Source organism: Roseomonas sp. TF40, assembly GCF_057219975.1.
Genome location: NZ_JBXVVR010000005.1, coordinates 1 through 109,488, shown reverse-complemented (window position 1 = coordinate 109,488; position 109,488 = coordinate 1). Strand labels below are relative to the sequence as shown.

Below are 109,488 nucleotides of genomic sequence, written 5' to 3'. Positions count from 1 at the left end.
AGCCGGCCGAATGGCTGCTCCCCCACTATGAGAACCCGGTGCCCGTCCGATGACCGCAGGGCGCAGGCCCGAAGGTCTGAATCGGCCGGGCCCTCAGCCGTGACATTCGCGGTTGCCCTCGACCATGTCGGCCTCTGCGCGCGCGACCCGGCGCCGCTCTGGGCGGCGTGGCAGCGCATGGGCTTCGCCCTGTCGCCGGTGGCGCAGCAATCGGGCAAGCGCTCGCCCGGTGGCCCGACCGAGCCCTTCGGCTCGGGCAATCGCTGCGCCTTCCTCCGGCATGGCTATGTCGAGTTGCTGGGCATCCTGGACGACAGCCTCTTCGCCAATGGGCTGGACCGTTTCCTCGCGCGCCATGCGGGGGCGCATATCGTCGCCCTCGGGATGGATGATGCCGAGGGCAATCTCGGCCGGCTGCGGCGCGGCGGGCTCGACATCCCTGGCATCGCCTGGCTGGAACGGCCGGTGGAAGCGGGCGGGCCGATCGCCCGCTTCGCCCGCCTGCCCTTCCCCGACGCGCCGGAAGGGCGCATCCAGCTCGTGCAGCACCTCACACCCGAACTCGTCTGGGATGCGCGCTGGATGGGCCATACGAATGGCGCCGTGGCACTCGAGAGCACCATCCTGACCGCCGCGAACCCGGCCGAGACCATCGCGCGTCTCTCCCGCCTCGCCGGCCTGCCGGCCGAGCCCGATCCGGTCGCCGGGTTCCGCCTGCGCCTGCCCGGCGCGGTGGGTGCGGCGGGGCCGCATTCGCCGGCCATGGAAACCCAGATCCGGGTCCTGCCGCCCGAGGCGCTGGGCCGAATCCTGCCCGGCGTCGAGGCCCCGGCCCAGCCCTTCATCGCCGGCCTGGTGCTCCGCACCGAGGACCAGGGGCAGCGCGCGGCTGGCGTCTTGGCGGGGCTGCCAACCCGCAAATCTCCGCTCGGCCTGATGGTGCCGCCCGAGGCCGCGGGCGGCGCCGCGGTGGTCTTCGCATGACCACCGCCGCCGCGATCAGCCATTCGTTGCGCACCTATTACGGCCCCGGCCGCGCCGCGGCGCTCGACGCTTTCCAGGCGCGCTTCCTCGGTCCCGGCGATCTGGGCTTCGATGTCGGCGCCCATGTCGGCGACCGCACGGCGAGCTTCCGGCGGCTCGGCGCCCGCGCCGTGGCGGTGGAACCGCAGCCGCGCCTGGCGCGCCTGCTGCGCCTGCTCTTCGGGCGCGATCCGGGGGTGGTGCGCATCGCCGCCCTGGTCGGCGCCGCGCCGGGCGAGGCGGTGCTGCGGGTCAACACCGCCAACCCCACCGTCGCCACGGCCTCCGACGCCTTCATCGCCGCGGCCGAGGGGGCAGATGGCTGGGAGGGGCAGGTCTGGGACAGCGAATTGCGCCTGCCCGTCACCACGCTCGATGCCCTGGCCGCCCAGCACGGCCTGCCCGATTTCGTGAAGATCGATGTCGAGGGCTATGAGGCCATCGCCCTTTCGGGCCTCAGCCGCGCGCCGCGCAGCCTCTCCTTCGAATTCACCACCATCCAGCGCGAGGTCGCCGCGCAGTGCCTCGAGAAGCTCGCGGCGCTGGGCTACAGCGCCTTCAACGCCTGCCTGGGCGAGGGCATGCGCTTCGAACATGCGCGGCCCATCGGCGCGGCGGCGATGGCGGGCTGGATCGCCGCCCTGCCGCACGCCGCCAATTCCGGCGACGTCTATGCGAGCCTGGAGCCGGCGAGGCTCGCGCGCTGACATGCAGCTCTACGCCCTGGTGCAACACATGACCTTCGCCGCGCTGCTGGCCCTGCTCTCCGCGCTCGTGGTGCGGCTGATGATCGCGCGGCCGATCCTCGACATCCCCAATGCGCGGAGCGCGCATGTCACCCCCACGCCGCGCGGGGGCGGGCTCGGCGTGGTGGTCGCCTTCGTGGCGGGCATGGTGGTGCTGTTCCAGGCGGCGGATTTCGCGCGCATCGCGGAGCGGCAATTCCTCGGCGTCATCGCTGCCGCCATCGCCATCGCCGGCGTCGCGCTGTGGGACGACATGCGCCACCTCTCCGCCCGGCTGCGGCTGGGGGCGCAATGCGCGGCGGCGGTGGTCGCGCTCGCCTCCGGGCTGGTGGTGGACCGGCTCGCGCTGCCCTGGATCGGGGTGGTGGAGCTGGGCTGGCTCGGCGTGGCGCTCAGCCTGTTCTGGATCGTGGGCTGCACCAATGCCGTGAACTTCATGGATGGGCTGGACGGGCTGGTGGGTGGGACGCTGCTGATCGCCTCCGCCGCGCTGGCCGTGATCGCCGCCACGCAGGGGGGCTGGTTCGTCTATGCGGCGGCCTTGTTCCTCGCCGCCGGCTTCGCGGGCTTCCTGCCCTTCAACCTGCACAAGGCGCGGATCTTCATGGGCGATGTCGGCAGCCAGTTTTCCGGCTTCGTCATCGCCGTGCTGGCCATCGCCGCGGCGGGCTTCGACACGCAGGCCGTGTCCTTCCTGATCGTGCCGCTGCTGATCTTCTCGCTGCTGTTCGACGCGGGATTCACGCTGGCCCGCCGCGCGGCGATGGGCGAGAAGCTGTCGGAAGGCCACCGGACGCATCTGTATCAACTCGCGCAACGATCCGGCATGGGCGTGCGCGTGGTGGCGGGCGTGCATTGGGGGTTTGCGATCTTCCATGCCGGTCTGGCGGGACTGTTCCTGACGCTCTCGCCCAATCTCAAGCCGCTGATCGTGCTGCCGGCGCTGGCCGGGCAACTCTGCTGGCTGTTTCTCGTCATGCGCCGGATGCGCGCGGCGGGGCTGGGTTGGCGCTGAGCCCGGGCCCATATCCTCGCCATGTCCCTCACCCACCCCCCCACCACCCTGCCGGAGCCCGTGGCGCGCGAGCTGGAAGCCGCGGTCGCGCAGCTCGAATCCCTCTCCCTCGCCGCGCGGCTGTCCAACGCGCTGGGCCAGCCGATTGAAGCGCTGCGCGCGCGCCTGCCCTCGGGCACGCAGGGGATGATCGACGGGGCGGTGCGCGGCGCGCTCTCCACCGCCATGCAGGCCGCGCTGAAGACCGCACCCAGCCGCAACCCGCTGCCGATCCCGGATCACTGGTTCCATCGCGGCCTCGCGGCGGCCTCGGGGGCGGCGGGCGGCGCCTTCGGCCTGCCGGGCACGCTGGTCGAGCTGCCGGTCTCCACCACCCTGCTGCTGCGCCAGATCGCCGCCATCGCCGAGGCGAATGGGGAGGATCTGGCCGACCCGCTGACGGCCGCCGAATGCCTGAAGGTCTTCGCGCTGGGCGGGCGCGACCCGGGCGACGACGCGGCCGAGACCGGCTATTTCGCCGTGCGCATCGCGCTGACCGAGGCGCTGAAGAGCGTGGCCGGGGCGGGCGTGTTCTCCTCCATCCTGCCGGGTTTCGTGGCCGCCATCGCGGCGCGCTTCGCCGGCCCGGTTGCGACCAAGCTGGCCGTGCAGGCCGCCCCGGTGATCGGCGCGGCGGCGGGGGCGACGGTGAACCTCGCCTTCCTCGCGCATTTCCGCGCCATCGCGGAGGGGCATTTCACCGTCCGCCGGCTGGAACGGACCCATGGCGCGGCCCGCGTGCGGGCGGCCTATGAGGCGCTGAAGACCCAGCGGGACGCGAAATTCCTGGGGTAGGCGCCGCCCGGGACGGGGTGCGGGCCGCGCTGGGCGCGCCCGCGCTCGCCATGGCGGCGACCTTCATCGCCTTCGGCGCGGCGGTGGCCGAGGCCGGGCTTTCCCTCACCTGGTCGCTGATCGCCACCGGCGCGGTCTATGGCATGGCCGGGCAATTGGTGCTCTTGCAGGCGACGAGCCTGGGCGTGCCGGCCATCCCCGCCACCATCGCGGCGACGGCGGCGAATGCGCGCTTCCTGCCCATGTCGGTCGCCATCGCGCCGCTGCTCGGCGCCCGCAGCGGCTGGCGGCGGCTGCTCGGCCTGCCCTTCATCGCCATCACCCCCTGGGCGGCGGGGATGCGGGTGCTGCCCGGCCTGCCCGATACGGCGCGGCTGCCCTGGTTCCTCGGCTTCTCGGGGGCGAGCTGGAGCGTGGCGATGGCGACCACCGCCGCCGGGCACCTCGCCGCGCCGCTGTTGCCGATGGAGTGGCGCGCCGCGCTGCTTTTCACCAACCCGCTCTATTTCGCCCTGCTGATGGCGGGCGACCTGGCCCGGCCCGGCGTGGCGCCGGCGATATTGGGCGGGGTGCTGGCCGCGCCGCTCGCCTGGTGGGTCGGCGGCGCCTGGGGGCTGCCGCTGGCCGGGCTGGTGGGCGGGAGCATCGCCTTTCTCGCGATGCGGCGCCGATGAGAAGCAGCTTACGAAGTTCCGGCCTGCGGCCCGGAGGGCCGAGCGGCCGAATGGCCGCCGCGGCCTATGCCGCGCAGCCAAGGCGGCCGGATGGCCGCCGCCCGGCGCCTGAGGGGCACGAAGGTGAAGCCTTCGTGCACGCCGCAAAATGACCGAGGCCGATATCGCACTCTGGCTGACGGTGGCGATCGGCTTCGGGCTGCGCCTCGTGGGGCTCGCGCTGGGCGGCGTGCTGCGGGCGGATCACCCGGCGATCGCCTGGGCCTCGGCGGTGTCCGTCGCCACCCTCGCCTGCTTCGTGGCGCTGGCGCTGGTGGCGCCGAGCGGGTTGCTCGCCACCGTGCCCTGGCCCGCGCGCCTCGCCGGGGTGGTTGCCGGGGCCGCGGCCTATCTGCTCGGCGGCCAGCGCCTGCTGCCGGCGATGCTCGCGGGGCTGGCGGGGCTGGTGCTGGCGCGGCTCGTCACGGGGTGAATCGGTAGAGCTTCGCCGGGTTGTCCACCAGGATGGCGCGGCGGGTCGCTTCGTCCGGCGCCCAATCGGCCAGCAGGTCCAGCAGCGCGGCATCATCGGGGATGGTCGTGGCGTTGGGGTGGGGCCAGTTGGTGCCCCAGACCATCCGCGCCGGCGCGCTGCCCACCAACGCGCGGGCGAGGTCACCCACCGCCGCCGGGTTGCCCTGGTCCAGGCTGTAGGGCGAGGAGAGCTTCACCCAGCCGCGCCCGGCCTGCAGCAGGTCCTGCACCACGCCCCAGGCCGGATGCGCCGCCCAGTCCCGCGGCGGCAATTGTGCGAAATGGTCGAACACCACCTCGCAGGGCGCGGCGCGCAGCACCGGGGCGAGGTCCGCGATCATCGCGGCCGAGGCGAAGACCTGCAGGTGCCACCCCAGATCGGCGAGCCGCTTCGCGAGCGGCGCCACATCGGCCGGGCTGAGCGGAATGCCCTGCACGAGATTCGCCCGCGCGCCGACCACGCCCTCCGCCGCCATGGCGCGCAGCCCGGCCGCATCGGCTTCGGGCCGGACCACCGCGACCATGCGCGCCCGCGCGGGGCCCCAGTCGCGCAGCGCGCGCAGTTGCAGCTCATTGTCCGTGCCGTAGGTGGAGGGCTGCACCAGCACCAGCCGCTCCACGCCGAGGCGGGCCAGCAGCCGCGCGTGATGTTCCCTTGTTGCGCTCTCATGCACCCGCCCGCCCGGCGCCACGGGCCAGGCGGCGTCATAGACATGGTGGTGGCAATCCACCGCGCCCGGCGGCACGGCGAGGCGCGGCGGCGCGGTGCCAGCGGTGAAGGGGATGTTGCCCGGATCGCTCATGGCCTTACGCTAGCCCCACAAGATCACGGGATGCGAGACGCCATGTTGCGGGTTTTCCTGAGCCACACGCCCGAGATGCGCGCCGGCTACTACCCGCCCCGCGCCGAGGCCGCGCTGCGCGACTTGGCCGAGGTGGTGCTGCACCAGGGCGACACGCCGCTCGCCGGCCGCGCCCTGGCCGAGGCCGCGCGGGGCTGCCAGTGCATCGTCGCGGACCGCGCCACGCCCGGCACCGCCGAGACCTTCGCGCATCTGCCCGGCCTGCTCGCCTTCCACCGCGTCGCCGTGGATATCTCGACCATCGACGTCCCCGCCGCCTCCGCCGCGGGCGTGCTGGTGACGCAGGCGACGCCCGGCTTCGTCGATTCCGTCGCCGAGATCGCCATCGGCATGATGGTGGACCTCGCCCGCGGGGTCTCCGGCCATGCGGCGGCCTACTGGGCCGGCACGCCGCCCGTCTCGCGCATGGGGATGCAGCTGGCGGGCAAGACGCTCGGCCTCATCGGCTGGGGGCGCATCGCCCAGCGCATCGCGCCCATCGCGGTGGCGATGCGGATGCGCGTGCTGGTGCAGGACCCCTATGCGGCCATCGACGCGCCGGGGGTGGAGGCCGTGGCGCTGGATCGCCTGCTGGCGGAGGCGGACGTGGTGATGCCGCTCGCCATCTCGAACGCGCAGACACGCCACCTGATGAACGCCGGCACCATCGGCGCCATGAAGCGCGGCGCCTTCCTCATCAACCTCTCGCGCGGCGAATTGGTGGAGGAGGCGGCGCTGGCCGCGGCGCTGGATTCAGGCCATCTCGCGGCGGCCGCGATGGATGTGGGCAGCGCGCCCGACCAGCGCCCGAACCCGGCCCTGGCAACTCGCAAGAATGTGGTCGCGACGCCGCATGTCGCGGGCCTCACCCCCGAGGCGGCGGAGCACCAGGCGATGGATACGGTGCGCCAGGTGGCCGCACTCGCGGCCGGGCGGATGCCCGAGGGCGCGGTGAACCCCGAGGCCGCCCGCCATCTGCGGGCCTGGTTCGCCGCGCCGCGGGCATGACCGCGCGGCGCGTGAAGCTGAGCCCCGGGCGGCAGCACATCGCCGATCTGTCCTGGCTCTCGCTGCGCGTGCCGCGCTGCATCCTGCGCGCGGAGCTGGCCGTGCCGCGGCTGCTGGCGGCGCGCGCGGCGCTGCCCGCCCCGCGCCCCGCCTGGCCGATGCTCTTCGCCAAGGCCTTCGCCCTGGTCGCCGCGGAGCGCCCGGCGCTGCGGCGCATCTTCGCCACGCTGCCCTGGCGGCATCTGCTGGAAGTGCCCGAGGCCATCGGCTGCATCCTGGTCGAGCGGCGCTACAACGGCGAACCCATGGTCATGGCCGCGCGCTTCCCCGGCCTCGCCACCACGGCGCTGCCGCAGCTCGGCGCGCAGCTGGCGGAGGCACGGAACGCGCCGGTGCGGCAATACCGCCCGGCCTATCGCATCCTGCGGATGCTCTGCCTGCCCTGGCCGCTGCGCCGGCTGATCCTGCGCTGGAGCCTCGCCACCGCGCGGCCGCTGCTGCGCTATGCCGGCACCTTCGCGGTCTCGAGCGTCGGCGGGCAGGGCGGGTCGATCGTGGACAGCGTCAGCCCGCTGCCCGCCTTCCTCACCTTCGGGCCGATCGATCCGGCCGGGCGGGTGGAGGTCTTCCTCGCCTTCGACCACCGGGTGATGGACGGCGCCGAGGCCGCCCTGGCGCTGCGGGCGCTGGAATCCATGCTGGAAAGCACCCTGGCGGCCGAGGTGGAAGCCCTGCTCAGCTTCGCGGAATCACCCGCGCATTGATCGCATGGGCCAGCAGCAGGATCCCCGCCGCCGCCAGCAGGAAGCCCGGCGCGAAGCCGAAGCCGCCAATGATCGCGCCGAAGATCACCGCCCCCAGCGCCTGGCCGAGGAAGAGCGACATGGCGAAGCCCGCCACCGCCGTGCCGCGCGCCTCGGGCAGCGCCTCGGTCGCGCGTGCCTGCAGCACGCCATGCAGCATGAAGAACACCAGGCCGAGCAGCGCCTGCGCCGGCACCACCACCCACCAGGCCGGCGCCAGGCCGATCACGGCGAGGCACAGGCACAGCCCCGCCCCGCCCCAGCGCACCATCCCCCGCTCGCCCAGCCGCGCCACCAGCCAGGAGGCGCGCTGCGTGTAGAGGATCGCCCCCACCCCGAACCCCGCCGTGACGAGCCCCGCCCCGGCGGCGGAGAGCGCGAAGCGCTCGATGAGGGAGGAGGCGATGAAGGGAATGGCGCCGCCGAAGAGCAGCATCCCATCCGCCGCCGCCGCCAGCATCAGCCGCCGCCCGGCGGGCCGGCCGAACAGGCGCAGGAACCCGCCGAGCCCCAGGCTCGCCGCCCCGCCCCCGCCTTCGCGCCAGCCGGGGCCCAGCCCCACCATGAACACAAGCGCGATCACCGCCCCCATGCCGCCCAGCACGAGGAAGGAGGCGCGCCAGCCGGCGAGTTCCGCCATGATGCCCGAGATCGGGCCGGCGAGCAGGTTCGCCATCACCATGCCGGTCAGGAAGCGCCCGATCACCGCCTGGCGCTGCTGGTAAGGCACGCGGTCGCCGATATGCGCCATGAAGAGCGGGATGGTCGCTGCCGCCGCCAGGCCCGAGGCGATGCGGAAGGCGAGCAGCGCGCCGAGATCGGGGGCGAGCGTCGCCCCCAGCAGCGTGGCCGCGTAGAGCGCCATGGCCACCGCCGCGACGCGCAGCTTGCCGAAGCCATCGCCCACCGGCCCGGCGAAGAGCTGCCCGAGCCCGTAGGCCAGGGCGAAACCGCCGATCAGGGGGGCGACCGAACCAAGCCCCACGCCGAATTCGCGCGCCAGCATGGGCAGCAGCGGATCCAGCACCCGCATCCCGCAGCCCACCGTGAAGGCGGCAAGGCCCATCAGCCAGATGGGCGGGGAGATGCGCGCCGGGGCGCTCAGCTTGCGGCTGCCTTGCGGGCGCGCTCGCTCTCGGTCTTGAGCTGGCCGCAGGCGGCGAGGATGTCACGCCCGCGCGGGCGGCGGATCGGGCTGGAATAGCCGGCCGCCTCGACGATGGCGGCGAAGGCGCGCACCGCCTCGGGCGTGCTGGTGCGATAGGGGCTGCCCGGCCAGGGGTTGAAGGGGATCAGGTTCACCTTCGCCGGCAGGCCCTTGAGCAGGCGCACCAGCTCGCGCGCCTCGGCCTCGCTGTCGTTCACGCCGCGCAGCATCACGTATTCGAAGGTGATGCGCCGCGCATTGGTGGCACCGGGATAGCGGCGGCAGGCGGCGAGCAGCTCCTCGATCGGATATTTGCGGTTGAGTGGGACGATCTGGTCGCGCAGCTCGTTGGTGACGGCATGAAGCGAGACGGCGAGGTTCACGTTCAGCTCGGCGCCGCACTTGTCCATCATCGGCACCACGCCGGAGGTGGAGAGCGTGATGCGCCGGCGCGACAGCGCAATGCCCTCATGGTCCATGATGATGCGCAGCGCCTTGGCCGTGTTCTCGTAATTGTAGAGCGGCTCACCCATGCCCATGACGACGATGTTGGAGAGGTGCCGCGCCGTGCCGTCCTTCGGGCTCGGCCATTCGCCATAGGAATCGCGCGCCGCCATGAACTGGCCGACGATCTCGGCCGCGCCGAGGTTGCGCACCAGCTTCTGCGTGCCGGTGTGGCAGAAGGTGCAGGACAGCGTGCAGCCCACCTGGGTCGAGATGCAGACCGCGCCGCGATCCTCATCCAGCGAGGGGATATAGACGGTCTCCACCTGCTGCCCGTCGCGATAGGCGAAGAGCCATTTGCGGGTGCCGTCCTCGCTGGTCTGCACGGTGGTCACACCCGGCCGGCCCACCACGAAGCGCTCGGCCAGCCTGGGCTGCATCGCCTTGGCGATGGTCGGCATCTTCGAGAAATCGGTCTCGCCCTGGTGGTAGATCCAGTGCCAGAGCTGCTTGGCGCGGAAGGGCTTCTCGCCCATCGCGACCATCTCGGCGGCCAGTTCCTCGCGCGACAGGCCCACCAGCTCGCGCCGCCCATCGGGCAGGGTGGCGGAGGGGGGCGCGAAGATCGCCGCCTTGGCCAGGATGCGCGCGCGTTCCTCGGCGTTCAGATCGACATTCATCACCGGATTCGGTGTGGCGTTCATCGGCGCGGCGAGGTGGGCGTGGCCGCGGGGCACTCGCGCGAGATCGCCTCATAGGCGGCCGAGAAGCCCGACAGCGCGAAGGTGTCGGTCACCGCCGGGCGGCCGGGCGGGCCGGGGCTGCGGACCACGGCCTCGCGCCCGTTGCGGAAGGCATGGATGAGCTGCGCGCCATTCTGGAAGAAGGCGCTCATCCCCACCACGCCATAGCTGCGGAACTCGCCGGCGCCGACGGTCATCACCGCCTCGGCCCCGCGCGGATAGGGGTAGCCGACCGAGATCGCCACCTGGTCGCGCCCGCCGGGGCGATGCGTGACGGTCAGCGTCACGTTCTGGCGATTCTGCGGCCCGTTCTCACTGCGCGCGGCGCGGGCGAAGGCGTAGCAGACCTTCTGCCCGTTCTCCTGGTGCGTGGCGGCGGTCCAGGATTGGAAGGCGCCGAGCCGCTGCGGCGCGGGGCGCTGCTGCGCCTCCGCCACGGGGCCAAGGCCGGCAGCCGCGAGCAGGGCGGCGAGGAACAGGACGGGACGGGTCATGGGGCGCCCTAGATACGCGCCCCCTCCGGTTCCGGCAACGTCGCGCCTTCCGTGATGCGCGCGCTGCCCCTATGGAAACGCCCATGACGACCCGCGATGCGCCCGATGCGGCCCTGGCCGCGCAATACGAAGCCTTCCCCTATCCGGCGCGCGACCCGCGCGAGGAAGCCCGGCGCCTGATCGTCGGCAGCCCCTCCCACCTCCGGGAGATCGACCATTGGGTCTTCGGCGCGCGGCGCCCGGCCGCCACGCCCTTGCGCGCGCTGATGGCGGGCGGTGGCTCGGGCGATGGCACGATCATGCTGGCGCAGCAGATGGCCCGGCTCTGCCGGCCCGGGCAGGTGACCTGGCTGGATCGCTCGACGGCGGCGAAGAAGGTGGCGCAGGCGCGGGCGGCCACGCGGGGGCTCACCAACATCGCCTTCGAGGAAGGCAGCCTGCTCGACCTGCCGCGCTCGGGGCTCGGGCCCTTCGACTACATCGATTGCTGCGGCGTGCTGCACCACCTGCCCGACCCGGCCGAGGGGCTGGCGGCGCTGGCCTCGGTGCTCGCGCCCGGCGGGGGCATGGGCATCATGGTCTATGCGCCGCATGGGCGGACGGGTGTGTACATGCTGCAGGACGCGCTGCGGCTGCTCGCGCCGCGCGAGTTGCCGCCCGCGGCGCGCGTGGAGACCGCGAAGCGGCTGTGGAAGCAGACCCCCGGCACTGCCTGGCTCAAGAAGAATCCCTGGATCGACGACCATCTGAAGGGCGGCGATGCGGGGCTCTACGACCTGCTGCTGAACCCGCGCGACGTCGCCTTCACCGTGCCGCAGCTCGCGGCCCTGGTGGCGGGCGCGGGGCTCAGGATCGAGACGCTGGTCGAACCGCTCCGCTACGATCCCGACAGCTACCTGACGGACCCGAAGCTGCGCGCCTTGACCGCGACGATGGACCCGGTGCAGCGCGCTGCGCTCGCCGAGGCGGTCTGCGGCAATATGGGCATCCACATCGCCTATCTGACGCGCGACCCGGTGGCCCCGCGCCCCTGGGACGACGATGCGGCGGTGCCGGTGCTGCGTGAGCTGGACGGGCCGACGCTGGCCAAGAACCTGCGCGCCGATGGCGTGCTGACCGTGACCTTCGACGATCTGCGCGTCCCCGTGCCCCTGCCGCGGCTGGCCGGCGCCATCCTGTCCAAGGTGGATGGCCAGCGCAGCTGGGGGGAGATCATGGCCATGGTGGTGGCCGGCGGCGCCTCGCCCGAGCAGGCCGCGCGCGACCGGGCGGCCCTTTGCGCGGCGATGGAGAAGATGAACCGGCTGCTGCTCGCCGCGCCGATTTAGCGGGTGGCGCCAGGGCGCCAGACCACATCCTTCGCGCCGTTCTCGTTGAGTCGGCGCGACAGCACGAACAAATGGTCCGACAGCCGGTTGAGATAGCGCACCGCGGCCGGGTTCACTGGCTCGACCGCCGCCAGATGCACCACCAGCCGCTCCGCCCGGCGCGTGACGGTGCGCGCCACATGGGCCTGCGCCGCGCCGGGCGAGCCGCCGGGCAGCACGAAGCTGCGCAGCGGCGGGATCAGCGCGTTCATCTCGGCCAGTTCGGCCTCCAGCCGCGCGCATTGCGCATCGGTGATGCGCAGCCGGTCCTCCCCCGTGCCGGGCACGCAGAGATCGGCGCCGAGGTCGAACAGATCGTTCTGGATGCGCTCGACCATCCCCTCCGCCGCGCGGTCGCCGGCCAGGTGCAGGCGCAGCACGCCGAGCGCGGCATTGGCCTCATCCACCGTGCCATAGGCCTCGACCCGCAGCGCATCCTTGCGCACGCGCGTGCCGTCGCCGAGCGAGGTCTCCCCCGCATCGCCGCCCCGCGTCGTGATGATGTCGAGCTTTACCATCGTCGGTCTCCGTCAAGGCGGAAGGTGATGCTCACGGCCGCGCTGGCGGGCACGGGCTGGCCGTTCTGCATGGCGGGTTCGAAGCGCCAGCGCCGCACCGCCGCCTCGGCGGCGCGGTCCAGCGCGGCATGTCCAGATGTGCGCTCGATCGCGACATCGGCAACCCCGCCGGTGGGGGTGACGAGCACGCGCAGCGTCACACGCCCCTGCTCCTGCCGGATGCGGCTGGCATAGGGGTATTCGGGGGCGGGGTTGGCGATGCCAGCAAGTTGCCGCGGCGGCGAGATGGCGCCGCTCGCTTCCGCCGGGGCGGCGGCCATGGGCGGCGCGGCCTGGGTGGCGTTGCCGGGGCCGGGAGGGGCGCGGCGGGTCGGCGGCGGCGCCGCCGGCGCGACCGGGGGCTGGGCCGGGCGCGGGCGCGGCGGCTCGGGCGGCGGCGGCGGCAGGGCGGCGAATTGGGGCGGCGCGGGAGCCTCGGGCGATGCCGGGGGCGCGCCCGGGCTGGCGGGCGCCGCGGGGACGGGCAAGGGGGGTGCGGCGTCCTCGGGCGCCGGTGGGGCGCTGCCCGGCGGCAGGATCGGCGGCGCCTCGGGCAAGGCGAGCGGCGGCAGGCGCAGCGCCGCCTGGGCCTGCGGCGCGGGCGCCGGGCTCGGCGGCGGCGGCGCGGCCTGGACGCGCGCCGGACCGGCGGGCGCGGCCGCGGCGGGCGGCGGGGCGAGGGGCGGGGCCATGGGCAGCGGCGGGGCGGGGCTCGGCGGGGGCGGCGCCTCGGCCAGGGCGGGCGTGGCCGGTGGCGCGGGCGGCGGCGCGGGGGCTTCGGCAGCCAGGGGGGCGGGGGGGATCTCGACCCCGCCCGGAAGTTCCGCCGCGCGGTCCTCGGGATCGCCCGCCCCGGCGCCCTGCTCGGCCCAGATCAGCGAGACCCGCTGCTCCGGCGCCGCCTCCGGCACGGGGCGCGGTGGTTGCAGCAGCGCGGCCGCCAGCAGGAGGTGCAGCGCCAGGGAGGCGACGACCCAGAGTGGCACCCGGTTCGGCTGGGCCGGGAGCGGTGGCGCGAGCGCCGCCGCGATCACAGCACCAGCACCCCCCGGTGCTTCGCCTTGCCGTCGGGCTCGACATGGATGGTGATGATGGCGGGGTCGAGATCCGCCTTCAGCGCGGCCTCGATCCGGTCGCAGATGTCATGCGCCTGGGTCACCGTCATGGCGCCATCCACCACCAGGTGGAACTCGACGAAGGTGGTCCGCCCGGCATGGCGCGTGCGCAAATCATGCGCCTCGATCGCGCCGGCGGCTTCCACCGCCACGGTCTTGCGGATGCGCGCGAGCAGTTCGGGCGGCACGGCCTCATCCATCAGCCCACCCACGCTCTCACGCATCAGCCTTGCGCCGGACCAGAGGATGTTCACCGCCGTGAGCGCGGCCAGCAGCGGGTCGAGCCAGAGCACGCCGGTCAGCGCCACCAGCGCCACGCCCACCAGCACGCCCGCCGAGGTCACGACATCCGAGAGCAGGTGCCGCGCATCGGCCAGCATGGCGGGCGAGCGCGCCGCCCGGCCGTGGCGGAACAGCACCCAGCACCACAGCGCGTTGATGCCCGTGGCGACCGAGGCCACCACCAGGCCCAGCCCCGCCTGCTCGGGCGGGCGCGGCGCGGCGAAGGAATCCCAGGCCTGGTGCAGGATCAGCAGGGCGGCGACGATGATCAGCGCGCCCTCGACCACCGCCGAGAGGTATTCCGCCTTGGAATGGCCATAGGGGTGGTTGGCATCGGCCGGCAGCGCGGAGAAGCGGATGGCGATGAGCGCGCCGATGGCGGCGGCCACGTTCACCACGCTCTCCAGCGCATCGGCCAGCAGCGCGACCGAGCCGGTGAGCCACCAGGCCCCCGCCTTGAGCGCAAGCACGCCCACCGCCACGGCCACGGAGCCGGCGGCGATGCGCTGCACGGCGCTGGTGGTCATGGTCTCTCCTCAATGCCTCGCGGCTGTATCTACCCCGCGCGGCTCAGACGGAGAAGTATTTGGCGCCCGGGTGGTGCAGCACGATGGCGGAGGTCGATTGCTCCGGGTGAAGCTGCCACTCGTCGCTGATCTCGACCCCGATGCGCTCGGCCTTGAGGAGTTGCAGCAGCGGCGCCTGGTCCTCGAGCTTCGGGCAGGCCGGGTAGCCGAAGGAATAGCGGCCGCCGCGATAGCCCTGGCTGAGCATCTTCTCGATGTCGCGCTCATCCTCCGCCGCATAGCCCCATTCGGCGCGGATGCGCTTGTGGGTGTATTCGGCCATCGCCTCGGCCATCTCCACGCCCAGGCCATGCAGATAGAGGTAGTCCTGGTAGCGGTTGGCGTCGAACCATTCGCGCGCGACGTCAGAGGCCTTCTGGCCCACGGTGACCACCTGCAGGCCGATCACGTCGCGGCCCTCATCGTCAATGTCGCGCACGAAATCGGCGATGCACTCGCCATCCTCCTTGGGCTGGCGCGGCATGTTGAAGCGCGCGACTTCCGTGGTGCCGTCCTCCTCGAACAGGATCAGGTCGTTGCCCTGGCCGGCGCATTTCCAGTAGCCGTAGATGGATTGCGGCTTGAGGATGTCATGCTCGGCGGTCAGCGCCAGCATGCGCTTGAGCACCGGGCGCAGTTCCTGCTTCGCCCAGCCGAGGAAATCCTCGAGCGACCGGCCGGCCTTCCGGAAGCCCCACTGGAATTGATAGAGGCTGCGCTCATTGATGAAGGGCACCAGCGCCTTCGGGTCGGCCTCCATCACGCGCGGGCCCCAGAAGGGCGGCGTGGGCGGGGTGGAGAGCGCGCTCACGCGCCGGCGGCGCGCCTGGGCATAGGCCAGGTCGACGGGGGCGAAGCCGCGCGGATCGGCGGTGCCCAGCACGCGCTTCTCGTTGCGCGACTTGCCGGCGCGCTTGGCCTGGATGGCGCCAAGATAGCCCTCGAAGTCGTTGCCCATCACCTTGTCCATCAGGTGCAGGCCGTCGAAGGCGTCGCGCGCATAGACCACGCGGCCGCAGGCATAGGCCTGCACGCAATCCTCCTCCACGTAGTTGCGCGTCAGCGCCGCGCCGCCGAGCAGCACGGGGATGTCGATGCCCTGGCGCGACATCTCCTCCAGGTTCTCGCGCATCACCACGGTCGACTTCACCAGCAGGCCGGACATGCCGATGGCGTTCGCCTTGTGCTCGCGCGCCGCGGCGACGATCTCGTTCAGCGGCACCTTGATGCCGAGGTTCACCACCTTGTAGCCGTTGTTGGTCAGGATGATGTCGACCAGGTTCTTGCCGATGTCGTGCACGTCGCCGCGCACCGTGCCCAGCACGATGATGCCCTTCTCCTGGCCCTGCACGCGCTCCATGAAGGGTTCGAGATAGGCGACCGCGGCCTTCATCGTCTCCGCCGACTGGAGCACGAAGGGCAGCTGCATCTTGCCCGCGCCGAACAGCTCGCCCACCACCTTCATGCCATCGAGCAGCACGTCGTTGATGATGGCGAGCGGCGTCATGCCCTCGGCCATCGCGGCCGCGAGTTCTTCCTCAAGCCCCTTGCGGTCGCCATCCACGATGCGGTCCTTGAGCCGGCCCTGGACGGTGGCGGCCTTCACCTTGGCGACGTTGTCGGCCGCCTTGCGGCCGGAGAACATCTCCAGCACCTTCTGCAGCGGATCGTAGCCCTCGCGGCGGTTGTCGAAGATCAGGTCATCCATGACCTGCACTTCCTCGACCGGGATCTTGTGCAGCGGCTTGATCTTGGAGACGTGCACGATCGCCCCCGTCATGCCCGCGCGCACCGCGTGATCCAGGAAGACGCTGTTCAGCACGTGCCGCGCCGCCGGGTTCAGGCCGAAGGAGATGTTGGACAGGCCGAGGATGATCTGGATGTCCGGGAAACGCTCCCGGATCATGCGGATGCCCTCCAGCGTCCACAGGCCGAGCTTGCGGTCGTCCTCGTTGCCGGTGGCGATGGTGAAGGTCAGCGGGTCGATCATCAGGTCGGATTGCGGCAGGCCGTATTTCTCGCAGGCGAACTCGACCAGCCGGGTCGCGATGCGCAGCTTGTCCTCGGCCGTCTTGGCCATGCCGACCTCGTCGATGGTCAGCGCGATGACGGCGGCGCCGAACTTGCGGGCGAGCTTCATGCGGTCATGCGCCGCGCCCTCGCCCTCCTCGAAGTTGATCGAGTTGATGATCGCCTTGCCGCCATGCAGCTTCAGCGAGGCCTCGATCACATTCGTCTCGGTGCTGTCGATCACGAGCGGCGAGTTCACGGAGGAGGTGAAGCGGGTGATCACCTCGCTCATCTCGCGCAGCTCGTCGCGACCGACAAAGGCGGTGCAGATGTCGAGCGAGTTCGAACCCTCGGCCACCTGCTCGCGGCCGATGGCGAGGCAGCCATCCCAGTCATTCGCTTCCTGCAACTGCCGCCAGGCCTTGGAGCCGTTGGCGTTGCAGCGCTCGCCGATCGAGAAGTAGCTGTTCTCCTGGCGCAGCGCCGTCGCCGAATAGAGCGAGGCGACGGAGGGCACCCAGTGCACCTTGCGCGCCACCGGCGCGGGGCGCGCGCGCGACCCGCCGAGGCGGCGCAGCATCGCGTCCATCGCCTCGATATGCGGGGTCGAGGTGCCGCAGCACCCGCCGATCAGGTTGAAGCCGTCCTCGACGACGAAGCGCTCCATCCAGGTCGCCATCTCGGCGGCACCGAGCGGATAATGGGTCTTGCCGTCCACCAGCTCCGGCAGGCCGGCATTGGGCTGCACGCTGAGCAGGCCGGGCCAGTTCTGGCTGAGCCAGCGCAGATGCTCGGCCATCTCCTGCGGGCCCGAGGCGCAGTTCAGCCCCAGCAGCGGCACATCCAGCGCATGCACCACGGTGGCGGCGGCGGCGATGTCGGGGCCGACCAGCAGCGTGCCGGTGGTCTCCACCGTCACCTGCACGAAGATCGGGATATCGGACTTCGTCTTCGCCTTGGCGATCTTGGCGGCGTTGACGGCGGCCTTGATGTAGAGCGTGTCCTGGTTCGTCTCGGTCAGCAGCGCATCCGCCCCGCCCGCGATCAGGCCGAGGCATTGCTCGGTCAGCGCGCTCTCCAGCGCGTCATAGGTGACATGGCCGAGGCTGGGCAGCTTGGTGCCCGGGCCGATATCGCCGATCACGTAGCGGTGCCGGCCATCGGCGAAGCTCTCCGCCGCCTCGCGCGCCAGCTCGACGCTGAGCTTGTTGATCTCGAAGGCGCGGGAGCCGAGCTCGAATTCCTCGAGCGTGATGGGGCTGCCGCCGAAGCTGTTGGTCAGCACCATGTCCGCACCGGCGGCGTAGTAGCCGCGATGGATGTCGCGCACGATGTCGGGACGCGAGAGGTTCAGCACTTCCGTGCAGTTCTCCTTGTCCCAGAAATCCTTGACGATATCGAGCGTCATCGCCTGGACGCGCGAGCCCATGCCGCCATCGCAGAGCAGGGCCTGGCTGGCGAGGGCGTCGAGCAGATGCGGGCGCGTGGTCATGGGTGTCGTGTTTCCGGATCGAAGGCGTGGATCAGAACGCGGTCGCGGGTGAAGAAAGCGCGAAGGCCGCCGTGCGTTGCGCGGGCCAGATGCGCAGGTCGAGCGGCCCGGCCACCGCGGTGGCGCCGCGCGCCGTGCAGCCGGCCGCGCCCAGCCAGCCGGCGATGGCGGCGTCGTCGAAGCCCGGCCAGCGATGCGCGTGGCGGCGCATCACCTCGGCGCGGTCATGCGCGGCGAGGTCGATGATGAGCAGCAGGCCATCGGGGTGCAGCACGCGCGCGGCCTCGGCGATGGCGGCCGCCGGGTCCTCGGCGTAGTGCAGCACCATCTGCAGCGTCACGACATCGAAGGCGCCATCGGCAAAGGGCAGGCGGTACATGTCGGCCTGGCGCACGGCGCAGCGCTCGGCCAGGCCGCGCTCGGCCAGGCGCGCGCGGGCGAGCGCCAGCATCTCCCGGCTGGCATCCACGCCGGTGGCGCGCTGCGCGCGATCCGCGGCGAGTTCCAGCAGCCGCCCCGTGCCGGTGCCGATGTCGAGCAGCGCACCGATCCGCCCCGGCAGGGCGGCGAGGATGGCCGATTCGATGGCGGCGGCCGGCAGGTCCAGGGCGCGCACCTCGTCCCAATCCATGCCGTCGCGGCGGAAGGTGTCGGAGGCCGCGCGGGCGCGCTCGGCGGCCAGCCGCGCCGCGGCGCGGCGATCGGCGGCAAGGCGCGGGTCGTCCTCGGGCAGGCGGGCCAGGATCAGCCGCGCCACCTCGGCCTCCGCGGGCAGTTGGAAGAAGGCGTTGGCGCCCTCCGGGATGCGTTCCAGCAGCCGTGCCTCGACCAGCAGCTTCAGGTGGCGCGACAGGCGCGGCTGGGACTGGCCGAGTACGGCACAGAGATCGCTGACGCACAGCGCCCCGCGCGCGCAGAGCGCGAGCAGGCGCAGCCGCGTGGGCTCGGCCGCGGCGCGGAGTTGGGTGAGCAGGGCGTCCATGGGCTTGCAAATGACATAAACATATCCTTATGTCCAGCCTATGGCTTGGTCCGTCGACGCCCGAATCCCCCTGACGATCCTGGAGAGCGAGGCCGCGCTGGCCGCGGCGCGGGCCGAGGCGCCGGCGGCGGCGACGCTGCGCGACTTCGACACCGCCAGCCCGCACGCCCCGGGCTGCGCCTGCTGCGTCGGCCGCGCGCCGGTGGCCCTCGCCCTGGATGCGCTGTTCCAGGCCAGGGTGCGCGGCAGCGTGCCCTGGTTCCCCCGTGTCCTCGCCCTGGCCGAGACGGCGGAAGCCCGCGCGGCCCTCACCGCGGCCCTGCGGGAGGATGCGCTGACCTCCGCCCGTTTCAGGCTTGGTTAGGTAAAGCTCGCCTCGACCTTGCCGAGCGGCCCGAGATCGGCCGCGACCCGGCCCTCGGCCGGCACGGGCGGGCTGAGGCCGGCGGCGACCAGCAGCGCCCCGGCGGGCAGGCCGCCAAGCCGCCGCGCCGCCTGGGCGGCGTCGGCGAAGGCAGCCGCCAGATCAGCCGCATGCCCCTGGCGCCGCGTCCCGGCCGGGCCGATCAGCACGCGGACCGGGCCCGGTTCCACCAGCCTGCGCCGTCCCGCCACGACCAGGCCCAACCCGCCCAGATCGGCGGCGCGCAGCGCCAGGGTGGCGGGCGTCTCGGTGAAGCGCGTGGCCGCGATGTCCAGCGCCGCGTGCAGGCCAGCGAAGCGCGGCAGGCCCTGGCCCTCCTCGGTCAGGTCCTCGGCCAGCACGCCGATGGCCGCGGCCGTCAGGCTGGGGTGGCGCAGCATGCCCAGCGCCACGGGGACGCCCTGCGCAAGCAGGCGGCCCTCCACCATCGGCCCTGCCAGCAGGTCGCCATCGGCCAGCCGCAGCAGCCGCACGCCACAGGCGACATGGCCGAGCGAGTCGAGCGTGGCGATGGCGATGTCCTCGCCCGCCGCCTGATCGGCGGGGGCGATATCGGCCGGCAACTCCCGCAGGGGATTGCCGGTCTCGATCGCCTCCGCCAGCCAGCGCGCCGCGGCGGTGGGGTCCTGCGCTGCCATCAATTGAGCGGCGGGAGGGCCACTTCCTCCATCTCCTGGAAGCCGCCCACGGGGGGCGCATCCAGCATGGTCGCCGCCCCTGGTGCCGGCGCCTGGCCGCCATAGAGCGCCTCGGGCAGCCAGGTCACGATCTCGGGGAAGACGTAGACCATCACCATGGTGAAGATGACGATGTAGATGAAGGGCATGCAGCCGGCGAAGATGTCTTCCAGCTTCACATGCGGCGGGGCCACGCCCTTCAGGTAGAAGGCCGCCATGGCCACCGGCGGGCTGAGGAAGCTGGTCTGCAGGTTCAGCGCGACCAGGATGCCGAAGAAGATCGGGCTGACGCCGAAATCATCCAGCAGCGGCAGGAAGATCGGCACGAAGATCACGATGATCTCGGTCCACTCCAGCGGCCAGCCGAGCACGAAGATCAGCGCCTGCGCCAGCAGCATGAAGGTGAAGGTGTTGAGCGGCAGCGACTTGACGAATTCCTCCACCACCGTCTGGCCACCGAGATAGCCGAAGACGGAGGAGAAGATGTAGCTGCCCACGAACAGCCAGCAGACCATGGCCGAGGTGCGCGCGGTGAGGAACACGCTCTCCTTCAGCTTGGTCCAGGTGAAGGCGCGATAGACGATGGCGAGGATGATGGAGCCCAGGCTGCCCACCGCCGCCGCTTCCGACGGCGTGGCGAGGCCCATGATGATCGACCCCAGCACCGAGGCGATGAGCGCCGCCAGCGGGAGGAAGGAGGTCAGCAGCGACACCAGGATGGTCCCCAGCGGCACGTTGCGTTCCTCGGGCGGCAGGCGCGGGGCGCGGTGCGGCTGGAAGATGCCCACCGCCACGGCATAGATGATGTAGAGCATCGCCAGCGTGACGCCGGGGATGAAGGCCGCCGCATAGAGCTGCACCACCGAGACACCCGCCGTGGCGCCATAGAGGATCAGCATGATCGAGGGCGGGATCAGGATGCCCAGGCACCCGCCCGCGCAGGTCACGCCGGCGGCGAGGCGCGCGTCATAGCCGGCACGCAGCATGGCGGGGAAGGCGAGCAGCCCCATCAGCGTCACCACCGCGCCGACGATGCCCGTGGCCGTGGCGAAGAGCGCGCAGGTGGCGAGGGTGGCGACCGCCAGCGACCCCGGCAGCCCGCCCGAGGCCAGCTGCAGCGAGCGGAACAGCCGGTCGAGGATGTTCGCGCGTTCGATGATGTAGCCCATGAAGACGAAGAGCGGCACGGAGATCAGCACGTCGTTGCTCATCACCGCATAGGTGCGCTGCACCAGCAGGTCGAAGACCCGGTCGCCCATGCCGAAATAGCCGAAGATCAGCCCCATCGCCATCAGCGTGAAGGCGATCGGGAAGCCCAGCATGATGAAGCCCAGGAAGAGGAAGAGCTGCGTCAGGCCGAGGAATTGGTGGATCTCTTGCGGGAGCATGGGTGCGTGCCTTGCGCGAGGGCGTGAGCGTGCGGGGCTGGGCGTTCAGGAATGCGGATGGCGCGGCGCGGGGTCGTGCGCGGCCTGCGCCTCAAGCTCATGCGCGACCTTCAGGATCGCGGCCTCGCCGCCCTTCGCCATCTCCGCCGCCAGCGCCTCGGCGCCCTTCGCCTCGGCGGCGGCCAGGATGGTCTTCTCCAGCTCCTCCACGTCGGACAGGCGCTGCGGCCAGTCGCCGTCACGGATGCAGCGCACGCAGCGCACCACCTCGACCAGGCCCTGCAGCATCAGCAGGAAGCCCACCGCCGGGATCAGGAACTTGAACGGCCAGATGATCGGCCCGCCCGGCGAGACCGAGCTGCGCTCGTTCTGCATAAAGGACAGTTCGAAGAAATGGTAGCCGGTGATCATGAAGGCCATGATCGCGGGGAAGAAGAACAGCAGGTAGAGCGTGAGGTCGAACTTGGCCTGCAGGGGCGGCGAGAAGTTGCGGTAGAGGAAGTCGCCCCGCACATGGCCGTTGCGCGACAGCGCATAGGCGCCCGCCAGCATGAACAGCGTGCCGTAGAGCATGTAGGCGGCGTCGTAGCCCCAATCGGTCGGCGCGCGGAAGAAGCGCCGCGCCGTCACGTCATAGGTGATGACCGCCGTCAGGATCAGGATGCACCAGGAGCCGGTCTGGCCGACCAGGGTGGAGAGCCGGTCGATGCCCAGCAGAACGCGCTGCACCAGCGCGTTCTGCGCAAAGACGATGCCGACGATGATGGCCGCCGCGACGATGGCCGCGATCACGAAGACCGCCCCCTGGTCTGTCATGCCGCTCGCGCTCCCTGGTTCGCTTCGCAGTCAAAAGGGCCGGCCCAGGCTGTCCCGGACCGGCCCCGTCAGGTCATCCGCGCCCGGATCAGCCGCGGGCGAAGAAGTGGTTGTAGGAAATCACCGGATTGGCCTCATAGCGCAGGTAGAAGCCACCCACGCGACGGCACCACTCGCGCTGGCTGTCGCAGACCTTCTTGAAGAAGGGCCCGGCATTCGGCGAGGAGTTGTCGCCTTCCTGGCGCGCGATCACGCGGTCCCAGGCCTGCAGCTGCGCATCCAGGATGGCGCGCGGCGTCTGGCGGACATTCACGCCCGCCTGGGCCAGGGCCACCAGGTCGCGCGAATAGCGGTCCTGCTGCTTCCAGCTCATGTCGGCGGAGGACGCCTCGGCGGCGATGCGCAGCACCTGCTGCAGCTCGGCCGGCAGGCCTTCGTAGCGCTGGCGGTTCCACAGCACCTCGAAGGTCTCGACGCGCTGGTGGAAGGACTGGATCATGTAGTTGCGCGCCACGTCGGCGAAGCCCAGAACGCGGTCGGAGGAGGGGTTGTTGAACTCCGCCCCGTCGATGACGCCGCGCTCGAGCGCCGGCACGATCTCACCACCCGGCAGGGCCACGACCGCCGCGCCCATTTCCTGGAACAGGTCGGTGGCGAGGCCCACGGTGCGGTAGCGCAGGCCGCGGATCTGGTCGGCGCGCTCGACCGGGTTGCGGAACCAGCCCAGCGGCTGGGTCGGCATCGGGCCGGTCTGGAAGCCCACCGCGTTCATGCGCAGGATGTCATGCATCAGCTCGCGGTACAGCGCCTCGCCGCCGCCATAGTAGAACCAGCCGAGGAAGTGGTTGGCCTCGTTGAACCAGGGCGGGGTGGTGCCGAACAGGCTGAAGGCGCGGTTGCGGCCGAACCAGTAGGCGGAGACGCCATGGCCGCCATCGAGGGTGCCGGCATGCACGGCATCGAGCAGCTGGAAGGCGCCGACCACGGCACCGGCGGCCAGCAGTTCCACGCGCAGGCGGCCACCGGCGAGGTTGTTCACGCGGGTGACGTAGTCCTGCGCGAATTCATGGAAGATGTCGCGCTGCGGCCAGGTGGACTGGAAGCGCAGCGTCACCGTCTGGGCGCGGCTGACGCTCGGCGTCGCCAGGATGGCGGTGCCGGTGGCGCCGACCGCGGCCGCCTTCAGCAGGCCACGGCGATTCGACCCACCACGGGCGTTGACTTCGGACATTCCAACTCTCCCTGAAACGCCGACCCAGGCTCTTGCGGCCCTGGCGGCTATGAACGCTGGTCCTTCCTTACGGGGACGGCGCGGCCCGCGCAAGGACCGCGCCACAGCCACCAGCCGGTTACTTCGTCACGAAGGCCTTTTCGACCACATAGGTGCCCGGCGCGTTGTTCGCCCCTTCCTCGAAGCCCCGCGCCTCCAGCAGGGCGCGCAGGTCGGCGTTCATCGCCTCGGAGCCGCACATCATGGCCCGGTCCCGCGCCGGGTCGAGCGGCGGCAGGCCAAGTGCCGCGCCGATCGTGTTCTGCTCGACCGCCGTGGTCAGCCGCCCCTGGTTGCGGAAGGGCTCGCGCGTCACGGAGGGCCAATAGACCAGCTTCTCGCGCACCATCTCGCCGAGCAGCTCATGCTCAGGCAATTCGCGCTCGATGAGGTCGTTGTAGGCCAGTTCGGCCACCTGCCGCACCGTGTGCACCAGGATGATGCGGTCGAAGCGGTCATAGGTGTCGGGGTCGCGGATCAGGCTCATGAAGGGCGCGAGCCCCGTGCCCGTGGCGAAAAGCCAGAGATTGCCGCCCGGGGCGAGGTTGTCGGGCACCAGCGTGCCGGTCGCCTTCTTGCCGATCAGCACGCGGTCGCCAGGGACGATATGCTGCAGGCGCGAGGTCAGCGGCCCGTTCTGCACCTTGATCGAGAGGAACTCCAGGTGCTCCTCCCAGGGCGGGCTCACCATGGAATAGGCGCGCACCAGCGGCTTGCCCTCCACCACCAGGCCGATCATCGCGAACTGCCCGGCGCCGAAGCGGAAATGCGGCTCGCGCGTGCAGGTGAAAGAGAACAGCCGGTCGGTCCAGTGGTGCACGCTCAGCACGGCTTCCAGGAAGAAGCCGTTCGGGGCCAGGGACTGGTCGGGGCGGGTGAGGGTGTCGGCGCTCATGCGCTCTCCTAGGCGGAAACCGCGGCACCCTGCAACGCGATGCGGCGCGCCGCCTTGCGCTGGCGCAATTTCGGCCGATGCTTTGGCCGTCCGGAGGTCCCGCCCCATGTCCACGCCCCCCCTCGGCCCCGAGGTCGATCCCACGCCGCGGCCCCTGCCCGCGCGCATTCCCCATCGCGGCACGGCGGTGACACTCGAACCGCTGGCCGTGCGCCACGCGGCGGAGCTGTTCCAGGCCTCGCAGGGCGACCCCACGGGCGCGAGCTGGGCCTATCTCGGCTACGGCCCCTTCGCGGATGAGGCCGCGATGCGCCGCCACGTCGCCGGCTTCGCCAGCCAGCACGACCCGATGGCCTGGGCGGTGCGGCCGCACAGCTCGGGCGCGGTCTCGGGCTGGCTCACGCTGATGGAGATCCAGCCCGCGAATGCCGCGATCGAGATCGGCCATATCTGGTTCGCCCCCCGGCTGCAGCGCAGCCGCGCCGCGACCGAGGCGATGTTCCTGCTGATGCGCCACGCGATGGACGACCTCGGCTATCGGCGCCTGGTGTGGAAGTGCAACGCGCTGAACGCCCCCTCGGTCGCCGCCGCGCATCGGCTGGGCTTCGTGCCGGAGGGCACGCACCGGGCCCATGGCGTGGTGAAGGGGCGGCGGCGCGACACCGCCTGGTTCTCGATCCTGGCCGAGGAATGGCCCCCCCGGCGGGACGCCATCGCCGGCTGGCTGGAGGATGCGAACTGGGACCACGCCGGCCGGCCGCGCACTTCCCTCTCCGCCGCGACGGCGAGGCTTGCGTGACCTGTTGTGTTTCCGCCTCGCCTGCCGCAGTTTCGCGGACTGGATGAACCGGTTTCGGGATGGTTGGGGGGCAAGGCCATGCCGCGTGCTTTTGAGGATAGGGTCGGCGCCTTCGTGCCGGGGCCGCGTGTCGAGTTGCCGGGGGCGCCGGACGGCCCGCTCGCCGGACTCGAGTTCGCGGTCAAGGACCTGTTCGACGTCGCCGGCGCGACCACCGGCTACGGCAACCCGGACTGGGCCCGCACCCATGCGCCGGCTGCGGCCACCGCGCCCGCGATCCTGGCGCTGACCCAGGCGGGGGCGGCGCTGCGCGGCAAGACCAAGACCGTCGAGCTCGCCTACGGGCTGACCGGCGAGAATGTCTGGTACGGCACGCCGACCAACCCGGCCGCGCCGGATCGCTTCCCCGGCGGATCCTCCTGCGGCTCGGCCGCAGCGGTCGGCGCCGGGCTGGTCGATTTCGCGCTGGGCACGGATACCGGCGGCTCGGTGCGGATCCCTTCTTCCTATTGCGGCCTGTTCGGCATCCGCCCGAGCTGGGGGGCGGTGAACCTGACCGGCGCCTGCCCGCTCGGCCCTTCCTTCGACACGGCCGGCTGGATGGCGCGCAGTGCCAGCATCCTCCGCCGGGTGGGCGAGGTGCTGCTGCCCTCGGGTGGTGAGGGCGCGCTCGGCCCGCTGCTCAAAGTGCAGGAAGCCTGGGTCAACGCCGTGCCGCAGACCGCCACCGCGCTGGTCGGCGCGCTCGGCGCGGCGGAGCGCGTCTTCGGCCCGAGCCTGTCCATCCACATCGCGCCCGAAGGGCTCGACCAGTTCTACGAGCATTTCCGTGCCGCCCAGGCCGAGGAAGCCTGGGCCAGCCTGGGCGCCTGGATCAGCGCCATGCGCCCCGCCCTCGGCCCGGGGGTGCAGGAACGCTTCGCCGCGGCCAAGGCGACCGACCCGGTGCGCGCCGCCGCCGGCCGCGCCTTCCGCGACATGTTCCGCATGCGCGCGCGCGCCCTGCTGGCGGGTGGCGCGGTGCTGATCTACCCGACCTCCCCGGTGCCCGCGCCCAAGCTCGACATCAGCCTGGAATCCCAGCAGGCGGTGCGGGAGCGCACCATGGGCGTGACCGCCATCGCGGGCCTCGCCGGGCTGTGCGAGGTGACGCTGCCGGCCTCGAAGGTCGAGGGCGTGCCCGTCGGCCTGTCGCTGGCCGCCGCACCGGGGCGCGACCGCGCGCTGCTGGCCGCGGCCGAGAAACTGGCCGCCGAACTGCGGCTGGCGGTCTGAGCCCATGCTGATCCGCGACGCCGTGGCCGCCGACCTGCCGGCGATCACCGCCATCTATGCCCACCATGTGCTGCACGGCACCGGCACCTTCGAGGAAACGCCGCCCGACGAGGCCGAGATGGCGGCCCGCCTGGCCAAGGTGCAGAAGGCCGGCTGGGCCTGGCTGGTGGCCGAATCGACGCCCGGCGAGGGCCTTGCCGGCGGCGTGACCGGCTATGCCTACTACGCCCAGTTCCGCGAGCGCTCCGCCTATCGCTACACCGCCGAGAACTCCGTCTATGTGCGGGAGGATGTGCGCGGCCAGGGCGTGGGCAAGCTGCTGGTGGAGCACCTGCTGGCTCGCGCCGAGGCCGCCGGGTTCCGCCAGATGCTGGCGGTGATCGGCGATTCCGAGAATGTCGGCTCGATCGGCCTGCATGTCTCGGCGGGTTTTCGCCAGGCCGGCGTGCTGAAGGCGGCGGGGCTGAAATTCGGCCGCTGGGTGGATGTGGTCTTCATGCAGAAAGCGCTCGGCGAGGGTGACCGCACGCCGGGGACTTGAAGCCCCTGGTCGCACGATCGGTCCTGTCCGACGGGCGCTCTTGCTCCCTGCGGATGCATCCCGGCTCCGCGATGAGGCTGTTCCAGGCGGTGCGGTGACCGGCATCCTGCCGACGAGCAGGTTCCGATAGGGGCCGCAGGCAGGCGATGCCGCCTGCCGCAACGCGCTACGGAATCTCCATTTCCAGCAGCGACGAGCTCAACGACTTGCCGTGCGCGTCCAGCGACAGCGACCGCGTGACGCCGCCGCCGAGCGCGCCATGCAGCACGAAGTTCAGCGCCCCGAGATGCGGCAGCTCATGGCGCAGCACCGCCCCGGTCACCATGGCGCCGAAATGCGCCGCGACGCGCTCCGCCGTCACGTAGCTGGCGACGCGGCCAAACGCCGCCGGGTCCCGCACGATCAGCGCGATGTTGGATGTGTCGCCCTTGTCGCCCGCGCGGGCATGGGCAAGGTCACGCAGCTTCATCACGATCCTCGACGAAGGCGAAGCGCGGCCGCACGACGTCGCGCGGCACGAGGATGGAGGTCGCGGCAATGACCTCCCGCGCCGAAACCGTGGCGCCACCGCCGCCGGCGGGACCGTTGAGCCAGATCGCCTCGACCTCTCGGCCGATCCGCTGGGCATCGCGCAGCGTGGCGGCGCGGCCCGCGATGCGCGCGCGGACGTCGAGCGGCTCGTCCCGACCTGCAGGGAGAGGGCCGCGCAGCACGGAATCCACGCCGATCACGTCGCAGCGCAACTCCGCCACCGCGGCGCCGGTCAACCGCAAGCGCTCCGCCACGATCTCCATCGCGAGCCGTGCACGCGCCACGGCGCCTGTCCCGGCATAGGAGATCTGCCCCTCGCCGATGAAGCCGTCACGATAACCGACCGTGACCTTCAGCGTGTCCGGCCGCGCGCGCCCGGTGCCGCCCTCCACCGCGATGCGGTCGGCGCCCTTGGGGCGGAAGCGCACACCCGAGAAATCCGCGGTGACGTCGGGCTGCAGATAGGCCGCCGGATCGTGCACTTCGTACAGCAACTGTTCGGCGCAGGTGCGTTGGCTGAGCTCGCCACCCGATCCCGCGACCTTGCCCAACACGGCGGTGCCGTCCTCCGCGACATCGGCGAAGGGAAAGCCGAGGCGCGCGAGGCCCGCCACGTCCTTCACACCCGGATCGGCGAAGTAGCCGCCGGTCAATTGCCCTGTGCATTCCAGCAGATGGCCGATGACCGTGCCCTGGCCCAGCCGGTGCCAGTCATCCATCGCCCAGCCGAATTCATGCACCATCGGCGCGAGGAACAGCGCGGGATCGGCAACACGGCCCGTCACCACGATCTCGGCCCCGGCAGCCAGCGCGGCGACGATCGGCTCCACGCCGAGATAGGCATTGGCCGAGACCATGGCATTCGCGATGTGGGCGAGGCTGCCGGGCCGGTCCAGCAGCGGCAGCTCCGCCCCGCGCACCGCGTCGGTGACGTCGTCGCCCTCCACCCAGGCGATCCGAGGCATGCGACCACCGAGCCGCCGCGCGATCGCGGCGATGCGGCGCGCGGCGCCGGCCGGGTTGGCCGCGCCCATGTTGCTGACGATGCGGATGCCGCCGGAAAGGCAGGCCGGCAGCACGGCGGCGATCCGTTCCTCGAGCCAGGGGTCGAAGCCGCCCGAGGGGTTCGCGAGGCGTGCCTGCTGCGCCAGCGCGATGGTGCGCTCCGCCAGGCATTCGAACACCAGGTAGTCGAGCCCGCCCCTTTCGGCGAGCTCGACCGCGGGCTCGATGCGGTCGCCGGAGAAGCCGGCGCCCGCACCGATGCGGATGCGCCTCATCCGGGCTCCAGCACGATGCGGCCGGTCACCTTGCCGTCCTGCAGCAGTTGCAGCGCCTCGTTCGCGCGGCTGCGCGGCATGCGCGTGACCGGGATCGGCGCGAGCCTGCCCGACTGCGCCAGCGCGATCACCTCGCGCAGATCCTGCGGCGAGCCGGTCGCGCTGCCCAGGATGCTGCGCGGCTTGAAGATCATGGAGGCGAGCGAGAGCGGCATCTCGCCCCCCATGATGCCGACCAGCACGAGCTTCCCGCCCTTCGCCAGCGCATCGAAGCCGAGTTGCGCGGTGCCGCTGGCATTCACGAAGTCGATCGCCGCAAGCACGGGTCCGCCGGTCGCCTCCATCAGGCGCGCCATCGCATCCGGCGCCGCGGAATCCACCACCGCATCCGCGCCCATCGCCAGCGCCGCCGCCCGTTTCTCGGCGCTGATGTCCAGCGAGACGATGCGACGGTGGCCAAGTGCGCGCAGCATCGAGATCGCGGCGAGGCCGAGCCCGCCCGCGCCGATCAGCACGAAGGGCGCATCGGGCGGCAGCGGCATGGCCTTGCGGATCGCGGAATAGACGGTGATGCCGGAACAGGCATAGGTCGCGGCCAGCGCCGGATCCACCGTGCCCGGATCCACCAGGTAGCGAGGATGCGGCACGACGACGCGCTCGGCATAGCCGCCGTGGCGCATCACGCCGATGCTGCTCGGCGTGGCGCAGATGTTGTCCTCGCCGGCGAGGCAGCGCGCGCAGGTGCCGCAGCCGAGCCAGGGGAAGACGACGCGCAGATCGCCCACCGCCACGCCCGTGGCGTCGGGACCGCATTTCACAACGCGGCCGACCACCTCATGCCCCATGGCGCGCGGCAGCGTCACGCCGCGCTCCGTCAGCTTCAGGACCTTGCCGCCGCCGAGATCGTATTCGCCTTCCCAGAAATGCAGGTCGGAATGGCAGACACCGCATTGCGTGACCTCCAGCACCACCTCGGTGCCGGAGGGTTCCGGATCGGCGATCTCGATGCATTCGAGCGGTGCGCGGTTGCGCACCACGGCCCAGGCCAACATGCGCGTCATTCGACCCGGATATTGGCGCTGCGGATCAGGTTGCCCCAGCGCTCAGTCTCGGCCGCGAGTTGGGCGCGGACCGTCGCGGCATCGCCAGTGACCAGTTCGACGCCCTGCTCGCGCATGCGCGCACGCAGCGCCTGGTCCTCGGTCGCGGCGCGCAGCGCGGCGCCGGCGCGGTCGATGATCGGCTGCGGCGTGCCGGCGGGGGCGAACAGGCCCTGCCAGAACGTCACCTCGCCGAAGGCCGGCAGCGCATCCGCGACCGGCGCCAGGTCGGGGAAATCCGGGTTGCGCGTGCGCAGCGATACGCCGATGCCGCGCGTCTGGCCGGAGCGGAGGAAGGGCAGCGCTTCCTGCACGCCCTGGAAGATCGCGTGCACGCGCCCGGCAACAAGGTCGAGCGCGGCCGGCGCGCCGCCGCGATAGGGCACGTGCTCGATGTCGATCCCGGCACTCGCCTTGAACAGTTCGAGGCAAAGATGGCTGACGGAGCCGACGCCGGGCGAGCCGAAGATCACCTTGCCCGGATTCGCCTTCGCATGCGCGATCAGTTCCGGCACCGTGCGCGCCGGGACCGAGGGGTGGACGTGCAGGATGAACGAGGTGCGGAACACCATCCCGATCGGGTCGAGTTCCCGCGCCGGATCGCGCGGCGGCAGGTTGGGCTGCAGGGTCTGGTTGATGGCGAGCGTCGTCGTGCCCATCAGCAGCGTGTAGCCGTCGTTCCGCGCGCGGGTGACGGAAGCGGCGGCAACCGAGGTCGCGGCGCCCGGGCGGTTTTCCACCACCACCGCCTGGCCGAGTTCGCGCGCCATCCGTTCCGCCACCACGCGGCTGGTAAGGTCGGTGACGCCGCCCGGCGGATACCCCTCGACGATGGTCACGGCACGGCTCGGCCAGGCGCCCTGGGCGCGCACACCGGCAGGCAGCACCGCGAGGCCGAGCGGTGCGGCGAGCAGCGCGCGGCGCCGGATCGAGGCAAGGACGGGCAGGTCGGACATGGCTTCGTTTCCCCCTGGACGATGGCTTCATGCCCCGTCCTTCGTGTTTGCCGACGCAGGATGGGCGCCCCATGCCGGCAGGGAAATTGAAAAATTCTGGTCGATCCCATAGCCTGGGATTATGGCTATCACCCTCCGCCAGATGCGGGCCGCCGTCGCCGTCGCCCGCAGCGGCAGCTTCGGTCGTGCGGCGGCGGCGCTGCACATTTCCCAGCCCGCCTTGACCGTCCAGATGCGGGAACTGGAGCAGGAACTCGGCCTGCGCCTGTTCGATCGCGGGGCAAGGGGGGCGGAACCCACGCGCCTCGGCGGCGAGCTGGTGGAAACCTTCGGGCGCCTGCTGCGCGAGCTTGACACCGTGCTGGCCGGGGCGCGGGAGAGCGCCTCGCGCCGCGCAGGCCTGGTGCGGCTCGCGGTCCTGCCATCCATCGGCACCACGCTGCTGCCCGCGGCGCTCACCGAGTTGCGGCGGAGCAGCCCGGGCATCCGCGTGCAGGTCCAGGACGCCGTGGCCGGACGAATCCAGCGCCTGGTGCGCGACGGCGTCGTCGAACTCGGGCTCTGCCCGGATATCGACCCCGATCCCGCCCTGGTCACGACGCCGCTGTTCGAGGATGCGCTCGTGGCCGTCGTGCCGCGGCAACATCCCCTGACCGGGCAGGCGGGGGTGACGCTGGCCGCGCTGGCGGCCGAGCCGCTCATCCTGACGGACCCGGAAAGCAGCGTGCGCGCCCTGTTCGAGCGGGCCTGCGCGGCGCGCGGCATCGCCATCTCCGCCGCCTATGAAGCGACCTACATCTCGACTGTGCTGGCCCTGGTGCAGGTCGGCCTCGGCGTCGGCGTCCTGCCGGCGTCCTCCGTGGAGGCGGGCGCGGACCGCGCGCTGGTGGCCCTGCCGGTCACGGATGCCGATCTGGGTCGGCGCATCGTGTTGCTGCGTCGCGCGGGCCGGTCGGTGTCGCCGGCCGCGGAGGCCTTCATGGACGCGCTGCTGGCCGGGCTGCGCGTCCCGGCCTGACCGGCGCCCTGCGCAACAGCGTGGCGAAGGAGCAGGCCGAACGAAGCATGCCATGGGCGGCGCGCAGGCTTGGCGCGGCAGGATGCACACCGCGTATGTGCTGTTCCGCCGTTCCTGGTCCATCGCACCGGACCCGGGCCGATCGCGCCGACGCGGCCAGGGGCGGCCGAGGGAAATGCCGCGCCCGCGACGAGCCTGCGCCCGCAGCCCTTCTGTGGCCGGCCTGAAGGGTCCAAGGCCAGAAGACGGTTCGCAGGCGGGATAGGAGAGACGGAACGCGTCGCACACCGGCACTCCGCACTCGCAGTGCGCGAGCGAAGCCCGGAATGACCCGGCTCAAGGCCGGGCCATTGTGCAGATGCAGGGCGTGAGCCCTCAGCGCGTTGCGGCGACCGCAGCGGCCCACTCGGCAAGGAACTCCGTCCGCCTTGCGGCCGCCACCTCCTCGTCCAGGCCGAAGACCCTGATCGAGGCAAGGTTCGGCAGGTCCGCGTGGCGGCTCACATCGATGTCGCTGCGGGTGGGGCGGCGGAAGGCGTTCTCCAGCAGCGCGATCTGCACGTCGCGCGAGATGATGTGGTCGAAGGCCGCGCGTGCGGCTGCGCCGTTGGGTGCGTTCTTCGCGAGAACGAGGAACTCCGGCGTCGTGAAGGTGCCGTCCTCGGGGTAGACCAGCTTGATCTCGCGCTGGCCACCGGCGACATAGGCGTAGGCATTCGCCTCGAAGGTCAGACCGATCGCGTACTCGCCCTGCGCGACCGCGCGCAGCACCGTCGCGGCAGCGCTGGTCACGACGACGTTGGCGGCGAGCCGGCGCAAGCCTTCCGCGCCGTGCATCTGCCGGACGCCCCAGAGGATGGTGTAGGCCGTAGAGCTGTTCGCCGGATCCGCGATGATCATCCGCCGCCGCCAGCGCGGGTCGAGGATGTCGCTCCAGACGCGCGGCTCCGCATTGCCCGCCAGGTGATTGCGATTGACCATCAGCGTGACGACATGAAGGTTCGACGCAGTCCAGAGATTCGACGGCTCGGCGAGCGCCGCCGGGATCGTCGCGGCTTCGGGCGAGCGGTAGCTCTCGAACAGGGTGCGGAAGGCGCCCAGCGTATTGGCGCTCGAGCTCCAGAAGATGTCGGCCTGCGGTCGCGCGGCCTCGGCCTCCATGCGCCGGAGCAGCACGCCGCTGCCACCGGTGACGAAGCTGAATCGCACACTCGGCAGGCGCCGCCGCCCGACATCGGTGATCGACTGCACCGCCTGCTGGTTGTTCGAGGTGTAAACGACGGCATTGCCCGCGACCTGCGCGAGGGCAGGCAGGGCCGCCACGGAACCGAGCCCCGCCAGCACGTCGCGGCGATTGAGCATTGTGGTCATGGTTGTCTCCTATTCTTCAGGACGTTTCGGGTCACTTCGCGGCGAACAGGTCGATCCGGAACACTCGGGTCGCGATCAGGATCGGCACGATGATGATGGCGACGAGCACCAGGCCATAGGCCGACGCCTGCGCCATCAGGTTGGAGTCGATGAGGCGGAAGATCTGGATCGGCAGGGTCTCCTGCCCCGCGGAATAGACCACGACGGATGCGCTGAGCTCGGCCACCGTCGTCGTCCACACGAGCACGCCCGCGGCGGCAACCGACGGCACCATCAGCGGGAAGATCACCTTGAAGAAGGTGCGCAGCGGCGGCACACCGAGGCTGATCGACGCATCCTCGATCGAGTTCGGGATATTGTAGAGCGTCGAGGAGGCATTGCGGATGCCGAAGGGAAGACGCCGTATCAGATAGGCGAGCACGATGATGCCTGCCCCGCCGGCCAGCGGCAGCAGACCATCCCGGAACGACAGCAGCAGGCCGATGCCGAGCACCGTGCCTGAGAGCGCGAGCGGCAGCGAGGCAAGATAGTCGAGTGCCGGGGTCAACGCGTTCCGCTTCTTGACGATCAGGAACCCGACCAGCGTGCTCACCAGCAGGCTCAGCACAGTTGCCACACCGGCGAAGATCAGCGTGTTCCAGATCGGGTCGGGGGCGTTCAGCAGCACCCGCTCGAGGTTGGCGGTTGTCCAATCGCCCCAGCGCATCACGGGCCCGCGCGCCCGGGTGAAGGCGCCGACCACCACTGTCACGAGTGGCAGGATCGAGACGATGACGATGAACGCCGCGCTGAACGCGATCGGCAGCGCCGCGGGGCCCGACAGCCGCCGGGGTGCCGCGCCGCGGCCCTGCACGATCTCGTAGCGCCCGCGCGCGACGATCCGGCGCTGCAGGAAGAGCACGCAGGCGACGATGCCGATCGATACGCTCGCCAGCGTGCTCTGCATCACCGGATTGGCGCCGACCTCCGACACGAAACTCTGGTAGGTCAGGACCGACAGCAGCGGGACACTCTGGCCGAGGACCATCGCCACGGCGAAGTTGCCGACGACAAGGGTGAACACGAGCAAGGCGCTGGCGAGGATCGCAGGCACCACGACCGGTACCATGACGTTGAGAAGGGAGCGGCCGGGCGCTACCCCGAGGCTCTGCGAGGCCTCCTCGAGTTGCGAGTCGAAGCCGCGGATGGCGGCGAGCGTGCCGATGTAGACATAGGTGTAGTAGACGAACGTCATGACGGTCACGAGACCGAACCAGCCGTAGAAGGACGGCAGGCGCCAGCCCCAATCGGCGAGAAGCCGGGTGAGGAAGCCGTTGTTGCCGAGCACCATCAGCCAGGTCTGCACGGCGATCACTTCGGGCACGATCAACGTGGTCATTGGCAAGAGCGCGATCAGCGCCTTCCCCGGAAAGGAGAAGCGCGCGGTGAAGAAGGCCAGCGGCACGCCGATCAAGGTCGAGGTGCAGGTGACGATCGCCCCCAGCAGCAGCGTGTTGAGCACCGCGGCGCGATAGGTCGCGTCGGTGACGAGCATCACCCAGCCAGACCGGCCATCGCCGCCCGCGGCGAGGCTCGAGCCCAGCACTCGCAGAAGGGGATACAGCAGGAACAGGATCGCCAGCGCGAGCGCCAGTACCGTGAGCCAGAACCAGATGTCGCGCAGTTGCCGGGTCACGACGCGACCACCAGCGAGCGGGCCGGATCCAGGCGCAGCCCCGCTGTGGCGCCGACCGCGAGGCTTGCTGCCTCGTCACGCGCCTCGACGCGGATGATGCGTCCCGAGGCGGTGCACACCTGATAGCTGGTGCGCCCGCCAAGATACTGGCGGCGGCGAACCGTGCAGGGCACGTCACCCCGGAGGCCGTTCATCGGCGGCACGAGGCGAAGCGATTCTCCCCGGGCGACGAGAATTGCGTTGCCGGCCGGCAAGGGCGCAGGGGCGGTCGCCTCAACCATCGTGCCGTCGAGGTCGATATGCGTACGGCTGCCGCCCGCGACGGGCGCCGCGAGGGTGACAGCCAGCGTGTTCGCCGCCCCCACGAAGTCCGCGACATAGGAAGAGACAGGTCGCGCGTAGAGGTCCTCCGGCGTGCCGACCTGCTCGATCCGGCCCTGCCGCAGCAATCCGATCCGATCGGACAGCGCCAGCGCCTCCTCCTGGTCGTGCGTGACGAGGATCGTGGTGATGCCGACCTCCCGTTGGAGGTCCGCGATCGTCTCGCGCACCTGGACCCGCAACTTGGCGTCGAGGTTCGAAAGCGGTTCGTCCATCAGCAGAACGGTCGGCTTGATGGCCAGCGCACGCGCCAGTGCCACGCGCTGGCGCTGCCCGCCGGAGAGCGCCGCCGGCATGCGATCGCCATAGGCCGAAAGGCCCACGCGCTCGAGATACTCGCCGACCGTCGTCCGGACCGAAGACGCGGCCACCTTCCGCGCGCGCAGGCCGTAGGCCACATTCTCGAACACGGTCTTGTCCGGGAACAGGGCGTAGTCCTGGAACACCATGCCGATGTCGCGCAGCCAGGCCGGCAGCGCCGTCACCTCACGCTCGCCGAAATGCAGCGTCCCGGCGCGGATCGGCACGAAGCCCGCGATCGTCCGCAGCAGGGTGGTCTTGCCGCAGCCGCTCGGTCCCAGCAGCGTGAAGAGCGATCCGTCCGCCACATCAAGCGACAGATCGGCAATGACCGGCACCTCGCCATAGCCGACCACCAGGTCCCTGATCCGGATGTCAGCCATGTGACGCGCTCTCCTGGATGAGGTGGAGGGCCGCTGCATGCCGGCGGGCATCGCCCGCCGCCAGCACGCGCGGGCCGCTGCCAAGCGTGAGCGGCCTGCCTTGCCAATCGGTGATGATGCCGCCGGCGCCTTCGAGGATCGGCACGAAAGCGGCGTAGTCATGGATCTTGAGCCCGGCATCGAGCGACAGGTCGATGCGCCCGGAAGCAAGCCGCCCGTAGCTCAACGCCGCCCCGCCATAGACCCGCCAGGCCGTGGCGGCGCTGAGCGCCGCAAGGACAGGCTTCTCCTCGGCGCCGAAGAAGTCGGGATTGCTGGCCGACATGATCGCGTCGGCGAGGTCGGTGCCGCGACGGGTCTGGCAGGGCTGTCCGTTCAGCGTCGTCGCGCGGCCCTTCGCGCCCACCCAGCGCTCCCGCGTCGCAGGAAAATGGATCACGCCGAGCACGGGCGTGCCGTTCCGGGCCAACGCGATCAGCGTGCCATAGACCGGCATGCCGGCGACGAAAGCGGCGGTGCCGTCGATCGGATCAAGGATCCAGACATGCTCGGCCGCCGGCCGCGTGGCCGCGAACTCCTCACCGAGGATTCCGTGGTCAGGATATTCGGCGGCGATCATCGCGCGCATCCGCGCCTCGATCGCGAGGTCCATTTCGGTGACGAAGGACCGGTCGGGCTTGACGCTCGTGCCGCAGGCGCCCCCGGCATCGATCATCGCGGCCGCAGCATCGGCAAGACGTTCGGCGAAGCGGACAAAGGCGTCGTACATCAGCGATCGCCGCGCATGCCGTCGGCAAAGGGATCCTCGGGATCGCGCAACAGTGTCGCCTCGGCGACGACATAGGCGCAGCCGCGGATGCGCGGCACGACGCGCCCCTCTGGACCTGGCCGGTACAGCGCGGTGAAGCGGCTGCCGACGATGCTTTCCTGAATCCATGTCTCGCCTGGGTCGAGCTTGCCATCCGCTGCGAGGCAGGCCAGCTTCGCGCTGGTGCCCGTGCCGCAAGGCGAGCGGTCGTAGGCACCGCCTGGGCACAGCACGAAGTTCCGGCTGTCCGCCGCCGGGTCACGCGGCGGCCCGAAGAACTCTACGTGATCGATCTTGCCGCCATCCGCACCCACGATGCCGGCGCTCTCCAGCGCGCGCGCAATCGCATCGGCGGCGCGGGTGAGGTCCTGGATATTGGCCATCGCCAGGGGCAGTGGCGGCGCGCCGACGAGGAAGAACCAGTTGCCACCCCAGGCAATGTCCCCGACCACCGTGCCGAGCCCATCGACGGCGACCGCGACGTCCTTGCGGAAGCGCCAACTGGGCACGTTCTCGATCTCGACCTCGTTGCGTCCAAGCAACTCTACGGTGACCTCGCCGACCGGCGTTTCGAAACGGTGCGTGCCCGGCCCGATGCGGCCCATATGCGCGAGCGTCACCGCTGCGCCGATGGTGCCGTGGCCGCACATGCCGAGATAGCCGACGTTATTGAAGAAGATCAGCCCCGCGGCGCAAACGGGATCGACCGGTTCGCACAGCAGCGCGCCGACCACCGCGTCGTTGCCACGCGGCTCGTTCACCGCGAAGCTGCGGAGGTGGTCGAAACGGGCGGCGAAGCGCGCACGCCGCTCGTCGAGCGGCCCGCTGCCGAGATCCGGCCCGCCCGACACGATCAGCCGGGTCGGCTCGCCCTCCGTATGCGAATCAATGACGCGCATGTCGCTGGGTCCCCTTCACGCAAAGCGGCGGATGTCGAACGGTGCGAGCGGCACGGCGGGCGCGAGACCACGCGCCGTGGCCGCGACAAGCTCACCAGTGATGGCCGCGAGCGTCACGCCGAGATGCTGGTGGCCGAACGCATAGATGAGATTCGACGCCGCCCGAGCGCGGCCGATCGCCGGCAGGTAGTCGGGCAGGGTCGGCCGCGCACCCATCCAGCGCGCACGGTCGCCCGCACCTGGCAGGCCGAGCGCATCCGCGTGGCGATCAAGCCGGTCCCATTTCCGCGGGTCGGCCGGGGCGGCATGGCCGGCGAATTCCGTGAAGCCAGCCAGCCGCAGCGTGGAGGCGAAGCGGGTGACGATGACGGAGCGATCCTCGAAGGCAACGGGCGGCAGATCGCCGGGCCAGCCTTCGAGCCCATCGCGAGCCTCAACGTGGTATCCGCGCTCGGCGATCAGCGGCACCGGCCCTTCGAGCGGACGTAGCAGGGGCGCCGATCCGATACCTGCGGCAAGGACGATCAGGTCGCTCGCTTGCAGCGCCCCGTCATCCAGGCGGAGCGAGGCCTTCGCTCCCTCGACCTCGATGCCGACGGCGCGGCCCTGCCGGACCCTGCCCCCCGACGCGACGAAGGCGGCAGCCAGCCGGTCGCGCAGGGCCTGGATCTCGAGGACCTGGCCGCTACCCTCGAAGCGCAGCGCGCCGGCAGGGCGGCCGGCGAACAGGGACTGCAGCCACCGCAATTCCTCCGCGGTCGCCTCGCGCGCTGAGGCCGCACCCAGATCCGCCCGAAGCCAGGCCGCGCGCCCGCTTGCATGCGTCGCCCCGCTTTCCCAGGCCACGAAGTGACCATCCGCGCGGATCAGCAGGGGGGCACGAACGTCTTCCGCCAGCCGCCGCCATGCCGGGATCGCGTGTTCGAGCAGGGATCTCAGCGCCTTTGTGCCGCTGGCAACTCGCTCCGGCCCGACGGCGGCGAGCATGCGCAAGCCGAAGGGCAGCCACGCGGCCGCATCGCGGAGATGAAGCCCAACCGGCCCGCCGAAGGCGAAGAGCCGTCGGGGCAAGGAGCGCAACGTGGCCAGCGAGGCGAGCGGCGCGGTCTGCTCGATCGCGAGATGCCCCGCATTGCCCCAGGATGCCGCGGCCCGCGCATCGCCGGGATCGACGAGATCGACGGCCCAGCCATCCCGCACAAGCCGCCAGGCGCAGGCGGCGCCGACGAGGCCGCCGCCGACGACAAGGGCCCGCTGCCCGGTCACGGGCCTGCCGACTTCCACTTGGCGTACCAAGCCTTGAACCGCGCCCAGCTCGTCTCGGCGTAGTGGCGCTGGCTTGCCGAGAGAGAATCGGTGGCAACGAAATGATGCGCGTACTCCGGGTGACCGGCCAGCACCATCATGTGCTTGTAGTAGAGGACAAGGTCGGCACCTTCGTCGTAGGTCGAGAGCACGTGCAGCGCGCGATCGAGTTCGAGCGCGCGGCGCTCCGCCACCGGATCGCCCTCGGCCGCCTTGCGGCACAGCGCGACGAGATGAAGCACTTCCTCAGGCAGCGCGTTGCCGATCCCGGTGATCGCGCCCACGGCTCCGCAATTAACGAAGCCGTGGAACACCTGCGTGTCCACACCGACCAGAAGCAGCAGGGATGCGTCGCGCCCGGTGATGTGCTCGGCAGCGTAAGTCAGCGCCGCGCCCCCGCCGAACTCCTTGAAGCCGACGAGATTGGCGTGACGCGCACGCAGGTCGAAAAACAGATCGGCCTTGGTCTCGTAGCCGTAGTAGGGGCTGTTGTAGATGACGGCGGGCAGGCCTGCGCCGGCCTCGAGCACCGCCTCGAAATGCGCGCGCTGCGCGGCCACCGAGGAGCCACGGGACAGGACGCGCGGGATCACCATCAATCCCGCAGCGCCGACCTTGCGGGCATGCGCCGCGAAGGCGGCGGCACGCGCCGGGCTCTGCGCACCGGTACCAACGATGACGGGAACGCCCGCCGCGACGAGGGCCTCAACGCCGCGCATGCGGGCCTCGTCGCTCAACAGCGGCCAGTCCCCCATCGAGCCGCAATAGACAACACCGCTCATGCCGATGTCGACCAGTCGCCGCCCGGCGCGGGCGAGGGCGCTGAAATCGGGTTCACCTGCCGCCGTGCAGGGGGTCATGAGGGCGGGCACTGTGCCGCGGAAGACGTTCGTCTGCATTGGGGCGGGATCCCCTCCTCACCTGCTGGGCCGGCCCAATCCCGGCTTCCGACCAAATGTAGATTTTATAAAATCTATTCGTCAATGGCTCTCTTGCGCGCGGAACGCTATCCTTTGCCCCATGCGCGTCCCGCTTCCCCACCGCACCCTGTCTGCCGCGATCACCGATCGCCTGCGCACCGCGATCCTGGACGGTGAGCATGCCGCCGGCGCGCAGCTCCGTCAGGACGCGCTGGCCGAGGCCTTCGGCGTCAGCCGCATCCCGGTACGGGAGGCGCTGTTCCAGCTGGAGGCCGAGGGCCTTGTCCAGCTGGTGCCACACAAGGGCGCGCTCGTGACCGGGCTGTCGAAGGAAGAGGTCGATGACGTCTTTGACCTCCGCGTCATGCTCGAGCCGCGCCTGCTCCGAGACGCGATCCCACGCCTGACGGATGAGGATTTCCTGCGCATCGAGGCAGCGCAGCGCGCTTTCGAAGCCATGGTCACCTCGGGCGGGATCGCCGGATCCGGCACGCTCAACGCCGAGTTCCACATGGCGCTCTACGGCGCCGCTCGCCTGCCCAAGAGTGTGTCGATCGTCGCGGGCCTGCTGCAGACGAGTGAACGCTACACGCGCTTGCAGCTTGCGTCGTCGCGCGCCTTTGCAAAGGCTGCGCGCGAGCACCGCGAGCTTCTCACTGCCTGCCGTGCCGGCGATGCGCGATCCGCCTGTGAATTGCTCGCCGCGCATATCGAGGGCGTGCGCGCCGATCTCGCGGCGGTGTTGCGGCGCACATCCGGCATGGCCGCTTCAGCTGGCAGGCCGGTTGCCCTCCGCCCGCAGGAGAAGCCTGTATCGGATACAGGCCGCGCTCGGCGCTTGCGGCGATCCTGATCGGATCAGGTCCGGTTTGACGGAGGGTGCCTGACCTGGATCACGCCATCAGCGGTGAACCCTGCGCACAGCGCGGCAGGATCGCGTGCGGCGGCCTTGGCAGCCCGTCGCAGGCTGGAGGGCGCGGCCGGCGCGCGGGTGATGGGGACCATCCCAGCGTGCCGGGCTCCACCAGCGGCTGTCGATTCCCTCCGACGGCACGGCAGCGCTCGAGAACAACGGGGCGCGCCGGTGCGCTGGTTCCGAAGACGCCGGGTCAGTGTGCATAGGCGGAGATGATCGCCTGCGTGCCGGCCTCGCCGCCGAGCGTTGCGGCAACACGCTCGAACAGCCGGCGCGCCTGGGCGAGACCGGGCAGGTCGAGGCCCATGGCCTCGGCCTCGGCGACCGCGATCCCAAGGTCCTTCAGGAAGTGCTTGACCATGAACCCTGGCGCGAAGTCGCCGCCCAGCATCTTCGGCCCGAGCGCGGTGAGCTGGAAGGACCCCGCGGCGCCCGGCGCGAGCGCGGCGATCACGGCCTCGCCATCCAGCCCTGCCCGGCGCGCGTAGGAGAGCCCCTCCGCGACGCCCATCACGGTGGAGGCGATGGCGATCTGGTTCGCCATCTTCGTGTGCTGCCCAGCGCCGGGGCCACCCAGGTGGCGGATCGTCCTGCCCAGGCGCGCGAAGACGGGCTCCCCACGCGCGAAAGCCGCCGCATCGCCACCCACCATGATGGAAAGCGTTGCGTTGCGCGCGCCAAGCTCGCCGCCCGACACCGGCGCATCGAGTGCCGCGCAACCTGCCGCCGCGGCCGCCGTTGCAAGGCGCACGGCAAGGCGCGGCGCGGAGGTGGTCATGTCGATCAGCAGCGTCCCGGGCCGGGCGCCGGCCAGCAGCCCGCCGGCGCCGAGCCACACCGCCTCCACATCCTGCGGGAAGCCGAGGATGGTGATGACGATGTCGCTCGCGGCCGCCAGTTCGGCGGGCGTCTCCGTCCAAGCCGCGCCCGCGTCGAGCAACGCCTGCACGCGCGGCCCGCGGGAGCGGTTGGCGACAGTCAGCCTGTGGCCCGCGGCCAGCAGGTGCCCGGCCATGGGCGCACCCATGATGCCGATGCCCATGAAGCCGATGCGGGGGAGCGTATCCGTCATGTGATGCCTTTCGCCGCCTGCAGGGCGGCCCAGATGCGCGCCGGCGTGGCCGGCTGGTCTTCCAGTCTTGCGCCGGCCTGGGCCAGCGCGTCGTTCACGGCATTCATCAGCGCGCCGATGCCGCCCATCGTGCCGCCTTCCGCCATGCCCTTGATGCCGGCTGGCGTCGACGGACTGGGCGTGTCGTGGTGCGACAGGACGAAGTCCGGCAGGTCGGCAGCGCGCGCCATGGCGTAGTCCATGAAGGAGCCGGCGATCGCCTGCCCGTCCGCTGCATAGGCCGCGTGTTCCATCATCGCGCCGGACAGGCCCATGGCGGTGGCGCCATGTGTCTGGCCTTCGACGACGAGCGGGTTGATGCGCATGCCGCAATCCTCGGCGACGACGTAGCGCAGGATGGACAGCGCGCCGGTAGCGCGGTCGATCCAAACCGCGCAGGCATGGGTGGAGTTCGTGTAGGTCATCGCGGGCGGATCATAGGCGAGCACCGTGTGCAGCCCCGGCTCCATTCCCGGCGGCAGGCGCAGCGGATCGAGATGCGCGGTGCGCGCAACCTGCGCCAGGGTCAGCCCGGTCTCGACCCGGCCGCCCTCCATCTGCCGCATCACCCTGCCCTCGTGCAGGTCGAGGCTGTCGGGGCTGTTCAGGTCGAGCATCGCGGCCGCGATGGCCAGCACCTTCGCCTTCAGCCGCTGCCCGGCCATGTAGAGCGCACCACCGCCCGCGGTCGCGCCGCGGCTGCCGCGGCTGCCCATGCCATAGGGCGCGATGTCGCTGTGGCCGATCTGGATCACCACATCCTCGAAGGCCGCGCCGAGGCCGCTCGCGGCGGCCTGGGCCAGCGTCGTCTCGTAGCCCTGGCCGGACCCCATCAACCCGCAGGAGGCGATGACGGCGCCGGACGGCTCGACGCGGATCGTCGCCACCTCGTGGCCGGATCCCGGGATGCCGGCCGCCTTGTAGAAGGCCGAGCCGTAGGTGGTGCTCTCGACCACCGTGCAGAGCCCGATGCCGAGCAGCGTCTCGCCCGGCTTGCGCTGCTGTGCGCGCAATGCCGCATAGCCAAGGCGATCGGCGGCGGCATCCAGCGTGGCGCGCGGCGTCAGCGCGTCGTAGCGCTCGCCGGTGGCGGTGACGAAGGGCAGGTCGGCATCGGCGATGGTGTTCAGCCGCCGTACCTCCAGCGGGTCGAGGCCGAGTTCGCGGGCGATGGCGTCCATCGTTCCCTCCATGATCCAGGAGGTGACGGCCATCGGCGCCCGCATCGGGCCTGCGGGACATTTGTTGGTCAGCCAGACCTGCACGTCGTAGCCGTAGTCCTGCACGCGATACGGCCCGGGCAGGATCATCGCGACGACGCGCGCCATGTAGTTCGCGGGAAAGAAGGACCAGGCGCCGAAATCCGCCTCCATCGCGCAGGTCAGGCCGAGCAGCCGCCCCTCGGCGTTGACGGCGGCACGGGTGGTGACGATCTCCTCACGCGCCATCATCGCCGCGGTCAGGTTCTCGCCGCGCGTCTCGCGCCAGCGCACGGCGCGGCCCAGCAGGCGCGATGCGGCGGCAAGGCACAGATCCTCGCGCAGGGGGATGATCTTCTGGCCGAAGCCGCCGCCCATCTCCGGGCTCTCGACCGTGACCTGGAATTCCTTCAGGCCGAGCCGGGCGGCAACGGCGCTGCGATAGGGATGCGGCGCCTGGGTGCCGACGCGCATCGTCAGCTGCTCGCGCCCGGCATGCCAGATCGCCAGCACGCCGCGGGTCTCCATCGGCGCATGGGTCTGGCGATGCTGGCCGAAGCGGGCCTCCACCACGCGATCCGCTCGCGCGAAGGCGGCATCGAGCCCCGGCGTGGCGAAAACCTGGTGCGAGACCCGGTTGCCCGGCACGGCCGGGTCCACCAGCACGGCGGCCGCCCTGGCCTGGGCGATGTCCGCGATGGCCGGCAGAGACTGCCAGTCCACCGCGACAAGCTCGGCCGCGTCCTCCGCGGCGCTGCGCGTCTCGGCGAGCACGACGGCCACGGGGTCGCCCACGAAGCGCGCGGCCTCGATCGGCAGCACCGGCATCTCCATCGGCAGCAGGCCCTCGATGGGGGGCGCCATGCGGAGCGGGGCAACGAGACCGGCCAGGTCGCGCCCGGTCAGCACCGCCACGACGCCAGGCAGCGCGCAGGCTGCCACGCTGTCGATCGCGCCGATGCGCGCATGGGCGTGCGGGCTGCGGACGAAGACCGCGTGAAGGCACCCGGGGGGGGAGGCGATGTCGTCGAGGAAGCCGCCCTGCCCAACCAGCAGGCGCCGGTCCTCCCGCCGCCGCAGCGCCTTGCCGAGCGGGCCGCCCGGCTCGGGGGGCGGCGGGACGCTCACAGCCGCGCCTCGGTCTGCCTGTCGAACAGGTGCAGCCGCGACGGATCGATGCCGAGCGCGATGCTCTCGCCCGCCTTCGCGCGCCATTCCTTCGGCACGCGGAGCGTCAGCGCCACGTCGCCCGGCGCCACCACCTCGAGCAGCGTCTCCGAGCCCAGCGGCGAGACGAGATCGACGCGCACCTCCAAGGTGGCGAGGCCCGGCGACGGGGCGGCCACATCCTCAGGGCGCAGGCCGAGGATCACCTGCCGGCCGGGCGCGGCGGCACCGTCAGGGAGCGGCAGGCGCAAGGCGCCGCGGGTGAAGGCGCCATCCGTTGCGACCTCGCCCTCGACCAGGTTGATCTGCGGGCTGCCGAGGAAGGAGGCCACGAAGGTGTTGGCAGGGCGCGAATAGATGCCCTCCGGCGTGTCGAGCTGCTGGATCAGGCCACCGCGCATCACGGCGATACGGTCCGCCAGCGTCATCGCCTCCGCCTGGTCGTGCGTGACGTAGACGAAGGTGGCGCGCAGCCGCTGGTGCAGGTGCTTGATGAGGCTGCGCATGGACAGCCGCAACGCCGCGTCGAGATTGGACAGCGGCTCGTCCATGAGGAAGACGCTCGGCTTGCGCACGATGGCGCGGCCCAGCGCGACGCGCTGGCGCTGCCCGCCCGACAGCTGCGACGGTCGCCGGTCCAGCAGATGCGCGATCTCGAGCTGCGCCGCCACCTCCGCTACGGCGCGTTCAACCTCGGCGCGCGGCGTGCGGCGGAGCTGCAGGGGAAAGGCGATGTTCTCCCGCACCGTCTTGTTCGGATAGAGCGCGTAGGACTGGAACACCATCGCCACCTCCCGCTTGTGCGGGGGCTGCCAGGTGACGTCCGCCTCGTCGAAGCGCAGCACGCCGTCGCTGATCTCCTCGAGGCCAGCGATCATGTTGAGTGTCGTGGTCTTGCCGCAGCCCGAGGGGCCGAGCAGCACCATGAACTCGCCGTGCCGGATCGTCAGGTCCAGCCGGTCCACGGCGACGACGCTGCCGTAGCGCTTGGTGAGCTGTTCGCAGGTGATGGTGGCCATGGTTATCCCTTCACCGCGCCAGCCGTGAGGCCGGAGACGATGTAGCGCTGGAAAAGCACCGCCATCAGCACCGGCGGGATGATGGCGATGACGCCCGCCGCGTTGACGAAGGAGAAGCTGGTGGTGAAGTCCATGACGAAGCCGGAGATGACGATCGGCAGCGTCTGTGCCGCGACGTTCTGGGTCAGCACCAGCGCGAAGACGAACTCGTTCCAGGACGTGAGGAAGGCGAAGGTGAGCGAGGCCACCAGCGCCGGCAGCGAGAGCGGCAGGTAGACATGCCGCAAGGCGCCCCAGTGCCCGCAGCCGTCGATGCGCGCGGCGCGGTAGAGATCGCGCGGGATTCCCTCGAAATAGGAGATCAGGATGAAGATGGTGAAGGGCACGGTGATGGCGAGGTAGGTGACGACCAGCGCGCCGAGCGTGTTGATCAGGCCGAGGTTCCGGATCACCAGGAACAGCGGCACGATCAGCGCGATGTCCGGCACCACGCGCGTGGCGAGCACCGTGTAGAGCGTCGCGCGCCGCCCGCGGAAATCGATCACCGCGATGGCATAGGCCGCGGTCACCGATAGCAGCAGGTTCAGCGCCGCGACCCACAGCCCGACCGTCAGGCTGTTCCACAGCGAGGGAATGAGGTTCGCAGCGCCGGAGGGCAGGAAGCCGCCCGTGGCCGGGTCGCCCTGGCGGCGCGTCTCGTAGGTCACCTGCCGCTCGGCGGCGTTCAGGATCGCGTCGAAATTGCCGAGATTGACCTCGGGTGGCAGCCAGTTCGGCGGGATGGCGGTGATCTGCGCCTCGGTCTGGAGCGAGGAGGAAACGAGCCACCCCACGGGGCCGGCCACGTACAGCACGAACAGCGCCGAGAAGAAGGCCAGCAGCAGCGCGCGGCCGATGCGGGGTGCGACGGGACGGCCGGCCATCAGATGCGTCTCCCCAGCCAGCGGATCACCGCCCAGGACAGCAGGAAGGTGGCCATCGCGAGCACGTAGCTCATGGCGGCACCGGTACCGAAGCGGAGCGAGCGGAAGGTCTCGACATAGATCAGCCAGGACAGCGTGAAGCTGGCATCGCCGGGCCCGCCCTGGGTCATGATCAGGAAAAGGTCGAAGTGACGAATGCTGATCATCGTCTCGTACACCAGCACGAGCATGAGCCCCGGCCGAAGCGCCGGCAGGGTGACATGGACGAAGCGCTGGAAGACGTTCGCCCCATCCACTTTCGCCGCGCGGTAGAGATCGTCGGGGATCGCCTTCATGGTGACGATCAGCAGCAGCGCGGCCAGCGGCATCTGCTTCCAGATCGCGGCGTTGGCGATCAGCAGCAGCGTCAGGTCCGGGTCGCCCAGCCAGGCACGGTAGCGCTCGATCAGGCCGAGTTGCAGCAGCAGCGCGTTGAGCAGCCCGTAGGTCGGGTCGTAGATCCACTTCCACATCAACCCGTTGACGACCGAGGGCGTCGCCCAGGGCACCAGCAGCAGCGCAGAGAGCAGCCGCTGCCCCGGGAAGCTCTCGTTCAGCAGCAGCGCGACGAGCACCGCGAGCACGGTCGTCACCACCACCGTCACCACGGTGTAAACGGTGGTGCGGGTGACCGCGAGCCAGAACCGCTCATCGCCGAAGATGCGGAGATAGTTGTCCGCGCCCACGAAGGGACGGCGCAGCGGGCGTGTCAGCACGATGTCGTGCAGGCTGACCCAGAAGGAATAGAGGATCGGATATGCCGCCACGACGAGCAGTACCGCCACCACCGGGAAGACCAGGATGGCGGCGCTGCGCTCGTCGTATCCGAACTTGCGGTTCAGGGCGGCGAGCATGGGGAATGCCTGGTCACTCTGCTTGTCCTCATGCGGCGGCCCGGCAGTTGCGGTCGCAAGCCCCATCGCCCCTGCCGCGGTGCCACCACGGGAGGATGGGCCTTCCGGCCGCATGGCACCACGCTGCGGGCCAGTCCAGGCGACGCATCGCGCCGCGCGGACGGCTTAGCGGAAGGCGCGGCGCAGTTCGGTCCACTTCGCGGCCACGCCGCGCAGCGCCGCTTCCGGCTCCGCACGACCGAGACAGACCGCCTGCCACGCCTGGTTCGACGTCTCCACCCACTCGCCGAACCAGGGCGAGATGGTGTCCTTCTTCCTCGCAAGCATCGCCTGCTGCGCGATCACCGCGCCGCCGCCTGCCCAGCGATCCCAGAAGGTCTTCACATCCGCATCGTCATTCACCGGCATCGCGCAGGACGGCAGGCCGACATCGGTCAGCAGCAGCTTCTGCATCGAGTAGTTGCCGGCGGTGTCGCGCCCGCCGAAGAATTCCATGAAGCGCACGGCCCGCTCGCGCCGGGCACGATCGGCCTTCGCCGCCGGCGTCATGCCGTAGAAGCGGATCCAGCCAAGCGTGTTGTTGGTGCCGTCGGGCCCGCCCTTCGGCATCAGCGCGATCCTGATCTTGCCGGCGGCGGTGGCCTGCGAGGGATCGTTCAGCGCGCGGATGCGGTAGGTCGGCACGATGGCGAAGGCATGCTGGCCGCTGCCGAAGGCGCGCAGCCCGTTGATCTCGCCCGTCTCGACCGCGCCGGGGGACAGGATCCGATGCGTCGCGATCGCCTCGCGGATGTAGCGCGCCGCGCGCACCGCGCCGCGATTCGCATCCGCGACGACGGCGTTGCCCTGGTCGTCCACCATGCGACCGCCGAAGGCGTAGGTCAGCGCGCTGACGAACTCGATCAGCCAGGTGTCGGCGGCCAGGGAAAGCAGCAGCGGAAACTCCACGATCCCCTGCTGCTTGATGCGCAGCGAGAGTTGCACGACCTCTTCCCAGGTGGTCGGCGGGGTGGAGATGCCGGCGCGCTGCAGCAGCTCGGTGTTGTACATGAAGCTCATGTGGTCGCCGTAGTAGGCGAGGCCGTACTGCCTGCCGCGATAGGTCATGGACTGCGTGCAGTAGTCCGCGGCCTCGGCGTTGTAGCGCATGAGCTGGGGGATGTCGTTGACGTCGGCCAGCCAGCCCGCCTCGGCGAATTCCGGCAGCCAGGCGTCCGAGATCCAGGAGACATCGATGGGGGCATTGCCGACCAGTCGCGTCACGAGCGCCGTGCGGAACTGCGCCCAGGGAAAGTTCTCGTAGTTGACACGAATGCTGGTCGCACGCTCGAAGGCGGAGATCTGCGCCCGCACCTGATCCACCGCGGCCGACCAGCCGATGAAGTTGAGGTTGCCGGCGCCCTGCGCGGCAGCACTTCCGCCGCCGAGCACCGCCGGCGCACCGAGGAGGCCTGCCAGCACGCTGCGACGTGGCAGGGAATTGGCGGAAGTCTGCATCAACGCCTCCATGGCTTGTCGCTGGAGTATTCTGCAGGCCATGGCGGGTGTCCAGGGTCGCACCCGGCCCGCGATCCAACTGTGCAAGGCGCGATGCCGGGCCTGCATCGTCGCACGCCCACCAGCGCGACGCGCGCGGCCAGGCTGGTTGACGCGCGGATTCCACGCCGATGGCGTCGCTTCCACGCCGGATCAGCCTTGTGCCGGCCTGGCCGGAACGGCGCGACGGCGGTTCGTGGCGATGCGGGATGGCAGCGCGCCCATGCGGTCGCTGGCATGTTGCTTGCTTTCCCGGACAGGCAGAGGCTGTACAGGCAGAGGCTGTCGCCTGAGACAAGACACGCACGGACGCTGGCGCGCGCAGCCAGTCGACTCGTCGTCGCCGCCCGCGGCACGGCGGAAAGGGGAGGGAACGGCAATGATCACGCGTCGCAACGCGATTCTGTCCGGCATCGGGACCGCCGCGGCGGCCGCTTCGCCCCCTGCCTTCGGCCAGGCGCGCGGGAGGGAGGTGCGCGTCGGCGTCGCCACGGATGTCCTCACGCTCGACCCCGCGAACCACCGCAACCGCGACACGCAGAACGTCATCCGCAACATCCACGACGGACTGCTGACGCGCGACGCCGACATGCGGATCCAGAACGAGATCTCCGAATCCTGGCGGCAGGTGGATTCGCGGACCTACGAGATGCGCATCCGCTCCGGCATCCGCTTCCATTCGGGCGACGTGCTCACCGCCCAGGACATCAAGTTCACCTTCGACCGCCTGGTGAAGGCCAATGCGATGGGCGGCCAGACCAGCCCGCGCCAGGGGCTGCTCGGCCCGCTCGAGGACACGATCGTCGTGGACGAACGCACGGTGCGCATGGTCCTGCGCGAGCCCTGGCCGATCCTGACCGCGATGCTGCCCTTCCAGGAGGTGGTGAACCGCCGGCATGTCGAGCGCGTGGGGCAGGAAGGGATGCAGAGCCGCCCCGACGGTTGCGGCCCCTTCCGGCTGGCGGAATGGCGGCGCGGCGAGGCGGTGATCATGGACCGCTTCGCCGAGTATTACGGCGGCAGCACCGAGATCCCGGGCGCCGGCCCGGCACAGGTGGACCGCGCGATCTTCCGCGTCATCCCGGAGAATTCGGCGCGCATCGCCGCATTGCTCGCGGGCGAGGTGGACATCGTGAGCGAACTGCCGCCCTCCGCGATGCGCCAGGTGCAGGCCTCCCGCAATGCCCAGGTCATGCAGGTGAACGGCACGCGCACCTTCTTCGTGGCGATGAACAACGCCAAGGCGCCCTTCACCGACGTGCGGGTGCGCCGCGCGCTGAACCACGCCCTCGACAAGAGCGTGATCATCAGCCGCATCCTCAACGGCACCGCGACGCCGCTGCGCGGCGTGATGAGCCCCGACGCCTTCGCCTTCAATCCGGATCTGCCGGACTATGCCCATGACGTGGCGCGCGCCCGCACCCTGCTGGCGGAAGCCGGCGTGCCCGAGGGCACCGAGATGGTGATCGACACCGTCGCCGCGCTGCGCGAACTGGCCGAGGCGATCGCCGCGCTGCTGTCCCGCGCGGGCCTGCGCGTGCGCGCGCAGGTGTGGGAAGGCGCGGTGCTGACACCGATGTGGCAGACCGCGGAACGCCGGCGCGAGCGCGACATGTTCCTCACCTCCTGGGGCAACGGCGCGCTCGACCCGTCCGACATCATGGTGCCGACGCTGCGCAGCGGCGGGCGCGGCAACAGCGCTGGCTTTACGAATGCCGAGGTGGACCGGCTGCTCGACGCAGCCGAGACGGAACTGGACGGCGCTGCGCGGGCGCGGATGTACCGCGACGCGCAGCGCATCGTGAGCGAGCAGGCGCCGTGGATCTTCCTGTGGCTGCCGCAGGACATCTACGGCGTGTCACGCCGCATCGCGAACTGGCGCCCGCAGGCGGACAGCCGCATCAACCTCCACCGGGTGCGGATCGCCGGCTGAACCACGGCCATGACCGCGTCGCGGCTCGTCGAGCGACTGCTGCAGACGCTGCCGGTGCTGTTCGGCATCAGCGTGATCGTCTTCCTGATGATCACGCTCACGCCGGGCGATCCGGTCGAGATCATGCTCGCCGATTCCCGCGCGACGCCGGAGCAGGCCGAGCAGCTTCGCCGCGACCTCGGCCTGCACCTGCCGCTGCATGAGCGTTTCCTCGTCTTCCTCGGCAATGCGCTGACCGGGGATTTCGGCCTTTCCTTCTTCCATCGGCGGCCTGTGCTGGACGTCATCCTGGAACGTCTCCCGGCCACCATCGAGCTGACACTGGCCGCCATGGCGGTCGCGCTGCTCGTTGCCATCCCGCTCGGCGTCGCTGCGGCCGTGCACCGCGATGGCTGGATCGACCGCGCCCTGTCGGCATTGTCGCTGTTCGGCGTGTCGCTGCCGGGCTTCTGGTTCGGCATCCTGCTGATCCTGCTCTTCTCCGTGACTCTCGGCCTGTTCCCCGTCGGCGGTCGCACCGCCTTCGACCTCGAGGTCGCGCGCGTCACCGGCTTCCTGCTGGCGGATTCGCTGCTGGCCGGGCGGCTCGACGCCTTCGGCGCGGCGCTCCGTCACCTGGCCCTGCCCGCGATCACGCTCGGCCTGCCAACGGCCGCACTTCTCGCGCGCGTCGTGCGGTCCTCGATGGCGGAGGTGCTGACCAGCGACTACGTGCTGTTCGCGGAAGCCAAGGGGATCTCTCGCCGGCGGGTATTGCTGCGGCACGCGCTGAAGAACGCGCTGATCCCGGTGGTGACGGTCGCGGCGATCGAGACCGGCTCGCTGCTCGGCGGCAACATGATCGTCGAGACGGTGTTCGGCTGGCCCGGCCTCGGGCGGCTCGTGGTCGAGAGCATCTTCGCGCGCAACTATCCGCTCGTGCAGGCAGCCGTGCTGCTCTACGCCGTGACCTATGTTACGCTGAACTTCCTGGCCGATGTGGCCTACACGGCGCTGAATCCGAAGGTCCGGCTGTGAGCGCAACGCTGGCGGAGGAACGCGCGGTCTCGCCGCTGCGCCTCGGGCTGGAACGGTTCGCGCGCAACCGCACCGCGCTGGCCGCCGCCGCGGTCGTGCTGCTGTTCGTCCTGGCCGCGCTGTCCGCCCCCTGGATCGCGCCGCACGACCCGGCGGAGGCCGACCTCTTCCGCCGCCTGCAGCCGCCCGCCTGGCAGGAGGGCGGCGAGTGGGCCTTCCCGCTCGGCTGCGACGGCCTCGGGCGGGACATCCTCTCACGCCTGCTGCACGGCGCGCGCGTGTCGCTGCTCGTCGCGGCGCTCGTCATCTGCATCGCGGCCGTGATCGGCACGCTGCTCGGGCTTGCCGCAGGCTACCTGCGCGGCTGGACGGACACGGTGATCTCGCGCCTTGTGGATACGCTGCTCGGCTTCCCCTACCTGATCTTCGCGATCGGGCTGATGGCGATGATGGGGCCAGGGCTGCACAACATCGTGCTGGTCCTGGTCTACAAGGAATGGGTCTTCGCCTGCCGCGTCGTGCGCGGCGAGACACTGGCGGCGCGCGAGCACGACTATGTGGAAGCCGCGCGCGCGCTCGGCTGCGGGCCGGTCCACATCATGCTGCGCGAGATCCTGCCGAACGTGCTCTCGCCGGTGCTGGTCGTGGCGACCTTCCGCATGGCCTATGTCATCATCCTCGAGGCCTCGCTGTCGTTCCTTGGCCTCGGCGTCCAGCCGCCGGCCTCGTCCTGGGGCAACATGGTCGCCGATGGCCGCGACTTCCTGGTGGATGCGTGGTGGGTGTCCACCCTGCCGGGCCTCGCCATCCTGGCGCTGGTGCTCGCGATCAACCTGGCGAGCCAGGGTCTGCGCGACGCCTTCGACCCGCGGCTGCACCAGGCATGAGCCCGCTGCTCGAGGTGCGCGGCCTGCGTACCGTCTTCCCGACCCGCCGAGGCCCCGTCGCTGCGGTGGACGGGGTGGACCTGCGCATCGCGGCCGGGGAGGCGCTCGGCGTCGTCGGCGAGAGCGGGTCGGGCAAGAGCGTCACCTTCCTCTCGATCCTCGGGCTTGTGCGCCCGCCGGGGCGTGTCGTCGCCGGCGAAATCCGTTTCGACGGCCGTGACCTCCGCGCCTTGCCGCAGCGCGAGATGCGTGCGCTGCGCGGCCGGCAGATGGCATTGGCGATGCAGGATGCGCTGTCGGCGCTGAACCCGGCCTTCACCATCGGCCAGCAGCTCTGCGAGACGCTGGTGGCGCACGGCCTGGCGCGGCGCGGGGCCGATGCGCGGCCGCAGGCCGCGGCGCTGCTCCACAAGGTCGGCATCCCCTCCGCGGCGCAGCGGCTGGACGACTACCCGCACCAGTTCTCGGGCGGGATGCGGCAGCGGGCAATGATCGCGATCTCGCTCGCCGGCCGGCCGCGGCTGCTGGTGGCGGATGAGCCGACGACGGCACTCGACGTCACGCTGCGCGCGCAGGTGCTCGACCTGCTGGACGACCTGCGACGGGAGGACGGGCTGGCGGTCGCGCTGATCACGCATGACCTCGCGGTGGTGGCGGAGCGCTGCGCGCGCGTCGTGGTGATGTATGCCGGACAGGTTGTCGAGAGCGGCCCGACCGCGGAGGTCATCGCGGCCCCTCGCCATCCCTACACGCGGGGCCTGCTCGACAGCCTGCCGCGGCTGGAGGATCCGGACCGCCCGTTGCACCCGATCCCGGGCCAGGTGCCCGACCTGGCGCGCGTGGATGCGGGGTGCCGCTTCCGCAACCGCTGCGCGCTGGCCATCCCCGCCTGCGCCGAGCCCTTGGCCCTGACGGAGGTCGGGCCGGGACGCCAGTCGCGCTGCATCCGCGCCGCGGAGGTGGTGTGATGGCGCCCCTGGTGGAGGCCACCGGCCTCGAGCGCCGCTTCCACCTGCCCGCACCGCTGCTGGACCGCCTGCGCGGCCGGCCGGGGCGCGACGTGCGCGCCGTGGCGGGGGTGGACCTGTCCATCGCGCGTGGCGAGACGCTCGGCCTGATCGGCGAGTCCGGCTGCGGGAAATCCACGCTCGGCCGGCTCCTGATCCGCCTGCACGCGCCCTCGGCCGGCACGATCCGCTTCGACGGGCAGGAGATCGCCGGGCTGCCGGAACCGGCGCTGCGGCCGCTGCGGCGACGGATGCAGATCATCTTCCAGGATCCCTACGCCTCGCTGAACCCGCGGCGGACGGTGCGGGAGATCCTCGCCCTGCCGCTCGCGCTGCATGGCGGCGGCACGGGCGCGGCGGCGGAGACGGCGATCCTGTCCATGCTGGATCGCGTCGGCCTCGCGCGCGGGCATCTCGACCGCTATCCGCACCAGTTCTCGGGCGGGCAGCGGCAGCGCATCGGCATCGCCCGCGCACTGATCCTGAAGCCGGACTTCGTCGTCTGCGACGAGCCGGTCTCGGCGCTCGACGTGTCGGTGCAGGCGCAAGTGCTGGCGCTGCTGCGGGCGTTGCGCGACGAGCTGGGCCTGACGCTGCTCTTCATCAGCCACGACCTCGCGGTCGTCGCGCATCTCGCGCGGCGCGTGGCGGTCATGTATCTCGGCCGCATCGTCGAGGAAGGCCCGCGCGACGCGGTCACGCGCCGCCCGGCGCACCCCTACACGCGCGCCTTGCTCGCCGCCGTGCCGCGGATCGCCGCGCCGGGCGCCGTGCCGCAGCGTGCGGCGCCGGGCGACCTGCCCTCGCCGCTCGCGCCGCCGCCGGGCTGCGCCTTCCATCCGCGCTGTCCCCTCGCCGGGCCGCGCTGCCGCACGGAGGCGCCGGTGGCGGTGGATCTGGGCGATGGCCATCGCGCCGCCTGCCACCTGCATGCGGGAGGCGTCGGATGAGCGCGCTGCTCGTCACCCTCGGAGGCGATGCCTTCACGCGCGGCCGCGGCCAGGCGCTGGCCTGCCCCGGCATGGCGCCCGCCGTGCGGGAGGCGATCCGCGGGCGGCTCGCGCAGGCGCCGGCGCGGGATGCGCGCATCACGCGCTTCCTGGACGCGCAACGCGCGGCGACGGCACGCCTGGCACCCGAGGCGCTGGCCGAGATCGAGGGCATCGCCGAAGGCTTTGGCCTCGCACCGGCCGAGGTGTTCGAGTTCCTGCATCTCGGCTGTCTTGCCGATCTCGCGGCGCTGCCGGCGGACACGGACGGATGCTCGGCCTTCTCAACGGGCGGGATCGTGGCGAAGAACCGCGACTTCCGGCCGGAGCACAAGGCGTTGCAGCGGGTGTTCCTGCACCGCGATCCGGCCTGGGGCGGGCGGGCGGTGCTGTGCCTCGGCTCGCTCGGCGCGCCGGGCGCCTGGTCGTCAGGCATGAACAGCGACGGCTTCGCGCTGGCCGACACGCAGATCGCGACCGCCGACCATGGCCCCGGGATCCTGCGCTACTTCCTGATGACGCGGCTTCTGGCGCGCTGCGGATCGGTGGCGGAGGCGCTGGCCGACATCGCGGCGCTGCCCCATGCGGGCGGCGGGTCGCTGGTGCTTGGCGATGCGACGGGCGCAGCCGCCTGGGTCGAGCTGCGCCACGCGCGCGTGGATGTCGCGCAGGGCGCGTGGGTGGCGCACACCAACCACTACACCGCCGCGCCGGATGCGCTCGCCCCGGTCATCCATTCGGCCGGGCGGCTCGAGGTGCTGCGGGCGGCGCTGGCCACCGACGCCGCGTGCGATCCGCGCGCGCTGCTCGCGACCCACGCGCCGGAGGCCGTCTGCCGCCACGCGCCGGACGCCTCGCCCACCCTGGCGGGGGCGGTGTGGGACTGCCGCGACCGGTCCGCGCTGGTGGCGGACGGGCCGCCCTGCTCCACGGCATGGGTCCGCTTCGTCGCGGACGGGCCGGGATGGCGCGAAACGCACGCCTCGGCGTAATCTCCACGCCGGGAGGAGTCCCGGCGATGGCCTATGCCGACCTGCTCGGCGAGCATGAGAGCATCCGCGCGATGCGCGACCTCATCGCGCGCATCGCGTCGAGCCCGGCGCGCACGGTGCTGCTGTATGGCGAGACCGGGACCGGCAAGGGCCTGGTTGCCCGCATGTTGCATCGCCTCTCGCCGCGCGCCCGGAAGGCCTTCGTGGACGTCAACTGCGCGGCCATCCCGGCGAGCCTGATGGAATCCGAGCTGTTCGGCCATGAGCGTGGCGCCTTCACCGGCGCGGCCGGTGCCAAGCAGGGGTTGGTCGAGGCGGCGGAGGGCGGCACGCTGTTCCTCGACGAGATCCGCGAGATGGACCTGCAGCTGCAGGCCAAGCTGCTCACGCTGATGGACACCCGCGCCTTCCGCCGGCTCGGCGCGGTGCGACAGACGGCGGTTGATGTCCGCTTCGTCGCCTCCACCAACAAGGTGCTGCTGTCGGAGGTGAAGGCCGGCCGCTTCCGCGACGATCTCTACTGGCGGCTGCAGGTTGTGCCGGTGAACATCCCGCCGCTGCGCGAGCGTGGGGACGACGTGCTGCTGCTGGCCGAGGCCTTCCTGAAGCACCACGGCGCACGCTGCGGCCGCGCAATCCAGGGGCTGGAGCCGCGCGTCGCCGAGGTGTTCCGCCGCTACTCCTGGCCGGGCAACGTCCGCGAACTCGAGAACCTGATCGAGCGCATCGCCATCCTCGAGACGGATCCGCTGGTGCGGGTGCGCCACCTGCCGGATCGCATCCTGCGCGAAGTGGAAGGCCGCGCGCCCGCCGTGGCAGTTCCGGCGGAGGTCGCTGCGCCGGCGGTGGAGGATTTCCACGCCGCGACCGACCGCTTCCAGGCCTCGCTGATCGAGGCTGCGCTGCGGGAGGCGAATGGCCGGCAAGGCCGAGCGGCGGCGCGCCTCGGCCTGTCGCGCCACGCCCTGCGCCACCAGATGCAGAAACTCGGCATGATCGCGACACCCTGACCGGGGGTGCGGACCGTCCTGGCACGCCGCGTGCAACGCCCTGACCGACGCCAGAACCACGATCGGAAAGGTCGGACCGCATGGTCGAGGTCACCATTCTCTGCCCGACAGGGCATCTCGGATTCACGCCGCTCGAAAAGGACAGCTTCCTGGCGGGCTGCGAGCTGAAGCCCGATTTCATCATTGCCGATTCCGGCTCCTGCGATATCGGCCCCTACCCGCTCGGCGCCGATGGCCAGGCGAGCCCGGAGGCGTGGCAGCGCCACGACCTTGAGGTGATGCTGCTGGCGGCGCGCCGGCTGGGCGTGCCGATGATCGTCGGCTCCGCCTCCGACACCGGCACCGACCGCGGCGTCGATCAGTATGTGCGGCTGATCCAGGACATCGCGGCGCAGCACGGCCTCGCGCCGTTCAGGCTGACGGCGATCCATTCGGAGCTGTCGCGTGAGGCGGTGCTGGCGCGCATGGCGGCGGGGGCGAAGGTAGCGGGCCTCGACGGCCGTGCCGAGGCCGATGCGGCGCAGATCCAGCGCACCGACCGCATCGTCGCGGTGATGGGCGCGGAGCCGATCGCGGCGGCGCTGCGCGACGGCGCGGATGTGGTGATCGCGGGCCGCGCCTCTGACTGCGCGCTGTTCGCCGCCCCGATCCTGAACGCCGGCATGTCGGAGGCGACGGCCTACTACGCCGGCAAGCTGATGGAATGTGCCTCCTTCTGCTGCGAGCCCTTCATGGGCAAGGAGAGCATCTTCGGCCGCATCGCCGAGGACGACATCCGCGTCACCGCGATGCATCCTGGCCAGCGCTGCACACCAGCCTCGCTGGCGAGCCACGCCATGTACGAACGCCGTGACCCGTATCGGGAGCACGTCGTCTCCGGCTACGTGGACATGTCGGATTGCCGCTACGAGCAGTTCGACGAGAAGACGACGCGCGCCACCGGCGCCCGCTGGGTGCCCGCCGCGCAGCCGATGGCGAAGCTCGAGGGTTCGGGCAAGGTCGGCGAACGGCGGCTGGCCATCGTCGGCATGCGCGAGCCCTACATGATCGCCAACATCGACAAGGCGATCGCCTGGGCCCGCGCACGGCTGAACGAGCGCTTCGGCACGCCCGAGGACGCCGGCTGGCAGGTGTTCTACCACCTCTACGGCCGCGACGGCGTGATGGGGCCGATGGACCCCACGCCGCCCGCGAACCCGCACGAGCTCGGCATCGTCGTCGAGACGCTCTGCGCCGACGGCCAGCGCGCGGAGGAGATCTGCGCGCTGGCCGCCCGCAACCTGTTCTACGCCCGCCTGCCCGAGGTGAAGGGCACCGCCGGCGCGGCGGCGCTGATGTCGGACGAGGTGATGGTCGGCAAGCCCGGCTACGAATGGACGCTGAACCACATCATCCCGGTGGCGAGCGCGACGGAGCTGTTCCGCCCGCGCTCCCTCACCGTGGACGGAACCGCCCGGAGGGCCGCATGAGCATCCGCAACAGCGCGACGCTGCGCGACCTGGCCTCCACCGTCCGCAGCAAGAACGCGGGCGTGGACCACATCACCTTCGACATCATCTTCCGCGACCGCGCGAACTTCGAGCGCGTGCGCGACGCGAAGGTCATCACGCGGGAGGTGGTGTGCGAGTTGCTGCGCCTGCAACCCGACCGCATCACGGATTTCGTGGTGTTCGACCCGGCAAACGCGATCAAGTTCACCATCCGCCGCGAACGCCCGTCCGGCTCCCCCGGCGAGCGCGACGTGTTCGGCAGCCAGCAATATTCGCCGCTGCTCGACCTGCACGTCCCCTGACTCCGCCGCGCTTGAGGTCATCCGCGGCCTGAACGGGCGGATCGAGGCCGCCGACGGTTCGGGCCCGGTCGCACTCGCCGGTGCCGGGAATCTCGCGCCGCGGATCAGCGCGATCCTGCCCGGTCTCCCGCCTCCAGGCAGGCGAAGGACCCGCCGACCAGCGCCGCGCGATCACCGAGCCGCGCGCCCTCGGCCGCGATGCCGGCTTCGGCGGCGAAGGCCGGTCCGAACCAGTCGAACAACTGGCCAAGCCCCCCGCCCAGCACGACCAGCCGGCAGTCGGCCCAGGTCGCATAGGGCCGCACCCAGCGCCCGAGATCCGCGCCGAAGCGCGCCAATTCGGCCGCGAGCCCACCGCCGACGCGCCCCGCGGCGGCAAGCGCGGGCAGGTCGGCGCACCGGACCGACAGCGACGCCAGCCGGGCATCGAGGCCGCGGATGGAGAACACGTCGTCCGCGCGCGCCTCCAGGGCCGGCTCGGCGAACAACTCCCCGCTCGGCGATCAGGGAAAGCGCTGGGTCGAGACCGCCATCCCGTCCAGGAAGGCCGAGCCCAGGCCCGTGCCGAGGGTGAGCATCAGCGCCGGCACGGCGAGTTGGCGCGCCAGCGCCTCGCCCAGCGCCGCGGCCGCCGCGTCGTTCAGGAACAGGATCGGCAGGTCCCGGCTGAGCCGCCGGGCGAGGAGCGCCTTTAGATCGACGCCGCACAGCGCGCCGAACTTCGCCAACCCCGCAAGGCGCGGGATGCCGCGCGCATAGTCGCAGGGTCCGGGAAAGGCGAGCACCACGAAGGCAGGAGCGCGGCATTGCGTGAGCAGGCCGTTGGCGATGTCGGCCAGCCGATCGGCGATCGCCGCCGCACAGGCTGCGCTGTCGATCGGATGGCGCGCGACGCACCGCACATCCGGCAGCGCGACGCCATCGCCCGCGCCCTGCACGATGCCGCACTTCACCGCCGTGCCCCCGACATCGAGGGCGACGATCTCGCCCTTCGGCCAGGCGGCTGGGCGCGGGAGGCTCATGCGCGGTTGGAATCGTCGGCTAGGCGCTCGATGTCATCCTCGCTCAGCAATGCGCCGGTCTGCACCTCGATGAACACCATCTCCACCGCGCCGGTGTTCGCGATGCGGTGGATCGTGCCGGCCGGGATGAAGGCCGTGCTGCCCGCGGCGAGGGCGATCGACGCCTCGCCCAGCGTGGCGAGGCCCTCGCCGGCGACCACGATCCAATGCTCCGACCGATGCACATGCCGCTGCAGCGACAGCCGCGCCCCGGGACGCACCTGGATGCGCTTGACCACGCAGCCCGGCTCCGCCGAGAGCACGCGCCATTCGCCCCAGGGCCGCTGATCGGACTCGCCCAGCCGATAGGTGACGATCGTCATGGCGTGTGACGGGGCACGGGACGGGCAGGCAGGTGGCGCCGCAGCGCCGGGGCTTCGCCTCGGGCCTGCCAGGCAATCGGCAGTCTTCGCATCCGGCACCACCCCCTGATCACGCTCCGCGCCGATACTGGATCGGCCCTTCCCCCCCGATCAACCCGTGCCGGCGGCGTCCGCGCAGCATGTCGCGCTTGCGCCCAAGCCCGCGGCATGACAGGCTCCAAATCGATTTGGGAAAGCGGCCGTTCAAGGCCGCTCCGAGGGGGAGGAGGCAGCAGGGCGCCGGCGGCGCCTGCGGCATCATGACGAAGCTCAAGGATCTCGCCCGGGAGCTCGGCCTCTCGGCGACCACCGTCTCCCGCGCGCTGGATGGCTATTCGGAAGTCGCCGAGGCCACGCGCGCGCGCGTTGCCGCCGCCGCCCGCCGCGCCGGCTACCTGCCCGACCCCGCCGCCCGGCGGCTGCGTCGCGGCCGGGCCGACACCATCGCCGCCCTGCTGCCGGGCGGCCCTGGCGTGGAACTGACGGCGCTGATGGAAACGCTCGGCGCCTGTGCCGGCGCGCTTGCGACGCAGGGCCTCGACCTGATCCTGGTGGCGACCCGCGACGAGCAGGAGGAGACGCGGCGCCTCGCGCGCCTCGTCGCGCGGCGGGAGGCCGATGCCTTCGTCATCCTCCGCACCCGCCGTCGCGACGCGCGGGTGGATTGGCTGCTCGCCAAGGGCGTGCCCTTCGTCACGCATGGCCGCACCGATCGCGCGGCGGAGCACGCGCATCTGGATGGCGACGGCTTCGCCGGTTTCCGCGACGCGGTTCGCCGGCTGCATGGCAGCGGGCATGCCAGGATCGCGCATATCGCCGCCCCCACCGTCTACGCCTTCGGCCATCTGCGCCTCGCCGGCGCCACTTCCGGCGCGGCGGAGGCAGGGGTCGCGCTGGCGGTGGCCGAGGCCGCCGCGCCCGACGCCGCCGGCGGATATGCCGCGGCGCGCGGGCTGCTCGCGGCCGGGCCGCCGCCCACCGCCCTGCTCTGCGCCACGGATGCCATCGCCCTCGGCGCCGCACGCGCGCTGCGCGAGGCGGGGCTGATGCCGGGCCGGGATGTCGCGCTCTGGGGCCATGACAACATCCCCGCCGCGGCCTTCCTCGATCCGCCGCTCGCCAGCATGGAGATCGCCGACCGCGACATCGGCGGGCATCTCGCGCGGCTGCTGGTCGCGCGGCTTGGCGGGGGTGATCCCGCAACGCTCGGCACCGTCCTGCCGCTTCGCCACATCGCGCGTGCCAGCCTCGGCCGCGGCTTCGATCAACAGGAGGAAACCCCATGAACCGACGCAGCCTGCTTGCCGCCGGCGCCACCTTGGTCGCCGCGCCGCCCCTCGCCCATGCCCAGTCGGGCGATGTCGTGTTCCTCTCCACGCAGCTTCGCCCGGTGGAGGAAGCGACCCGGCTGCGCGAGGCCATCCTGCGCCCCGCGCCGGTGCGCGCCACCTTCGTGACGGAAGAGCCGCAGAACCTGACCACGCGCCTGCGTGCCGAGGCGCAGGCCGGGCGGCGCACCGTCTCGCTCGTCGGCGCGCTGCATGGCGAATTGCAGCCGCTCGCGGCCGAGGGGCTCGACCCGCTCGACGACCTGGCGCAGCGCCTGGCCGACCGCGGCATCCCGCGCAACCTGCTCGAGCTCGGCAAGCTCGGCACGGCGCAGCAGCGCTACATCCCGTGGATGCAGGCGACCTACATCATGGCCGCGCATCGCCGCGCGCTGGAGTTCCTGCCGGCCGGCGCCGACATCAATGCGCTCACCTATGACCAGCTCCGCGCCTGGGCCGCGGCGATCCAGCAGCGGACGAACCAGCGGCGACTCGGCTTCCCGGCCGGCCCGCGCGGGCTGCTGGCGCGCTTCTTCCAGGGCTACCTCTACCCCTCCTACACGGGCGGCGTGGTCCGCAGCTTCCGCTCGCCCGAGGCCGAGCAGGGCTGGGCGGCGTTCCGCGCGATGTGGGCCCATGCGGCGCCGGCCTCCACCACCTACAATTTCATGCAGGAACCGCTGATGTCGGGCGAGGTGTGGATCGCCTTCGACCATGTCGCGCGGCTGATGGACGCGCTGCGCGCAGCCCCCAACGACTACGTCACCTTCCCCGCGCCCGCCGGGCCGATGGGGCGCGGCTACATGCCGGTGATCGCGGGGCTCGGCATCGCGCGTGGCGCCCCGAACCGGGATGGTGCGGCGTCGCTGATCGAGTATCTCTCGCGCCCCGCCGTGCAGCTGCGGCTCGCCGCCGAGACGGGCTTCTTCCCGGTCGTGCAGGCCGAGCTGCCGCCGGACCTGCCGCCGGCGGTGCGGCTGGCCGCGAATGCGATCGCCGCGACACAAAGCGCGCGCGACGCCCGCGTCTCGCTGCTGCCGGTCGGGCTCGGCGACAAGGGCGGCGAGTTCAACAAGGTCTACATGGACACCTTCCAGCGCATCGTGCTGCGCAACGAGAACATCCGCGCCGTGCTGGATGCGGAAGCGGGCAATCTGCGCAGCGTGATGAACGCGACCGGTGCCCCCTGCTGGGCGCCCGACGCCGCATCCGACGGCGCATGCCCGGTGGCATGAGGGATGCCATGCAGGCCTGCGTGAGGCGGATGTGACCGGAGGCGGCGCGTGACGCAGAAACGCTGGGTTCCCTATGCCCTCATCGCGCCGTCGGTCCTTTTCCTCGGCGTGCTGTTCATCCTGCCGCTGGTGCAGACCCTGACGATGTCGGTGCAGGGGGCGGAGGGGATCTCGCTCGCCAACTACACGCGGATGTTGGGCGACCTCAACTTCGCCGACGCGCTGCGTAACACCTTCGTGCTCACCCTGGTGGTGGTGCCGGCGCAGATCGCGCTGGCGCTGCTGATGGCGGTGATGATCGCGCGCATCGGCGCGGGGCGCGACCTGGTGCTGTGGGTGTGGGTGATCCCGCTGGCGATCTCGGATCTCGCCGCCGGGCTCGCCTGGCTCGCCATCCTGCAATCGACCGGGTATCTCAACTCTGTCCTTTTCGCCTTCGGCCTGCTGGAGGGGCCGACGCCCTGGCTGACGCAGGAATCGCCGCTCGCGCTGTTCATCGGCATCGCGCTGGCGGAGATCTGGCGCGCCACCGCGATCGTGCTGGTGATCCTGGTCGCGGGAATGCAGCTCATCCCCAAGGAATTCGGCGAGGCGGCGGAGGTGTTCGGCGCATCGCCCTGGCAGCGTTTCCGCCGCGTCACGCTGCCGCTGCTCAAGCCCTCGATCCAGTCGGCGCTGATCCTGCGCACCGTGCTGGCCTTCGAGGTCTTCGCCGTGGCCTATGCGCTCGGCGGGCGCAACTTCCCGGTGCTGGTGGGCGAGGCCTATGTCTGGCAGGGCGAGAACCAGAACACCGGCGTCGCCGCCGCCTATGCCGCGCTGATCATGGCGATCTCGATGCTCGCCACCTTCGTCTACCTGCGCCTGCTGCGCACCCCGCGGGAGCAGATGGCGTGAATCCCGCGATGGCGCCCGCACGACGCTTGCTGTTCTGGGCGCTGGTGGCGGTGCTGCTGCTCTGGGTGCTGCTGCCGATCTGGCTGGTGGCGATGGGCGCGCTCGGCGGACGGCCGGCGGTGTTCCAATGGCCGAAGACGCTGGTGCCGCCCTCGCTTTCCCTCGACCACATGGCGGCCTTCCTGGCAGTGGAGGGTGTCGCCAACGCCTTCCTCAACTCCGTCATCGCCGCACTCGTCACGGTCGTGCTCTCCGTCGCGCTGGGCGCGCCGGCGGGCTATGCGCTCGCCCGCTACGCCTTCCGCGGCGCCGACGCGTTCAAGCTGCTGGTGCTGCTGACGCGCGCCTTTCCGCTGGCGATCCTCGCGCTGCCGCTCGCCGTCGGTTTCATCCGCGTGGGCCTCTACGACAGCCCCTTTGGCGTCGCGTTGATGCACACCGTGCTCGCGCTGCCCTTTGCGGTGCTGGTGACGCAATCGCTGTTCATGGGCATCCCGCGCGAACTCGAGGAAGCCGCCTGGGTCTTCGGCTGCTCGCCGCTGCAGGCCTTCTTCCGCGTGGTCATGCCGCTGGCGCTGCCGGGCCTCGCGGCGACGGCGATCTTCGCCTTCGTGATCTCGTGGAACGAGGTCTTCGCGGCCTCGGTGCTGACGGTGCGGGAACGGACGCTGACCGCCTATCTGCTTGCGGTGCTGTCGGAATCGCCGCTGCACACGCGCTTCGCCGGCGGGCTGCTGCTGATCCTGCCCTCCGTGCTGTTCGTCTTCGCCGTGCGGAAGTGGCTGTTCACCGTCTGGGGAATCTCGGGGAAATGAGGCGGGCATGGCCGACATAACGATCGACCGCGTCGCCAAGACCTTCGGCGCCGCGCGCGCGCTGGCCGAGGTCTCGCTCGCCGTCGCCGATGGCGAGTTCGTGGCCCTGCTCGGCCCCTCGGGCTGCGGCAAGACGACGCTGTTGCGCATCGTCGCGGGGCTCGAGACCGCGACCGGCGGCACCGTGCTGATCGGCGGGCGCGATGTCGGTTCGCTGCCGCCGCGTGCGCGGGGCATCGCGATGGTGTTCCAGAACTACGCGGTCTTCCCGCACATGACGGTCGCGGACAATATCGGCTTCGGCCTGCGCATGCAGAAGCGACCGCAGGACGAGATCGCCCGGCAGGTCGGCCGCGCGGCGGAGATGCTCCGCATCTCCCACCTGCTGGATCGCTGGCCGGCACGGCTTTCCGGGGGGCAGCGCCAGCGCGTCGCCGTGGCTCGCGCGCTCGCGGTGCAACCCGCCGTGCTGCTGATGGATGAGCCGCTGTCGAACCTCGACGCGCTGCTGCGGCTCGAGATGCGCGCCGACCTCAAGGCGATCCTGCGCGAGGCCGGCACCACCACGCTCTACGTCACCCATGACCAGACCGAGGCGATGGGCCTCGCCGACCGTATCGCCGTGATGCATGGCGGCGTGATCGAGCAGATCGGCCCGCCGGGCGCGATCTATGCGAAGCCCGCGACGCGCTTCGTCGGCGGCTTCCTCGGCAGCCCGCCGATGAATTTCCTCAGCTGCACCGCGGCAGGCGGCCACGTTGCCTTCGGCGCCATCACCCTCGCCAGCCCGCGCGAGGGCGCGGTGATGCTCGGCCTGCGCGCCGAGGACGCCGTGCCCGTCGCGGCCGATCAGGGCATTCCCTTCGACGTGCGCGTGGTGGAACCGATGGGCGCGCATCTGCTGCTGACCGGCGAGGTCGCCGGCCAGCCGCTGCGCGCGATCGCCCCGCCCGATGCGCCGATCGTGGCGGGCGCGCGCATCGGCCTGCGACCCGATCCCGCGCGCCTGTCCTGGTTCGACCCTGCCACCGGCCATCGCCTGGAAGCCGCCTGATGCAAGACGCCCTGATCCAAGACACCGGGCCCGATGAGGCGCTCGACGCTGCCGCACGCGCCGTCCTCGCCGCGAATGACCGCGGCGGCTACACGGTGCCGACAGCCGCGCTCTATCCCTTCCAGTGGAACTGGGATTCCGCCTTCGTCGCGATGGGCTTCGCGACCTTCGATGTCGACCGCGCGCTGCGCGAACTGGAACGGCTGGTCGAGGGGCAGTGGGATGACGGGATGATCCCGCACATCGTCTTCCATGCGCCGGCCGACACCTATTTTCCCGGTCCCGAGGTCTGGGGCACGCGCCACCGCATCGCGACCTCGGGCATCTCGCAGCCGCCGGTCTTCGGCACCGCGCTGCGCTTCGTCGCCGCCCGCGCCGGCGCGGCCGAACGGCCGCGCATCGCCGCCCTCGCCCGCGCCGCCGCCCGCAGCCACGCCTGGTGGCGCGCCGCGCGCGATCCGGAGGGCATCGGCCTCGTCGCCATCCTGCATCCGTGGGAGACGGGCAGCGACAACTCGCCGGCCTGGGATCCGGCCCTCGCGCGCGTGCCGCAGACCACGACGACCGTGATCCGCCGCCGCGACACCGGCCATGTGGACGCCGCGATGCGCCCGCGCGACGAGGATTATCGGCGCTACATCCATCTGGTGGACAGCTACCGTGCGCTGGACTGGGCGCCGGCGGCGATGTGGCGTGCGGCGCCCTTCCGCATCGCGGAGGTTCAGATCAGCGCCATCCTCTGCCGCGCCGCGCAGGATCTCGCCGCGCTGTTCGACGCGCTCGGGGAGGCCGAGGCGGCGAAGGCCGAACGCGCGCTGGCCGCGCATCTCGTCGCGGGGCTCGAGCGTGCCTGGCGGCCGTCGCTGTCGCGCTTCGTCTCGCGCGACCTTGTCGCCGGCGCGGATATCGCCGCGCCGACCCAGGCGGGCTTCCTGCCGCTGCTGGCGCTCGATCTCGATCCCGCGCGGCGCGATGCGATGGCGGGCGAGATGGCGCGCTGGACTGCAGGCTGCGTGCTCGGTCTGCCGACGACGCCACCGGGCGATCCGAGCTTCGACGCGAAGCGCTATTGGCGCGGGCCGGTCTGGGCGGTGGTGGACTGGCTGCTGGCGGAGGGGCTTGTCCGCAACGGCCGTCCCGACGCCGCCGAGGCACTGCTGCGCCCCCTGCTGGCGGCGATCAGGCGCCAGGGCTTCGCCGAGTATTTCGACCCGCTGACCGGCGCCGGCCTTGGCGGCAACCGCTTCTCCTGGACCGCCGCCGCATGGCTCGTGCTGTCCCGCAGGGACGGTTCGGCCGCCCCGATGGCGGAGCCCGCGGCGAGGAGGATGGTCAGGGGGTGACCCTGCCCCCTTGGATGCACCCGCAATGAGGTGAGTCCGTCGGATGGCGGCGGATGATGAAACGTTCGGGGTTCACGCAGGAGCAGATCATCGATGTGCCGAGTCGGCCCCAGGCGGGAAGGACGGCGCCGGATCTGTGCCGCAGGCACGCGGCACGCGCGCGCCGATGGCGACACCTCATGGCAGGCGCATGAAGGTTTCACCTTCGTGCCCCTCGGATGCCAGGCGGGTCGCATAGGCGCCGGGCGCCATTCGGCGCCCCGGCCCTTCGGGCCATGGGTCGGAACTTCGTGCGCTGGGCATCACGGGCGACGCTGCGCGCCAGGCATGGGCTTGACCGGATCATGGTGGTGCCTGGCCGCCCGGCGATCCTGGCGGGCGGACCGCCACCGACCTGCAGCGGTCATGCGCTTGCGCGTGGTCCGGGCTGGATCAGCCCCCCAACTGGCGGGTCACCGATGCAGCGGCTTGGCGCACGATGACCTTGTACTCCGGCACATGCGGTTCGAAACGCCCGAGAATGCCGGCGAGGGTGAGTGCACCGAGGAACTCGCGGTTCGGGCCGAACACCGGTGCCGACACGCTGCCCACGTCCGGGTCCCGTTCGCCGAGCGTCGCGAGCACGCCCTCGCCGCGGATCTCCTTGGCGTGCGGCGTGGGCCCGCCGGTGTGGAAGGCGATGACGTGCCCGCCCGATCCCCGATCGAGCGGCGATGCCTCGCCCTCGTCCACGTGGCTCCGCGCGCTGCGCGGCGAATTCACGCGGAAGAGGCAGATGCGCTCCGCCCCGCGCGCGATCCAGAAGGACGCGCTTTCCTGCGTCAACGCGACAAGGGCCTGCAGCGCCGGCCGGAGAAGGGGCTCGAGCTCCAGGTTCTGTCGATACACCGAGCCGAGCCGCCACAGCGTCGGTCCCAGGCGGTAGCGTCCATCTGACCCTCGGCCGAGATAGCCGAAACGCTCCAGCGAGACCGAGAGGCGCAGTATGGTCGGCTTGCTCAGCCCGGTCTTCAGGGCGAGCTCCTTCAGCGAGAGCGATGCTTCCACGGAGCCGAGGGCGTCGAGCAGCACCAGGGCGCGTTCGACGGATTCGACGCCGGTGCGCTCGTCGCCGGGATCGCGGTCGGGTTCGGTGATCGAGGTCATGGCGATTCCGCTGGTGTGGACCCGCTGCCTTGCTGCGGGAGGAGCAGATAAGCACGCAGCGCCTCGAGGAGAAGCCGCGCCGCGATCCGTTCCGATCGGCCGCTCGGGTCGAGCGGTGGCGACACCTCGACGAAGTCCATGCCGCAGAGTGGCGCCGGAGAGAGCGCGCCGAGCAGGTCCAGGTATTGCCGCGGCGTGATCTCGCTGTGGACGATGGATCCGGTGCCGGGCAGGAAGCCGGCATCCAGCGCGTCGATGTCGATCGAGAGATACAGCCGGTCGCAGCCACGCAGCGCATGCGCCAGCGCCCGTTCCGCCGTCGCGCGGGCGCCATCGCGGTGCCACTCGGAAGCCGGGATGACCAAACCGCCCATCGCCTCGATCTCGGCGACGTCCTCGCCGTCCACCCAGCCATGGATCCCGATCCACACCATGTTCGGCCGGAGGATGTTCGGCAGTTCGGAGACGCGGCGGGCATTCGTCGCGTGATTCAACGCACCCCAGGCGCCGAGCCGGTCACCGAAGTCGAGATGCCCATCGATCTGGATGTAGCCGAAGCGGGTCCCGGGGTCGGTCGCGGCAAGGGCACGGGAGACGCCCAGGCAGGCGGGGTAGCTGTTGAAGTGGTCGCCACCTATCGCGACGGGCAGCGCCCCGGCGCGCGCGGCGCGCTCGGTCATCGATGCGATGGCCTCGACCGTCGCGCCCACATCGGTCTCGTCGATCGCGGCGTCGCCGAGATCGAAGAGGCGATCCGGGGCGGCCGGATGCCAGGCCTGGCCGGTCCGCATGTCGCGCAACCCGCCTCCGTCGGCATCACGGCGCAGGCGGCGCATCAGCGCCGTCGTCTCGTGCCGCAGCGCCCGCGGGCCGAAGCGCGTGCCGATCCGGCTGGTATGCGTCGCGTCGGAGGGCATGCCGATGAAGGCCGGCTGCCCGGGCGCCACCGCGGTCGCGCCTGCATCGAAGAAGCGCGCCAGCGGGCTCTCGAAGACAGGATCAGACATGGTCGGGCTCCCGCAGCACGCCGAGGCGCGCGTAGAGAAGGTCGAGCAGGGCCGTGACCAGCAGGCGCTGCCCGGTCTTGACCGTGGACATGCCCTGTCGCGTGGGGTCGAGCCCGGTGACGGCGATGCCCGCGACCTCCATCGCACCGGCCTCGCGCAGCCAGGCGCGGGCGGCCGAGAGGCTGAGGCCATCGAAGGGCGCAACGGCGCTGCCCCCGTGCCACTGCCCCGCGATGCCGGCGAGGTCGATCGCGACGACGACACGCCGGCCCGCCGGCAGCGGTGCATCCTGCCCGGGGCGGAGCAATGCAGGCTCATCCGCCGCCCGCGAAAGCCCCCTGCGGAGCGGCTCGGCGAGCCAGGCGCCGCCGCCGAGAAGCAGCGGCAGCGCACCCTTGGCCTGGATCGCGCGCACCAGCGCGGGCACGGCGGCATGCGGATCCGCCACCTGGAGGTCGATGTCGCCGAGGTCGACGAGACGGCCCGCGACCGATGCCGCGTCCAGCACGCGGCGCTGGTCCACGTCCATCGCCGCCTTCATGTTCGCGCTGAAGTGCGAACCGAAATAGCTCGAGGTCTCACGCAAGGCGCGCGGACCGTCGCGTTCGCCGCCGGTCCCGGCGGGCACGCCGAAGGCAGCAACCATGCCGGGTCGCAGCGCATCCAGCCCAACCATCAGGCCGCGCATGAAGGGCAGGAAGCCGGCCATGCGCGGCAGGGGCGCGTCGCGCGGCCTCATCGGCAGGCGCCCCGCATGTGCCGGACAAGCGTCTGCAGCACGTACAGGCCGCGCGCCGTCTCCACGGCGCCGGATTCGTCGAGTTCCGGCGCGAGGCCCGTGACATGGGCGGCAGCGATCGCACCGGACGGCACGGCCTGCAGTGCTGCGAGCAAGCCGGCCAACGGCCGAGGCGTCGCGCCCGGCCAGCGCAAGGCGTCCAGATCGAGGCTGATGGCGAGCGGGCCGGCGGGCGCCGGCTCCCCCGGCGACCAGCCCGTCAAACCCGGGAGCAGCGCGGAGAGCGCGCAATCCGGGGGCAGCCTGCCGCCGACGAGCACGGGCCTGCCGCCTGCCGCGCGCACCAGCCCAAGCTGCCTTGCGAGCGCGGTGCGGTTGCGCGCGGGCTCGAGGGGGAAGACGTTGAGGTCGCCGAGATCGCGGCAGCCGCCCGGCGGATCGAGGCGTGCGACCGCGCCGGCATACCGGATCTGCCGCGCGGCGAAACGGGCCCCGAAGCGGTTCCGGTCGCCATGGTCGAGGAAGAGGCCGAGGAGGGCCACCTCGCCCGGGCGCAACGCGTCCAGCTCGGCGGCCGGCGCGCCGAGCAGCGTTGGGATCGACAGCAGGACGACGTCGCTCATGCCAGCGCCGCTACCGCCTGCGCGGCGAGGCGTTCGGAATGGCCGCGCGGGTCGCGCGCCGGGGCCAGGCCACAGATCGCCAGCGCCGCCACCTCCATGCCGGCACGCAGGGCCGCCAGCACGGCGGCGAAGCCGACCGGCGTCAGCCCGCCGACATTGACCGTCTCGGTACCGGCGGCGTGGCCGGTATCGACGACGCCGATGTCCAGCAGCACGACGCCGCGCCGCAGGCCGAGCCGTGCCAGGGCCTCGGTCAGCGGCGCCCCGCCGGCTGTCTCCACCTCATCGGCCGTCACGATGATCCCGCCCGCGCCGGTCCAGGTTGCGACATCGCGGACGGGCAGCAGATCGTGGGCGCCGATCGCAAGGCCGGGTCCGGCCGGACCACAGGCATCGAGGCGCGCGGAGATCAGCACCGTCCCCAGCTCATGCCGCTCCCTTGCCGCCCCCAGCAGCGCGCCGGCCTCGATCGCCGAACCGGCGCACAGGATCGGTCGCGCGCCGCGGGCCAGGACCCAGGCGGCGGCCGCACCGACGGCGTCGCAGGCGACGTCGCCGAGATCAACGAGGCGTCCGGGCGGCGGCAGCGTCCAACTGGCGTCGCGCAGGGCGCGGACAGCCTCGCCAGCGACGCCGAGCAGGACCGACATGCCCGGATGCAGGTCCGCGGGCGTGGCGGTGTCGGCGCCATGGAACAGTCGGTCCGAGGCGCCGAAGCGGTGGATGGGCCTCGCCACCATGCTCAGCGCTCCCGTCGCGAGCGGTTGCCCGCCAGCTGCACGGCGACCAGGGCCAGGACGGACACGGCGATGAGACAGGTGGAGATCGCCGCGATCGTCGGGTCGATCTGGTCGCGCAGGGAGTTGAACATGCGCCGCGTGATCGTCGCGTTCTCCCCGCCTGAGACGAACATCGCGACCACCACCTCGTCGAGCGAGGTGATGAAGGCGAGGAAGGCGCCGGTCAGCACCGCGAAGCGCACCTGCGGCAGCGTCACGGTCAGGAACGCGATCACGCGCGATGCGCCCATGCTGCGCGCCGCCATCTCCTGCGCCATGTCATAGTTCTTCAGGCTGGAGAGGACGGTGATGATCACGAAGGGGATCGCCAGCGCGGAATGCGCCAGCACGACGCCGGCCAGCGTGTAGTTGAGGCCGAGCACGGCATAGAGGTGGAAGACCCCGACCGCGACCAGGATGGAGGGCACCACCACCGGCATCAGCACCAGCGGCTGCAGGGCGTTCCTCACCCGGTCGGATGAGCAGTGCATCCCATAGGCCGCCAGCGTGCCGAGCGGCGTCGCGACCAGCGTGGTCAGCACAGCCGCCGCCAGCGACGTCCAGGTCGCGTCCATCCAGGCCGCCGAGCCGAAATAGGCCCGGTACCATCGCAGCGACCAGCTTTGCGGCGGGAACTCCAGGTACTGCGAATCCGAGAAGGACATCGGGATGACGATCAGCGTGGGCAGCATCAGGAAGAACAGGACCAGCGCGCCGTAGAAGGCCAGTGCGCGCTGCGTCCAGGGGTTCTCGCCGGGCATGCGGTCCATGGCGCTACCGTACGAAGAGCCGGTCGAGGCCAAAGGCACGATGGAGCACAGCGACGAGGCCGAGGGCGATGAGCAGCAGGACCACGCCGAGCGCGCTGGCCGCACCCCAGTTCGAGAAGATGGTGATCGTGCTCTCGATGCGCTGTGCCAGCATCTGCACGCGACCGCCGCCGAGCAGCGCCGGCGTGATGTAGAAGCCGAGCGAGAGGATGAAGACCAGCACGACCCCGGCGAAGAGCCCGGGCAGCGACATCGGCACGAAGACGCGCCAGAAGGCGCCGGTGGGGCTCGACCCCAGTCCGATCGCGGCGCGCACCAGGTCGCCGTCGATCGCCTTCATCGAGGCGTAGAGCGGCAGCACGAGGAAGGGCAGCATGATGTGCACCATGCCGATGATGCTGGCCGTCAGGTTGTGCGCGAGCTGCAGCGGCGCATCCACGATCCCCAGCGACAGCAGCGTGTTGTTGATCAGCCCGTTGCGCTGCAGCAGCACGAGCCAGGCGTAGGTGCGCACCAGCACGGCGGTCCAGAAGGGAAGCAGGACGCAGATCAGCAGCAGGTTCGCGCGACGCGGCGGCTGTCGCGACAGCCAGTAGGTCAGGGGATAGCCGAGCACCACGCAGAGCAGCGTGACCGCGGCGCTGATCTCGAAGGTGACGATGAAGGCCTCGACATAGAGGTCGCCCGTCAGGCGCCGGTAGTTCGAAAGCGACCAGTCGCCCGCGCGGTCCTGGAAGGAGAGAACCGACAGCCAGAAGACCGGCAGGAAGACCAGCACCATGATCACGACCAGGGCAGGCTGGCTGAGACCGAGGAAGAGGCGACGCTCCCGGGTGCGGAGCCGCGCGAGCGCCGCGGCGTTGGTCGCCCCGCTCATGCGCGGTCCTGGGCCAGCACGACGGTGTCGTCGCGGTGCAGGCCGAGCCTGATGGCGCGACCCGCTTCCGGAATGGCGCCCTGCGCCGCGCGGCTCGCGGGGATGCGGACGCTGACCTCTCGGCCCTCGCCGACCTCGACCAGGAGCAGCGTGGAATCGCCCTGGTAGATGGATTGGCGCACCTGGCCGGCGATCAGGTTGTGGGCGCCGTCGTCCAACGCATCGGGCACGAGCAACTCGGGCCGGATCATGAGCTGCAGCGGGCCGGTCGCGGGCGGTGGCTCGGCCAGGTGCAGCGGGCGGCCCTGGAGGGTCACCGTCGCGCCATCGCGGTGGACTGGCAACAATACCGATTCGCCGATGAAGTCGGCCACGAAGAGCGAGCGCGGGCGGCGGTACAGCGCCTCCGGCCGGTCGAGCTGCGCGATGCGTCCCTTGTCGATCACCGCGATGCGGTCGGACATGGTCAGCGCCTCACGCTGGTCATGCGTGACGTAGACGATGGTCGCGTCCACCTTGCGGTGCAGCGCCTTCAACTCGATCTGCATGTGCTCGCGCAGCTTCTTGTCGAGCGCGGAAAGCGGCTCGTCCATCAGGATGATGCGCGGCTCGAACACCATCGCGCGCGCCAGCGCGACGCGCTGCCTCTGCCCGCCGGAGAGCTGGTGGATGCGCCGCTCCCCGTAGCCGCCGAGCTGCACCATCCCGAGCGCCTGCTCGGCCCGGCGCTTCTGTTCCGCCTTCGGAACGCCCCGGATCTTGAGCGGGTAGGCGACGTTCTCGGCCACCGACAGGAACGGGAACAGGGCGTAGCTCTGGAACACCATCCCGATGCCCCGCTTGTGCGGGGAGGTGGCGATCATCTCCTCCTCGCCGAAGCGGATGCTGCCGCTGTCGGGGCTGACGAAGCCGGCCAGCGCCATCAGCAGGGTCGTCTTCCCCGATCCCGAAGGCCCGAGCAGCGTCATGAACTCGCCGGCTTGGATGTCGAGCGAGACGTCGTCCAGCGCCCGCATCGCGCCATAGGTCTTCACCAGGCCGCGGACGCTGATCGGCAGGGAGCGCTGCCGGGCGGCGCCGCCGTCCATGCTCAGCGCCGCGCCTGCATGACGCGGTCGAAGCGTTCGGTCAGCTCGTCCAGCCGGCCGATGTAGAAGTTCGGGTCGATCAGGAGCTGCTTGTCGATGTTGGCCGGATGCGTGTTCACCTGCAGCGCCTCCTCCTCGGTCAGGATGCCGGCACGAAAGGCGTTGGCATTGACGGGCCCAAGCGGCATCGCCTTGGCCAGGCGCGCCTGGGCGTCCGGCTTCAGCATCTCGTTGATCAGGCGCATGGCGTTGGCGCGGTTCGGGGCGCCGCGCGGCACCATCAGCGCGTCGATGTCCATCGTCCCGCCGTCGAAGCGCCAGCCGACCTGGCGGCCGGAGCCGATGACGCTGACCACGCGGTTGTGGCCCATGTGGATGATGTCCACCTCGCCGTCGCGCAACAGCTGCGCCGCCTGGCTGCCGCCGCGGTACCAGACCGTGACGTGCGGCGCGATCTCCGCCAGCCGCGCCCAGGCGCGATCCATGCCCTCACGGGTCCCGAGGACTCGATAGACTTGGTCGATCGGCACGCCGAGCGACATGGTCGCGGCCTCGAGGTTGTAGTTCACGCGGTTGTAGAGCGAGCGCTTGCCGGGGAAGCGGCGAACGTCCCAGAAATCGGCCCAGGTCTGCGGTCCGTTGTTGCCGTAGGTCGAGCGCTGCCACGCGATGACGCGGGTGAAGTTGATGAAGCCGACATAGTGGCTGTTCACCAGCGCGCGCGGGATGCCGTCGGTGTTGATGACAGAGTAGTCGAGCGGCTCGAGCGCGTTCTCCCGCTTCAGCGTCTCGGCGGTCGGCAGCTCCTGCTCGGTGACATCCCATGTGACGCGGCGAGCGGTGATCTGCGCGCGGATATCCTGGATGCCGTTTGTGGTGTCCTCGCGCACGGTGAGCCCGAGCGCCTGGGCCGCCGGGGCGAGCATCGCCTGGCGGAGCGCGTCCTGGAAGGCGCCGCCCCAGGAGGAGAAGAGGACCTGTCCCTGCTGTGCCTGGGCCATGGTGGTGGACAGGGTGGCGATCGCGGCGCCGGCGGAGAGCAGGCCGCGGCGGGAAAGGTCGAGGGAGCGGCTCATGGGGCCTCCGTGCCGAGAGAGTTTGTTCCGTCTAACAAAATCATGTTCCATTCTTGGCGCGCCTTCGTGGAAGGTCAAGAAGGAAATTCGGCAGATGATCAGGCATGCTCCCATCTGCAACCTGCTTGCACAATCTGCAAGCTGGCCCGAATATTCTGCACCATGAAATGAGCAGTCGAGGTTTGGAACGCCAATGCCCCGCTTCGTCGGGCTGAGGGACTTCGGTTCCCTCCGCTTCAAGGGCCATGCGCTACCGCGCGCCCAGCGCCCCTGGCTGGTGGATGTCAGCATCCTCCGCCCCGTCCCGGGGCTGACCAATGGCGACATCGCTGAGTTCGAACCAGCGCCGGACTTCGCGCATTGGAGCTTGAGCGACACGCCGGAGCCGCCCGAGAACAGGCTCCGATGGATCGCCATCGAGGACCGCGGCCGGGAATTCATGATCTGCGACCGGGTGATCCTCGTCAGGGTGAGCTGGGACGACCTGGATGCGGCCGGCTACGTTGCCGGGCGCGAGGTGACGATCGACGGCCGCCCCTTCCTATGCCGGCTGATGACCGGCGGCGCCGCCTTCCGCGCCGCGGAAGACGGGCATGCTGGCGCCTCGCCCGCAAACGAATGGGACCGCCTTGTCGGCGGCGACGAGGTCGTGGAAGGTCTGCCCCCGCCCTCGCCGCGCGCGGCGCGACCCCTGCGCCTCAGCGACATGGATGATCCTCACAACCGGATCTGGCACTGGTTCGGCGCCGTCAGCTGGACACAGGAGCCCTACCGGCATCGAGCCACGGCCCGCTGTTGCCGCGGCTTCCATGCTGCTGGCTTCTTCTACCTCAACACCCGGTCGCACCGTCACGAGGACATCGGCTGGCGGCCGGTGCTCGAGCCGCTGCGCTAGAGCAATATGCGTTCAGATGGGTCGCGGCGCTGCCGCGACGCTGAACGCGTTTCTTGCTTTGGATGCAATGATTTCCAGAGCACGGGCTGCATTCATGAGAACGCAGCGTGCTCTAGCGCAGCAGCAGCATCAGCCCCATCAGCGCCCAAAGGGCGACGGCGGCCGCACCCACCCGCTCGGCATGCCAGAGCAGGCGGCGGCGCAGCGTCGCCGCCAGCAGGCGCTGCGCCTCGGTGCGGCGCAGGCCCAGCGCGTATTCCGGCTGCATCGCGCTGAACAGGGCCCAGGTCTCGCTGTCGCGCGGATCCGTGCCTTGGGCGCGCCAGGCCATCACCAGCAGCACCACGGCGGCAAGGGCCATGAGATCCGCCCCGCTGCGCAGCGCCAGCGGCAGGTCATAGGACAGCGCCAGCATCACCGTGCCGATGGCGAGTCCGGTGAAGCCCAGCGCGCGGCGGATGCTGCGATCGGCGGCGTGGTCGAGAGGTTCCATGCACGTGATCCTCCTGGCCCCAATCATGGGGGGGCCGCCCGCCTCATGCCAAGCCGCGTTCGTCCTCGGCCTTCCAGGCCTGCAGCTTGCGGTAGATGGTCGAGGGGTTGATGCCGAGCATCGCCGCCGCCCGCGGGATATCCTGCCCGGTGTGGTCGAGCGCGGCCAGGATGTAGCGGCGCTCCACCACGGCCAGCTTCTCGAAGACCTGCGGCGCGGGGTCGAGCGCGGCCAGCGCCGGCAGGGGGGCGGCGGGCTCAGGGGGCGGCGCTGCCCAGGACGGGGATGGGGGCGCGGGTGGCGGCTCGGCCGTGGTCTCGACGACATGCAGCGGCGGCGCGGCTTCGGCCTCCGGCGCGCGGGAGGTGCCCAAGGCCGGCGCAGGGGCCGGCGCGGGGGCGTGTCCGGAGGCGCGCAGCAGCATCGGCGGCAGCATGGCGGGCTCCACCCGCGCGCCATCCTGCAGCACCACGATGTTGCGGATCACGTTCTGCAGCTGCCGCACATTGCCCGGCCAGGGATAGGCCAGCAGCGCGCGCTCGGACTCGGGCGCGAAGCCGCGGAAGGATTTGCGTTCCTCCCGCGCGAAGCTCGTGAGGAAATGGCGCGCGATCAGCAGCACGTCGGTGCCACGCTCACGCAGCGGCGGCATCTCCACCGGCACGACGTAGAGCCGGTAGTAGAGATCCTCGCGGAACCGCCCGGCCTCGACCTCCGCCCAGGGGTCGCGGTTGGTGGCGGAGACGAGGCGCACATCCACGCGCTCCACCTTCGAGCCGCCGACCGGCTGGAAGGTCCCGGTCTGCACGAAGCGCAGCAGCTTCACCTGCATCTCGAGCGGCATCTCGCCGATCTCGTCCAGGAACAGCGTGCCGCCATCGGCCATGCGCGCGGCGCCCAGGCGGTTCTCGGTGGCCCCGGTGAAGGCGCCCTTCACATGGCCGAAGATCTCGGATTCCAGCAGGTCGCGCGGGATGGCGCCGCAGTTCAGCGCCACGAAGGGCTTGGCGCGGCGCGGGCTGGCCTTGTGCACCGCCTCGGCGGCCAGTTCCTTGCCGGTGCCGCTCTCGCCCGTGATGAACACATTGGCGCGGCTGGCGGCCACACTCTCGATGGTGCGGTAGACCGCCTGCATGGCCGGGCTGGCGCCGATGAAGCCCAGGAAGCGATCGCGCGCGAGCTGCGCCTTCACCTCCGCCAGCTCGCTCACCAGGGCACGCTTCTCCAGCGCGTTCTGGAGCGTCACGGTCAGCCGTGCCTTGGCGAAGGGCTTCACGATGAAGTCGACGGCGCCCTCGCGCATCGCCTCCACCGCATGGTTCACGCTGCCATGCGCGGTGACGACGATGATGGCCGATTCCAGCCCCTCGGCGCGCAGCCTCCGCATCGCCTCGAAGCCCGAGAAATCGGGCAGCTCGATGTCCATCAGGATGGCGTCGGGCCGCCAGGACAGGGCCTGTTCCACGGCCGAGGCGCCGGTCTCGGCCAGGCGGATCTCATGGCCGAGGTCGCGCAACAGGGCGCGGGCCACCTCGGCCTGGGTCGGCGTGTCCTCGACGAGCAGGATGCGCGCGCCGGCCGCCGCCATGATCCGCTAGCGAGAGCCCGGCGGGTTGTCGGCCAGGGCGGCGAGTTCGGCCAGGGCCGCCGCGGCTTCCTGGCGCACGCTCACGGCCAGCGCGCGCGGATCGGCCGGGTTGCGGTGATCCATGGCGATGCGCGCGACACGCTCGAGCCGCGTCGCGCCCACCGCCGCGGCCGCACCGGCCAGGCTGTGCGCGGCGCGGCGATAGCCATCCTGGTTGCCCTGCGCAACGGAAGCCTCAAGCTCCTGCGCCAGGCGGCCCAGATCGGTCTCGAAGGTCCGCAGGATGCGCACGAAATCCTCCCGCGGGAGGTCCGCGGCAAGCTGTCCGGCGATGTCAGGGTCGATGACGCTCACGATCCACCTCTCGCATCCCGCGCGATGCTGGTCAACGCAAGCCTGCGGTTCGACAAGGTTCGACGCCCAGCGCGGTGTGAAGTTCATGACAGGCGCTGCCCGACGAGCGGCGTGCGCAGCGCGGCGCGGGGCTCGCGCGCCAGGGCCGAGAGGCGCAGCAGCGCCGCCTGCACGGGCCGGCCGGCCAGCGCCGCGTGGTCGGCCTGGGTCGCGAGCTGGCTGCGGCGGTAGAGCCGCGGCGCGGCCTGGTCCAGCGCGCTGACGGCGGGCGCATAGGCCGCCGCGACGCGCGCCTCGGTGACGCGGCGCATCAGCATCTCGGGCGCATCCGGGTCACGCGCCCGCACCAGCCGGTCCGTCAGCGCCTGCGGCACGCAACCCACCGGCGCGCAGGCCGCGAGGTGCAGCCACAGATCCCAATCCTCGCTGCGGCGAAGCTGCTCGTTGAAGCCGCCCACGGCACGCAGCAGGTCGGTGCGGACCATGACGGTGGAGGTGGCGACCAGCGGTTCGGCATAGATCGTGGCCTGGGCGTCGCTGTCGAGCAGGAAGGCCTCGCGCCGCATGGCGTGGCGGGCGGCGAAGGCCGGGCAGCGGGCGAAGCCGGTGCCAAGCTCCGTGCCGTCCTCGGCGAAGCGGCGGTGATCGGTGAAGGAGAAGCCCATCTCCGGATGCAGGCGGTGCAGTTCGAGCTGCCGCGCCAGCTTGGCGCGCCGCCAGCGGTCATCGGCGTCGAGGAAGGCGATCAGCGGCGCGCGGGCCACGGCGAGCGCGGCGTTGCGCGCGGCGGCCGGGCCGAGGCCGGGGGTCGCCAGCGGGCGGATGCGCCGGTCGGTCGCGGCGATGGAGGCCAGGTAGTCGCCCGTGCTGTCCGAGGAGCCGTCATCGACCACCAGGATCTCCAGATCCGCCATGCCGCCCAGGGAGGCGATGGCGCCAGGCAGCCAGCGCAGGGCGTTGCGGGCGGGGATGACCACGCTGAGCCGCGGCTGGGCTTGGGTACGGTGGGACACGGCGGACCTCGTCGATCTGCTGACTGGCGGCCCCGGAGGAGCCCCTTCTGGGTCCGTGGCAGCAGGCGCCGTGCCGGCAATCTGCGCTGCAAAATGCAAAAAAACCGTGTCCGAGGGGTCGTTCCGGTCCCGTCCCGCGCGACGCGGGCCGCAATCTGCATGGCATGGCGCATGCGACAGGCCGCCCCAAAACAGAGCGGAGACCTCTACGATGCCGTTCGACTCGGAAGGCCCTGTCGCACCGCGCACCACCCAGGCGCGCACGCCCCTGCTGTACCTGTTGCCCGACCAGCCCGACGCGGATGGCGGCGATGCCGGGCTGCTCGCGGCCGAGATCGCGGGCCTGCGCAGCCTGGGCCGACCCATCCTGCCCTTCCTGCTGGGCCCGCAGGGCTATGGCGCCGACCCGGACCTTGTGGCCGAGGCGCAGCGCGTGGCGGCGGTGGCGGCGGAACGCCCCCTCAAGCGCAGCTTCGCGCGCCCGCTCGGCCTGGCCCGCGCGGTGCGGCTGGCGATGCGCCAACAGGGCATGCCCGCCGGCAAGGCGCTGGCGCTGGGCGCGCGGGTCGCCGCCGCCGCGCTTCGGCATGGCTGCGCGGGCATCCATGCGACCACCGGCGATAGCGGCGCCACCGCGGCGCTGATCGGCGGCCGGCTGGCGGGGCTGCGGGTCTCGCTCGCGGCCAGCCCGGCGGCGGATGCGCCCGACCTGCCGCTGCATCTGGACGCTGCCGACATCGTCCTGGCGCCGAGCCGGGAGACGGCCGGGGCGCTGAGCGACCTTGCGCCGCAGGCGCGCATCCATGTCGTGCCGCAGGGCCTCGACGCCCGGTGGTTCCGCCCCGAAGCGGCGCGGCCGCGCAACGGGCGGCTGCTCTGCCTCACGCCGCTGGTCCCCGAATCGGGCCTGATGGCGCTGATCGGCGCGCTGGCGATCCTGCCGCCGGCGACGCGGCCGGTGATCGACGTGATCGGTGCCGGCCCGATGCTGGAGCCGCTGCGCGCCACGGCGCTGGAGACGGGCGTGTCGGACCATCTGCGCTTCCTGGGCGCGCGCGGGCGCGACTGGGTGGCGGCGGAGGCGGCGCAGTATCTCGGCCTCGTCGCGCCGAACCTGCCCGGCCAGAGCACGCAGGTGCCGATCGCGGTGCTGCAGGCCATGGCGCTGGAACTGCCGGTGCTCGCCACCGCCCTGCCCGGGCTGCGCGAGATCCTGCCCGCCGAGGCCGGGCATCTGGTGCCGCCGGGCCACGAGACGGCGCTGGCGCGCGGGCTGCACTGGCTGGTGATGATGCCGGAGGAACAGCGCCGGCATATCGGCCGTGCCGGGCGGGACCGCGTGCTGCACGGGCTGACGGTCGAGGACCGCGCCGCGGCCCTCGCCCAGCTGCTGCCGCGCGGCGAGGGCTGAGGAAGAGCCGGTTCAGCCCTTGATGCGGGCAACCGTGGCGGTGGTGCTCTGGCCGGGCAGCAGCTCGGCCAGGCGGACCACGCCGCCCCAGCCGGTGACGAGATCGGCGCCCACCACCGTCTCGACCGTGTAGTCGGCGCCCTTCACCAGCACGTCGGGGCGCAGCGCGCGGATCAGTTCCACGGGCGTGTCCTCGTCGAAGACGCTGACCAGATCGACCGAGGCGAGGGAGCCCAGCACGGCGGCGCGCGCCGCCTCGCCCTGGATCGGCCTTGCCGCGCCCTTCAGGCGCTTCACGGAGGCATCGCTGTTCAGCCCGACCACCAGCCGGTCGCACCAGCCGCGCGACTGTTCCAGCAGGTGGACATGGCCCGGATGCAGCAGGTCGAAGCAGCCATTGGTGAAGCCCACGCGCCAGCCGCGGCGGCGCCAGCGTTCCACCTGCTCGATCGCGCCGGCGCGCGAGACCACCTTGCGCAGCGCGCCGCGCTCGGGGGTCAGGGCCTCCAGCAGCTCGGCCTCCCGCGCCACGGCGGTGCCGACCTTGCCGACGACGAGGCCGGCCGCGATGTTCGCCAGCCGCGCGGCGACGCTGAGCGCGAGCCCGGCGGCGAGGCCAGCGGCCACCACCGCCACCACCGTATCGCCCGCGCCGGAGACATCATGCACCTCGGCCGCCTCGGCCGGGAAATGGCGCACGCCGCCGGCCTCGACCAGCGTCATGCCGTCCTCGCTGCGGGTGACCAGCACGGCGCCGAAATCATGCTGCGCCCGCAGCGCCTGCGCGGCCTCGACCAGCGCCGATTCCGCATCGCTCTCGCAGCCCGTGGCCTGGCGCAGTTCGGCGCGGTTGGGCGTGATGAGGTCGGCCCCCGCATAGCGGGCATAGTCGGTGCCCTTGGGGTCCACCACCACGCGCCGGCCCGCCGCCCGCGCCGCGGCGATCAGCTTCTGCGCCGTGTCGCCGGAGAGCACGCCCTTGTTGTAGTCGGAGAGCACCATCACCGAGGTCGCGGCCACCGCATCGGCGGCGATGCGCACCATGCGCTCGGCGAGGCGCGGATGGATCGGGCCGGCCATCTCATGGTCGGCGCGCAGCAATTGCTGGCCGGCGGCGATGAAGCGCGTCTTGGTCGTGGTGGCGCGCCCGCCCTGGACCAGAAGCCAGGGCTCGACATTCGGCTGGCCGCCGATCAGCCCGGTGAGGTCGCTGCCCGCCTGGTCGTCGCCGACCACCGAGACGAAGGCGACGGCGGCACCCAGCGCGGTGAGGTTGCGCACCACATTGCCCGCGCCGCCCGGCATCGCGACCTCGCGCTCCACGCCGAGCACGGCGACGGGGGCCTCGGGGCTGACGCGACTGACCTGGCCGTAGACGTAGCGGTCGAGCATCGCGTCGCCCACCACGAGCACGGAGGCGCGTTTGAGCTGGCGGATCGCCTCCGCCAGGTCGCCCCTAGGGGAAATTGGGGGGATTTCCGGCGTCGGGCGGTCGGCGGGCTCTGGGCCTTGCATTTCGCTTGGCTAGCGCAACCCCACCCCACCGCGCAAGGCAGCCGCGTGACAAAGCCGCCACGGGCCGCTGCCGCGTTGAGGTTTCCTCAACCCCTGCGGCCGCAAGCTCGGGCCGGGCCGGCGCCTCCGCCGCCCCGTGGCCATGAGAATCATGCACGCTTCACCCAGCCTCGCGGCGGCCCTGCCGGCCAGGACGGCCCCCCGGAGCGAACGCCCCGGGAGCGAACGTCCCGGGAGCGAGCCTCCGGCCGCCCCGGCCGACGAGGCGCCCCTACAGGTCGCGCTGCGCCAGGCGCTGCGGCAGGGGGCGGGGCGTGTCGCGCTGGGCGTGACCCCCGCCGCCGCGCACCAGCGCCGCGTCGCCCGCGCCCTGCTGCAGGAAGGCGCCCAGGCCGCAGGCGGGCAGGTGGTGGACGGTCCCGGGGGCGATCTGGTGCTGGTCGGGGCCGAGGCCGGACGCGCCGCCCGGCTGCGGCAATTGCTCGACCGGTTGCTGGGCGGCAGCCTGACCCAGCTCTGGTCGCTGGATGGCGACCTGCCGGCGCTGCGCCGCTACGCGACCGGCGAGGCCGGCGAGGCCGGGCCGGACCTTGCCGGGCTCGATGCCTGGCTCGCCGCCGTGCCGCTGCCGCCGCTGCTGGGCCGCAGCCTGGGCCGGCGCAGCGGCGGGCCGGGCTTCCTGCGTATCGAAATCGCACGCGGGGCGCTGCAGGCGCGCCTCGGCGGGCTCGGCACGGATGCGGACCTGCTGCGCCACGCCGCGCAGGCCCTGGCGGCGCGGCTGCTGCGCGGCATCGCGGACCCCGGCCAGGCGCGATCGCTGCTCGGCATCCCGCCGCCGGGCGGCGGGCCGCTGCATCTGCCCGTGCCGCCCGCCCTGCTGGCCCCAGGCGGGGAAGGCCCCGGCGCCGGGCCGCGCCGGCTCATGGCGACGCTCACGGTCGAGGAACTTGCCGATCCCCCTTCCCTGGCGTTGCGGCGCGCTGCGCTCGCCGCGCGCGGCTGGGGCGTAGAGCTGGACGGGCTGGCGCCCGCGCTGCTGCCGCTGCTCCACACCGATGCCCTGCCGGCCGACCTGCTGCGGCTGCACTGGTCCGAGGCGCTGACCGGCCCCGCCGCCATGCTCGCGCTGCGGCGGATCGACCCGGCGCGGCTGGTGCTCTCGGGCGTGGAGACGCCCGCCGCGCGGGATTGGGCGGGCGCGCTGGGCATCGCGGCGCTGGAAGGCAGCGCGGCATGAGCGGGCTGGGCACGGATGTCGAGCGCCGGGCGCTGGGCACCCGCGCGGCCGCGGAACTCGCCGCGCTGGTGCGCGACAGCGTGGCCGCCAATGCGGTGCGCGACGTGCTGCACCTGCGCATCGGCGCCCTGGCGCCGGAGCTGCGCCGCCCGCACCACCAGCGCCTGCTGCGCGACGTGCTGGAACCGCTGATGGCGGCCGGGCGCACCCGCGTCTTCGACCTACCGAACGGCGATGTGGTGGCCGTGGCCCCGCCGCCCGCCCTCGGGCTGGAAACGGCGCGCATCGCCCTGCTGCGCGCGCTCGATGCCAGCGCCACCGAGGTCGTGCGCGCCATGCGCCTGCCGGAGGAGGCGGCGCAGTTGCTGGCCGCCACGGCGCACAGCCTGGGGCTGGACCCCGACCAGGCGCCCCCCCCGCCGGCACGGCCGCGCGGCGTGCCGATCGCCAGCACCGACCTCGTCGCCGCCGAGCGCGCCATCGGCCAGGCGGATCTGGAACCCGTGACCACCCTGCAGGCGGTCTGCCGGCTGGATCCGGAAGGGGGCCCGGCCCGCCTCGCCTGGGAGGACCGGCGCCTCAAATGGGACGCCCTGGCCGAGGCCGTGCTGCCGGGCATCGACATCGCCGCGGCTCCCGAATTGCAGCGCCGCCTGGCGCGCAGCGCGGAGCAGCGCCTGCTGGCCGAACTCGTCCGCCCCCTCGCGCAGCGGCACTGGCGGCCGACCGGGCTGGCGCTGCACCCCGCCACCATCCTCAGCGGCGGCTTCGGCCGCTTCGAGGCCGCGCTGCCGGCCGGGCGGCGGGAGAGTGTGACCATCGGCATCGCCCCGCGCGATGCGCTGGCCGACCCGGCCGGCTTCGTCGCGGCGCGGGACCTGGCGCGCGGGCATGGCTTCCGCCTGGCGCTGGACGATGCGCCGGCGACGCTGCTGCCGCTGCTGCCGCCCGCGCGGCTCGGCATCGACGTGGTGCGGCTGCGCTGGTCGGCCGAATTGCCGGGCATTCCCGGCCCCAGCGTCGCCACGCTGCTGGGCCAGCCGGGCCAGGCGCCGCTGGTGGTGCTGACCGGCGTCGATCGCCCCGCCGCCATCGCCTGGGGCTGGGAGATCGGCATCACCTTGTTCCAGGGCCCGCTAGTCGAAAGGCGCCGGGAGGGGTAAGGCCGAGCCATGCCCGTCACGCGCTTCTTCCTGGTTCGCCACGCGCTGGTCGAACCCTCCGCCCGCACGATCATGTATGGCAGCATGGATGTCGCGCTCTGCGACCTTGCGCTGCAGGAGGAAGCCGCGAGCTATCGCTGGCTGGCGGCACGGCTGCCGCCCGGTGCGCGCTGGGTGGTGACGCCGCTGTCGCGCACCCGCGCGACCGCCGCCGCCATCTTCGCCGCCGGCTACCCGGAGGCCCCCCTGGCCGTCGAACCCGATTTGATCGAGCAGGGGCTGGGCGAGTGGCAGGGCCTGTCGCATGAGGCCTTCTCGGCCCTGCTGCGCCATCCGCCGCATCCCTTCTGGCCGCATGGCGCGGCCGAGAAACCGCCGGGCGGCGAGAGCTTCGACGATGTGGTGGCGCGCGTCGGCCCGGTGCTGGAAGCCCTGGCGGACGCCAACCCCGATGGCGATGTGGTGGTGGTGGCGCATGGCGGGTCGATCCGCGCCTCGGTCGCCCATGCGATGGGCCTCTCCGCGCACCAGGCGCTGATCTTCTCGATCAAGAACCTGTCGATGACGCGGCTGGAACGGCATGACCGCGACTGGCGCGTGGCGGCGGTGAATGAGGAACCCTTCACCACCGCGTCGGAGACCCCCCGCCGGCGCCACGAAGGCGCCGTTCTCTAGCCATCGACTCGCCCTTGGACTCGGGGGGCGGCAGGCTGTAGAGTCAAGCCCATCCGTAACTTGCCGGGGGCGCTTCATGTTTCGTCTCACATGCCTACGCCTTGCCGGCCTGCTGCTCGGGGCGGCGATGCTCGCCAACCCCGCCCGCGCCCAGCAGGCGCAGCAGACCCTGGTGGACCGCGCCACGCTCGCGGTGCAGGAGGTGCTGACCACCGGCGAGGGCAATGCCGACAGCATCGCCTGGCTGAAGCGCGCCCGCGCCGTCATCATCTGCCCGCGCGTCTTCCGCGCCAGCTTCATCTTCGGCGGTGAGGGCGGGGCCTGCGTGCTGGTGGCGCGCGACGGCGGCGGATCCTGGTCCTCGCCCGCCTTCTACGGGCTGGGCTCGGGCAGCGTCGGGCTGCAGATCGGCATCCAGGACGCCACGGTGATGATGATGATCATGACCGACCGGGCGCTGCAGGCGGTGATGACGAACCAGTTCACGCTCGGCGCCGATGTCTCCATGACGATGGCGACGGTGGGGGCCGGGCTGCAGGGTGGCACCACCTCGGCCGCCGGGGCGGATATCGTGACGGTGGCACGCTCGCGCGGGCTCTTCGCGGGGCTGTCGCTTGCGGGCTCGGTGCTGACGCATCGGCCGCAGGAGGCGGAGGCCTATTACGGCCGGCCCTACTCCGCCCAGCAGATCGTGGTGCGGATGGAAGCGCACAACCCGGGCGCCGATCCGCTGCGCGCCATGCTGATGCGCTTCGGCACGCCCTGAGGCCAGGCGCCCGGCGCCTGAGGACCATGACAGGGCGCCCGCCGTCGGCGGGCGAGCGGCCGAATGGCCGCCGCGCCACGTGGCGCGAAGGCAAGGCGGCGGATGCCACCGCCCGCCGTCTGAGGGCAAATAAAGTCTAATCCTTCGCCATCACCTTCACATACTCGCCCGGCGCATCGCCCAGCGCGGGCAGCGCGCCGGTGCCCGGGATGCGCGCGGGCACCTGGGTGCGGTCCTCGGCCAGGATCCAGCGTTGCCAGTCCGGCCACCAGGACCCGGCGAGCTCGGTGGCGCCCTTGAACCACTCATCGGGGTCGGCGGGCAGGTCGGTATTGACCCAATGGCTGTACTTGCCGCTGCCGGGCGGGTTCACCACGCCGGCGATATGGCCCGAGGCGGCGAGCACGAAGCGCACCTTCCCGGCATAGACCTGCGTCGCGCGATAGGTGGATTTCCAGGGCGCGATGTGGTCCTCGCGCGTCGAGATCAGGTAGCTCGGCACCTTGATCTTCCGCAGGTCCAGCGGCACGCCGTCGATCTCGATGCCGCCGGGCTTCACCAGATCGTTCTGCTGGTACATGCGCCGCAGGTAGAAGCTGTGCATCTTCGCCGGCATGCGCGTGGAATCGTCGTTCCAGTAGAGCAGGTCGAAGGGAAAGGGCTCCTGGCCCATCAGGTAGTTGTTGACCACGAAGGACCAGATCAGGTCGTTGGCGCGCAGCATGTTGAAGGTGGTCGCCATCTCGCGCCCGTCGAGGAAGCCGCGGCGCTGCATCTTCTCCTCGAGCCCGGCGAGCTGTTCCTCATCGATGAAGACGCCGAGTTCACCGGCCTCGGCAAAATCCGTCATCGTCACGAAATAGGTCGCGGTCCGGATCCGCGTGTCCTTCTTCGCCGCCATGTAGGCGAGCGTGGTGGCCAGCAGCGTGCCGCCGAGGCAGTAGCCGATGGCGTTGACCTGCTTCTCCCCCGTCGCGGCCTCGATCGCCTCGAGCGCGGCGAAGACGCCCTGCTTCATGTAGGCGTCGAAGCCGTATTCCGCGAGCGTCTCATCCGGATTGACCCAGGAGACGACGAAGACCGTGTGCCCCTGCTCCACCGCCCAGCGGATGAAGCTGTTCTTCGGGCGCAGGTCGAGGATGTAGAACTTGTTGATCCAGGGCGGCAGGATCAGCAGCGGGCGCTTGAGCACGCTCTCGGTCGCGGGCGCATACTGGATCAGTTCCATCAGCGCGTTGCGGTACACCACCTTGCCGGGCGTGACGGCGATGTTCTCGCCCACCTTGAACTTGCTGTCGTCCGTCATGCGGATGCGCAGCGATCCCTTGCCGCGCTCGAGGTCGGAAAGCAGGTTCGACAGGCCCTTGAGCAGGTTCTCCCCGCCCGTCTCGGCGGTGCGGCGCAGCACCTCGGGGTTGGTCATCAGGAAGTTGGAGGGGCTCATCGCATCGACGAATTGCCGCGTGTAGAAATCCACCTTCTGCGCCGTCTTGTTGTCCAGCCCCTCCGCACCCTGCACGACGTTGGTGAAGTAGCGCGCGGAGAGCAGGTAGGATTGGCGGATGAAGTCGAAGACCTCGTTCTCGCGCCAGGCGTCGTCCTTGAAGCGGCGGTCGGTGCGGGATTCCTCGATCACCGGGGCGATCGGCTCGCCCAGCATGCGCCGGGCGGTGTTCTGCCAGAGCGTCAGGTAGTCCTGCCAGAAACCGATCTGCGCCTGCATCAGCCGCGCGGGGTTGCTCATCAGCCGCGTCGTCATGTCGAGGAAGGCGGTGCCGATGTTGAGCGGATCGGGCCCCGCATTGCCGCCCTCGGCCTGGCGCTTCAGGAAATCGCCGACGATGCGCTGCCCACGCTCGGCGACATCGGCCATGGTCCGGCTGACCACCGCGGGGTCCGGCATGCGGAAATTCGGCCCCTCCCTGTCGCTGCCTTCGCCCTGGCTGGCATTGCCCTGGCTGGCATTGGCCTGACCGTTCTGCGCCATGCGCCGTCTCTTCCTTGATCCGCCCGGCCTGGATCCCAGGCCCCGATGGCGCTTTCGCCGCATCACGGTTCGGGGTAACCCTCGACCGCGAAAGAACGGGAATGCCATGAGCCTGGGTGCGAAGCCTGTGCAGGGTAGGAGGGGCGGCGGGCGCGATCAAGCGCGACACCGGCTGCTGGTCCTCGCTGCCCTGCTGCCGCTCGCGGGCTGCGCCGTGCCGGCGGATATCGACCCGCGCATCACCATCGCCAATGTCTTCGGCGCGCATCTGGAAGGCCGCCTGCCGCCGCCGGGGCTGGAACGGCCCTTCCCCACGCTGGGCAGCCTGCCGCCGCGGCCCGAGCCGGTGGACCGCGCCGCGCTGACCGCGCTGTCGGACCAGCTCGCCGCCGATCGTGCCCGGGCGGCGGAACCCCAAACGGCGCAACCCTTGGCGCCGGCCTTGACCCGCAGCCTGGCCGAGGGGCCGCCCGGCGCGCCCGATCTGCGCCTGCCGCGCGGTGCGCCCGCCCTGGCACCGGCCGTGGCCGCGCCGGAAGCGCCCGCACCCACCTTGCCCCCCGCCGGGCCGGCCGATTTCCTGGGCGTACCCGCCCCGCCCAGCGCCGACCTTCTGGTGCCTCGCCGCCCGTGAAGGGCTGCGGTATACCCGCCCCCCCTGCCTGCCACGATCCACCTCCCACTTTGGACAAGACGACGATGACCGAGGAGTTCCACCGCATCCGGCGCCTGCCGCCCTACGTCTTCGCCGAGGTCAACTCGGCCAAGGCCAAGGCCCGCGCGGCGGCCGAGGACATCGTCGATCTCGGCATGGGCAACCCCGACAGCCCCACGCCGCCGCACATCGTCGCCAAGCTGGTCGAGGCCGTGGCCGATCCGCGCACGCATCGCTACTCGATGTCGAAGGGCATCCCCGGCCTGCGCAAGGCGCTCGCCGGCTATTACGAGCGGCGCTTCAACGTGAAGCTGAATCCCGAGACCGAGGTCGTCGCCACGCTCGGCAGCAAGGAGGGGCTCGCCAACCTCGCCGCGGCCATCACCTCGCCGGGCGACACCATCCTGGTGCCCAACCCCTCCTACCCGATCCACCAGTTCGGCTTCGTATTGGCGGGGGCTTCCGTGCGCTCTGTGCCGCATACGCCCGATGACGACATGCTGAGCGCGCTCGATCGCGCGGTGCGGCATTCCGTGCCCAAGCCGACCGCGCTGATCGTGAACTTCCCCTCGAACCCCACGGCGCTGCTGGCGGATCTCTACTTCTACAAGCAGGTCGTGGCTTTCGCGAAGAAGCACGGGATCTTCATCCTGAGCGACCTTGCCTATTCCGAGATCTATTTCGGCTCGCTGGTGCCGCCCTCGATCCTGGAGGTCGAAGGGGCGAAGGATGTGGCGGTGGAATTCACCTCCATGTCCAAGACCTACAACATGCCGGGCTGGCGCATGGGCTTCGCGGCGGGCAATCCGCGGCTGATCTCGGCGCTCACGCGGGTGAAATCCTATCTGGACTACGGCGCCTTCGCGCCGATCCAGATCGCCGCCGCCGCCGCGCTGAACGGCCCGCAGGATTGCGTGGCCGAGATGCGCGACCTGTACCGCGAGCGCCGCGACGTGATGGTGAAGGGCCTGGCCGGCGCGGGCTGGGACGTGCCCTCGCCCGAGGGCTCGATGTTCCTCTGGGCGCCGATCCCGGAACGCTTCCGGCACCTGGGTTCGGTCGATTTCTCGAAGCTGCTGCTGGCCAAGGCGAAGGTCGCGGTCGCACCCGGCATCGGCTTCGGCGAGCATGGCGACGGGCATGTGCGCATCGCGCTGGTGGAGAACAGCCAGCGCATCCGCCAGGCGATGCGCGGCATCAAGGCCTTCCTCACCGCCGACAATGCCGGCCCGGTCGAGGCCCCCAACGACGCGATGGATGTGGACGCCGCCTGACATGAAGCCTCTCTCGATTGGTGTCGCCGGGCTCGGAACTGTTGGCGCCGGCGTGCTTACCCTGCTGCGCGACAACGCCGCCACCGTCGCCGCGCGCGCGGGCCGGCCGATCATCGTGACCGCGGTGGCGGCGCGCGACCGCACGCGCGATCGCGGCGTCTCGGTCGCCGGGCTGCGCTGGTATGAGGATGCCGTCGCACTCGCGCACGACGCCAATGTCGATGTCGTGGTCGAGTGCATCGGCGGCACCGAAGGCCCGCCCGCCGATCTCGTGCGCGCCGCGCTCAAGGCCGGCAAGCCCGTGGTCACCGCGAACAAGGCGCTGCTCGCCACGCATGGCGCCGAGCTTGCCGCGCTCGCCGACGCCAAGGGCGTGACGCTGGCCTATGAGGCCGCGGTGGCCGGCGGTATCCCCGCCATCAAGGCGCTGCGCGAGGGCCTCGCGGCCAACGACATCTCCCGCGTCATGGGCATCCTGAACGGGACCTGCAACTACATCCTGACCCAGATGCGCGAGCGCGGCATCGAATTCGCGCAGGCGCTGAGCGAAGCCCAGAAGCTCGGCTACGCGGAAGCCGATCCCAGCTTCGACGTCGATGGCATCGACGCCGCGCACAAGCTGGCGATCCTGGCCGCGCTGGCCTTCGGCCGGCCGGTGGATTTCGGCTCGGTGCATGTCGAGGGCATCCGCTCGGTCTCCGCGCTCGACATCAAGCTGGCCGAGGAACTCGGCTACCGCATCAAGCTGCTCGGCATCGCGCGCCGCACCGAGGCCGGGATCGAGACGCGGATGCATCCCTGCATGGTGCCCATCGCGCACCCGATCGCGCGCGTCGATGGCGTGTTCAACGCCGTGGTGGCGGAGGGCGATTTCGTCGGCCGGCTCGTGCTGGAAGGCCGCGGCGCCGGCGCGGGGCCGACCGCGAGTGCCGTGGTGGCGGACCTGATCGACATCGCGCGCAACCGCGCGACGCCGGTCTGGGGCGTGGCGCAATCGGCGCTCTCGCACCTGCCTTCCGTGCCGATGGCGCGGCGCGTGGGCGCCTATTACCTGCGGCTGATGGTGGTGGACCGCCCCGGCGTGATCGCCGATGTCACTGCCGCGCTGCGCGACAACGCGATCAGCCTGGAATCCATGCTCCAGCGCGGCCGCGCGCCGGGCGAGGCCGTGCCCGTCGTGGTCACCACGCATGATTGCGAGGAAAGCCAGATGCGCGCCGCCATTGCCCGGATCGAGGCGCTGGAGGCAGTGGTCGAGAAGCCGGCGCTCATCCGCATCGAAACCCTCTGACGTCCAAGGAAGAACCGCAATGTCCGATTCCCAGCAGGTGCATGTCGATCGCAACCTCGCGCTCGAACTGGTGCGCGTGACCGAGGCCGCGGGGCTTGCCGCCAGCCGCTGGATGGGCCGGGGCGACAAGAACGCCGCCGATGGCGCCGCCGTGGAAGCGATGCGCCGCGCCTTCGACACGGTGGCCATCTCCGGCACCGTCGTGATCGGCGAGGGCGAGATGGATGAGGCGCCGATGCTCTACATCGGCGAGAAGGTCGGCCTCTACGCCAAGGCCGGCGGCGGGCCGGAGGTGGACATCGCGGTCGATCCGCTGGAGGGCACGACCATCACCGCCAAGGGCGGGCCCAACGCCATGGCCTGCGTGGCACTCGCCTCCAAGGGCGGCTTCCTGCACGCGCCGGACGTGTACATGGACAAGCTCGCCGTCGGCCCGGGCCTGCCCGCGGATTGCGTCAGCCTCGAGGCCAGCGTCGAGGAGAACCTGAAGAACCTCGCCAAGGCCAAGGGGCGTGACGTCTCCGACCTCGTCGTCTGCCTGCTCGATCGCGACCGGCACAAGGAGATCGTGAAGCGCGCCCGCATGGCCGGCGCGCGCATCATGATGATCCCCGATGGCGATGTCTCGGGCGTCGTCGCCGTCTCCCAGCCGGAGACGGGCGTGGACATCTACATGGGCAGCGGCGGCGCGCCCGAGGGCGTGCTGGCGGCCGCCGCGCTGCGCTGCATCGGCGGGCAGATGTGGGGAAGGCTGCTGTTCGAGAATGAGGAGCAGGTGGCCCGCGCCCGCGAGATGGGGGTCACCGACCCCAACCGCATCTACGGCATGACCGACATGGCCAAGGGCGATGTGATGTTCGCCGCCACCGGCGTGACCACGGGCCCGATGCTGCGCGGCGTGCGGCATTTCGGCTCGGGTGCGGTCACCCATTCCATCGTCATGCGCAGCAAGTCGGGCACGGTGCGCTATGTCGAGGGCCACCACAATTTCGCGCTGAAGCCCGCGGCCTTCGCCGGTTGAGCGCAACGGCGGAGAACGACGCCGGGCTGGTGCTCGGCGTCGCGCGATCGCTCACCGGGCGGCGCTGGATCTGGCGGCAGGGCGAGGCGCGCACCGGCCTCGCCATCGCGCAGCGCCTCGCGGTGCCGGAACTGGTGGGCAGGCTGCTCGCCGGGCGCGGCATCACGCTCGACACGGCGGCGGATTTCCTCGAGCCCACGCTGCGCGCGCTGCTGCCCGACCCTTCCGTGCTGACCGACATGGATGACGCCGCCGTGCGGCTCGCCGATGCGGTGCAGCGCGCCGAGACGGTGGCGGTGTTCGGCGATTACGATGTGGATGGCGCCTGCTCCGGCGCGCTGATGGTGCGGCTGCTGCGCGAGCTCGGCTGCGCCGTGATGCACTATGTTCCGGATCGGCTGAAGGAGGGCTACGGCCCGAATGGCCCCGCCATCGCGGCGCTGTGCGATCGCGGGGCGAGCCTGATCGTCACCGTCGATTGCGGCATCGCCGCGGCCGGTGCGCTCGCCGCCGCCGAGGGGCGGGCCGACATCGTCATCCTCGATCACCACAAGGCCGAGGGCGCGGTGCCGCGCGTGCGCGCCGCGGTGAATCCGAACCGGCTCGATGACCGTTCGGGCCTCAACCATCTCTGCGCGGGCGCGGTCGCCTTCCTCGCCGCCGTCGCGACGGTGCGCGAGTTGCGCCGGCGTGGCCATTTCGCCGCCCGGCCCGAGCCCGACCTGAAATCACTGCTCGACCTGGTGGCGCTGGCGACGGTCTGCGACGTGATGCCGCTGACCGGGCTGAACCGCGCACTGGTCACGCAGGGGCTGAAGGTGATGGCGCGGCGCGAGCGTGCCGGCATCGCCGCCCTGCTCGCCGTGGCGCAGGCGAAGGACGCGCCGAGCGCGCATACGCTGGGCTACATGCTCGGCCCGCGCATCAACGCCTCGGGCCGCATCGCGCAGAGCGATCTCGGCCTGCGCCTGCTGGTCGAGGATGATGAGATCGAGGCCCGCGCCATGGCCGAGACGCTGGACGACGTGAACAAGCGCCGGCAGGAGGTCGAGGCCGATGTGCTGGGCGCGGCCTTCGCCGCCGCCGAGCAGCAGGCCCAGCGCGGCCACCCGGTGCTGCTGGTGGTGGGCGAGGGCTGGCACCCCGGCGTGGTCGGCATCGTCGCTGGCCGCATCAAGGAAAAGTTCAACCGCCCCGCTTTGGTCGCGGGGCTCTCGGGCGGGCTCGCCAAGGGCTCGGGCCGTTCGGTCGCGGGCGTGGATCTGGGCAGCGCGATCATCGCCGCGCGGCAGATGGGGCTGCTCGAGACCGGCGGCGGCCACCCGATGGCGGCCGGCTTCTCCTTCCGCGCCGAGCGCGAGGGCGAGTTCCACGCCTTCCTCGACGAACGGCTCAGCCATGCCGCGGTGCTGCCGGGCGCCGCCGATCTTGGCATCGAGGGCACGCTCGCGGTGCAGGGCGCGACGGTGGAGACGGCACAGCAGGTCAGCCGCCTCGCCCCCTTCGGCGCGGGCAATGAGGAACCGACCTTCGTGCTGGCCCGCGCCCGCGTGGTGCGCGCCGATCGCGTCGGCAAGGAGGGGGCGACGGTGCGCGCCTTCCTAGAGGGCGAGGGCGGCGCCCAGGGCGCGGGGGGGCGGCTCAAGGCGGTGTGCTTCCGCGTGAAGGACGGCCCGCTCGGCGCGGCGCTGCTCGGCGGCGGGTTGCTGCACCTGGCCGGACATCTGCGCGCGGAAAGCTGGAACGACAATGTGACGGCGAGCTTCCAGGTGGTGGACGCGGCGCCGGTATCCTGAGCGGCATCGGCGTACACGCTCCGTTGGCGCGGCCTGCATGCGAGCACGGCCCGGCACAATGCCAAGCGCAGGAAGTTCCGACCTGCGGCCCGAAGGGCCGAGCGCGCGAAGGCGCGCCGCGGCTTATGCGCCATGCGCGGAGCATGCCTTCGGCATGACGAAGCCAAGGGCCGCGGATGCGGCCCGCGTCACGCCACAGGCGTGCCTTCGGCACGACGCGAGTGAGGGGCACAAATCCGAACGGATCCGCCCTAACCGCGTCGCCGGAAGCGTTCGACTGCCGCGACCAGGGCGGTGCGCACGCCGGGTTCCAGGGCCGAGTGTCCCGCGTCCGGCACCATGGTCAGGCGGGCGCGGGGCCAGGCGGCGGCCAGGTCGAAGGCGGTGTCGCAGGGGCAGACCATGTCGTAGCGGCCCTGGATGATCTCGGCCGGGATATGGGCGATCTCCCCCATGCCGGCGAGCAGCCCGCCGGGGCGCAGGAAGAGGTCGTGCTTGAAGTAGTGGGCCTCGATGCGGGCGAGGCCCAGGGCGCTGCGGTCCTGGGCGAAACTGGCGACGGTTTCCGGGCTGGGCAGCAGGGTGGAGCAGGAGCCTTCGTAGAGGCTCCAGGCGCGGGCGGCGGGCTGGTGGATCGCCGGGTCGGGGTCGCACAGGCGCTTGAGGTAGGCGTTCAGCAGATCGCCGCGTTCGGCGGCGGGGATGTGTTCGGCGAAGGCGGCCCAGGCGTCGGGGAAGATGCGGCGCAGCCCGTAGAGGAACCACTCGACCTCGCTGGGCCGGCCGAGGAAGACGCCGCGCAGCACGCAGCCGGTGACGCGTTCGGGATGGGCCTGGGCGTAGGCCAGCGCCAGGGTGCTGCCCCAGGAGCCGCCGAAGAGCAGCCATTTCTCGATGCCGAGGAAGCGGCGCAGCGCCTCGATGTCGGCGACGAGGTGCGGCGTGGTGTTGTCGCGCAATTCGCCGAGCGGGCGGGAGCGTCCGGCGCCGCGCTGGTCGAAGATCACCACACGCCAATGCGCCGGATCGAAGAAGCGGCGGTGGATGGCGCCGGCGCCGGCGCCGGGCCCGCCATGCAGGAACAGGGCGGGCTGGCCGCGCGGGTTGCCGACCTGCTCCCAGTACATGACGTGGCCGGCCGAGAGCGGCAGCAGCCCGGTTTCGAAAGGGGCAATGTCGGGGAAGAGGTCGCCGCGGGGCATGGCGGTGGTTTACGGGGGGCGGGTGGCCCCTTGCAATGGGCGGATTGCACGGATTCGCCCGCCCGCCCCCTTCGCCCCGGCGCGCATCGTGACTAGGTTGTGACCATGGCCGAGACCCCTCCGGCCGGTTCCAAGGCCGCGACCGCCGGTACCATCCGGTGTGCCGTCTGCGGCACGGAGAGCCGGCACGCCCCTTTCCGCCCGAGCCCGCCCGAGCAGGCGCCGGATCTGGATCTGCGGCCGGGCGAGCCGGTGCGCTCCACCATGGCGCGCTGGCTGCAGCAATGCCCGGGCTGCGGCTATGCCGCGCCCGATATCACCCGGGCGCATCCGGCCGCGGCCGAGGCGGTGCGCGCCGCGCCCTTCCGCGCCCTGCTGGCGGACAACGCCATCCCGCCTTTGGCGCGGCGTTTCCTCGCCTGGGGGCTGGTGCTGGAAGAAACGGGGGCGATGCACGCGGCGGCCGAAGCCACGCTGCAGGCCGCCTGGGTGGCCGATGACCTCGGCCGGCCTGAACTCGCGCGCGCCTGGCGGCTGGATGCGGTGGCGCTGTGGCGCGGCGGGCCGCCGCTGGATGCCGAGCAGACGGTGCGGATCGTCGATGCGCTGCGCCGGGCCGAGGCCTGGGGCGATGCCGGCAGCACCGCGGCGTTGCTCGCGCAATCCGAACCGCCGGAGGCCGTGGCGCAGGTCATCATGCTCGAGCGGCGGCTGATCGAGGCGCAGGATTCGGGCCGCCATACGGTGGCGAGCGCCCTGCCCCCGCCCTCGCGCCGCCCGCATGTGACGCATGGCCGCGGGGCGATGCCGGCGCAGAGCGAGGGTGTCTGGGCGAAGCTGAAGCGGCTGTTCCGGGGGGGCTGAGCGGTCCCTCTTGCCGAACCGGGTCTGGGTGGGTAGCGTTATAGTATAACATTACCACTCGAGGCCCCGATGCGCCGGCGTTCCCTGCTCGCCCTGCCTGCCCTGTTGCTGCCCACGCTCGCCCGCGCGCAGGCGCCCCGCCCGCAAAGCCCCGCCCCGCAGACCCCGGCGGTGGTGGCCAGCTTCTCCATCCTCGGCGACATGGTCCGGGAAGTGGCGGGCGACCGCGTAAGGCTGCGCACCATCGCCGGGGCGAATGCCGATGCGCATACCTTCCAGCCCCGGCCCTCGGATGCCGAGGCGCTGCGCGGTGCGGCGCTGGTGGTGCGCAACGGCCTGGGTTTCGATGGCTGGTTCGAGCGGATGCTGCGCGCCGGCAATTTCCGCGGCCCGCAGGTGGTGACGACCGAGGGCATCACGCCGCGCCAGATGCCGGCCCATTCCCACGGCCATTCCCATGCGCATGGCGGCGGGGCGGAAAGGCGGCAGAACCACTCCGTCGGCCCGCGCATGGTGCCCGACCCCCATGCCTGGCAGGATCTGCGCCTGGGCGTGACCTATGTGCGTAACATCGCCCGCGGCCTCGGCCTCGCCGATGCGCCGAATGCCGCCGCCTATGAGGCCGCGGCTGCCGCCTACATCACCCGGCTCGAGGCGCTGGATGCCTGGGTGCGGGCCGAGATCGGCGCGGTGCCCGAGGCGCGGCGCAAGGTCGTGACCAGCCACGACGCCTTCGGCTATTTCGGCGTCGCCTACGGCATCACCTTCCTCGCCCCCCAGGGGGTGTCCACCGAGGCCGAGCCGAGCGCGGCCGAGGTCGCGCGGCTGATCCGCATGATCCGCGAGCAGAACATCACCGCCGTCTTCATGGAGAACATGGGCAACCCCGCCACACTCCAGCGCCTGGCGCGCGAGGCCGGCGTGACGGTGCGCGGGCGGCTCTATGCCGACGCGCTCTCCGAACCCGCGGGCCCGGCGCCGAGCTATGAGGCGATGTTCCGCCACAATGTCGGGCTGCTGGTCACGGCGATGCGGGGGAACCCGGCGTGAGGGCGCTTGTGGTCGGCGCGCTGCTGGCGCTGCCCGGCCTGGCCGCCGCGCAGGAGGTCCGGCCCTTTGCCGGCTTCCAGCCGCATGTCTCGACCGAGGTCTATATCGGATTCTACGGCGTGGGCACCACCAGCGCGACGGATCGCGACCGCGGCGGCACCAGCATGTTCCTCTATGGCGAGATCGCCGCGGGGCTGCACCTCGCGCCGAATTTCTCGATCCAGGCCGTGCTGGCGCTGGAGCCGATCGGCGAGGGCGATGCGCTGGGTGGCTTCCCGCAGGGCGGGACCATCGGCTTCCGCCGCCAATCCGCCTTCCTCGAGGCGCTCTATGCCGAGTGGAAGCCAGAGGATGGGCTGACCCTGCAGGGCGGGCGCTTCGTGGCGCCCTTCGCGCGCGGCCATCACGACTTCCCCGGCATCCTCACGCGCATCCGCGCGCATGAGGTCTCGGCCATCACCGACAGCCTGGGCGTAGGCGGCACCTATACCTTCCTCTCGGACCCGAGCCTGGGCGAGCACGACATCTCGGTCGCGGCCTTCACGCTGGACCGCACCTTCCTCTCCTCCACCTGGATGACGCGGCGCAGCTGCTGCGATGAGCGCTATGAGCGCTTCAACCGCAACACCCGCGCGCAGGGCGGGCCGGCCAATACCGGGCAGCTCGACAGCGCCGCGCTGGCGCTGGATGGCGATGGCTTCGCCTGGGCGCCGGGCCTGTCCTACCACCTGGGCGTGGTGACGCGCGGCCAGGGCATCGACGGCACGGCGCGCGAATGGGGCTATGCGGGCGCGTTGCGCTACCAGCAGCGCTGGAGCGCCGAGCAATCGACGCTCTTCTTCGCCGAGGCCGTGCAGTACCGCAACGCCGCCGCGCGCCCGCGCACGGAGATCACGCTGCTCGGCTTCGATCCCGACACCGGCGACGAGATCGAGGAGACGCTGGAGACCACGATCCGCGAGCGCCGCACCTTCACCACGCTCGGCGCGCAGCACCGGATCGGCGAGTGGCGCGGCACGCTTGCCTGGCAGCGCGACCAGCGCAAGCGCAGCATCGAGACCCTGCCGACCGAGAACTATGTCGAGGTCTCGGTGGGGCATGACCTCGGCTGGGGCTTCGGCCTCGATGTCGGCTACCAGTATGGCCGCTACGCGCGGGAGGAGGCGGGCGGGCTCGGCACCTCCCACGCCTTGCTCTTCCGCCTGGGCTGGCGCGGACCCTGAACCGGCGAGGCAGGGCCTTTCGTCAACCTCCGATCTGCTAGCATCCAGGTCTTTTGGTGGCCCTGATGGGATCTGGCGCATGAGGAAGCTTCTGGTTGGCATGCTGCTGGCCCTGCCGGGGGCGGCGATGGCGCAGGAGGTGCGGCTGGATGCCGGCTTCCGCCCCAGCCTGGAGAGCGAGCTGGCGGTCAACCTCTTCGGCGTGTCGAATTACCGTGCGACGGACCGCAACCGCCGCTACGCCGACCTCTACACCAAGACCGAGCTCGCCTCGACGCTGCGCCTGACGGAGAGCGTCTCGGTGCTGGGTTCCATCAAGTTCGAGCCGGTGGCGGGCGGGCCGACCGAGGGCCAGGACCGCGCCTTCCAGGACCAGGGCGCCTGGGTCGCCACGCTCTACGCCACCTGGCAGGCGCAGGAGCGGCTGCAATTCCAGGCCGGCAAGTTCACCGCGCCCTTCGGCTTCACCCATGCCAATGCGCCCGGCATCCGGCTGCGCGACTGGGTCTCGGATTACGAACTCACCGAGAGCCTCGGTTTCGGCGCCACGCTGACGCTGCTGGACGATGCCGAGGGGGTGGGCGTGCACCGCCTGGCCGCCGCGGTCTTCACCTGGGACACGACCTCGCTGGCGAATACCTACGTCACGCGCAAGCGCTTCGGGCGCGACGAGGCCGACCGCTATTCGCGCAACAGCGCGGGCCAGGGCGGCGCGGGCAATACCGGGCGGCTCGACAATGTCGCGGCCGCACTCTCCGGCGAGGAGATCGCCGCCCTGCCGGGCTTCACCTACATGGCGAGCGTGATGTCGCGCGGCGCCGGGCGGGACGGCACGGCGCGCGAGACGGCGGTGGGGCTCTCCCTGGCGCAGGAGATCCCCTGGAACGAGGATTGGCGCACGCTGCTCTTCGCCGAGGCCGTGCGCTTCTGGAATGCCGGCGGCCGCCCGCGCACCGAGGTCGCGACCGAGGACCCGGACGTCACCGAGCCCGCCCCCCTCAGCGAGCGCCGTACCCTGGCCACGCTGGGCGCACGGACCAGCTACGGCGATTGGCGCGCCACCGCCGCCTGGCAGACCGACCAGCGCAGCCGCACCATCAACCAGGTGCCGCGCGAGAGCTATGTCGAGGTGACGGTGGGGCGGGCCTTGCCGCATGGCTTCTCCATCGATGTCGGCTGGTCGCGCAACCGCTATGCGCGCGAGGAGGGCGGCCGCGGCACGGTGGATGCGGCGCTGAGCCTGCTCTCCTGGCGCGCGACATTTTGATGCCCTCAAGCGCCGGGCGCCGGCATCCGCCGGCTTGGCTCGCCGCATTGGCGGCGGGCCGCATTCGCGGCCTCGGACCACTTCGTGGTCCGCCAGTACCGGGAAAAAATGCGAGTACTGACCCCTTCTGACGCGCGGGCGGCGCAGCCCGAGCTTGCCGCGCGGGTGGTCGCGCGGGATGCGCTCGGCCCGGTGCGGGTGCTGGGGGGCGCGGATGTCTCGACGCTGCGCTTCGACGCCACGCGCAGCGTTCATGCGGCGATGGTGGCCCTCGATGCCGCCACGCTGGACCCGCTGGGCGAGGCCGGGGCGACGCATCGGGGCGGCCTGCCCTACATCCCCGGCCTGCTCGGCTTCCGCGAGGTGCCGGCGCTGGTCGAGGCCTTCGCTGCCTTACCGGTGCAGCCGGACCTGATCCTGGTCGATGGGCATGGGTTCGCGCATCCCCGCGGGTTGGGCGTGGCGAGCCATCTGGGCGTGGTGCTGGACCGGCCGACCATCGGCGTGGCGAAGTCGCTGCTGGTGGGTGAGGTCGCGGGGCTGGGGCCGGAGGCCGGGGCCACCGCGCCGATCCTCTGGCAGGGGCGCGTGATCGGCATGGCCCTGCGCAGCCGGGCACGGGCCAATCCGCTCTACGTCTCGGTCGGCCATCGCGTCGCGCTGGAGACGGCGCTGGCCTGGGTGCGCGCCTGCCTGCGCGGCCGCCGCCTGCCCGAGCCCACGCGCCAGGCGCATGACGCGGCCACGCGGGTGCGTCTGGCGGCGCAGGCCGGCGCGCGGTAACCACGCCGCATGGCACGACTCTGGATGGTTCTCGGCGCCCTGTCGGGGCTGGTGGCGGTGGCGATGGCCGCCTATGCCAGCCACGGCCTGCCGCCCGAGACGGCCGCCCTCGCGAATACCGGCGCCTCGCTCCAGGTCTGGCACGCGCTGGCGCTGCTCGGCTGCGGGCTGTTGGCGGAACGGCGCCGCGGGCCGCTGGTGCATGTCGCGGCGGGCTGCTTCGCCTTCGGCACGCTGGCCTTCTGCGGCGGCGTCTATCTGCGGGTGCTGAGCGATCTCTCGGTCGGCCTGGTGACGCCGCTGGGCGGCACAGCGCTGCTCATCGGCTGGGGCGTGCTGGCGGCGGCCGCCGCGTTGGCGCCCAGCAAGTGATCGCCTCCGCCTACCTCGCCGCCGAGGGTTTCGAGCAGCCGCTGGCGGAGGAGCTGGCGCGGCGTGGCCAGCGCGTCTCCGCCTGGCATGGCCGGCTCGCCCTCTCGCCCGACCCGCCCGCACCTGCCGCCTGGGCCCTGGAGGTCTGGACCGCCCCCCGCGAGATCGCCGTCGCCTCGGTGAAATCCGCCGCCGATGCGCTGCGCGCCATCCAGCGCAACTGGGCGCTCTACGACGCCGCGCATCACCGCCGGTGTGCCCTGATCGCCGAGCGCCTGCCGCCGGTGAAGGCGCGCCCGCTGACCTTCCCCGAACCCGCGCCGACCGGCCATCTCGGCGCCTGGACGCTGCTGGCGCCAGACCGGATGCTGGCCAGCCCGACCAAGACCAGCCCCTTCGTCAACGGCGCGGTGCAGTTCGTGGAGGACAAGGCAGGCCCGCCCTCGCGCGCCTATCTCAAGCTGTGGGAGGCGCTGACGCGGCTCGGCGTGCACCCCGGCCCAGGCGAGCACTGCCTCGATCTCGGCGCGGCGCCCGGCGGATGGTCCTGGGTGATCGCCAAGCTGGGCGCGCAGGTGGTGGCGGTGGACAAGGCGCCGATCGATGCGGGTGTGCTCGCCCTGCCGGGCGTGTCGCAGCGGCTGGAGAGCGCCTTCGGCATCGACCCCCGCACCGAGGCGCGCGTCGATTGGCTGTTCAGCGACGTGATCTGCTACCCGGCGCGGCTGCTCGCCCTTGTGCGGGCCTGGATCGCCGCCGAGGCCGCGCGCAACTTCGTCTGCACCATCAAGTTCCAGGGCGAGACCGACCACGCGGTGGCCGCGGATTTCGCCGCCATCCCCGGCGCGATCCTGTTCCACGGCGCGCACAACAAGCACGAACTCACCTTCGCAAGACTGGCAGGAGGCCCTTCGCCATGACCCTCTGGGTGCGCTTCTCCCATGCCGGCGCGACCGGCTTCGGCACGCTGGACGGCGAAGAAATCGCTGTCCACAGCGGCGATCTCTTCAACGCGCCGACACCGACCGGTACGGTGCTTCCGCTCGCCGAGGTCACGCTGCTCGCCCCCGTGCAGCCGGTGCGGTTCATTGGGCTGTGGAACAATTTCCGCGAGGCCGCGGCCAAGCAGGGCAACGCCATCCCCGACGTGCCGCTGTATTTCCTGAAGTCGCCCGGCAGCATCATCGGCCCCGAGGCCGCGATCCTGCCCCCCGCCAGCTATGAAGGCCGCACGATCTATGAGGGCGAACTCGGCCTGGTCATCGGCCGGCGCTGCAAGGATGTGTCGGAAGCCGAGGCCGAGGCCGCGATCTTCGGCCTGACCTGCGTGAACGACGTGACGGCGCTCGACCTGCTCAACGCCGATCCGAGTTTTCCCCAATGGGCGCGGGCGAAGGGCTGCGACAGCTTCGGCCCCGTCGGCCCCGCCATCGCCACGGGGCTGGACTGGCGCGATCTGACCATCAGCGTCGCGCTCAACGGTCGTGTGCGGCAGAACTACCGCTGCGACGACATGATCCTGCCGCCCGCGCGCATCGTCTCGCTGCTCTCGCGCGAAATGACGCTGGAACCCGGCGACCTGATCGCCTGCGGCACCTCGCTCGGCGCGCTGCCGATGCGCCCGGGCATGGTGGTGGAGGTCACCATCCCCGGCATCGGCACGCTGAAGAACATGTTTCAGCCCGGATAGAGCAATATGCGTTCAGATGGGTCGCGGCGCTGCCGCGACGCTGAACGCATTTCTTGCTCTAGATTCAATGGTTTCTAGAGCACGAGCTGCGTTCATGAGAACGCAGCGTGCTCTAGGCGCTGGCCCCGCGCACCGCGCGCGCCACCGCGCTGTCCCGCGCGGCCACCACCCCGCCCGTGGAGGCCCGCGCCGTGCCGAACACCACCCAGGCGTCATCGGGCGAGCCGATCACCTCCGTGACCTCGAACCGATCCGGATAGCGCTCGGCATAGTCGAGGTAGACCAGCGCGGAATCATAGGCGCCGCGCAGCAGCGCCTCGCCGACCGTGACGATGGAGCCGGCCTGTTCCACCACCACCTCCTCCCAGCGGCTGGTGTCCACATAGGGGCGGGTGGGGCCGAACAGGCCGAGCGAGCGCGGCCGCGTCACGCCGCGCCGGGTCAGCACCGCCAGCGTCTTGCTCGGCGAGATGAAGGTATCGACGATGAACAGCCGGCGGAAATTCTCGCCGGTGATCCGCGCCGCATCGGGGTGCACGCTGCACAACAGCAGGAAATCGGCCTCACCGCGCAGGATCATCGCGACGCCCGCATCGGGCATTGCCACGAAGGCGAGATGCGCGCCATCCAGCCCGTGCAGGCTGAGATAGGCGCGCGCGACGACATCATGGTTCGTGCCGGGACCGATGGTGACGAAGCGCGGCCTTGGCGCGGCCAGCGGGGCGGTGCTCATGCGCCCGGGATCCGCAGCCGGGCCTCGAAGGCCGCGAAGGCGCGCGTCAGCGCGAAGGTGAGGGCAAGGTAGATCGCCCCGGCCACCAGGAAGACCTCATAGGGCGCGAAGGTGGAGGCGATGACGTTGCGGGCCATGCCGGTCAACTCCAGAAGGGTGATGGTACAGGCAAGCGAGGTCGCCTTCAGCGTCAGGATGGCCTCATTGCCCAGGGCGGGCACGATCTGGCGGACCGCCAGCGGCAGGCGCACGTTCCAAAGCGCCTGCCAGCGCGAAAGGCCGAGGGCGAGGGCGGCTTCTTGCACGCCCTGCGGCAGGTTGCGCAGCGCCCCCGACAGCAACTGGCCGACATAGGCGGTGGCGTTCAGCCCGAGCGCGATGACGAAACACCAGAAGGGCTCGCGCAGGATCGGCCAGAGCGCGCTCTCGCGCACCGCCGCGAACTGGCCCGCGCCGTAGTAGAGCAGGAACACCTGCACCAGCGCCGGCGTGCCGCGGAAGAGCAGGATGTAGGCTTCGGCCGGCAGGCGCAGCCAGCGCCGCGCCGAGCGATGCGCAAGCGCGAGCGGCAGCGCCAGCACCAGGCCGACGGCCAGCACCGCCAAGGTCAGCAGCACGGTCAGGTGCAGCCCCTCGAGCAGTCTCGGCAGGGCCTGCTGCATCAAAGCGAGGTCGAGCATCGCGCCCTACCCCCGCGCCAGGCCGCGCGCCGCACGCGCCTCGGCCGCGCGCAGCGCCAGGGTCATGGCCATGGTGATCATCAGGTAGAGCAGTGCCGCGACCGCGAAATAGGTGAAGGGCTCATTGGTGAAGCCCGCGCCGATCTGCGCCTTGCGCATGATCTCCTCCAGCCCGATCACCGAGACCAGCGAGGTCTGCTTGGTCAGGATGATCGACTGGTTGCCGAAGGGCGGCAGCGCCAGCCGCCAGGCCTGGGGCAGGATGACGAAGCGGAAGGCCTGGGCCGGGCGCAGGCCGAGCGCGCGCGCGGCCTCCACCTGGCCCCGCGCGACGCCCAGGATGGCGCCGCGCAGGATCTCGGTGGCATAGGCGCCGAAGACGAAGGCCAGTGCGGCCACGCCGGCGGAGAAGGGATCGAGGTTCACCGGCTGGCCCAGCAGCCGCGAGAGCGACACCGTGCCGCCGAAATAGATCAGGAAGATCACCAACAGGTCGGGCACGCCGCGCACCACGGTGGTGTAGGCCTCCGCCACCATCCCGAGCGCGCGGCCGCCGCGCAGCTTCGCCAGCGCCATGACCAGCCCGATCAGCGTGCCGACCAGGATGGCGGCCAGCGCCAGCGCCACCGTCAGCCCCGCGCCCCAGAGCAATTGCAGCGCGAAGCCCTGGCGCAGCGCCTCCATCGCCGATCAGAGCAGGCGGAAGGGGATATGGCGCCCATACAGCCGCGGCAGCGTGCCATCGGCCACGATCTCGGCCAGCACGCGGTTCAGCCGCGCCAGCAATTCCGTGTCCTCCTTGCGCAGCGCGATGCCGGCCCCGTCGCCCAGGTCGCCGCCGAACAATTCGGGGCCGACGAATTCCAGGTTGCGCGCCTCGGGGCGCTGCATCAGGCCCAGATGGGCGGTGATCTTGTTCATCACGATCAGGTCGAGCCGCCCGGCCAGCAGATCGAGTTCCGGCCCGCCCACCGTGTCGTAGAGCACGATGGTCGCGGTCTGCTCATAGCCGGCGCGCTGCATCCAGATGTGCTGGGAGGCGCCGCGCTGCACGCCGATGCGCCGCCCGCGCAGCGCCGCCGGCGAGACATCGGTGAAGCGCCCGCGCTGGGCGATGAAGGTTGAGATGATGCGGCGGTACTGGTCGGTGAAGGCCACGCGCTCGCGCCGCGCGGGGGTCATCGCCATGCCCGCGATGATGGCGTCGAAGCGGTTCGCCAGTAGGCCGGGGATGATGCCGTCCCAGTTCTGCGCCATGACCTCGCAGGTCACGTCCAGGCGGCGGCAGATCTCGTTGGCGATCTCGACATCGATGCCGGCGACCTGGCCCTGGGGGGTGACGAAGTTCCAGGGCGGGTTGGCGCCCTCGACCGCGAAGCGCAGGCGCGGGCGGTTCTGCGCCCTGGCCCCGGGCGCCGCCAGCGCCGTCGCCACGCCGAAGGCTGCTGCGCCGAGCGCACGCCTGGTGCAATGATTGCCCTGCATGTCCTGTTCCCCCCATTGCGCCATGCCTGCATGGGCTGGCTGCTTACGAGGGAAGGCTGGTGTGGTGGCGCGGATGATGTCAACAGAATTCAACTATTTTGCATGTGATGCAAAATTTTCGGTCCGGCGTCCGACTCAGCTCCGCAAATTCATGCAGATCGACAGATAGACGATCGGCCGCGCCAGCAGGGCCTCGGGCCCATGGATGGCGTTGGCGTCGAACACCAGCGTATCGCCCGGACCCAGGGTCAGGACACTGCCCTGGTAGCGGTAGGTCATGCGCCCGCGCAGCATGTAGAGCAACTCGGTCCCGGAATGCTGGAAGCTCGGATGCGGCTTCGCCAGATCATCGAGCGTGACGATGTAGGGCTCGACCACGACCGGGCCGGAGAGCGCGTGGCCGAGAAGTTCATAGGTATGCCCCGCCCGGCTGCCCTGGCGCGCCACGCGCACGCCGCGACCGGCCTGGACGTAGGAGACATCGCGCTGCCGGTCATGCTTGGCGAAGAGCCGCGCGACCGGCACGCCCAGCGCCTCGGCCAGGGCGGCCAGGCTGGCGAGCGAAGGCGCGGCGGCGCCGCTCTCGATGCGCGAGAGCATCGCGAGCGACAGCCCCGCCTGCTTCGCCAGGTCCGTGGAACTGAGAGCCAGGTTGCGCCGCAGGGCGCGCACTTCGGCCCCGAGTGCGACGCTGATCTGCGCGGCGGTGCCGGGCGGGGCATCTTCGGCCGCGGCGTCATCCGGCGCCGCGGCGGCCGGGTTGCGCCGGCGCTGGGCGCGGCCGCGCCCGGGCGGTGGTGCCGCTTGCCGTTCCGGCGCGGCCCGCCGCCCTGCCATCAATAGCAACCCGCGCTGCGTCCGCGCGCGCGCACCAGCGCCAGCACCGTCTCGCAGGTCGGCGCGGGGATGCCGGTGAGGGTCGCGAACTCCACGATCACGCCGAGCAGCGCGTCGATCTCCATCGGCCGGCCGCGCTCCAGGTCCTGCAGCATCGAGGTCTTGTGCGCGCCGACCTCCGCCGCGCCGGCGATGCGCTTGTCCACGTCGATGCCGAAGCGCACGCCGAGCTTCTCGCCGATCGCCTGCGCCTCGAGCATCATCGCGCGCGCGATGCCGCGCTGGCCGGGGTCCGAGGTGATCACATCGAGCGTCGCCCCCGTCAGCGCGCTGATCGGGTTGAAGGCGAGGTTGCCCCAGAGCTTCACCCAGATCTCGTCGCGGATCTTGGGCCGGATCGGCGCCTTGAAGCCGGCGCTGATCAGCGCCTCCGACAGCGCGGTGATGCGCGGCGTGCGCTCACCCGAAGGCTCGCCCAGCGTGAAGCGATCGCCATAGGTGTGCTCGATCACGCCGGGCTCCGGCACGTCGGCGGCCGGATAGACGATGCAGCCGATGGCGCGCGCGGGCGGGAGCAGGGCGGAGACGACGCCGCCCGGATCCACGCTGTGCACGCGCCGCCCGGCATGTTCGCCCGCGAAGGCGTGGAAATACCACCAGGGGATGCCGTTGACGGCCGAGACGATCGCCGTCTCCGGCCCCAGCAGCGGCTGCATCTGCTGCGCCGCGCCGGGGAGCGAATGCGCCTTCAGCGTCACCACCACATAATCCTGCGGCCCGGCCTCCTCGGCCGTGGCGACGCAGCGCGGATAGACGGTGGTCTCGCTTCCTTCGCTGCGCAGCTTCAGCCCATGCGCCTGCATCGCCGCCAGATGCGGCCCGCGCGCGATGACCGTGACCTCGGCCTCGCCCTTCGCGGCGAGCTTCGCCGCCATCAGCCCGCCGATCGCGCCGGCGCCAAAGATGCAGATCTTCACAGCGACAGCCCCAGCTTCTCAGCGAGGCCGATGCGCATCAGCTTGCCGGTCGCACCCTTCGGGATCTCCGGCAGGAAGACGACCTTCCGCGGCACCTTGAAGTCGGCCAGGTGCTGGGCGGCGAAGTCGCGCAGCTCGCGCTCGGTCAGCGCCATGCCCTCGCGCAGCACGACGGCGGCGCCGACCTCCTCGCCCAGCTTGCTGTGCGGGATGGCGAAGGTCAGCGCCTGCGCCACCGCCGGATGGTCGGAGAGGATGCCATCGACCTCGAGCGGGCTGACCTTCTCGCCGCCGCGATTGATCAGCTCTTTCAGCCGGCCCGTGAGCATGAGGAAGCCGTCCTCATCCAGCATCCCCTGGTCGCCGGTGCGGAACCAGCCCTTGTGGAAGGCCTTGGCGTTGGCTTCGGGGTTGGCCTCGTAGCCGGGCGTGACGTTGGGGCCGCGGATCACGACCTCGCCGATCTCGCCCTGGGGCAGGATCTCGCCATCATCGCCCATGATCGCCACTTCCGGCCCGGCCGGCAGGCCCACCAGGCCCGGCTTGCGCGGGCCGGCGAGCGGGTTGGAGGCCATCTGGTGCGAGGCCTCGGTCATGCCGTAGCTCTCGACCAGCGGGCAGCCGAAGGTCTCCTCCATCTGGCGCATCACGGGGCCGGGGAGGGAGGCGGAGGAAGAGCGGATGAAGCGCAGCCGGGCGCGCGCGATGATCTCGGCATTGCGGCCGGCGCGCGTCAGGATGGTCTGGTGCATGGTGGGCACGGCCGTGTACCAGCTCGGCCGTTCCTCATCGAGCCAGCGGAAGAATTTCAGCGCGTCGAAGCCCGGCGTGCAGATCACCGCCCCCCCCGCGCCGACCGAGGAGAGCACGGCGGCGATCAGCCCGTGGATGTGGAACAGCGGCATGACGTTGAGGCAGGCATCGCCGGGCGAGAGCGCCAGCGTCGCGCCGATGTGCCGGGCGGAGGCGGTGATGTTGGTCTGCGTCAGCGGCACGATCTTGGGCCGCGCCGTGGTGCCCGAGGTATGCAGCACGAGCGCCACGTCATCGGGCTGGGCCATGCCCGGATGCGCCGCGGTGCCGGGCGAGCCGCCCTCCAGCGTGAAGGCGCCGGCCGCGGCGCCGGGGACGAGTTCCAGGATGGTGATGCCGAGCTTCTCCGCCGCCGCGCGGGCCGGTGTCTCAACCCCCTTGGCGACGACGAGGGCGGAGGCCTTGAGGTCGGCGAGGTAGAATTCGAATTCCTCGAGCCGATAGGCCGGGTTGAGGGGGGCGGTGGTGGCGCCGGCGGCGATGGTGAGGAAGGCGGTGGCCATTTCCGGGCTGTTCGGGAGCACGATGGCCACCCGGTCATTCCGCCCGATGCCGAGCGCGTTCAGCCGGGCGACGGTGCTGGCGGCGAGGGCGCGGAGCGCGGCGAAGGAGAGGCTCTCGCGCCCTTCAGTGGCGCGGATGGCGGGCCGCGTGGCCTCACCGGTCTCGAGCAGGGCGCCGACGGTCCTGATGTTGCTCACGCTGCGACCTTTCCTGGGAACCGGTTTCCTGGCGATGAATGCCGATGTGGCGCGTCTTGCGCAAGGCGGGAGGCGCTGCCGGGCGGTTGCATGGCGCCCGTGCTGCGATTATAGGGCGGGTCCCGCCTGCGGAGAGGTGGCGGAGTGGTCGATCGCGTCGGTCTCGAAAACCGAAGTAGGTGCAAGCCTACCGTGGGTTCGAATCCCACCCTCTCCGCCAGAGATCCTTTTACATCAGTGGCTTGATGGACTGTTCAGTCCTGTTCCCACACTGGTTCCCACACCCTCGGCGCGATAGCCCATGCACCTGTGCAGTCCAGCTATCGCGCCGTCGGCATGTCGCGGGTCCACCTGCAACGTGGGAACGTCGTGCAGCCGAGGAAGTAGGCGCCCGTTTCTTTGACCTCCCGGACGACAGAGGGCTTGCCGCAGCGAGGGCAGGTCTCGTGCCCTAGTGGCGGCATAGAGTGGCGTGAGCCCTCAGCTTTGGCGGCATCCTCCTGCTCTTTCACAGCAGGGACGCAAGTGGCACAAACGCGCGTAAGCGGGCGCGCCCTCAACTCGGGCAGCAGGCGCGGCAAACCGCACTCCGGGCACTCCTGCCGCTCGTCAGCCGCCAATAGTTGCTCGCCGCCTGCCCCCGCCGACCACGCATCGAAGATTTTGCCGCGGCAGCGCGCGCAGGAAAGCTTGGCCAACACCCTGCGGACATTCCGCATTGTCAGCGGCTCCTCCAACCAGGTCTCAAGCCTCTCCTTCGCGACCTCAGCTTCGTGGTTGCATCCGCGGCAGACGGCACGAAGCCCTGCGACGCTGCGCGCCACGTTGGTCATGGGCCAGGGTGCTCCCCTTCGCATCTGCATGTTCGTTGGCCCGTCGCCCCCCGCGATTGGTAGCCACTGGCCTGCACTAGCCGGCGCTGCTTATTGTTTGGTCGCGGGCCACCCTCCGGCGGTCGACAATCCGAAGCAGATGATTCGCCAGCATGACGACTTCCAATGCTTCGGTAGGATCGTCGAGATTGACCGTCCGATGCGATGCCGGATTTTTGTAGGCACCGAATACTCCACCAAACAAATCACGGACCGATTCTTTTTCTGCTCTCTCTGCAGAGGGATCAGTGAGAGGGCCATTCTCTGGATTGAAGGCCCGTGACGTGCTCCCCGGAAACGGCGCCATTTTTCGGTAGAGTCCGATCCAGCGAAGGACGGACGAATGAAGCGCAGTAGGTTCAGCGATGAGCAGATCATCGGGATTTTGAAAGAGCAGGAGGCCGGTGCGGCTACGGCGGATGTGTGCCGGCGGCACGGCATAAGCGGCGCGACCTTCTACAAGTGGAAGGCCAAGTTTGGCGGCCTTGAGGTGACTGAGGCCAAGCGGCTGCGGACGTTGGAAGAGGAGAACGCCAAGCTCA

At 71.3% G+C, this 109,488-nt stretch carries 110 protein-coding genes and 1 tRNA gene (1 of these 111 only partly in view); 52 read left to right on the top strand and 59 right to left on the bottom strand.

The features are described 5' to 3' along the window. The 7 genes from AC2D9U_RS15535 to AC2D9U_RS15505 all read left to right on the top strand — a co-directional run. Positions 1-53, top strand: partial view of a glutathione S-transferase gene (locus AC2D9U_RS15535; RefSeq protein WP_484750556.1) — the 3' end only. It extends 619 nt beyond the left edge of the window; the window shows 53 of its 672 coding nt (coding positions 620-672); the start codon falls outside the window, past its left edge; it ends in the stop codon at positions 51-53. Positions 54-99: 46 nt separating this feature from the next. Beyond that, entirely contained in the window at positions 100-984 is an 885-nt protein-coding gene (locus AC2D9U_RS15530; RefSeq protein ID WP_484750553.1) for a VOC family protein, read from the top strand. After that, the gene (locus AC2D9U_RS15525) at positions 981-1,730 is read left to right on the top strand and encodes an FkbM family methyltransferase (RefSeq protein ID WP_484750549.1); all 750 of its coding nucleotides are present in this window, start codon (positions 981-983) and stop codon (positions 1,728-1,730) included. Before AC2D9U_RS15530 ends, AC2D9U_RS15525 begins: the two co-directional genes overlap by 4 nt. Before the next feature lies 1 nt (position 1,731). Next, positions 1,732-2,784 carry an MraY family glycosyltransferase gene (locus AC2D9U_RS15520; RefSeq protein ID WP_484750546.1) on the top strand — a complete coding sequence of 351 codons (1,053 nt, stop codon included), beginning with the start codon at positions 1,732-1,734 and terminating at the stop codon, positions 2,782-2,784. Positions 2,785-2,805: 21 nt separating this feature from the next. Beyond that, positions 2,806-3,618, top strand: a complete 813-nt coding sequence (locus AC2D9U_RS15515) for an EcsC family protein (RefSeq protein WP_484750545.1) — start codon at positions 2,806-2,808, stop codon at positions 3,616-3,618. A gap of 17 nt (positions 3,619-3,635) precedes the next feature. Further along, the gene (locus AC2D9U_RS15510; protein WP_484750542.1) at positions 3,636-4,292 is read left to right on the top strand and encodes an AzlC family ABC transporter permease; all 657 of its coding nucleotides are present in this window, start codon (positions 3,636-3,638) and stop codon (positions 4,290-4,292) included. Positions 4,293-4,440: 148 nt separating this feature from the next. Then, a complete protein-coding gene (locus AC2D9U_RS15505; RefSeq protein ID WP_484750540.1) occupies positions 4,441-4,764 on the top strand; it encodes a hypothetical protein in 324 nt (107 codons plus the stop codon). Here AC2D9U_RS15505 and AC2D9U_RS15500 read toward each other — a convergent pair. Continuing rightward, positions 4,754-5,608: an amidohydrolase family protein gene (locus AC2D9U_RS15500; protein ID WP_484750537.1), complete on the bottom strand. Its 855-nt coding sequence runs from the start codon at positions 5,606-5,608 to the stop codon at positions 4,754-4,756. The genes AC2D9U_RS15505 and AC2D9U_RS15500 overlap by 11 nt on opposite strands. 42 nt (positions 5,609-5,650) lie before the next feature. Between AC2D9U_RS15500 and AC2D9U_RS15495 the strand changes: the two genes are divergently transcribed. Next, positions 5,651-6,655, top strand: a complete 1,005-nt coding sequence (locus AC2D9U_RS15495) for an NAD(P)-dependent oxidoreductase (protein WP_484750535.1) — start codon at positions 5,651-5,653, stop codon at positions 6,653-6,655. Between the two features lie 11 nt (positions 6,656-6,666). Continuing rightward, on the top strand, positions 6,667-7,419 hold the full coding sequence (locus AC2D9U_RS15490) for a hypothetical protein (protein ID WP_484750533.1): 753 nt from the start codon (positions 6,667-6,669) through the stop codon (positions 7,417-7,419). On the opposite strand, the gene AC2D9U_RS15485 is transcribed toward AC2D9U_RS15490, so the two are convergent. The 3 genes from AC2D9U_RS15485 to AC2D9U_RS15475 are packed head-to-tail and all read right to left on the bottom strand — an operon-like array spanning position 7,391 to position 10,286. Further along, positions 7,391-8,524: an MFS transporter gene (locus tag AC2D9U_RS15485; protein WP_484750531.1), complete on the bottom strand. Its 1,134-nt coding sequence runs from the start codon at positions 8,522-8,524 to the stop codon at positions 7,391-7,393. The two genes, AC2D9U_RS15490 and AC2D9U_RS15485, sit on opposite strands and share 29 nt — an antisense overlap. A gap of 35 nt (positions 8,525-8,559) precedes the next feature. Further along, positions 8,560-9,753, bottom strand: coding sequence for a dual-specificity RNA methyltransferase RlmN (gene rlmN, locus AC2D9U_RS15480; RefSeq protein ID WP_484750529.1), 1,194 nt, complete (start codon positions 9,751-9,753; stop codon positions 8,560-8,562). Continuing rightward, positions 9,750-10,286, bottom strand: coding sequence for an invasion associated locus B family protein (locus AC2D9U_RS15475; protein ID WP_484750527.1), 537 nt, complete (start codon positions 10,284-10,286; stop codon positions 9,750-9,752). The genes rlmN and AC2D9U_RS15475 overlap by 4 nt, the downstream gene beginning before the upstream one ends. Positions 10,287-10,369: 83 nt before the next feature. On the opposite strand from AC2D9U_RS15475, the gene AC2D9U_RS15470 reads away from it, so the two are divergent. Then, on the top strand, positions 10,370-11,614 hold the full coding sequence (locus tag AC2D9U_RS15470) for a class I SAM-dependent methyltransferase (RefSeq protein WP_484750524.1): 1,245 nt from the start codon (positions 10,370-10,372) through the stop codon (positions 11,612-11,614). Here the strand turns inward: AC2D9U_RS15470 and AC2D9U_RS15465 are convergent. From AC2D9U_RS15465 to AC2D9U_RS15445, 5 genes are read right to left on the bottom strand one after another with little or no spacing between them, the layout of a single operon-like run. Further along, positions 11,611-12,171 carry a cob(I)yrinic acid a,c-diamide adenosyltransferase gene (locus AC2D9U_RS15465; RefSeq protein WP_484750522.1) on the bottom strand — a complete coding sequence of 187 codons (561 nt, stop codon included), beginning with the start codon at positions 12,169-12,171 and terminating at the stop codon, positions 11,611-11,613. The genes AC2D9U_RS15470 and AC2D9U_RS15465 overlap by 4 nt on opposite strands. Continuing rightward, positions 12,165-13,196 (bottom strand): energy transducer TonB, encoded by a 1,032-nt coding sequence (locus tag AC2D9U_RS15460; protein WP_484750519.1) that lies wholly within the window; start codon positions 13,194-13,196, stop codon positions 12,165-12,167. The genes AC2D9U_RS15465 and AC2D9U_RS15460 overlap by 7 nt, the downstream gene beginning before the upstream one ends. A gap of 44 nt (positions 13,197-13,240) precedes the next feature. Continuing rightward, positions 13,241-14,134, bottom strand: coding sequence for a cation diffusion facilitator family transporter (locus AC2D9U_RS15455; protein WP_484750516.1), 894 nt, complete (start codon positions 14,132-14,134; stop codon positions 13,241-13,243). Positions 14,135-14,177: 43 nt separating this feature from the next. Then, a complete protein-coding gene (metH, locus tag AC2D9U_RS15450) occupies positions 14,178-17,675 on the bottom strand; it encodes a methionine synthase (protein ID WP_484750514.1) in 3,498 nt (1,165 codons plus the stop codon). Positions 17,676-17,706: 31 nt separating this feature from the next. Continuing rightward, complete coding sequence (locus AC2D9U_RS15445) at positions 17,707-18,657, bottom strand: ArsR/SmtB family transcription factor (protein ID WP_484750512.1); 951 nt, start codon at positions 18,655-18,657, stop codon at positions 17,707-17,709. Between the two features lie 40 nt (positions 18,658-18,697). Between AC2D9U_RS15445 and AC2D9U_RS15440 the strand changes: the two genes are divergently transcribed. Beyond that, positions 18,698-19,021, top strand: coding sequence for a hypothetical protein (locus AC2D9U_RS15440; protein WP_484750510.1), 324 nt, complete (start codon positions 18,698-18,700; stop codon positions 19,019-19,021). On the opposite strand, the gene AC2D9U_RS15435 is transcribed toward AC2D9U_RS15440, so the two are convergent. The 5 genes from AC2D9U_RS15435 to AC2D9U_RS15415 all read right to left on the bottom strand — a co-directional run bounded on the left by AC2D9U_RS15435 (position 19,018) and on the right by AC2D9U_RS15415 (position 24,127). Then, complete coding sequence (locus tag AC2D9U_RS15435) at positions 19,018-19,719, bottom strand: hypothetical protein (protein ID WP_484750508.1); 702 nt, start codon at positions 19,717-19,719, stop codon at positions 19,018-19,020. The genes AC2D9U_RS15440 and AC2D9U_RS15435 overlap by 4 nt on opposite strands. Continuing rightward, entirely contained in the window at positions 19,719-21,146 is a 1,428-nt protein-coding gene (locus AC2D9U_RS15430) for a TRAP transporter large permease (protein ID WP_484750506.1), read from the bottom strand. Before AC2D9U_RS15430 ends, AC2D9U_RS15435 begins: the two co-directional genes overlap by 1 nt. Before the next feature lie 45 nt (positions 21,147-21,191). Beyond that, complete coding sequence (locus AC2D9U_RS15425; RefSeq protein ID WP_484750504.1) at positions 21,192-21,962, bottom strand: TRAP transporter small permease subunit; 771 nt, start codon at positions 21,960-21,962, stop codon at positions 21,192-21,194. A gap of 88 nt (positions 21,963-22,050) precedes the next feature. Then, a complete protein-coding gene (locus tag AC2D9U_RS15420; RefSeq protein ID WP_484750501.1) occupies positions 22,051-23,193 on the bottom strand; it encodes a TRAP transporter substrate-binding protein in 1,143 nt (380 codons plus the stop codon). A 118-nt stretch (positions 23,194-23,311) separates the two neighbouring features. Further along, entirely contained in the window at positions 23,312-24,127 is an 816-nt protein-coding gene (locus AC2D9U_RS15415) for a ferredoxin--NADP reductase (protein WP_484750499.1), read from the bottom strand. A 106-nt stretch (positions 24,128-24,233) separates the two neighbouring features. Here AC2D9U_RS15415 and AC2D9U_RS15410 point away from each other — a divergent pair, with 106 nt between their 5' ends. The 3 genes from AC2D9U_RS15410 to AC2D9U_RS15400 all read left to right on the top strand — a co-directional run bounded on the left by AC2D9U_RS15410 (position 24,234) and on the right by AC2D9U_RS15400 (position 26,742). Next, a complete protein-coding gene (locus tag AC2D9U_RS15410; protein ID WP_484750498.1) occupies positions 24,234-24,926 on the top strand; it encodes a GNAT family N-acetyltransferase in 693 nt (230 codons plus the stop codon). 78 nt (positions 24,927-25,004) lie between these two features. Next, positions 25,005-26,201, top strand: a complete 1,197-nt coding sequence (locus AC2D9U_RS15405) for an amidase (protein WP_484750496.1) — start codon at positions 25,005-25,007, stop codon at positions 26,199-26,201. A 4-nt stretch (positions 26,202-26,205) separates the two neighbouring features. Further along, positions 26,206-26,742 carry a GNAT family N-acetyltransferase gene (locus tag AC2D9U_RS15400; RefSeq protein WP_484750494.1) on the top strand — a complete coding sequence of 179 codons (537 nt, stop codon included), beginning with the start codon at positions 26,206-26,208 and terminating at the stop codon, positions 26,740-26,742. Positions 26,743-26,908: 166 nt separating this feature from the next. Here the strand turns inward: AC2D9U_RS15400 and AC2D9U_RS15395 are convergent, their stop codons facing one another. From AC2D9U_RS15395 to AC2D9U_RS15380, 4 genes are read right to left on the bottom strand one after another with little or no spacing between them, the layout of a single operon-like run. Next, complete coding sequence (locus tag AC2D9U_RS15395) at positions 26,909-27,211, bottom strand: AtuA-related protein (protein WP_484750492.1); 303 nt, start codon at positions 27,209-27,211, stop codon at positions 26,909-26,911. Further along, positions 27,198-28,553: an acyclic terpene utilization AtuA family protein gene (locus tag AC2D9U_RS15390; RefSeq protein ID WP_484750490.1), complete on the bottom strand. Its 1,356-nt coding sequence runs from the start codon at positions 28,551-28,553 to the stop codon at positions 27,198-27,200. Before AC2D9U_RS15390 ends, AC2D9U_RS15395 begins: the two co-directional genes overlap by 14 nt. Next, positions 28,550-29,605 carry an alcohol dehydrogenase gene (locus AC2D9U_RS15385; protein ID WP_484750488.1) on the bottom strand — a complete coding sequence of 352 codons (1,056 nt, stop codon included), beginning with the start codon at positions 29,603-29,605 and terminating at the stop codon, positions 28,550-28,552. Before AC2D9U_RS15385 ends, AC2D9U_RS15390 begins: the two co-directional genes overlap by 4 nt. 5 nt (positions 29,606-29,610) lie before the next feature. Next, complete coding sequence (locus AC2D9U_RS15380) at positions 29,611-30,609, bottom strand: Bug family tripartite tricarboxylate transporter substrate binding protein (RefSeq protein WP_484750486.1); 999 nt, start codon at positions 30,607-30,609, stop codon at positions 29,611-29,613. Between the two features lie 121 nt (positions 30,610-30,730). Between AC2D9U_RS15380 and AC2D9U_RS15375 the strand changes: the two genes are divergently transcribed. Then, positions 30,731-31,627, top strand: a complete 897-nt coding sequence (locus AC2D9U_RS15375; protein WP_484750484.1) for a LysR family transcriptional regulator — start codon at positions 30,731-30,733, stop codon at positions 31,625-31,627. 375 nt (positions 31,628-32,002) lie between these two features. On the opposite strand, the gene AC2D9U_RS15370 is transcribed toward AC2D9U_RS15375, so the two are convergent. The 7 genes from AC2D9U_RS15370 to AC2D9U_RS15340 are packed head-to-tail and all read right to left on the bottom strand — an operon-like array spanning position 32,003 to position 39,648. Beyond that, positions 32,003-32,971: an extracellular solute-binding protein gene (locus tag AC2D9U_RS15370; RefSeq protein ID WP_484750482.1), complete on the bottom strand. Its 969-nt coding sequence runs from the start codon at positions 32,969-32,971 to the stop codon at positions 32,003-32,005. Positions 32,972-33,029: 58 nt separating this feature from the next. Further along, entirely contained in the window at positions 33,030-34,673 is a 1,644-nt protein-coding gene (locus tag AC2D9U_RS15365) for an ABC transporter permease (protein WP_484750479.1), read from the bottom strand. Further along, positions 34,670-35,737: an ABC transporter ATP-binding protein gene (locus tag AC2D9U_RS15360; RefSeq protein ID WP_484750475.1), complete on the bottom strand. Its 1,068-nt coding sequence runs from the start codon at positions 35,735-35,737 to the stop codon at positions 34,670-34,672. Before AC2D9U_RS15360 ends, AC2D9U_RS15365 begins: the two co-directional genes overlap by 4 nt. Further along, complete coding sequence (locus AC2D9U_RS15355) at positions 35,730-36,506, bottom strand: inositol monophosphatase family protein (RefSeq protein ID WP_484750472.1); 777 nt, start codon at positions 36,504-36,506, stop codon at positions 35,730-35,732. Before AC2D9U_RS15355 ends, AC2D9U_RS15360 begins: the two co-directional genes overlap by 8 nt. Beyond that, a complete protein-coding gene (locus AC2D9U_RS15350) occupies positions 36,506-37,444 on the bottom strand; it encodes a 4-hydroxyproline epimerase (protein WP_484750469.1) in 939 nt (312 codons plus the stop codon). Before AC2D9U_RS15350 ends, AC2D9U_RS15355 begins: the two co-directional genes overlap by 1 nt. A gap of 15 nt (positions 37,445-37,459) precedes the next feature. After that, positions 37,460-38,710 carry an NAD(P)/FAD-dependent oxidoreductase gene (locus AC2D9U_RS15345; RefSeq protein ID WP_484750465.1) on the bottom strand — a complete coding sequence of 417 codons (1,251 nt, stop codon included), beginning with the start codon at positions 38,708-38,710 and terminating at the stop codon, positions 37,460-37,462. Continuing rightward, positions 38,707-39,648, bottom strand: coding sequence for a dihydrodipicolinate synthase family protein (locus AC2D9U_RS15340; RefSeq protein ID WP_484750462.1), 942 nt, complete (start codon positions 39,646-39,648; stop codon positions 38,707-38,709). Before AC2D9U_RS15340 ends, AC2D9U_RS15345 begins: the two co-directional genes overlap by 4 nt. A 121-nt stretch (positions 39,649-39,769) precedes the next feature. Here AC2D9U_RS15340 and AC2D9U_RS15335 point away from each other — a divergent pair, with 121 nt between their 5' ends. Then, positions 39,770-40,522, top strand: coding sequence for a GntR family transcriptional regulator (locus AC2D9U_RS15335; RefSeq protein ID WP_484750460.1), 753 nt, complete (start codon positions 39,770-39,772; stop codon positions 40,520-40,522). A gap of 256 nt (positions 40,523-40,778) precedes the next feature. Here AC2D9U_RS15335 and AC2D9U_RS15330 read toward each other — a convergent pair whose 3' ends face one another. The 6 genes from AC2D9U_RS15330 to AC2D9U_RS15305 all read right to left on the bottom strand — a co-directional run bounded on the left by AC2D9U_RS15330 (position 40,779) and on the right by AC2D9U_RS15305 (position 48,394). Continuing rightward, positions 40,779-41,657 carry an NAD(P)-dependent oxidoreductase gene (locus tag AC2D9U_RS15330; protein WP_484750458.1) on the bottom strand — a complete coding sequence of 293 codons (879 nt, stop codon included), beginning with the start codon at positions 41,655-41,657 and terminating at the stop codon, positions 40,779-40,781. Next, the gene (locus AC2D9U_RS15325; RefSeq protein WP_484750456.1) at positions 41,654-44,023 is read right to left on the bottom strand and encodes a xanthine dehydrogenase family protein molybdopterin-binding subunit; all 2,370 of its coding nucleotides are present in this window, start codon (positions 44,021-44,023) and stop codon (positions 41,654-41,656) included. Before AC2D9U_RS15325 ends, AC2D9U_RS15330 begins: the two co-directional genes overlap by 4 nt. Then, positions 44,020-45,081, bottom strand: coding sequence for an ABC transporter ATP-binding protein (locus AC2D9U_RS15320; RefSeq protein ID WP_484750452.1), 1,062 nt, complete (start codon positions 45,079-45,081; stop codon positions 44,020-44,022). Before AC2D9U_RS15320 ends, AC2D9U_RS15325 begins: the two co-directional genes overlap by 4 nt. Positions 45,082-45,083: 2 nt before the next feature. Next, a complete protein-coding gene (locus AC2D9U_RS15315) occupies positions 45,084-46,004 on the bottom strand; it encodes a carbohydrate ABC transporter permease (RefSeq protein WP_484750448.1) in 921 nt (306 codons plus the stop codon). Further along, positions 46,004-46,897: a carbohydrate ABC transporter permease gene (locus tag AC2D9U_RS15310; RefSeq protein WP_484750445.1), complete on the bottom strand. Its 894-nt coding sequence runs from the start codon at positions 46,895-46,897 to the stop codon at positions 46,004-46,006. The genes AC2D9U_RS15315 and AC2D9U_RS15310 overlap by 1 nt, the downstream gene beginning before the upstream one ends. A 165-nt stretch (positions 46,898-47,062) precedes the next feature. Beyond that, on the bottom strand, positions 47,063-48,394 hold the full coding sequence (locus AC2D9U_RS15305) for an ABC transporter substrate-binding protein (RefSeq protein ID WP_484750442.1): 1,332 nt from the start codon (positions 48,392-48,394) through the stop codon (positions 47,063-47,065). 418 nt (positions 48,395-48,812) lie between these two features. On the opposite strand from AC2D9U_RS15305, the gene AC2D9U_RS15300 reads away from it, so the two are divergent. The 9 genes from AC2D9U_RS15300 (at position 48,813) to AC2D9U_RS15260 (ending at position 58,060) form a co-directional block, all read left to right on the top strand. Next, the gene (locus AC2D9U_RS15300; RefSeq protein WP_484750439.1) at positions 48,813-50,366 is read left to right on the top strand and encodes an ABC transporter substrate-binding protein; all 1,554 of its coding nucleotides are present in this window, start codon (positions 48,813-48,815) and stop codon (positions 50,364-50,366) included. 9 nt (positions 50,367-50,375) lie between these two features. Then, the gene (locus AC2D9U_RS15295; RefSeq protein ID WP_484750437.1) at positions 50,376-51,383 is read left to right on the top strand and encodes an ABC transporter permease; all 1,008 of its coding nucleotides are present in this window, start codon (positions 50,376-50,378) and stop codon (positions 51,381-51,383) included. Further along, the gene (locus AC2D9U_RS15290) at positions 51,380-52,270 is read left to right on the top strand and encodes an ABC transporter permease (RefSeq protein ID WP_484750434.1); all 891 of its coding nucleotides are present in this window, start codon (positions 51,380-51,382) and stop codon (positions 52,268-52,270) included. The genes AC2D9U_RS15295 and AC2D9U_RS15290 overlap by 4 nt, the downstream gene beginning before the upstream one ends. Further along, the gene (locus AC2D9U_RS15285) at positions 52,267-53,238 is read left to right on the top strand and encodes an ABC transporter ATP-binding protein (RefSeq protein WP_484750432.1); all 972 of its coding nucleotides are present in this window, start codon (positions 52,267-52,269) and stop codon (positions 53,236-53,238) included. Before AC2D9U_RS15290 ends, AC2D9U_RS15285 begins: the two co-directional genes overlap by 4 nt. Beyond that, the gene (locus tag AC2D9U_RS15280) at positions 53,238-54,227 is read left to right on the top strand and encodes an ABC transporter ATP-binding protein (protein WP_484750429.1); all 990 of its coding nucleotides are present in this window, start codon (positions 53,238-53,240) and stop codon (positions 54,225-54,227) included. Before AC2D9U_RS15285 ends, AC2D9U_RS15280 begins: the two co-directional genes overlap by 1 nt. Further along, positions 54,224-55,258, top strand: coding sequence for a C45 family autoproteolytic acyltransferase/hydrolase (locus AC2D9U_RS15275; RefSeq protein ID WP_484750426.1), 1,035 nt, complete (start codon positions 54,224-54,226; stop codon positions 55,256-55,258). The genes AC2D9U_RS15280 and AC2D9U_RS15275 overlap by 4 nt, the downstream gene beginning before the upstream one ends. 26 nt (positions 55,259-55,284) lie before the next feature. Then, complete coding sequence (locus tag AC2D9U_RS15270; protein ID WP_484750424.1) at positions 55,285-56,268, top strand: sigma-54 interaction domain-containing protein; 984 nt, start codon at positions 55,285-55,287, stop codon at positions 56,266-56,268. Positions 56,269-56,348: 80 nt separating this feature from the next. After that, entirely contained in the window at positions 56,349-57,737 is a 1,389-nt protein-coding gene (locus AC2D9U_RS15265; RefSeq protein ID WP_484750421.1) for an acyclic terpene utilization AtuA family protein, read from the top strand. After that, complete coding sequence (locus AC2D9U_RS15260) at positions 57,734-58,060, top strand: DUF4387 domain-containing protein (protein WP_484750418.1); 327 nt, start codon at positions 57,734-57,736, stop codon at positions 58,058-58,060. Before AC2D9U_RS15265 ends, AC2D9U_RS15260 begins: the two co-directional genes overlap by 4 nt. Before the next feature lie 104 nt (positions 58,061-58,164). On the opposite strand, the gene AC2D9U_RS15255 is transcribed toward AC2D9U_RS15260, so the two are convergent. Genes AC2D9U_RS15255 through AC2D9U_RS15245 form a run of 3 tightly spaced genes read right to left on the bottom strand, consistent with a single transcriptional unit; the run spans position 58,165 to position 59,444 of the window. After that, positions 58,165-58,548: a hypothetical protein gene (locus tag AC2D9U_RS15255; RefSeq protein WP_484750416.1), complete on the bottom strand. Its 384-nt coding sequence runs from the start codon at positions 58,546-58,548 to the stop codon at positions 58,165-58,167. 15 nt (positions 58,549-58,563) lie between these two features. Then, the gene (locus AC2D9U_RS15250; protein WP_484750413.1) at positions 58,564-59,082 is read right to left on the bottom strand and encodes an ROK family protein; all 519 of its coding nucleotides are present in this window, start codon (positions 59,080-59,082) and stop codon (positions 58,564-58,566) included. Further along, positions 59,079-59,444 (bottom strand): phosphomannose isomerase type II C-terminal cupin domain, encoded by a 366-nt coding sequence (locus AC2D9U_RS15245; protein WP_484750410.1) that lies wholly within the window; start codon positions 59,442-59,444, stop codon positions 59,079-59,081. The genes AC2D9U_RS15250 and AC2D9U_RS15245 overlap by 4 nt, the downstream gene beginning before the upstream one ends. Positions 59,445-59,743: 299 nt before the next feature. Between AC2D9U_RS15245 and AC2D9U_RS15240 the strand changes: the two genes are divergently transcribed. Genes AC2D9U_RS15240 through AC2D9U_RS15215 form a run of 6 tightly spaced genes read left to right on the top strand, consistent with a single transcriptional unit; the run spans position 59,744 to position 66,155 of the window. After that, positions 59,744-60,769, top strand: coding sequence for a substrate-binding domain-containing protein (locus tag AC2D9U_RS15240; RefSeq protein ID WP_484750408.1), 1,026 nt, complete (start codon positions 59,744-59,746; stop codon positions 60,767-60,769). Further along, positions 60,766-62,046: an extracellular solute-binding protein gene (locus AC2D9U_RS15235; protein WP_484750407.1), complete on the top strand. Its 1,281-nt coding sequence runs from the start codon at positions 60,766-60,768 to the stop codon at positions 62,044-62,046. Before AC2D9U_RS15240 ends, AC2D9U_RS15235 begins: the two co-directional genes overlap by 4 nt. 48 nt (positions 62,047-62,094) lie before the next feature. Then, a complete protein-coding gene (locus AC2D9U_RS15230; protein WP_484750404.1) occupies positions 62,095-62,943 on the top strand; it encodes a carbohydrate ABC transporter permease in 849 nt (282 codons plus the stop codon). Then, positions 62,940-63,758 carry a carbohydrate ABC transporter permease gene (locus AC2D9U_RS15225; RefSeq protein WP_484750401.1) on the top strand — a complete coding sequence of 273 codons (819 nt, stop codon included), beginning with the start codon at positions 62,940-62,942 and terminating at the stop codon, positions 63,756-63,758. The genes AC2D9U_RS15230 and AC2D9U_RS15225 overlap by 4 nt, the downstream gene beginning before the upstream one ends. Before the next feature lie 7 nt (positions 63,759-63,765). Then, positions 63,766-64,812, top strand: coding sequence for an ABC transporter ATP-binding protein (locus AC2D9U_RS15220; RefSeq protein ID WP_484750398.1), 1,047 nt, complete (start codon positions 63,766-63,768; stop codon positions 64,810-64,812). Continuing rightward, complete coding sequence (locus AC2D9U_RS15215; protein ID WP_484750396.1) at positions 64,812-66,155, top strand: MGH1-like glycoside hydrolase domain-containing protein; 1,344 nt, start codon at positions 64,812-64,814, stop codon at positions 66,153-66,155. Before AC2D9U_RS15220 ends, AC2D9U_RS15215 begins: the two co-directional genes overlap by 1 nt. Before the next feature lie 432 nt (positions 66,156-66,587). Here the strand turns inward: AC2D9U_RS15215 and AC2D9U_RS15210 are convergent, their stop codons facing one another. Genes AC2D9U_RS15210 through AC2D9U_RS15170 form a run of 9 tightly spaced genes read right to left on the bottom strand, consistent with a single transcriptional unit; the run spans position 66,588 to position 74,260 of the window. Beyond that, positions 66,588-67,301 (bottom strand): IclR family transcriptional regulator, encoded by a 714-nt coding sequence (locus AC2D9U_RS15210; protein WP_484750394.1) that lies wholly within the window; start codon positions 67,299-67,301, stop codon positions 66,588-66,590. Next, a complete protein-coding gene (locus tag AC2D9U_RS15205; protein ID WP_484750392.1) occupies positions 67,298-68,248 on the bottom strand; it encodes an agmatinase family protein in 951 nt (316 codons plus the stop codon). Before AC2D9U_RS15205 ends, AC2D9U_RS15210 begins: the two co-directional genes overlap by 4 nt. Positions 68,249-68,300: 52 nt before the next feature. Next, positions 68,301-69,047 carry an arginase family protein gene (locus AC2D9U_RS15200; RefSeq protein ID WP_484750390.1) on the bottom strand — a complete coding sequence of 249 codons (747 nt, stop codon included), beginning with the start codon at positions 69,045-69,047 and terminating at the stop codon, positions 68,301-68,303. Continuing rightward, entirely contained in the window at positions 69,044-69,670 is a 627-nt protein-coding gene (locus AC2D9U_RS15195) for a hypothetical protein (RefSeq protein ID WP_484750388.1), read from the bottom strand. Before AC2D9U_RS15195 ends, AC2D9U_RS15200 begins: the two co-directional genes overlap by 4 nt. Next, positions 69,667-70,410, bottom strand: coding sequence for an arginase family protein (locus tag AC2D9U_RS15190; protein ID WP_484750386.1), 744 nt, complete (start codon positions 70,408-70,410; stop codon positions 69,667-69,669). The genes AC2D9U_RS15195 and AC2D9U_RS15190 overlap by 4 nt, the downstream gene beginning before the upstream one ends. 2 nt (positions 70,411-70,412) lie before the next feature. Then, on the bottom strand, positions 70,413-71,219 hold the full coding sequence (locus AC2D9U_RS15185) for an ABC transporter permease (RefSeq protein ID WP_484750384.1): 807 nt from the start codon (positions 71,217-71,219) through the stop codon (positions 70,413-70,415). A gap of 4 nt (positions 71,220-71,223) precedes the next feature. Beyond that, positions 71,224-72,096, bottom strand: coding sequence for an ABC transporter permease (locus AC2D9U_RS15180; RefSeq protein ID WP_484750383.1), 873 nt, complete (start codon positions 72,094-72,096; stop codon positions 71,224-71,226). After that, entirely contained in the window at positions 72,093-73,184 is a 1,092-nt protein-coding gene (locus AC2D9U_RS15175; RefSeq protein ID WP_484750381.1) for an ABC transporter ATP-binding protein, read from the bottom strand. The genes AC2D9U_RS15180 and AC2D9U_RS15175 overlap by 4 nt, the downstream gene beginning before the upstream one ends. Positions 73,185-73,186: 2 nt before the next feature. Beyond that, positions 73,187-74,260 carry an ABC transporter substrate-binding protein gene (locus tag AC2D9U_RS15170; RefSeq protein WP_484750379.1) on the bottom strand — a complete coding sequence of 358 codons (1,074 nt, stop codon included), beginning with the start codon at positions 74,258-74,260 and terminating at the stop codon, positions 73,187-73,189. Between the two features lie 193 nt (positions 74,261-74,453). On the opposite strand from AC2D9U_RS15170, the gene AC2D9U_RS15165 reads away from it, so the two are divergent. Then, on the top strand, positions 74,454-75,155 hold the full coding sequence (locus tag AC2D9U_RS15165) for a hypothetical protein (protein WP_484750377.1): 702 nt from the start codon (positions 74,454-74,456) through the stop codon (positions 75,153-75,155). Between the two features lie 112 nt (positions 75,156-75,267). On the opposite strand, the gene AC2D9U_RS15160 is transcribed toward AC2D9U_RS15165, so the two are convergent. The 4 genes from AC2D9U_RS15160 to AC2D9U_RS15145 all read right to left on the bottom strand — a co-directional run bounded on the left by AC2D9U_RS15160 (position 75,268) and on the right by AC2D9U_RS15145 (position 78,603). Continuing rightward, positions 75,268-75,648, bottom strand: a complete 381-nt coding sequence (locus AC2D9U_RS15160; RefSeq protein ID WP_484750375.1) for a hypothetical protein — start codon at positions 75,646-75,648, stop codon at positions 75,268-75,270. 43 nt (positions 75,649-75,691) lie between these two features. Then, a complete protein-coding gene (locus tag AC2D9U_RS15155) occupies positions 75,692-77,236 on the bottom strand; it encodes a sigma-54-dependent transcriptional regulator (RefSeq protein WP_484750373.1) in 1,545 nt (514 codons plus the stop codon). A 6-nt stretch (positions 77,237-77,242) separates the two neighbouring features. Beyond that, positions 77,243-77,590, bottom strand: a complete 348-nt coding sequence (locus AC2D9U_RS15150) for an Hpt domain-containing protein (protein ID WP_484750371.1) — start codon at positions 77,588-77,590, stop codon at positions 77,243-77,245. 83 nt (positions 77,591-77,673) lie between these two features. Continuing rightward, positions 77,674-78,603 (bottom strand): glycosyltransferase family 2 protein, encoded by a 930-nt coding sequence (locus tag AC2D9U_RS15145; protein WP_484750369.1) that lies wholly within the window; start codon positions 78,601-78,603, stop codon positions 77,674-77,676. Positions 78,604-78,814: 211 nt separating this feature from the next. On the opposite strand from AC2D9U_RS15145, the gene AC2D9U_RS15140 reads away from it, so the two are divergent. Beyond that, positions 78,815-80,014, top strand: a complete 1,200-nt coding sequence (locus AC2D9U_RS15140; protein WP_484750367.1) for a glycosyltransferase family 4 protein — start codon at positions 78,815-78,817, stop codon at positions 80,012-80,014. A gap of 12 nt (positions 80,015-80,026) precedes the next feature. Here AC2D9U_RS15140 and rfaE1 read toward each other — a convergent pair whose 3' ends face one another. Beyond that, positions 80,027-81,529, bottom strand: coding sequence for a D-glycero-beta-D-manno-heptose-7-phosphate kinase (gene rfaE1, locus AC2D9U_RS15135; RefSeq protein WP_484750366.1), 1,503 nt, complete (start codon positions 81,527-81,529; stop codon positions 80,027-80,029). A gap of 151 nt (positions 81,530-81,680) precedes the next feature. On the opposite strand from rfaE1, the gene AC2D9U_RS15130 reads away from it, so the two are divergent. The 4 genes from AC2D9U_RS15130 (at position 81,681) to AC2D9U_RS15115 (ending at position 85,373) form a co-directional block, all read left to right on the top strand. Continuing rightward, the gene (locus tag AC2D9U_RS15130; protein WP_484750364.1) at positions 81,681-82,769 is read left to right on the top strand and encodes a hypothetical protein; all 1,089 of its coding nucleotides are present in this window, start codon (positions 81,681-81,683) and stop codon (positions 82,767-82,769) included. Then, a complete protein-coding gene (locus tag AC2D9U_RS15125) occupies positions 82,766-83,932 on the top strand; it encodes an EAL domain-containing protein (protein ID WP_484750362.1) in 1,167 nt (388 codons plus the stop codon). The genes AC2D9U_RS15130 and AC2D9U_RS15125 overlap by 4 nt, the downstream gene beginning before the upstream one ends. 9 nt (positions 83,933-83,941) lie before the next feature. Next, positions 83,942-84,607: a histidine phosphatase family protein gene (locus AC2D9U_RS15120; RefSeq protein ID WP_484750360.1), complete on the top strand. Its 666-nt coding sequence runs from the start codon at positions 83,942-83,944 to the stop codon at positions 84,605-84,607. A gap of 76 nt (positions 84,608-84,683) precedes the next feature. Then, positions 84,684-85,373, top strand: a complete 690-nt coding sequence (locus AC2D9U_RS15115; RefSeq protein WP_484750358.1) for a lipid-binding SYLF domain-containing protein — start codon at positions 84,684-84,686, stop codon at positions 85,371-85,373. Positions 85,374-85,509: 136 nt separating this feature from the next. Here the strand turns inward: AC2D9U_RS15115 and AC2D9U_RS15110 are convergent, their stop codons facing one another. Then, entirely contained in the window at positions 85,510-87,276 is a 1,767-nt protein-coding gene (locus AC2D9U_RS15110; protein ID WP_484751189.1) for a PHA/PHB synthase family protein, read from the bottom strand. A gap of 190 nt (positions 87,277-87,466) precedes the next feature. Here AC2D9U_RS15110 and AC2D9U_RS15105 point away from each other — a divergent pair, with 190 nt between their 5' ends. The 5 genes from AC2D9U_RS15105 to recJ all read left to right on the top strand — a co-directional run bounded on the left by AC2D9U_RS15105 (position 87,467) and on the right by recJ (position 93,397). Further along, positions 87,467-87,994: a hypothetical protein gene (locus AC2D9U_RS15105; protein WP_484750356.1), complete on the top strand. Its 528-nt coding sequence runs from the start codon at positions 87,467-87,469 to the stop codon at positions 87,992-87,994. Between the two features lie 65 nt (positions 87,995-88,059). After that, the gene (locus AC2D9U_RS15100; RefSeq protein ID WP_484750354.1) at positions 88,060-89,289 is read left to right on the top strand and encodes an LL-diaminopimelate aminotransferase; all 1,230 of its coding nucleotides are present in this window, start codon (positions 88,060-88,062) and stop codon (positions 89,287-89,289) included. Between the two features lies 1 nt (position 89,290). After that, on the top strand, positions 89,291-90,580 hold the full coding sequence (locus tag AC2D9U_RS15095; RefSeq protein WP_484750353.1) for a homoserine dehydrogenase: 1,290 nt from the start codon (positions 89,291-89,293) through the stop codon (positions 90,578-90,580). Between the two features lie 19 nt (positions 90,581-90,599). Continuing rightward, positions 90,600-91,601, top strand: a complete 1,002-nt coding sequence (gene glpX / locus AC2D9U_RS15090) for a class II fructose-bisphosphatase (RefSeq protein WP_484750350.1) — start codon at positions 90,600-90,602, stop codon at positions 91,599-91,601. Next, complete coding sequence (gene recJ / locus AC2D9U_RS15085; protein WP_484750349.1) at positions 91,598-93,397, top strand: single-stranded-DNA-specific exonuclease RecJ; 1,800 nt, start codon at positions 91,598-91,600, stop codon at positions 93,395-93,397. The genes glpX and recJ overlap by 4 nt, the downstream gene beginning before the upstream one ends. Before the next feature lie 251 nt (positions 93,398-93,648). On the opposite strand, the gene pip is transcribed toward recJ, so the two are convergent. Next, a complete protein-coding gene (gene pip, locus AC2D9U_RS15080) occupies positions 93,649-94,599 on the bottom strand; it encodes a prolyl aminopeptidase (RefSeq protein WP_484750347.1) in 951 nt (316 codons plus the stop codon). A gap of 105 nt (positions 94,600-94,704) precedes the next feature. Between pip and AC2D9U_RS15075 the strand changes: the two genes are divergently transcribed. The 8 genes from AC2D9U_RS15075 to AC2D9U_RS15040 all read left to right on the top strand — a co-directional run bounded on the left by AC2D9U_RS15075 (position 94,705) and on the right by AC2D9U_RS15040 (position 101,848). Next, positions 94,705-95,463 carry a hypothetical protein gene (locus AC2D9U_RS15075; protein ID WP_484750345.1) on the top strand — a complete coding sequence of 253 codons (759 nt, stop codon included), beginning with the start codon at positions 94,705-94,707 and terminating at the stop codon, positions 95,461-95,463. A 69-nt stretch (positions 95,464-95,532) separates the two neighbouring features. After that, a complete protein-coding gene (locus tag AC2D9U_RS15070) occupies positions 95,533-96,513 on the top strand; it encodes a metal ABC transporter solute-binding protein, Zn/Mn family (RefSeq protein ID WP_484750343.1) in 981 nt (326 codons plus the stop codon). After that, positions 96,510-97,736: a hypothetical protein gene (locus tag AC2D9U_RS15065; RefSeq protein ID WP_484750341.1), complete on the top strand. Its 1,227-nt coding sequence runs from the start codon at positions 96,510-96,512 to the stop codon at positions 97,734-97,736. Before AC2D9U_RS15070 ends, AC2D9U_RS15065 begins: the two co-directional genes overlap by 4 nt. A 79-nt stretch (positions 97,737-97,815) precedes the next feature. Continuing rightward, entirely contained in the window at positions 97,816-99,003 is a 1,188-nt protein-coding gene (locus AC2D9U_RS15060; protein WP_484750339.1) for a hypothetical protein, read from the top strand. Positions 99,004-99,111: 108 nt separating this feature from the next. Further along, positions 99,112-99,786: a deoxyribonuclease V gene (gene nfi / locus AC2D9U_RS15055; RefSeq protein WP_484750337.1), complete on the top strand. Its 675-nt coding sequence runs from the start codon at positions 99,112-99,114 to the stop codon at positions 99,784-99,786. A gap of 9 nt (positions 99,787-99,795) precedes the next feature. Further along, positions 99,796-100,158: a DUF423 domain-containing protein gene (locus AC2D9U_RS15050; RefSeq protein ID WP_484750335.1), complete on the top strand. Its 363-nt coding sequence runs from the start codon at positions 99,796-99,798 to the stop codon at positions 100,156-100,158. Continuing rightward, on the top strand, positions 100,155-101,078 hold the full coding sequence (locus tag AC2D9U_RS15045; protein WP_484750333.1) for an SAM-dependent methyltransferase: 924 nt from the start codon (positions 100,155-100,157) through the stop codon (positions 101,076-101,078). The genes AC2D9U_RS15050 and AC2D9U_RS15045 overlap by 4 nt, the downstream gene beginning before the upstream one ends. Next, on the top strand, positions 101,075-101,848 hold the full coding sequence (locus AC2D9U_RS15040; RefSeq protein WP_484750331.1) for a fumarylacetoacetate hydrolase family protein: 774 nt from the start codon (positions 101,075-101,077) through the stop codon (positions 101,846-101,848). The genes AC2D9U_RS15045 and AC2D9U_RS15040 overlap by 4 nt, the downstream gene beginning before the upstream one ends. Before the next feature lie 112 nt (positions 101,849-101,960). Here the strand turns inward: AC2D9U_RS15040 and AC2D9U_RS15035 are convergent, their stop codons facing one another. The 7 genes from AC2D9U_RS15035 to AC2D9U_RS15005 form a co-directional block, all read right to left on the bottom strand. After that, positions 101,961-102,581, bottom strand: coding sequence for a hypothetical protein (locus AC2D9U_RS15035; RefSeq protein ID WP_484750329.1), 621 nt, complete (start codon positions 102,579-102,581; stop codon positions 101,961-101,963). Beyond that, positions 102,578-103,261, bottom strand: a complete 684-nt coding sequence (locus tag AC2D9U_RS15030) for an ABC transporter permease (RefSeq protein WP_484750328.1) — start codon at positions 103,259-103,261, stop codon at positions 102,578-102,580. The genes AC2D9U_RS15035 and AC2D9U_RS15030 overlap by 4 nt, the downstream gene beginning before the upstream one ends. Before the next feature lie 6 nt (positions 103,262-103,267). Continuing rightward, positions 103,268-103,945, bottom strand: coding sequence for an ABC transporter permease (locus tag AC2D9U_RS15025; protein ID WP_484750326.1), 678 nt, complete (start codon positions 103,943-103,945; stop codon positions 103,268-103,270). Positions 103,946-103,951: 6 nt separating this feature from the next. Then, entirely contained in the window at positions 103,952-104,746 is a 795-nt protein-coding gene (locus AC2D9U_RS15020; RefSeq protein ID WP_484750324.1) for a transporter substrate-binding domain-containing protein, read from the bottom strand. Between the two features lie 135 nt (positions 104,747-104,881). Then, a complete protein-coding gene (locus AC2D9U_RS15015) occupies positions 104,882-105,583 on the bottom strand; it encodes a helix-turn-helix domain-containing protein (RefSeq protein WP_484750322.1) in 702 nt (233 codons plus the stop codon). Further along, positions 105,583-106,560, bottom strand: coding sequence for a 2-dehydropantoate 2-reductase (locus AC2D9U_RS15010; RefSeq protein ID WP_484750321.1), 978 nt, complete (start codon positions 106,558-106,560; stop codon positions 105,583-105,585). Before AC2D9U_RS15010 ends, AC2D9U_RS15015 begins: the two co-directional genes overlap by 1 nt. Next, a complete protein-coding gene (locus tag AC2D9U_RS15005) occupies positions 106,557-108,074 on the bottom strand; it encodes an acyl--CoA ligase (protein ID WP_484750319.1) in 1,518 nt (505 codons plus the stop codon). Before AC2D9U_RS15005 ends, AC2D9U_RS15010 begins: the two co-directional genes overlap by 4 nt. 130 nt (positions 108,075-108,204) lie before the next feature. Between AC2D9U_RS15005 and AC2D9U_RS15000 the strand changes: the two genes are divergently transcribed. Beyond that, positions 108,205-108,294: transfer RNA gene (locus tag AC2D9U_RS15000), tRNA-Ser, on the top strand. A 100-nt stretch (positions 108,295-108,394) separates the two neighbouring features. Here AC2D9U_RS15000 and AC2D9U_RS14995 read toward each other — a convergent pair. Beyond that, positions 108,395-108,538, bottom strand: coding sequence for a topoisomerase DNA-binding C4 zinc finger domain-containing protein (locus AC2D9U_RS14995; RefSeq protein WP_484751188.1), 144 nt, complete (start codon positions 108,536-108,538; stop codon positions 108,395-108,397). A gap of 445 nt (positions 108,539-108,983) precedes the next feature. Next, a complete protein-coding gene (locus AC2D9U_RS14990) occupies positions 108,984-109,253 on the bottom strand; it encodes a TIGR02391 family protein (protein WP_484750317.1) in 270 nt (89 codons plus the stop codon). 36 nt (positions 109,254-109,289) lie between these two features. Between AC2D9U_RS14990 and AC2D9U_RS14985 the strand changes: the two genes are divergently transcribed. Next, the coding region (locus tag AC2D9U_RS14985) for a transposase (RefSeq protein ID WP_484750315.1) at positions 109,290-109,488 on the top strand (199 nt) is incomplete at its 3' end.

What these genes read in the sequence shown, in the direction of transcription:
- AC2D9U_RS15475 (WP_484750527.1), bottom strand. Translation starts at nt 10,286, where the DNA reads ATGACCCGTCCCGTCCTGTTCCTCGCCGCCCTGCTCGCGGCTGCCGGC.
- AC2D9U_RS15125 (WP_484750362.1), top strand. Translation starts at nt 82,766, where the DNA reads ATGAGCGGGCTGGGCACGGATGTCGAGCGCCGGGCGCTGGGCACCCGC.
- AC2D9U_RS15260 (WP_484750418.1), top strand. Translation starts at nt 57,734, where the DNA reads ATGAGCATCCGCAACAGCGCGACGCTGCGCGACCTGGCCTCCACCGTC.
- AC2D9U_RS15525 (WP_484750549.1), top strand. Translation starts at nt 981, where the DNA reads ATGACCACCGCCGCCGCGATCAGCCATTCGTTGCGCACCTATTACGGC.
- metH (WP_484750514.1), bottom strand. Translation starts at nt 17,675, where the DNA reads ATGACCACGCGCCCGCATCTGCTCGACGCCCTCGCCAGCCAGGCCCTG.
- AC2D9U_RS15175 (WP_484750381.1), bottom strand. Translation starts at nt 73,184, where the DNA reads ATGGACGGCGGCGCCGCCCGGCAGCGCTCCCTGCCGATCAGCGTCCGC.
- AC2D9U_RS15455 (WP_484750516.1), bottom strand. Translation starts at nt 14,134, where the DNA reads ATGACCACCAGCGCCGTGCAGCGCATCGCCGCCGGCTCCGTGGCCGTG.
- AC2D9U_RS15155 (WP_484750373.1), bottom strand. Translation starts at nt 77,236, where the DNA reads ATGGCGGCGGCCGGCGCGCGCATCCTGCTCGTCGAGGACACGCCGACC.
- AC2D9U_RS15240 (WP_484750408.1), top strand. Translation starts at nt 59,744, where the DNA reads ATGACGAAGCTCAAGGATCTCGCCCGGGAGCTCGGCCTCTCGGCGACC.
- AC2D9U_RS15115 (WP_484750358.1), top strand. Translation starts at nt 84,684, where the DNA reads ATGTTTCGTCTCACATGCCTACGCCTTGCCGGCCTGCTGCTCGGGGCG.
- AC2D9U_RS14995 (WP_484751188.1), bottom strand. Translation starts at nt 108,538, where the DNA reads ATGCCGCCACTAGGGCACGAGACCTGCCCTCGCTGCGGCAAGCCCTCT.
- AC2D9U_RS15160 (WP_484750375.1), bottom strand. Translation starts at nt 75,648, where the DNA reads ATGGAACCTCTCGACCACGCCGCCGATCGCAGCATCCGCCGCGCGCTG.
- AC2D9U_RS15340 (WP_484750462.1), bottom strand. Translation starts at nt 39,648, where the DNA reads ATGCAGACGAACGTCTTCCGCGGCACAGTGCCCGCCCTCATGACCCCC.
- AC2D9U_RS15015 (WP_484750322.1), bottom strand. Translation starts at nt 105,583, where the DNA reads ATGGCAGGGCGGCGGGCCGCGCCGGAACGGCAAGCGGCACCACCGCCC.
- AC2D9U_RS15270 (WP_484750424.1), top strand. Translation starts at nt 55,285, where the DNA reads ATGGCCTATGCCGACCTGCTCGGCGAGCATGAGAGCATCCGCGCGATG.
- AC2D9U_RS15120 (WP_484750360.1), top strand. Translation starts at nt 83,942, where the DNA reads ATGCCCGTCACGCGCTTCTTCCTGGTTCGCCACGCGCTGGTCGAACCC.
- AC2D9U_RS15405 (WP_484750496.1), top strand. Translation starts at nt 25,005, where the DNA reads ATGCCGCGTGCTTTTGAGGATAGGGTCGGCGCCTTCGTGCCGGGGCCG.
- AC2D9U_RS15140 (WP_484750367.1), top strand. Translation starts at nt 78,815, where the DNA reads ATGCCGTTCGACTCGGAAGGCCCTGTCGCACCGCGCACCACCCAGGCG.
- AC2D9U_RS15195 (WP_484750388.1), bottom strand. Translation starts at nt 69,670, where the DNA reads ATGAGCGACGTCGTCCTGCTGTCGATCCCAACGCTGCTCGGCGCGCCG.
- AC2D9U_RS15425 (WP_484750504.1), bottom strand. Translation starts at nt 21,962, where the DNA reads ATGACAGACCAGGGGGCGGTCTTCGTGATCGCGGCCATCGTCGCGGCG.
- AC2D9U_RS15250 (WP_484750413.1), bottom strand. Translation starts at nt 59,082, where the DNA reads ATGAGCCTCCCGCGCCCAGCCGCCTGGCCGAAGGGCGAGATCGTCGCC.
- AC2D9U_RS15215 (WP_484750396.1), top strand. Translation starts at nt 64,812, where the DNA reads ATGCAAGACGCCCTGATCCAAGACACCGGGCCCGATGAGGCGCTCGAC.
- AC2D9U_RS15515 (WP_484750545.1), top strand. Translation starts at nt 2,806, where the DNA reads ATGTCCCTCACCCACCCCCCCACCACCCTGCCGGAGCCCGTGGCGCGC.
- AC2D9U_RS15075 (WP_484750345.1), top strand. Translation starts at nt 94,705, where the DNA reads ATGGCCGAGACCCCTCCGGCCGGTTCCAAGGCCGCGACCGCCGGTACC.
- AC2D9U_RS15500 (WP_484750537.1), bottom strand. Translation starts at nt 5,608, where the DNA reads ATGAGCGATCCGGGCAACATCCCCTTCACCGCTGGCACCGCGCCGCCG.
- AC2D9U_RS15355 (WP_484750472.1), bottom strand. Translation starts at nt 36,506, where the DNA reads ATGTACGACGCCTTTGTCCGCTTCGCCGAACGTCTTGCCGATGCTGCG.
- AC2D9U_RS15035 (WP_484750329.1), bottom strand. Translation starts at nt 102,581, where the DNA reads ATGAGCACCGCCCCGCTGGCCGCGCCAAGGCCGCGCTTCGTCACCATC.
- AC2D9U_RS15070 (WP_484750343.1), top strand. Translation starts at nt 95,533, where the DNA reads ATGCGCCGGCGTTCCCTGCTCGCCCTGCCTGCCCTGTTGCTGCCCACG.
- AC2D9U_RS15520 (WP_484750546.1), top strand. Translation starts at nt 1,732, where the DNA reads ATGCAGCTCTACGCCCTGGTGCAACACATGACCTTCGCCGCGCTGCTG.
- AC2D9U_RS15040 (WP_484750331.1), top strand. Translation starts at nt 101,075, where the DNA reads ATGACCCTCTGGGTGCGCTTCTCCCATGCCGGCGCGACCGGCTTCGGC.
- AC2D9U_RS15495 (WP_484750535.1), top strand. Translation starts at nt 5,651, where the DNA reads ATGTTGCGGGTTTTCCTGAGCCACACGCCCGAGATGCGCGCCGGCTAC.
- AC2D9U_RS15095 (WP_484750353.1), top strand. Translation starts at nt 89,291, where the DNA reads ATGAAGCCTCTCTCGATTGGTGTCGCCGGGCTCGGAACTGTTGGCGCC.
- AC2D9U_RS15245 (WP_484750410.1), bottom strand. Translation starts at nt 59,444, where the DNA reads ATGACGATCGTCACCTATCGGCTGGGCGAGTCCGATCAGCGGCCCTGG.
- AC2D9U_RS15350 (WP_484750469.1), bottom strand. Translation starts at nt 37,444, where the DNA reads ATGCGCGTCATTGATTCGCATACGGAGGGCGAGCCGACCCGGCTGATC.
- AC2D9U_RS15105 (WP_484750356.1), top strand. Translation starts at nt 87,467, where the DNA reads ATGAGCCTGGGTGCGAAGCCTGTGCAGGGTAGGAGGGGCGGCGGGCGC.
- AC2D9U_RS15060 (WP_484750339.1), top strand. Translation starts at nt 97,816, where the DNA reads ATGAGGAAGCTTCTGGTTGGCATGCTGCTGGCCCTGCCGGGGGCGGCG.
- AC2D9U_RS15165 (WP_484750377.1), top strand. Translation starts at nt 74,454, where the DNA reads ATGCCCCGCTTCGTCGGGCTGAGGGACTTCGGTTCCCTCCGCTTCAAG.
- AC2D9U_RS15330 (WP_484750458.1), bottom strand. Translation starts at nt 41,657, where the DNA reads ATGACGGATACGCTCCCCCGCATCGGCTTCATGGGCATCGGCATCATG.
- AC2D9U_RS15280 (WP_484750429.1), top strand. Translation starts at nt 53,238, where the DNA reads ATGGCGCCCCTGGTGGAGGCCACCGGCCTCGAGCGCCGCTTCCACCTG.
- AC2D9U_RS15130 (WP_484750364.1), top strand. Translation starts at nt 81,681, where the DNA reads ATGCACGCTTCACCCAGCCTCGCGGCGGCCCTGCCGGCCAGGACGGCC.
- AC2D9U_RS15200 (WP_484750390.1), bottom strand. Translation starts at nt 69,047, where the DNA reads ATGAGGCCGCGCGACGCGCCCCTGCCGCGCATGGCCGGCTTCCTGCCC.
- rfaE1 (WP_484750366.1), bottom strand. Translation starts at nt 81,529, where the DNA reads ATGCAAGGCCCAGAGCCCGCCGACCGCCCGACGCCGGAAATCCCCCCA.
- AC2D9U_RS15110 (WP_484751189.1), bottom strand. Translation starts at nt 87,276, where the DNA reads ATGCCGGACCCCGCGGTGGTCAGCCGGACCATGGCCGATGTCGCCGAG.
- AC2D9U_RS15440 (WP_484750510.1), top strand. Translation starts at nt 18,698, where the DNA reads ATGGCTTGGTCCGTCGACGCCCGAATCCCCCTGACGATCCTGGAGAGC.
- AC2D9U_RS15470 (WP_484750524.1), top strand. Translation starts at nt 10,370, where the DNA reads ATGACGACCCGCGATGCGCCCGATGCGGCCCTGGCCGCGCAATACGAA.
- AC2D9U_RS15430 (WP_484750506.1), bottom strand. Translation starts at nt 21,146, where the DNA reads ATGCTCCCGCAAGAGATCCACCAATTCCTCGGCCTGACGCAGCTCTTC.
- AC2D9U_RS15285 (WP_484750432.1), top strand. Translation starts at nt 52,267, where the DNA reads ATGAGCCCGCTGCTCGAGGTGCGCGGCCTGCGTACCGTCTTCCCGACC.
- AC2D9U_RS15295 (WP_484750437.1), top strand. Translation starts at nt 50,376, where the DNA reads ATGACCGCGTCGCGGCTCGTCGAGCGACTGCTGCAGACGCTGCCGGTG.
- AC2D9U_RS15275 (WP_484750426.1), top strand. Translation starts at nt 54,224, where the DNA reads ATGAGCGCGCTGCTCGTCACCCTCGGAGGCGATGCCTTCACGCGCGGC.
- AC2D9U_RS15445 (WP_484750512.1), bottom strand. Translation starts at nt 18,657, where the DNA reads ATGGACGCCCTGCTCACCCAACTCCGCGCCGCGGCCGAGCCCACGCGG.
- AC2D9U_RS15235 (WP_484750407.1), top strand. Translation starts at nt 60,766, where the DNA reads ATGAACCGACGCAGCCTGCTTGCCGCCGGCGCCACCTTGGTCGCCGCG.
- AC2D9U_RS15320 (WP_484750452.1), bottom strand. Translation starts at nt 45,081, where the DNA reads ATGGCCACCATCACCTGCGAACAGCTCACCAAGCGCTACGGCAGCGTC.
- AC2D9U_RS15465 (WP_484750522.1), bottom strand. Translation starts at nt 12,171, where the DNA reads ATGGTAAAGCTCGACATCATCACGACGCGGGGCGGCGATGCGGGGGAG.
- AC2D9U_RS15190 (WP_484750386.1), bottom strand. Translation starts at nt 70,410, where the DNA reads ATGGTGGCGAGGCCCATCCACCGCTTCGGCGCCTCGGACCGACTGTTC.
- AC2D9U_RS15210 (WP_484750394.1), bottom strand. Translation starts at nt 67,301, where the DNA reads ATGACCTCGATCACCGAACCCGACCGCGATCCCGGCGACGAGCGCACC.
- AC2D9U_RS15390 (WP_484750490.1), bottom strand. Translation starts at nt 28,553, where the DNA reads ATGAGGCGCATCCGCATCGGTGCGGGCGCCGGCTTCTCCGGCGACCGC.
- AC2D9U_RS15360 (WP_484750475.1), bottom strand. Translation starts at nt 35,737, where the DNA reads ATGGCTGACATCCGGATCAGGGACCTGGTGGTCGGCTATGGCGAGGTG.
- AC2D9U_RS15435 (WP_484750508.1), bottom strand. Translation starts at nt 19,719, where the DNA reads ATGGCAGCGCAGGACCCCACCGCCGCGGCGCGCTGGCTGGCGGAGGCG.
- AC2D9U_RS14990 (WP_484750317.1), bottom strand. Translation starts at nt 109,253, where the DNA reads ATGGCGCCGTTTCCGGGGAGCACGTCACGGGCCTTCAATCCAGAGAAT.
- AC2D9U_RS15265 (WP_484750421.1), top strand. Translation starts at nt 56,349, where the DNA reads ATGGTCGAGGTCACCATTCTCTGCCCGACAGGGCATCTCGGATTCACG.
- AC2D9U_RS15485 (WP_484750531.1), bottom strand. Translation starts at nt 8,524, where the DNA reads ATGGGCCTTGCCGCCTTCACGGTGGGCTGCGGGATGCGGGTGCTGGAT.
- AC2D9U_RS15400 (WP_484750494.1), top strand. Translation starts at nt 26,206, where the DNA reads ATGCTGATCCGCGACGCCGTGGCCGCCGACCTGCCGGCGATCACCGCC.
- AC2D9U_RS15505 (WP_484750540.1), top strand. Translation starts at nt 4,441, where the DNA reads ATGACCGAGGCCGATATCGCACTCTGGCTGACGGTGGCGATCGGCTTC.
- AC2D9U_RS15025 (WP_484750326.1), bottom strand. Translation starts at nt 103,945, where the DNA reads ATGGAGGCGCTGCGCCAGGGCTTCGCGCTGCAATTGCTCTGGGGCGCG.
- AC2D9U_RS15375 (WP_484750484.1), top strand. Translation starts at nt 30,731, where the DNA reads ATGGCTATCACCCTCCGCCAGATGCGGGCCGCCGTCGCCGTCGCCCGC.
- AC2D9U_RS15420 (WP_484750501.1), bottom strand. Translation starts at nt 23,193, where the DNA reads ATGTCCGAAGTCAACGCCCGTGGTGGGTCGAATCGCCGTGGCCTGCTG.
- rlmN (WP_484750529.1), bottom strand. Translation starts at nt 9,753, where the DNA reads ATGAACGCCACACCGAATCCGGTGATGAATGTCGATCTGAACGCCGAG.
- AC2D9U_RS15415 (WP_484750499.1), bottom strand. Translation starts at nt 24,127, where the DNA reads ATGAGCGCCGACACCCTCACCCGCCCCGACCAGTCCCTGGCCCCGAAC.
- AC2D9U_RS15395 (WP_484750492.1), bottom strand. Translation starts at nt 27,211, where the DNA reads ATGAAGCTGCGTGACCTTGCCCATGCCCGCGCGGGCGACAAGGGCGAC.
- pip (WP_484750347.1), bottom strand. Translation starts at nt 94,599, where the DNA reads ATGCCCCGCGGCGACCTCTTCCCCGACATTGCCCCTTTCGAAACCGGG.
- AC2D9U_RS15300 (WP_484750439.1), top strand. Translation starts at nt 48,813, where the DNA reads ATGATCACGCGTCGCAACGCGATTCTGTCCGGCATCGGGACCGCCGCG.
- AC2D9U_RS15180 (WP_484750383.1), bottom strand. Translation starts at nt 72,096, where the DNA reads ATGAGCGGGGCGACCAACGCCGCGGCGCTCGCGCGGCTCCGCACCCGG.
- AC2D9U_RS15310 (WP_484750445.1), bottom strand. Translation starts at nt 46,897, where the DNA reads ATGCTCGCCGCCCTGAACCGCAAGTTCGGATACGACGAGCGCAGCGCC.
- AC2D9U_RS15305 (WP_484750442.1), bottom strand. Translation starts at nt 48,394, where the DNA reads ATGCAGACTTCCGCCAATTCCCTGCCACGTCGCAGCGTGCTGGCAGGC.
- AC2D9U_RS15020 (WP_484750324.1), bottom strand. Translation starts at nt 104,746, where the DNA reads ATGCAGGGCAATCATTGCACCAGGCGTGCGCTCGGCGCAGCAGCCTTC.
- AC2D9U_RS15380 (WP_484750486.1), bottom strand. Translation starts at nt 30,609, where the DNA reads ATGTCCGACCTGCCCGTCCTTGCCTCGATCCGGCGCCGCGCGCTGCTC.
- AC2D9U_RS15050 (WP_484750335.1), top strand. Translation starts at nt 99,796, where the DNA reads ATGGCACGACTCTGGATGGTTCTCGGCGCCCTGTCGGGGCTGGTGGCG.
- AC2D9U_RS15315 (WP_484750448.1), bottom strand. Translation starts at nt 46,004, where the DNA reads ATGGCCGGCCGTCCCGTCGCACCCCGCATCGGCCGCGCGCTGCTGCTG.
- AC2D9U_RS15030 (WP_484750328.1), bottom strand. Translation starts at nt 103,261, where the DNA reads ATGCTCGACCTCGCTTTGATGCAGCAGGCCCTGCCGAGACTGCTCGAG.
- AC2D9U_RS15185 (WP_484750384.1), bottom strand. Translation starts at nt 71,219, where the DNA reads ATGGACCGCATGCCCGGCGAGAACCCCTGGACGCAGCGCGCACTGGCC.
- AC2D9U_RS15220 (WP_484750398.1), top strand. Translation starts at nt 63,766, where the DNA reads ATGGCCGACATAACGATCGACCGCGTCGCCAAGACCTTCGGCGCCGCG.
- AC2D9U_RS15410 (WP_484750498.1), top strand. Translation starts at nt 24,234, where the DNA reads ATGTCCACGCCCCCCCTCGGCCCCGAGGTCGATCCCACGCCGCGGCCC.
- AC2D9U_RS15335 (WP_484750460.1), top strand. Translation starts at nt 39,770, where the DNA reads ATGCGCGTCCCGCTTCCCCACCGCACCCTGTCTGCCGCGATCACCGAT.
- glpX (WP_484750350.1), top strand. Translation starts at nt 90,600, where the DNA reads ATGTCCGATTCCCAGCAGGTGCATGTCGATCGCAACCTCGCGCTCGAA.
- AC2D9U_RS15100 (WP_484750354.1), top strand. Translation starts at nt 88,060, where the DNA reads ATGACCGAGGAGTTCCACCGCATCCGGCGCCTGCCGCCCTACGTCTTC.
- AC2D9U_RS15385 (WP_484750488.1), bottom strand. Translation starts at nt 29,605, where the DNA reads ATGTTGGCCTGGGCCGTGGTGCGCAACCGCGCACCGCTCGAATGCATC.
- AC2D9U_RS15170 (WP_484750379.1), bottom strand. Translation starts at nt 74,260, where the DNA reads ATGAGCCGCTCCCTCGACCTTTCCCGCCGCGGCCTGCTCTCCGCCGGC.
- nfi (WP_484750337.1), top strand. Translation starts at nt 99,112, where the DNA reads ATGCGAGTACTGACCCCTTCTGACGCGCGGGCGGCGCAGCCCGAGCTT.